The sequence below is a fragment of the Dactylosporangium sp. CS-047395 genome (genome assembly GCF_050942185.1).
Lineage (GTDB): Bacteria > Actinomycetota > Actinomycetes > Mycobacteriales > Micromonosporaceae > Dactylosporangium.
The window spans coordinates 8862501-8976627 of the sequence record NZ_CP192015.1 but is presented as its reverse complement, the minus strand read 5'-3'; the positions used below and the strand labels follow the sequence as shown (position 1 = coordinate 8976627).

110 protein-coding genes and 1 riboswitch (2 of these 111 only partly in view) are annotated in these 114127 nt (G+C 71.8%); of the genes, 86 read left to right on the top strand and 24 right to left on the bottom strand.

Translation table 11 applies throughout. The features are described 5' to 3' along the window. A protein-coding gene (locus ACQP00_RS41935; RefSeq protein WP_433207731.1) for a hypothetical protein crosses the window boundary here: on the top strand, nt 1-1337 show its final stretch. Its footprint begins 2278 nt before the window's first position; only the last 1337 of its 3615 coding nucleotides appear in the window; its start codon lies beyond the left edge, outside the window; it ends in the stop codon at nt 1335-1337. A 52-nt stretch (nt 1338-1389) separates the two neighbouring features. Here the strand turns inward: ACQP00_RS41935 and ACQP00_RS41930 are convergent, their stop codons facing one another. Further along, entirely contained in the window at nt 1390-2268 is an 879-nt protein-coding gene (locus ACQP00_RS41930; RefSeq protein ID WP_433207728.1) for a peptidylprolyl isomerase, read from the bottom strand. A gap of 43 nt (nt 2269-2311) precedes the next feature. Then, nucleotides 2312-3223 carry a peptidylprolyl isomerase gene (locus ACQP00_RS41925; protein ID WP_433207725.1) on the bottom strand — a complete coding sequence of 304 codons (912 nt, stop codon included), beginning with the start codon at nt 3221-3223 and terminating at the stop codon, nt 2312-2314. A 169-nt stretch (nt 3224-3392) separates the two neighbouring features. Here ACQP00_RS41925 and ACQP00_RS41920 point away from each other — a divergent pair, with 169 nt between their 5' ends. The 14 genes from ACQP00_RS41920 to aroB all read left to right on the top strand — a co-directional run bounded on the left by ACQP00_RS41920 (nt 3393) and on the right by aroB (nt 20731). After that, entirely contained in the window at nt 3393-4076 is a 684-nt protein-coding gene (locus tag ACQP00_RS41920) for an MBL fold metallo-hydrolase (protein WP_433207722.1), read from the top strand. 6 nt (nt 4077-4082) lie between these two features. Beyond that, complete coding sequence (hisS, locus tag ACQP00_RS41915) at nt 4083-5408, top strand: histidine--tRNA ligase (protein ID WP_433207719.1); 1326 nt, start codon at nt 4083-4085, stop codon at nt 5406-5408. A gap of 40 nt (nt 5409-5448) precedes the next feature. Continuing rightward, nucleotides 5449-7278: an aspartate--tRNA ligase gene (gene aspS / locus ACQP00_RS41910; RefSeq protein ID WP_433207716.1), complete on the top strand. Its 1830-nt coding sequence runs from the start codon at nt 5449-5451 to the stop codon at nt 7276-7278. 25 nt (nt 7279-7303) lie between these two features. Beyond that, on the top strand, nt 7304-8725 hold the full coding sequence (locus tag ACQP00_RS41905; RefSeq protein ID WP_433207713.1) for a replication-associated recombination protein A: 1422 nt from the start codon (nt 7304-7306) through the stop codon (nt 8723-8725). A gap of 1940 nt (nt 8726-10665) precedes the next feature. Beyond that, entirely contained in the window at nt 10666-11421 is a 756-nt protein-coding gene (locus ACQP00_RS41900; RefSeq protein ID WP_433207710.1) for a hypothetical protein, read from the top strand. 118 nt (nt 11422-11539) lie between these two features. Continuing rightward, complete coding sequence (locus tag ACQP00_RS41895; protein ID WP_433224175.1) at nt 11540-11986, top strand: DUF948 domain-containing protein; 447 nt, start codon at nt 11540-11542, stop codon at nt 11984-11986. 50 nt (nt 11987-12036) lie between these two features. Then, nucleotides 12037-12303: a hypothetical protein gene (locus tag ACQP00_RS41890; RefSeq protein ID WP_433207707.1), complete on the top strand. Its 267-nt coding sequence runs from the start codon at nt 12037-12039 to the stop codon at nt 12301-12303. Then, on the top strand, nt 12300-14960 hold the full coding sequence (gene alaS / locus ACQP00_RS41885) for an alanine--tRNA ligase (RefSeq protein ID WP_433207704.1): 2661 nt from the start codon (nt 12300-12302) through the stop codon (nt 14958-14960). Before ACQP00_RS41890 ends, alaS begins: the two co-directional genes overlap by 4 nt. Before the next feature lie 248 nt (nt 14961-15208). Continuing rightward, the gene (gene ruvX / locus ACQP00_RS41880) at nt 15209-15676 is read left to right on the top strand and encodes a Holliday junction resolvase RuvX (protein ID WP_433207701.1); all 468 of its coding nucleotides are present in this window, start codon (nt 15209-15211) and stop codon (nt 15674-15676) included. 22 nt (nt 15677-15698) lie between these two features. Next, nucleotides 15699-16898 carry an endolytic transglycosylase MltG gene (mltG, locus tag ACQP00_RS41875; RefSeq protein WP_433207698.1) on the top strand — a complete coding sequence of 400 codons (1200 nt, stop codon included), beginning with the start codon at nt 15699-15701 and terminating at the stop codon, nt 16896-16898. Further along, nucleotides 16899-17687: a shikimate dehydrogenase gene (locus ACQP00_RS41870; protein ID WP_433207695.1), complete on the top strand. Its 789-nt coding sequence runs from the start codon at nt 16899-16901 to the stop codon at nt 17685-17687. A gap of 316 nt (nt 17688-18003) precedes the next feature. Further along, complete coding sequence (aroC, locus tag ACQP00_RS41865) at nt 18004-19182, top strand: chorismate synthase (RefSeq protein ID WP_433207692.1); 1179 nt, start codon at nt 18004-18006, stop codon at nt 19180-19182. Beyond that, nucleotides 19179-19676: a shikimate kinase gene (locus ACQP00_RS41860; protein ID WP_433207689.1), complete on the top strand. Its 498-nt coding sequence runs from the start codon at nt 19179-19181 to the stop codon at nt 19674-19676. The genes aroC and ACQP00_RS41860 overlap by 4 nt, the downstream gene beginning before the upstream one ends. Continuing rightward, nucleotides 19673-20731, top strand: coding sequence for a 3-dehydroquinate synthase (gene aroB / locus ACQP00_RS41855; protein ID WP_433207686.1), 1059 nt, complete (start codon nt 19673-19675; stop codon nt 20729-20731). The genes ACQP00_RS41860 and aroB overlap by 4 nt, the downstream gene beginning before the upstream one ends. Nucleotides 20732-20946: 215 nt before the next feature. Here aroB and mptB read toward each other — a convergent pair whose 3' ends face one another. Next, on the bottom strand, nt 20947-22305 hold the full coding sequence (gene mptB / locus ACQP00_RS41850) for a polyprenol phosphomannose-dependent alpha 1,6 mannosyltransferase MptB (RefSeq protein WP_433207683.1): 1359 nt from the start codon (nt 22303-22305) through the stop codon (nt 20947-20949). A gap of 213 nt (nt 22306-22518) precedes the next feature. On the opposite strand from mptB, the gene efp reads away from it, so the two are divergent. Beyond that, nucleotides 22519-23076 (top strand): elongation factor P, encoded by a 558-nt coding sequence (gene efp, locus ACQP00_RS41845; protein ID WP_433048343.1) that lies wholly within the window; start codon nt 22519-22521, stop codon nt 23074-23076. An 80-nt stretch (nt 23077-23156) separates the two neighbouring features. After that, nucleotides 23157-23564, top strand: a complete 408-nt coding sequence (nusB, locus tag ACQP00_RS41840) for a transcription antitermination factor NusB (RefSeq protein ID WP_433224173.1) — start codon at nt 23157-23159, stop codon at nt 23562-23564. A gap of 72 nt (nt 23565-23636) precedes the next feature. On the opposite strand, the gene bldD is transcribed toward nusB, so the two are convergent. Further along, on the bottom strand, nt 23637-24125 hold the full coding sequence (gene bldD / locus ACQP00_RS41835; RefSeq protein ID WP_033356835.1) for a transcriptional regulator BldD: 489 nt from the start codon (nt 24123-24125) through the stop codon (nt 23637-23639). Between the two features lie 191 nt (nt 24126-24316). Here bldD and pyrR point away from each other — a divergent pair, with 191 nt between their 5' ends. The 17 genes from pyrR to ACQP00_RS41750 all read left to right on the top strand — a co-directional run bounded on the left by pyrR (nt 24317) and on the right by ACQP00_RS41750 (nt 44352). After that, nucleotides 24317-24886 (top strand): bifunctional pyr operon transcriptional regulator/uracil phosphoribosyltransferase PyrR, encoded by a 570-nt coding sequence (gene pyrR, locus ACQP00_RS41830; RefSeq protein ID WP_433048338.1) that lies wholly within the window; start codon nt 24317-24319, stop codon nt 24884-24886. Continuing rightward, on the top strand, nt 24883-25797 hold the full coding sequence (locus ACQP00_RS41825; RefSeq protein ID WP_433207680.1) for an aspartate carbamoyltransferase catalytic subunit: 915 nt from the start codon (nt 24883-24885) through the stop codon (nt 25795-25797). The genes pyrR and ACQP00_RS41825 overlap by 4 nt, the downstream gene beginning before the upstream one ends. Nucleotides 25798-25823: 26 nt before the next feature. Next, a complete protein-coding gene (locus tag ACQP00_RS41820) occupies nt 25824-27020 on the top strand; it encodes a dihydroorotase (RefSeq protein ID WP_433224171.1) in 1197 nt (398 codons plus the stop codon). Beyond that, entirely contained in the window at nt 27017-28129 is a 1113-nt protein-coding gene (gene carA, locus ACQP00_RS41815) for a glutamine-hydrolyzing carbamoyl-phosphate synthase small subunit (RefSeq protein ID WP_433207676.1), read from the top strand. Before ACQP00_RS41820 ends, carA begins: the two co-directional genes overlap by 4 nt. Continuing rightward, a complete protein-coding gene (gene carB, locus ACQP00_RS41810; RefSeq protein WP_433207673.1) occupies nt 28122-31424 on the top strand; it encodes a carbamoyl-phosphate synthase large subunit in 3303 nt (1100 codons plus the stop codon). Before carA ends, carB begins: the two co-directional genes overlap by 8 nt. Further along, the gene (locus ACQP00_RS41805; RefSeq protein ID WP_433207670.1) at nt 31421-32416 is read left to right on the top strand and encodes a quinone-dependent dihydroorotate dehydrogenase; all 996 of its coding nucleotides are present in this window, start codon (nt 31421-31423) and stop codon (nt 32414-32416) included. Before carB ends, ACQP00_RS41805 begins: the two co-directional genes overlap by 4 nt. 37 nt (nt 32417-32453) lie before the next feature. Then, on the top strand, nt 32454-33260 hold the full coding sequence (gene pyrF / locus ACQP00_RS41800; protein ID WP_433224169.1) for an orotidine-5'-phosphate decarboxylase: 807 nt from the start codon (nt 32454-32456) through the stop codon (nt 33258-33260). A 119-nt stretch (nt 33261-33379) separates the two neighbouring features. Continuing rightward, entirely contained in the window at nt 33380-33700 is a 321-nt protein-coding gene (gene mihF / locus ACQP00_RS41795) for an integration host factor, actinobacterial type (RefSeq protein WP_190253177.1), read from the top strand. Nucleotides 33701-33859: 159 nt separating this feature from the next. Then, on the top strand, nt 33860-34129 hold the full coding sequence (rpoZ, locus tag ACQP00_RS41790; protein WP_223095917.1) for a DNA-directed RNA polymerase subunit omega: 270 nt from the start codon (nt 33860-33862) through the stop codon (nt 34127-34129). An 8-nt stretch (nt 34130-34137) separates the two neighbouring features. Beyond that, the gene (coaBC, locus tag ACQP00_RS41785; protein WP_433207667.1) at nt 34138-35370 is read left to right on the top strand and encodes a bifunctional phosphopantothenoylcysteine decarboxylase/phosphopantothenate--cysteine ligase CoaBC; all 1233 of its coding nucleotides are present in this window, start codon (nt 34138-34140) and stop codon (nt 35368-35370) included. A gap of 127 nt (nt 35371-35497) precedes the next feature. Next, the gene (gene metK, locus ACQP00_RS41780) at nt 35498-36691 is read left to right on the top strand and encodes a methionine adenosyltransferase (protein ID WP_433207664.1); all 1194 of its coding nucleotides are present in this window, start codon (nt 35498-35500) and stop codon (nt 36689-36691) included. A gap of 305 nt (nt 36692-36996) precedes the next feature. Continuing rightward, nucleotides 36997-38925, top strand: a complete 1929-nt coding sequence (locus tag ACQP00_RS41775; RefSeq protein ID WP_433224167.1) for a primosomal protein N' — start codon at nt 36997-36999, stop codon at nt 38923-38925. A gap of 36 nt (nt 38926-38961) precedes the next feature. Next, complete coding sequence (locus ACQP00_RS41770; protein ID WP_433207661.1) at nt 38962-40689, top strand: ABC transporter ATP-binding protein; 1728 nt, start codon at nt 38962-38964, stop codon at nt 40687-40689. Nucleotides 40690-40771: 82 nt separating this feature from the next. Beyond that, nucleotides 40772-41335 carry an AAA family ATPase gene (locus ACQP00_RS41765; protein WP_433207658.1) on the top strand — a complete coding sequence of 188 codons (564 nt, stop codon included), beginning with the start codon at nt 40772-40774 and terminating at the stop codon, nt 41333-41335. Between the two features lie 82 nt (nt 41336-41417). Next, entirely contained in the window at nt 41418-41966 is a 549-nt protein-coding gene (gene def, locus ACQP00_RS41760; protein ID WP_433207655.1) for a peptide deformylase, read from the top strand. Beyond that, on the top strand, nt 41963-42910 hold the full coding sequence (gene fmt / locus ACQP00_RS41755) for a methionyl-tRNA formyltransferase (protein WP_433207652.1): 948 nt from the start codon (nt 41963-41965) through the stop codon (nt 42908-42910). Before def ends, fmt begins: the two co-directional genes overlap by 4 nt. Further along, complete coding sequence (locus ACQP00_RS41750) at nt 42910-44352, top strand: RsmB/NOP family class I SAM-dependent RNA methyltransferase (RefSeq protein WP_433207649.1); 1443 nt, start codon at nt 42910-42912, stop codon at nt 44350-44352. The genes fmt and ACQP00_RS41750 overlap by 1 nt, the downstream gene beginning before the upstream one ends. Here the strand turns inward: ACQP00_RS41750 and ACQP00_RS41745 are convergent. Continuing rightward, nucleotides 44336-44854, bottom strand: a complete 519-nt coding sequence (locus ACQP00_RS41745) for a hemerythrin domain-containing protein (RefSeq protein WP_433207646.1) — start codon at nt 44852-44854, stop codon at nt 44336-44338. The genes ACQP00_RS41750 and ACQP00_RS41745 overlap by 17 nt on opposite strands. Before the next feature lie 71 nt (nt 44855-44925). Here ACQP00_RS41745 and rpe point away from each other — a divergent pair, with 71 nt between their 5' ends. From rpe to ribH, 6 genes are all read left to right on the top strand, one after another. Continuing rightward, nucleotides 44926-45591: a ribulose-phosphate 3-epimerase gene (gene rpe / locus ACQP00_RS41740; RefSeq protein WP_433207643.1), complete on the top strand. Its 666-nt coding sequence runs from the start codon at nt 44926-44928 to the stop codon at nt 45589-45591. Between the two features lie 42 nt (nt 45592-45633). Continuing rightward, entirely contained in the window at nt 45634-46584 is a 951-nt protein-coding gene (locus ACQP00_RS41735; protein WP_433207640.1) for a GGDEF domain-containing response regulator, read from the top strand. A gap of 67 nt (nt 46585-46651) precedes the next feature. After that, nucleotides 46652-46800: riboswitch (FMN riboswitch) on the top strand. 118 nt (nt 46801-46918) lie between these two features. Further along, on the top strand, nt 46919-47947 hold the full coding sequence (gene ribD, locus ACQP00_RS41730) for a bifunctional diaminohydroxyphosphoribosylaminopyrimidine deaminase/5-amino-6-(5-phosphoribosylamino)uracil reductase RibD (protein ID WP_433207637.1): 1029 nt from the start codon (nt 46919-46921) through the stop codon (nt 47945-47947). A gap of 3 nt (nt 47948-47950) precedes the next feature. Next, nucleotides 47951-48547: a riboflavin synthase gene (locus tag ACQP00_RS41725; protein ID WP_433207634.1), complete on the top strand. Its 597-nt coding sequence runs from the start codon at nt 47951-47953 to the stop codon at nt 48545-48547. Beyond that, on the top strand, nt 48544-49788 hold the full coding sequence (locus ACQP00_RS41720) for a bifunctional 3,4-dihydroxy-2-butanone-4-phosphate synthase/GTP cyclohydrolase II (RefSeq protein ID WP_433207631.1): 1245 nt from the start codon (nt 48544-48546) through the stop codon (nt 49786-49788). Before ACQP00_RS41725 ends, ACQP00_RS41720 begins: the two co-directional genes overlap by 4 nt. After that, nucleotides 49788-50264 (top strand): 6,7-dimethyl-8-ribityllumazine synthase, encoded by a 477-nt coding sequence (gene ribH / locus ACQP00_RS41715; RefSeq protein WP_433207628.1) that lies wholly within the window; start codon nt 49788-49790, stop codon nt 50262-50264. The genes ACQP00_RS41720 and ribH overlap by 1 nt, the downstream gene beginning before the upstream one ends. Nucleotides 50265-50334: 70 nt before the next feature. On the opposite strand, the gene ACQP00_RS41710 is transcribed toward ribH, so the two are convergent. Further along, nucleotides 50335-50823 carry a hypothetical protein gene (locus tag ACQP00_RS41710; protein WP_433207625.1) on the bottom strand — a complete coding sequence of 163 codons (489 nt, stop codon included), beginning with the start codon at nt 50821-50823 and terminating at the stop codon, nt 50335-50337. Nucleotides 50824-50930: 107 nt separating this feature from the next. On the opposite strand from ACQP00_RS41710, the gene ACQP00_RS41705 reads away from it, so the two are divergent. From ACQP00_RS41705 to ACQP00_RS41590, 24 genes are all read left to right on the top strand, one after another. After that, nucleotides 50931-51497 (top strand): SigE family RNA polymerase sigma factor, encoded by a 567-nt coding sequence (locus ACQP00_RS41705; RefSeq protein WP_433207622.1) that lies wholly within the window; start codon nt 50931-50933, stop codon nt 51495-51497. 82 nt (nt 51498-51579) lie between these two features. Further along, nucleotides 51580-52596 carry a Gmad2 immunoglobulin-like domain-containing protein gene (locus tag ACQP00_RS41700; RefSeq protein WP_433207619.1) on the top strand — a complete coding sequence of 339 codons (1017 nt, stop codon included), beginning with the start codon at nt 51580-51582 and terminating at the stop codon, nt 52594-52596. Nucleotides 52597-52661: 65 nt separating this feature from the next. Then, nucleotides 52662-52925 carry a phosphoribosyl-ATP diphosphatase gene (locus ACQP00_RS41695; RefSeq protein WP_433207616.1) on the top strand — a complete coding sequence of 88 codons (264 nt, stop codon included), beginning with the start codon at nt 52662-52664 and terminating at the stop codon, nt 52923-52925. A 42-nt stretch (nt 52926-52967) separates the two neighbouring features. Continuing rightward, nucleotides 52968-53816: an ATP phosphoribosyltransferase gene (gene hisG / locus ACQP00_RS41690; protein ID WP_433207613.1), complete on the top strand. Its 849-nt coding sequence runs from the start codon at nt 52968-52970 to the stop codon at nt 53814-53816. 163 nt (nt 53817-53979) lie between these two features. After that, nucleotides 53980-54450: a PH domain-containing protein gene (locus tag ACQP00_RS41685; protein WP_433207610.1), complete on the top strand. Its 471-nt coding sequence runs from the start codon at nt 53980-53982 to the stop codon at nt 54448-54450. Between the two features lie 228 nt (nt 54451-54678). Then, nucleotides 54679-55305, top strand: a complete 627-nt coding sequence (gene infC / locus ACQP00_RS41680) for a translation initiation factor IF-3 (protein WP_433224166.1) — start codon at nt 54679-54681, stop codon at nt 55303-55305. 190 nt (nt 55306-55495) lie between these two features. Further along, nucleotides 55496-55690 (top strand): 50S ribosomal protein L35, encoded by a 195-nt coding sequence (rpmI, locus tag ACQP00_RS41675; RefSeq protein ID WP_433066849.1) that lies wholly within the window; start codon nt 55496-55498, stop codon nt 55688-55690. Nucleotides 55691-55785: 95 nt separating this feature from the next. Further along, nucleotides 55786-56148, top strand: coding sequence for a 50S ribosomal protein L20 (gene rplT / locus ACQP00_RS41670; RefSeq protein WP_432837158.1), 363 nt, complete (start codon nt 55786-55788; stop codon nt 56146-56148). A 22-nt stretch (nt 56149-56170) separates the two neighbouring features. Continuing rightward, the gene (locus ACQP00_RS41665; RefSeq protein WP_433207607.1) at nt 56171-56923 is read left to right on the top strand and encodes a TrmH family RNA methyltransferase; all 753 of its coding nucleotides are present in this window, start codon (nt 56171-56173) and stop codon (nt 56921-56923) included. A 133-nt stretch (nt 56924-57056) separates the two neighbouring features. Next, nucleotides 57057-58142: a phenylalanine--tRNA ligase subunit alpha gene (gene pheS, locus ACQP00_RS41660; protein ID WP_433207604.1), complete on the top strand. Its 1086-nt coding sequence runs from the start codon at nt 57057-57059 to the stop codon at nt 58140-58142. A gap of 1 nt (nt 58143) precedes the next feature. Beyond that, complete coding sequence (gene pheT, locus ACQP00_RS41655; RefSeq protein ID WP_433207601.1) at nt 58144-60618, top strand: phenylalanine--tRNA ligase subunit beta; 2475 nt, start codon at nt 58144-58146, stop codon at nt 60616-60618. 174 nt (nt 60619-60792) lie between these two features. After that, nucleotides 60793-62037, top strand: a complete 1245-nt coding sequence (locus tag ACQP00_RS41650) for a nucleotide sugar dehydrogenase (RefSeq protein WP_433207598.1) — start codon at nt 60793-60795, stop codon at nt 62035-62037. Beyond that, nucleotides 62034-62882, top strand: coding sequence for a glycosyltransferase family 2 protein (locus tag ACQP00_RS41645; RefSeq protein WP_433207595.1), 849 nt, complete (start codon nt 62034-62036; stop codon nt 62880-62882). The genes ACQP00_RS41650 and ACQP00_RS41645 overlap by 4 nt, the downstream gene beginning before the upstream one ends. An 11-nt stretch (nt 62883-62893) precedes the next feature. Then, nucleotides 62894-63919 (top strand): NAD-dependent epimerase/dehydratase family protein, encoded by a 1026-nt coding sequence (locus ACQP00_RS41640; protein WP_433207592.1) that lies wholly within the window; start codon nt 62894-62896, stop codon nt 63917-63919. A 170-nt stretch (nt 63920-64089) separates the two neighbouring features. Then, complete coding sequence (locus ACQP00_RS41635; protein WP_433207589.1) at nt 64090-65286, top strand: hypothetical protein; 1197 nt, start codon at nt 64090-64092, stop codon at nt 65284-65286. An 86-nt stretch (nt 65287-65372) separates the two neighbouring features. Further along, the gene (locus tag ACQP00_RS41630) at nt 65373-68090 is read left to right on the top strand and encodes an AAA family ATPase (RefSeq protein ID WP_433207586.1); all 2718 of its coding nucleotides are present in this window, start codon (nt 65373-65375) and stop codon (nt 68088-68090) included. A gap of 68 nt (nt 68091-68158) precedes the next feature. Next, entirely contained in the window at nt 68159-69163 is a 1005-nt protein-coding gene (gene argC / locus ACQP00_RS41625; RefSeq protein WP_433207583.1) for an N-acetyl-gamma-glutamyl-phosphate reductase, read from the top strand. Next, on the top strand, nt 69160-70335 hold the full coding sequence (argJ, locus tag ACQP00_RS41620; protein ID WP_433207580.1) for a bifunctional glutamate N-acetyltransferase/amino-acid acetyltransferase ArgJ: 1176 nt from the start codon (nt 69160-69162) through the stop codon (nt 70333-70335). Before argC ends, argJ begins: the two co-directional genes overlap by 4 nt. Beyond that, complete coding sequence (argB, locus tag ACQP00_RS41615; protein ID WP_433207577.1) at nt 70332-71228, top strand: acetylglutamate kinase; 897 nt, start codon at nt 70332-70334, stop codon at nt 71226-71228. Before argJ ends, argB begins: the two co-directional genes overlap by 4 nt. Continuing rightward, nucleotides 71225-72400 (top strand): acetylornithine transaminase, encoded by a 1176-nt coding sequence (locus ACQP00_RS41610; protein ID WP_433207574.1) that lies wholly within the window; start codon nt 71225-71227, stop codon nt 72398-72400. Before argB ends, ACQP00_RS41610 begins: the two co-directional genes overlap by 4 nt. Next, nucleotides 72397-73320, top strand: coding sequence for an ornithine carbamoyltransferase (argF, locus tag ACQP00_RS41605; protein WP_433207571.1), 924 nt, complete (start codon nt 72397-72399; stop codon nt 73318-73320). Before ACQP00_RS41610 ends, argF begins: the two co-directional genes overlap by 4 nt. After that, entirely contained in the window at nt 73317-73802 is a 486-nt protein-coding gene (gene argR / locus ACQP00_RS41600; RefSeq protein ID WP_433207568.1) for an arginine repressor, read from the top strand. The genes argF and argR overlap by 4 nt, the downstream gene beginning before the upstream one ends. Nucleotides 73803-73814: 12 nt before the next feature. Then, nucleotides 73815-75263: an argininosuccinate lyase gene (gene argH / locus ACQP00_RS41595; protein WP_433224164.1), complete on the top strand. Its 1449-nt coding sequence runs from the start codon at nt 73815-73817 to the stop codon at nt 75261-75263. A 41-nt stretch (nt 75264-75304) separates the two neighbouring features. After that, on the top strand, nt 75305-76210 hold the full coding sequence (locus ACQP00_RS41590; protein ID WP_433207565.1) for an NADP-dependent oxidoreductase: 906 nt from the start codon (nt 75305-75307) through the stop codon (nt 76208-76210). Nucleotides 76211-76878: 668 nt separating this feature from the next. On the opposite strand, the gene ACQP00_RS41585 is transcribed toward ACQP00_RS41590, so the two are convergent. From ACQP00_RS41585 to ACQP00_RS41575, 3 genes are read right to left on the bottom strand one after another with little or no spacing between them, the layout of a single operon-like run. Then, nucleotides 76879-77577, bottom strand: a complete 699-nt coding sequence (locus ACQP00_RS41585; protein ID WP_433207561.1) for a hypothetical protein — start codon at nt 77575-77577, stop codon at nt 76879-76881. Beyond that, a complete protein-coding gene (locus ACQP00_RS41580; RefSeq protein WP_433207558.1) occupies nt 77574-78446 on the bottom strand; it encodes an ABC transporter ATP-binding protein in 873 nt (290 codons plus the stop codon). Before ACQP00_RS41580 ends, ACQP00_RS41585 begins: the two co-directional genes overlap by 4 nt. Further along, a complete protein-coding gene (locus ACQP00_RS41575; protein WP_433207555.1) occupies nt 78443-78811 on the bottom strand; it encodes a GntR family transcriptional regulator in 369 nt (122 codons plus the stop codon). The genes ACQP00_RS41580 and ACQP00_RS41575 overlap by 4 nt, the downstream gene beginning before the upstream one ends. A gap of 87 nt (nt 78812-78898) precedes the next feature. Between ACQP00_RS41575 and ACQP00_RS41570 the strand changes: the two genes are divergently transcribed. Further along, nucleotides 78899-79342, top strand: coding sequence for a hypothetical protein (locus tag ACQP00_RS41570; RefSeq protein WP_433207552.1), 444 nt, complete (start codon nt 78899-78901; stop codon nt 79340-79342). Nucleotides 79343-79381: 39 nt separating this feature from the next. Further along, nucleotides 79382-79771 carry a ribonuclease domain-containing protein gene (locus tag ACQP00_RS41565; protein ID WP_433207549.1) on the top strand — a complete coding sequence of 130 codons (390 nt, stop codon included), beginning with the start codon at nt 79382-79384 and terminating at the stop codon, nt 79769-79771. A 45-nt stretch (nt 79772-79816) separates the two neighbouring features. Here the strand turns inward: ACQP00_RS41565 and ACQP00_RS41560 are convergent, their stop codons facing one another. Together ACQP00_RS41560 and ACQP00_RS41555 are read right to left on the bottom strand one after the other, a co-directional pair. Beyond that, nucleotides 79817-79996: a DUF4236 domain-containing protein gene (locus ACQP00_RS41560; RefSeq protein WP_433207546.1), complete on the bottom strand. Its 180-nt coding sequence runs from the start codon at nt 79994-79996 to the stop codon at nt 79817-79819. 25 nt (nt 79997-80021) lie between these two features. Continuing rightward, complete coding sequence (locus ACQP00_RS41555; protein ID WP_433207543.1) at nt 80022-80390, bottom strand: PH domain-containing protein; 369 nt, start codon at nt 80388-80390, stop codon at nt 80022-80024. Nucleotides 80391-80440: 50 nt separating this feature from the next. Between ACQP00_RS41555 and ACQP00_RS41550 the strand changes: the two genes are divergently transcribed. Genes ACQP00_RS41550 through ACQP00_RS41520 form a run of 7 tightly spaced genes read left to right on the top strand, consistent with a single transcriptional unit; the run spans nt 80441 to nt 89121 of the window. Continuing rightward, nucleotides 80441-83248: a BTAD domain-containing putative transcriptional regulator gene (locus ACQP00_RS41550; RefSeq protein WP_433207540.1), complete on the top strand. Its 2808-nt coding sequence runs from the start codon at nt 80441-80443 to the stop codon at nt 83246-83248. Continuing rightward, a complete protein-coding gene (locus tag ACQP00_RS41545; protein ID WP_433207537.1) occupies nt 83245-84375 on the top strand; it encodes a M20 family metallopeptidase in 1131 nt (376 codons plus the stop codon). Before ACQP00_RS41550 ends, ACQP00_RS41545 begins: the two co-directional genes overlap by 4 nt. Continuing rightward, nucleotides 84372-85196: a GNAT family N-acetyltransferase gene (locus ACQP00_RS41540; RefSeq protein ID WP_433207534.1), complete on the top strand. Its 825-nt coding sequence runs from the start codon at nt 84372-84374 to the stop codon at nt 85194-85196. The genes ACQP00_RS41545 and ACQP00_RS41540 overlap by 4 nt, the downstream gene beginning before the upstream one ends. Further along, nucleotides 85193-86314: an o-succinylbenzoate synthase gene (gene menC, locus ACQP00_RS41535; protein ID WP_433207531.1), complete on the top strand. Its 1122-nt coding sequence runs from the start codon at nt 85193-85195 to the stop codon at nt 86312-86314. Before ACQP00_RS41540 ends, menC begins: the two co-directional genes overlap by 4 nt. Before the next feature lie 50 nt (nt 86315-86364). Next, nucleotides 86365-87873 (top strand): MFS transporter, encoded by a 1509-nt coding sequence (locus tag ACQP00_RS41530; RefSeq protein WP_433207528.1) that lies wholly within the window; start codon nt 86365-86367, stop codon nt 87871-87873. Nucleotides 87874-87880: 7 nt separating this feature from the next. Next, nucleotides 87881-88537, top strand: coding sequence for a TetR/AcrR family transcriptional regulator (locus ACQP00_RS41525; RefSeq protein WP_433207525.1), 657 nt, complete (start codon nt 87881-87883; stop codon nt 88535-88537). Further along, nucleotides 88534-89121 (top strand): DNA-3-methyladenine glycosylase, encoded by a 588-nt coding sequence (locus ACQP00_RS41520; protein ID WP_433207522.1) that lies wholly within the window; start codon nt 88534-88536, stop codon nt 89119-89121. The genes ACQP00_RS41525 and ACQP00_RS41520 overlap by 4 nt, the downstream gene beginning before the upstream one ends. A gap of 18 nt (nt 89122-89139) precedes the next feature. Here the strand turns inward: ACQP00_RS41520 and ACQP00_RS41515 are convergent, their stop codons facing one another. Further along, a complete protein-coding gene (locus ACQP00_RS41515; RefSeq protein ID WP_433207519.1) occupies nt 89140-89694 on the bottom strand; it encodes a hypothetical protein in 555 nt (184 codons plus the stop codon). A 131-nt stretch (nt 89695-89825) separates the two neighbouring features. Between ACQP00_RS41515 and ACQP00_RS41510 the strand changes: the two genes are divergently transcribed. Next, the gene (locus ACQP00_RS41510; RefSeq protein WP_433207516.1) at nt 89826-89993 is read left to right on the top strand and encodes a VOC family protein; all 168 of its coding nucleotides are present in this window, start codon (nt 89826-89828) and stop codon (nt 89991-89993) included. Between the two features lie 188 nt (nt 89994-90181). Here ACQP00_RS41510 and ACQP00_RS41505 read toward each other — a convergent pair whose 3' ends face one another. Genes ACQP00_RS41505 through ACQP00_RS41495 form a run of 3 tightly spaced genes read right to left on the bottom strand, consistent with a single transcriptional unit; the run spans nt 90182 to nt 92657 of the window. After that, complete coding sequence (locus ACQP00_RS41505) at nt 90182-90643, bottom strand: cupin domain-containing protein (protein WP_433207513.1); 462 nt, start codon at nt 90641-90643, stop codon at nt 90182-90184. A gap of 10 nt (nt 90644-90653) precedes the next feature. Continuing rightward, nucleotides 90654-91787 carry an Ig-like domain-containing protein gene (locus ACQP00_RS41500; RefSeq protein ID WP_433207510.1) on the bottom strand — a complete coding sequence of 378 codons (1134 nt, stop codon included), beginning with the start codon at nt 91785-91787 and terminating at the stop codon, nt 90654-90656. A 60-nt stretch (nt 91788-91847) separates the two neighbouring features. Then, nucleotides 91848-92657 carry a hypothetical protein gene (locus ACQP00_RS41495; RefSeq protein WP_433207507.1) on the bottom strand — a complete coding sequence of 270 codons (810 nt, stop codon included), beginning with the start codon at nt 92655-92657 and terminating at the stop codon, nt 91848-91850. 218 nt (nt 92658-92875) lie between these two features. On the opposite strand from ACQP00_RS41495, the gene ACQP00_RS41490 reads away from it, so the two are divergent. Beyond that, nucleotides 92876-93622 (top strand): C39 family peptidase, encoded by a 747-nt coding sequence (locus ACQP00_RS41490; RefSeq protein ID WP_433207504.1) that lies wholly within the window; start codon nt 92876-92878, stop codon nt 93620-93622. Here the strand turns inward: ACQP00_RS41490 and ACQP00_RS41485 are convergent, their stop codons facing one another. Then, nucleotides 93623-95683: a transglycosylase domain-containing protein gene (locus ACQP00_RS41485; RefSeq protein WP_433207501.1), complete on the bottom strand. Its 2061-nt coding sequence runs from the start codon at nt 95681-95683 to the stop codon at nt 93623-93625. Nucleotides 95684-95807: 124 nt separating this feature from the next. Between ACQP00_RS41485 and asnB the strand changes: the two genes are divergently transcribed. Then, the gene (gene asnB, locus ACQP00_RS41480; protein ID WP_433207498.1) at nt 95808-97700 is read left to right on the top strand and encodes an asparagine synthase (glutamine-hydrolyzing); all 1893 of its coding nucleotides are present in this window, start codon (nt 95808-95810) and stop codon (nt 97698-97700) included. On the opposite strand, the gene recQ is transcribed toward asnB, so the two are convergent. Together recQ and ACQP00_RS41470 are read right to left on the bottom strand one after the other, a co-directional pair. Then, nucleotides 97654-99474, bottom strand: a complete 1821-nt coding sequence (recQ, locus tag ACQP00_RS41475) for a DNA helicase RecQ (RefSeq protein ID WP_433207495.1) — start codon at nt 99472-99474, stop codon at nt 97654-97656. The genes asnB and recQ overlap by 47 nt on opposite strands. 86 nt (nt 99475-99560) lie before the next feature. Beyond that, the gene (locus tag ACQP00_RS41470; RefSeq protein ID WP_433207492.1) at nt 99561-99917 is read right to left on the bottom strand and encodes a YciI family protein; all 357 of its coding nucleotides are present in this window, start codon (nt 99915-99917) and stop codon (nt 99561-99563) included. A gap of 83 nt (nt 99918-100000) precedes the next feature. On the opposite strand from ACQP00_RS41470, the gene ACQP00_RS41465 reads away from it, so the two are divergent. Then, nucleotides 100001-100921 carry an RNA polymerase subunit sigma-70 gene (locus tag ACQP00_RS41465; RefSeq protein WP_433207489.1) on the top strand — a complete coding sequence of 307 codons (921 nt, stop codon included), beginning with the start codon at nt 100001-100003 and terminating at the stop codon, nt 100919-100921. Between the two features lie 206 nt (nt 100922-101127). Here ACQP00_RS41465 and ACQP00_RS41460 read toward each other — a convergent pair whose 3' ends face one another. Both ACQP00_RS41460 and ACQP00_RS41455 read right to left on the bottom strand, forming a co-directional pair. Beyond that, complete coding sequence (locus ACQP00_RS41460) at nt 101128-102102, bottom strand: hypothetical protein (RefSeq protein WP_433207486.1); 975 nt, start codon at nt 102100-102102, stop codon at nt 101128-101130. 17 nt (nt 102103-102119) lie between these two features. After that, nucleotides 102120-102524: a nuclear transport factor 2 family protein gene (locus tag ACQP00_RS41455; protein WP_433207483.1), complete on the bottom strand. Its 405-nt coding sequence runs from the start codon at nt 102522-102524 to the stop codon at nt 102120-102122. Between the two features lie 57 nt (nt 102525-102581). Between ACQP00_RS41455 and ACQP00_RS41450 the strand changes: the two genes are divergently transcribed. The 6 genes from ACQP00_RS41450 to ACQP00_RS41425 all read left to right on the top strand — a co-directional run bounded on the left by ACQP00_RS41450 (nt 102582) and on the right by ACQP00_RS41425 (nt 107308). After that, nucleotides 102582-103055 carry a MarR family winged helix-turn-helix transcriptional regulator gene (locus ACQP00_RS41450; RefSeq protein ID WP_433207480.1) on the top strand — a complete coding sequence of 158 codons (474 nt, stop codon included), beginning with the start codon at nt 102582-102584 and terminating at the stop codon, nt 103053-103055. A gap of 51 nt (nt 103056-103106) precedes the next feature. Beyond that, nucleotides 103107-103664 (top strand): hypothetical protein, encoded by a 558-nt coding sequence (locus ACQP00_RS41445; RefSeq protein ID WP_433207478.1) that lies wholly within the window; start codon nt 103107-103109, stop codon nt 103662-103664. An 86-nt stretch (nt 103665-103750) separates the two neighbouring features. Continuing rightward, complete coding sequence (locus ACQP00_RS41440; RefSeq protein WP_433207475.1) at nt 103751-104383, top strand: hypothetical protein; 633 nt, start codon at nt 103751-103753, stop codon at nt 104381-104383. A gap of 260 nt (nt 104384-104643) precedes the next feature. Then, complete coding sequence (locus ACQP00_RS41435) at nt 104644-105258, top strand: PadR family transcriptional regulator (RefSeq protein WP_433207472.1); 615 nt, start codon at nt 104644-104646, stop codon at nt 105256-105258. 317 nt (nt 105259-105575) lie between these two features. Then, nucleotides 105576-106553 carry an ATP-binding cassette domain-containing protein gene (locus ACQP00_RS41430; RefSeq protein WP_433207469.1) on the top strand — a complete coding sequence of 326 codons (978 nt, stop codon included), beginning with the start codon at nt 105576-105578 and terminating at the stop codon, nt 106551-106553. Further along, nucleotides 106550-107308: an ABC transporter permease gene (locus ACQP00_RS41425; RefSeq protein ID WP_433207466.1), complete on the top strand. Its 759-nt coding sequence runs from the start codon at nt 106550-106552 to the stop codon at nt 107306-107308. The genes ACQP00_RS41430 and ACQP00_RS41425 overlap by 4 nt, the downstream gene beginning before the upstream one ends. Here the strand turns inward: ACQP00_RS41425 and ACQP00_RS41420 are convergent. After that, nucleotides 107305-107886 carry an NAD(P)-dependent oxidoreductase gene (locus tag ACQP00_RS41420; RefSeq protein ID WP_433207463.1) on the bottom strand — a complete coding sequence of 194 codons (582 nt, stop codon included), beginning with the start codon at nt 107884-107886 and terminating at the stop codon, nt 107305-107307. The genes ACQP00_RS41425 and ACQP00_RS41420 overlap by 4 nt on opposite strands. Before the next feature lie 69 nt (nt 107887-107955). On the opposite strand from ACQP00_RS41420, the gene ACQP00_RS41415 reads away from it, so the two are divergent. Both ACQP00_RS41415 and ACQP00_RS41410 read left to right on the top strand, forming a co-directional pair. Then, complete coding sequence (locus tag ACQP00_RS41415) at nt 107956-108633, top strand: winged helix-turn-helix transcriptional regulator (protein WP_433207460.1); 678 nt, start codon at nt 107956-107958, stop codon at nt 108631-108633. Next, the gene (locus ACQP00_RS41410) at nt 108630-109418 is read left to right on the top strand and encodes an SGNH/GDSL hydrolase family protein (protein WP_433207457.1); all 789 of its coding nucleotides are present in this window, start codon (nt 108630-108632) and stop codon (nt 109416-109418) included. The genes ACQP00_RS41415 and ACQP00_RS41410 overlap by 4 nt, the downstream gene beginning before the upstream one ends. Before the next feature lie 185 nt (nt 109419-109603). Here ACQP00_RS41410 and ACQP00_RS41405 read toward each other — a convergent pair whose 3' ends face one another. The 3 genes from ACQP00_RS41405 to ACQP00_RS41395 all read right to left on the bottom strand — a co-directional run bounded on the left by ACQP00_RS41405 (nt 109604) and on the right by ACQP00_RS41395 (nt 112943). Further along, the gene (locus ACQP00_RS41405) at nt 109604-110557 is read right to left on the bottom strand and encodes an NADP-dependent oxidoreductase (RefSeq protein WP_433207454.1); all 954 of its coding nucleotides are present in this window, start codon (nt 110555-110557) and stop codon (nt 109604-109606) included. Nucleotides 110558-111087: 530 nt separating this feature from the next. After that, complete coding sequence (locus tag ACQP00_RS41400) at nt 111088-112632, bottom strand: class I SAM-dependent methyltransferase (protein ID WP_433207451.1); 1545 nt, start codon at nt 112630-112632, stop codon at nt 111088-111090. A gap of 2 nt (nt 112633-112634) precedes the next feature. Next, nucleotides 112635-112943 (bottom strand): antibiotic biosynthesis monooxygenase family protein, encoded by a 309-nt coding sequence (locus tag ACQP00_RS41395; protein ID WP_433207448.1) that lies wholly within the window; start codon nt 112941-112943, stop codon nt 112635-112637. Between the two features lie 96 nt (nt 112944-113039). Here ACQP00_RS41395 and tyrS point away from each other — a divergent pair, with 96 nt between their 5' ends. After that, a protein-coding gene (gene tyrS, locus ACQP00_RS41390; RefSeq protein WP_433207445.1) for a tyrosine--tRNA ligase crosses the window boundary here: on the top strand, nt 113040-114127 show its 5' portion. Its footprint extends 181 nt past the window's final position; only the first 1088 of its 1269 coding nucleotides appear in the window; its start codon is at nt 113040-113042; its stop codon lies off the right edge, out of view.

Sequence of the window (114127 nt, the reverse complement as noted above, 5' to 3'; positions counted from 1 at the left end):
GGCGCGCCGCGCTGGAGCTGGCCGGGCATGACGCTGTCGGCGCCGACCTCGTCAAGGGCCGGGTCGGCTGGGTGGGGTCGCGGCGGGCGCGGCGGTGCCGCCTGATCCGCCGGAAGCGACGCCGGCGGGGCCGGGTCATGGACGTGCTGCAGTTCGAGCAGCACCTGGGGGCCCTGTGGTATCGAGCGAGGCAGGGCGACATGGTCGCGGTCGAGGAGCTTGCCCAGGTGTTCCGCACCGGTGGCGACGCGATCGCCTCGACCGTGCACGGGACCAATGGCGACCGTCCGGTGCGGGAGGCCCTGATCGAGCTGCTGCTGGAACGAGACGACGATCAGGCCCTCCGGCGGCTCGAACCGCACGGCGACGACGTCGCCGTGGCGCTCGGGACGATGCGAGCGCGAGAGGGTCGCAACGACGAGGCCATCGCATTCCTGCGTCCGGTGGCACCTCGCCTCGCCGAAGCGGCCGTGTGCCTGGCGCCGCTGCTCACCGCCCGCGGCGACGCCGACGGCGCCGTCATCGCGCTGCGGGACCATGCCCGCAGCTCCGACCGCGCCGCCCGGGAGCTGGCCGAGCTGCTCGTGCGCCGTGACGACCGCGCCGGTGCGATGGCGATCCTGCGTCGTTGGTCGGTCCGGGACGGGCTGAGCGCCATCCGGCTCGCCGAACTGCACGCCGAGCGCGACGAGATCCGCGAAGCACTCGAGGTGCTCGAGCAGCGAGTCGCCCGGGAGGTACCGGACTACGGCTCTGATCCCCGGGACGCGGCCGAGTATCTGTTCGGGTTTCTCCGCCGCCGGACGGACCTGGTGCGCCTGCGGGCCTGGGCCGTCCGTGACCGCCGCGCCCTGCCTCACTTGGCCGGCCTGCTGAACGACCTGGGCGACCTCGATGCGGCGATCGCCATGCTGCGGCCGCACGCCAACCGCTTCGACGGTGAGCTCGCCATGCTGTTGTACCAGCGCGGCGACCTCGACGAACTGCGCCGCCTGACCCGGCGTGGCGACGCTCAGGTCGTCGGGAAGTACACGCAGCTGTTGTACGAGCACGGCCGGGGCGACGAGGGTGACGCGTTCCTGCGCGCGTGGATCGAGCGGCGGGACGTCCACGTCGATGACGAGGCCCTGGCGATCCTCGTCTTCGAGCACGGCCGTGACGAACTGGCGGGACGGCTGGTCCGCAGCGGACGGTTCCACCGGTATACCGCGATGCGGCTGGTGGACCAAGGGTTCTTCGATGCTGCGGCCGCGCTGGCGCGCCTTCTCGGCCCCTTCGATGCCGAGTATGTCTTGGACGAACTGCGCCGCCGCGGTTGGGGAACCGTCGAGGACTGACGCGAAAAGAGCCGCCCACCAGCGTGGTGGGCGGCCCTTCGCGTCAGGTGCTTTACGGGGTCGGGGCGCTCATCGTCAGCGACTTGATGCGCACCTCGGTCTTCGGCTTGCCCTCGCTCGGGCCCGTCGACGGGTCGGCCGCCGGGGCGGACGCGTCCGGGACGACGCCGGCCTCGGCGACCTTCTTGACCAGGTCGAGGCCCTCCGTCACCTTGCCGATGACGGTGTAGTTGGCGTCCAGCTCAGCGATGTCCTTGTAGACGATGAAGAACTGGCTGCCCGTGGAGGCGGGCTGGCCGTTGTTGGCCATGGCCACCACGCCCTCGCCGTAGGCCGGGCGCTTGCCGGTCGGGAGGTTCTCCTCGGCGTAGCGGTAGGAGGGGCCGCCGTAGCCGCTGCCGAAGGGGTCGCCGCACTGCAGGACGTAGATGCTCTGCAGGACCAGGCGGTGGCAGATCGAGTCGTCGAAGAACTTCTTGCTGGCGAGGTAGGTGAAACTTTCCGCGGCGCACGGGGCGTGGGCGGTGTCGACCTCGATTTTGATGGTGCCGACGCTCGTGTCGAGGGTCATGGTCTGGGTGCCGGTGCGGGCCTCGCCGGTGGCGGGGGGCTTGCCGACGTCCTTGGTGTTCTTGGCGAGCTCGGGGTCGGGCGAGGCGCTCGCGCTCGGGTCGACCAGGGGCTGCCAGACGCAGCTGGTCGGGGTGGCCGAGGCCGAGGCGCCCGGGGCGGCCGCGTCCTTCTTGTCGTCGTCGCTGGTCAACGCGATGACCACCCAGGCCGCGGCGAGCACCACGATCAGGGCGCCCGCCCCGGCGGCGATCGTCGTGTTCCTCCGGCGCCGGGTCTTGGACTGCTCGGCCCGGACGGCCATCTCCCGCTCCAGCCGCGCACGCGCGGCGGCGCGCTGACGGTCCCGGTTGGTGGTCACGGTCGGTACTCCTTGCTCAACAGGGATGGGGTGGACTGCACGGCTACGACTTGCTCGGCGTGCTCGCCGACGGCGCGGTGGACGCCGGGGTCGAGGCGGGGACCGACGCGCTCGTGGTGGGGACGGGCTCGGCCGCCGGCGGCTCGGTGTCGGTGACGGTCAGCGAGCTGATCTTCGCCTCCTGGTTCGGCTTGCCGGTGCCGTCCCCGCCGGAGTTGTCGTTGCCGGCCGCACCGATCTTCTGCAGCGTGTCGAGGCCGCCCGTGATGGTGCCGAAGACCGTGTAGTTCGGCGGGAACTGCTGGTCCTTGAAGACCAGGAAGAACTGGCTGCTGTTGGTGTTCACGCCGGAGTTCGCCATGGCGATCGTGCCGGCCGGGTACAGCGCGGTGGAGGCCGGCGCGGCCGAGGGGTCGGCGCTCGCGCTCGGGTCCGCCGACGGCGCGCTGGCGGTCGGCAGGTTCTCGTCCGGGAACCGGTACGCGGGGCCGCCGCTGCCGGTGCCGGACGGGTCCCCGCACTGCAGGAACGTGTCGCCGAGGCGGTGGCAGGTGGTGTTGTCGAAGAACTTCTTCTCCGCCAGGTACCGGAAGCTGTTCACGGTGCACGGCGCCTTGCTCGGGTCGAGCTTGACGGTGACGTTGCCCTGACCAAGCGCGATCGTCATCGTCTCGACGCCGTTCTTGATCACGTCCTTGGTCGGCGGCTTGCCGACGTCCGTGATGCCGCTGGCCACGTCGACCGGCGTGTACGCGCAGTCCGCGGCGGCGGCCGGGGCAGGGGAGAAGCCACCGGTCTTCCAGATCACGACCACGACCAGCAACGCGAGCACCACGGCCGTGCCGATGCCCGCCTGCCACTGACGGCGGCGCCGCGCCGCGGCCGCCCTCCGGGCGATCTGCCGCTCGGTCTTGGCCCGCGCCAGTGCACGCTGCCGGCTCTTACTGGAAGCCACCTGCGCTCCCCTCCAGGAAAATACATTTGGGTGCCACGTCACACGCCCGCCAGAGTGTACGGGTAGAACCCGGAATGCGGGTCGCCGCCCGGTCACGGTTCGCTGTGCCTGAGCTCCGGATAGGGTCTACCTGGTCTAAGGCAGGACATCGACAGGGAGGAGCGCCGCCGTGCTGGTTGCCGGATTCCCGGCCGAGGCGTTCGGGACCAACTGTTTTGTCGTGGCCCCCGCGCCCGGCGAACAGTGCGTGGTCATCGACCCCGGCATCGGGGTGGTCGACCGTCTCGACGAGGTGCTCGCCGAGCATCGTCTCCAACCCGCGGCGGTACTGCTGACCCATGGTCACCTCGACCATACGTTCTCCGTGACGCCGGTCTGCGGCGCGCGCGGGATCACCGCGTACATCCACCCGGACGACGGCGAGATGCTGGCCGACCCGACCAAGGGCCTGAGCACCGACCTCACCGCGCTGTTCGGCGGCCGGCTGACGTGGACCGAGCCGGAGGACGTGGCGCCGCTCGAGGACGGGCTGGTGCTGAAGATCGCCGGGCTGGAGCTGGTCGTGGACCACGCGCCCGGCCACACCCGCGGCTCCGTGATGTTCCGCGGCCAGGACGGCGACGCCCCGCTCTGCTTCTCCGGCGACGTGCTCTTCCGCGACTCGATCGGCCGCACGGACCTGCCCGGCGGCAGCATGGAGCAGATGCTGGCCAGCCTGCGGGACAAGGTCCTCACCCTGCCCGACGACACGGTGGTCCTGCCGGGGCACGGCCCCGAGACCACCATCGGCCGCGAGCGGGCCCGCAACCCCTATCTCCGTGAGGCGCTCGAGGCGCCGCGTAAAGGCTGGTAGACACCCATGACCCGACCCATGCCGCTGTCCGGCTTCCCGGAGTGGCTCCCCGGCCAGCGCATCGCCGAGCAGCAGGTGCTCGACCGGCTGCGCCGCACCTTCGAGCTCTACGGCTTCGCCTCGCTGGAGACCCGGGCCGTCGAGCCCCTCGACCAGTTGCTGCGCAAGGGCGAGACCTCCAAGGAGGTGTACGTCCTGCGCCGCCTCCAGGCCGCGGAAGGCGACGAGGAGCTGAGCCTGGGGTTGCACTTCGACCTGACCGTCCCGTTCGCCCGCTATGTCCTTGAAAACGCCGGTAAGTTGCAGTTCCCCTTCCGGCGGTACCAGATCCAGAAGGTGTGGCGGGGCGAGAAGCCGCAGCACGGCCGCTATCGGGAGTTCCTGCAGGCCGACATCGACATCGTCGACCGGGACACCCTCCCGCCCCACTATGAGGCCGAGATTCCCCTGGTCATCGGCGACGCGCTCAACTCGCTGCCGATTCCGCCGGTCAAGATCATGGTGAACAACCGCAAGCTCTGCGAGGGCTTCTACCGTGGCCTGGGCCTGGAGGATCCCGAGGAAATCCTCAGAATAGTCGACAAACTGGACAAGATCGGGCCGAATGCCGTCGCGCAGCAGATCGTGCTTGCCGGCGGTACCGAAGCGCAGGCCAAAGCGTGTCTCGCGCTGGCCGAGATCCGGGCCGGCGACGCCTCCTTCGCCGATGCCGTGCGCGCCCTCGGCGTCGAGCACCCGCTGCTGGACGAGGGCATCGCCGAGCTGGCGGCGGTCGTGGAGACGGCCCGGGAGCACAGTCCGGGGCTGGTCGAGGCCACGCTGAAGATCGCCCGCGGGCTCGACTACTACACCGGCACCGTGTACGAGACCGAGCTGGTCGGCTACGAGCAGTACGGCTCCATCTGCTCCGGCGGCCGGTACGACAACCTGGCCAGTGCCGGCAAGGACGTCTTCCCCGGCGTGGGCATCTCCATCGGCGTCTCCCGCCTGCTCGGGCTGCTCTTCGACGCGGGCGAGCTGGCCGTCAGCCGGCCGACCCCGACCGCGGTGCTCGTCGCGCTGTGGAGCGAGGAGGAGCGGGCCGCCAGCAACCGCATCGCCGCCGACCTGCGCGCCCGCGGCATTGCTACAGAAGTCGCACCGGTACCGGCAAAACTCGGCAAGCAGATCCGGTACGCCGAGCGCCGGGGTATCCCGTTCGTGTGGTTCCCGGCCAGCGCATCGGCCGAGGGCGGCGATCAGGTCAAGGACATCCGCTCCGGCGAGCAGGTCGCGGCCGCCAGCGGAGAGTGGATCCCCCCGGCCGAGGACATGGCGCCAAGGCTGCAGTGAAAGAATGGGGCGTCTTGCGTAGTTCGCCGAAGGAGATCCTGTGATCCGATCCCATGAGTCCGGCACCCTGCGTGGCGCCGACGCCGGAACGACCGTGACGCTGGCCGGCTGGGTGGCCCGCCGCCGCGACCACGGCGGGGTCATCTTCGTCGACCTGCGCGACGCCTCGGGCGTGGTCCAGGTGGTCTTCCGCGAGGAGATGCAGGCCGCGCACGCGCTTCGCAACGAGTACTGCGTGCTCGTCACCGGCGAGGTGCGCGCCCGTCCGGAGGGCAACGAGAACCCCGACCTGCCCACCGGCGCCATCGAGGTCGTGGCCACGGCGCTCGAGGTGCTCTCCGAGGCCGCGCCGCTGCCGCTGCCCGTCGACGACGGGGAAGCGGCGAGCGATGACGTGCGCTACCGGTACCGCTATCTCGATCTTCGCCGCTCCGGCCCGCACAAGGCCATGAAGCTGCGCAGCCGGGCCAACCAGATCGCCCGCAACCTGCTCGCCGACCGGGACTTCGTCGAGGTGGAGACGCCGACGCTGACCCGCTCGACGCCCGAGGGCGCCCGCGACTTCCTGGTGCCCGTCCGGCTGCAGCCCGGCACCTGGTACGCGCTGCCCCAGTCGCCCCAGCTGTTCAAGCAGCTGCTCATGGTCGGCGGCCTGGAGCGGTACTACCAGATCGCCCGCTGCTACCGCGACGAGGGCTTCCGGGCCGACCGCCAGCCGGAGTTCACGCAGCTCGACATCGAGATGTCCTTCGTCACCCAGGACGACATCATCGAGCTGGGCGAGTCGATCGTCCGCTCGCTCTGGTCGGACCTCGCCGGGCACGAGATCGCCGGCGACATCCCGCACCTCACCTGGCACGACGCCATGTCGCGGTACGGCTCGGACAAGCCCGACCTGCGGTACTCGGTGGAGCTGACGGAGCTCACGGAGTACCTCCGCGGCACGGAATTCCGGGTCTTCGCCGGCGCGATCGACGCGGGTGGCTATGTGGGCGCGGTCGTGATGCCCGGCGGCGCCGCGCAGACCCGCAAGGAGCTCGACGGCTGGCAGGACTGGGCCAAGGCGCGCGGGGCCAGGGGCCTGGCCTACGTGGTGCTCGACGCCGAGACCGGCGAGGCCCGCGGCCCGGTGGCCAAGAACCTCTCCGCCGACCACCTGGGCGGCCTGGCCGACGCGGTCGGGGCCAAGCCCGGCGACGCGGTCTTCTTCGCCGCCTCGACCGAGCGGCGCGAGGCCCAGGAGCTGCTGGGCGCGGCCCGCATCGAGATCGCCAAGCGGGCCAACCTGATCGACGAGAGCGCCTGGGCGTTCTGCTGGATCGTCGACGCGCCGATGTTCGAGCCCACCGACCCCGAGGCCGGCGGCACGGGCGGCGGGGCCAAGGGCTGGACGGCCGTGCACCACCCGTTCACCTCGCCCAACCGCGACTGGATCGACCGGTTCGAGGAGTCGCCGGGCGAGGCGCTCGCCTACGCGTACGACATCGTCTGCAACGGCAACGAGATCGGCGGCGGCTCGGTCCGTATCCACCGCGGCGACGTGCAGCGGCGGGTCTTCGACATCCTCGGCATCACGCCCGACGACGCCGCGGACAAGTTCGGCTTCCTGCTCGAGGCGTTCAAGTACGGCCCGCCGCCGCACGCCGGCATCGCGTTCGGCTGGGACCGCATCTGCATGCTGCTCGCGGGCGCTGACTCGATCCGCGAGGTGATCGCGTTCCCGAAGACCGGCGGCGGTTTCGACCCGCTGACCGGCGCGCCGACCCCGATCACCAAGGAGCAGCGGGCCGAGGCCGGCGTCGACGCCAAGCCGAAGGCCACCGCGCCGGCGTCCGCCACCGACCAGGTCCCGGTGGAGCGGTCCAACTGATGACCGGCCTGTAGGGTCGGGGGCCGTGGACGGCTTGTTTGAGGTTCAACCAACCGGTGGCGGCGGCGATCCCGCCGTCACCGGTGGTTTCACCGACGTGGCGGCCGACGCGCCGCTCGCGGTCCGGATGCGCCCGGTCAGCCTCGACGAGCTCGTCGGCCAGCAGCACCTGCTCGCACCCGGCGCCCCGCTGCGCCAGCTCGTCGGCGGCTCCTCGCCGATGTCGGTGATCCTCTGGGGCCCGCCCGGCTCCGGCAAGACCACGATCGCGCATCTGGTCGCCGGCGCTACGGACCGTAACTTCGTCGCCCTCTCCGCACTGTCGGCCGGCGTGAAGGACGTCCGCGCGGTGATCGACACCGCCCGCAAGGAGCGCCGCCGGGGCGGGCCGCCGACCGTGCTGTTCATCGACGAGGTCCACCGCTTCAGCAAGACCCAGCAGGACTCGCTGCTGGCCGCGGTCGAGGACCGGACCGTCACGCTGCTCGCGGCGACCACGGAGAACCCCTACTTCTCGGTCATCTCGCCGCTGCTGTCCCGCTGCGTGCTGCTGACCCTGCAGCCCCTCACCGACGACGACGTGCGCACGCTGCTGCGCCGGGCGGTCACGGACAGTCGCGGGCTCGACGGCGCCGTGCAGCTGGACGCGGATGCGGAAGCTCATCTTGTACGGCTTGCCGGCGGCGACGTCCGCAAGGCGCTCACGGCCCTCGAGGCGGCCGCGGGTGCCGCGCTCGCGCAAGGTATGGCGAGCGTCGACCTCGCCACCGCGGAGAAGGCCGTCGACGTGGCGGCGCTGCGGTACGACCGCGACGGCGACGAGCACTACGACGTGGTCAGCGCGTTCATCAAGAGCATCCGCGGCTCCGACGTCGACGCCGCCCTGCACTACCTGGCCCGCATGATCAGCGCGGGGGAGGACGCCCGGTTCATCGCGCGGCGCATGGTCATCTCGGCCAGCGAGGACATCGGCCTGGCCGACCCGACCGCCCTGCCGATCGCGACGGCCGCCGCGCACGCCGTGGAATACGTCGGGCTGCCCGAGGTCCAGATCGTCCTCGCCCAGGCGGTGATCCACCTCGCCCTGGCCCCGAAGTCGAACGCGGTGGTCGCCGCGATCGGCGCGGCCATGGCCGACGTGCGGGCCGGACATGGTGGTGCAGTTCCTGCGCATTTACGCGATTCGCACTACAAGGGGGCGAGCCGGGTCGGGCACGGGAAGGGGTACAAATACCCCCACGACGACCCGCGAGGTGTGGTCCAGCAGGAGTACGCCCCGGAAGGGGTTCGCGACCGGGAGTACTACCGCCCGACGGGCCATGGCGCCGAGCGCGCGGTGGCGGAACGATTGCCGAAACTGCGGCGTATCGTGCGGGGGACCGGTACGTCGTCCTCGGGGGCGGGCGACGCTCCGGAGCCGAACAGCATGGAGGAGCGACACCGGTGACATCGGGTCGAGACGAGGCCAAGAAGCGGCGCGGCCGCGGCAAGGCCGACCCAGGCCCGAGCGGCGACGAGGAACTCGGCTGGCTGGCCGAACTGCGCAGCGCGGGCAACGACGCCGACGCCTTCGCGGCCCCGCCCACACCCCCGTCCGACGTCCTCGACGGCCTGAACCCCCGCCGCGGCGTCCCACCCCAGTCCCGCGGCGACGCGGCACCTCCGCTGGTCCCGTCGTACGGCCCGGCGTCCGGCTCCGGCGCTCCCGGCCAGGGTCCCGTTCAGGGTCCTGGTCAGCGTCCCGGCCAGGCTCCCGGTCAGGGTTCGCCCGGCGGTCGTGGCCAGGGTGGCCGCGGCTCCGGCGGTTTCGCGCCCGAGGGCCCGGGCGCCGGTCCGGCCGCGGCTGCTCCAGGCGCTGGTTCGGCGGCTGGTCCGTCGGCGGGTGCTGAGGCTCCTGGTCGTTCGCGTTCGTCGCGTTCGTCGCGCTCGAAGTCGGGCAATGCTCCGGCGACGCCTCCTCCGCCGGCGGAACCGACCGAGGCGTGGCGGCTGCCGCGCGACTCGGGCGGGGGACCGTCGACCGAGGCGATGCCGACGTGGCGCCCGCCGCGTGACGTGTTGCGCGAGTCCGGTCCTGCAGCCACGCCGCCGGCACCTCCCGCCGCGCCACCTCCTCCTCCGGCCAACCCGGATGCGACCCAGGCCTGGCGCCGAGAGTCCACTTCGGGTTCGCGTCCGGCGGCTCCCGTTGATGCTCGGCGTGAGTCCACTTCGGACTCGCGGCCGGCGCGTCCGGCTGAGCCATGGCGGGAGTCGACGTCCGGATCGCGGGCGGCGAACCCGGGTGAGTCGCCGTCGGGTTCGCGTCCCAGTGAGCCGTGGCGGGAGTCCGGTTCTGGGTCGCGGCCGGCGGAACCCTGGCGGGAGGCGGCCGAGGAGCGGCCGGCTGAGTCGAAGTCGCGGTCCCGAGGTCGGCGTACGGCTCGTGAGATGGCCGCATCCTGGGAAGCCGCGGCCGCCGCGACGCTGGACCCGTCCGGCACGAGCGCGCCGCCGGCCGGTGGTGGTGGTCGTCGGCGGGCCCCCGATGCTGAGCAGGAGTCACCGACCGCGGGTCGGCGGGCCGCGCATGCGCTGCCGGAGCCGCGGCAGGGGGAGTCGCCGAACACAAGACGTTCGTCGGGCGGGCGCCGGCATGCGGCTGAGCCCGAGGAGGCGTCGGCCTTCAACGGTGGACAGATCCCCGACCCGCGCAACGCCGATCCGCGCAGTGGTGACGTCCGTGGTGGCGATCCCCGCAGTGGTGATGTCCGTGGCGGGGAGCCTCGCAGCGGTGATGTTCGCGGTGGGGAACCTCGGTCGGCTGAGTTGCGTGGTGGGCCGGCGGTTACGCAGGGTGGGCCGGAGGCTCCCGGCCGTCGTGGTTCTGGGAGTCCCGGTGGCGAACGTGGCCCTGGCGGCGCTCAGAGTGGTCCTGGCACGCAGCAGGGGCCCGGCGGCCAGGGCGGACAGCGCGGCTCACGTGGACCGGGCGGCCAGGGTGGACCCGAGGCGGCAGGTGGGCGGCACGGTGCCGACAACCGTGGCCGTGGGCAGAACGACGAGCAGCGTGGGCCCGGCGCCGAGCGTGGCTTCGCCGGCGAACCCGGTCCCGACACCCAGCGCGGGTCGGACACGCTGCGCGGGCCGGGTGGTCGCGGTGGTCAGGGCGGTCCCGACGCCCAGCGCGGTCGTGGCGGACCGGGGGACACCGGTGACCTGCGTGGTCGTGGTGGGCCTGGCGACAGCGGCGATCTGCGTGGTCGGGGTGGGCCCAACGACGGGCGGCGGGGGCCCGGAGGCCGTGGTGGGCCCGGCGGGCCCGGGGGGCAGCGCGGGCCCGGTGGCGGTAACGGGCGGGCGTCCGGTGGGCGGGGGCCGGGAGACGGGCCGCCGGCCAAGCCGTTCGTGGATCTGGCGCGGTTCGATCCGAATCCCGGTCCTACGACGTACCGGGGGACCGCGAGCTCGCCGGCCGCGTTCGACTGGGAGTCGACGACGCAGATCGCGCCGTTCGGGCTTTTGCAGCGGGCGCAGGTCAAGCGGGTCCGGCAGCTGCGGTACGCGACGGTGATTTTGCTTGTCCTGGCCGTGGTCAGTGCGCCCGCCGCGTTCTTCGTCATTCGGGAGTTGTCGCGCGATCCGGTGTTCGCGGAGCTCGACGAGTTGAATCTGCCGGAGTGGGCGGCGCGGAATCCGACCGATGGGGCCGTCGGCAGCCGGTGGTGCATTCAGGAGTGCCGGTCGCGGCAGCGGACGTGGGAGTCGGCGCGGGGGCCCGAGGAGACCAACCGGGCGTTCGTGGGGAAGCTGCGCGATGCCGGGTGGGTCGAGTGGGACATTCCGGACTGCCAGGCCGAAGGTGTGGACGGGATCGAGACGTGCTGGCAGCGCGACGAGTACGTGCTGGATCTGTGGGTCCGGGCCGCCGTCTGCGATGTGAAGGGGGCGCGGCCGACGATCAGCGCGGCGCCGCCGGCACCTACCGGTGGGGCGAAAACGCCGACCAAGGCGGCCAGTAGTGCGCCGCCCTCGGTGCCCCCGGCGGACGGCGGTCAGGACGCGAACGCGCCGACTACGATCTGCCCGTTGGCGGTTACGACGATCAAAGTTTTCAACCGCATCAGTTACGACCCGGGCGGCGGTGGGCAACCCGGCCCGTGAGACGCGTAAGCGAAAGCGCACATCATGCGCCGGTCGAAGCGCGGCAATGCATCACGGAGGGTAGGGTTCCTCCGTTGGAATCACGCATTCATGCGGGTTGAGGAGGAATGGCGTGACCGTGTCCCTGGGCGGAATCGCGGCGCTGGTGGCGTCGGGTGGGTTCTTCGTGCTCGTACTGGTGCTGGCCGTGCCGATCCTGCGGGTTCGGCACACGATCGATGCGGCCACGGGGGCCCTGCAGGATGCCGCGAATCAGACCACGCCCATGCTGGAGCGGGTCAACATGACGATCGACAACGTGAACACCGCGCTGACGCAGGTGCACACGACGCTCGACGGGGTCAACATGCAGCTCGCGCGGATCGACACGATTACGGAAAACGTGTCGCACGTCAGCGCGAACGTTGCGAACCTGTCCACGGTGGTCAGTGCGGCCGCGGCCAACCCGTTGGTGAAGGTTGCCGCGTTCGGCTACGGCGTGCGCAAGGCCGCGGCCAACCGCCGGCGTGACGCGGACGAGGCTGAGGTCCGCGAGCAGATCAAGCAGCGGCGCAAGCGCGGCTGAGCTCGGCAACAAGCGGTACCAAACAAACATTGAGAGGGAAGGGTTGAGCCATGCGGCGTCTGCTGTGGCTCGGAATCGGACTCGCCGTCGGGGCGCTGGTGGTGCGGGCGGTCACCAAGAAGGCCCAGGCCTTCACCCCGCAGGGCATCGCGGCGTCGGCGCGTGACTCGGCCATGGGGATCGCGGCCGGGGTGCGCGGGTTCGTCGACGACGTGCGCGACGGCATGGCCGAGCGCGAGGCCGAGATCCACGCCGCCTTCGCGGATGGGCTGACCCTGGACGAAGACCTCTACCCGGAAGGTCCGCAGCACCGATGAGAACCGCCGAGATCAAGCGCCGCTTCCTGGCCCACTTCGAGGGCAACGGGCACACGGTCGTGCCGACGGCTCCGCTGCCGGCCGTCGAGGACCCGAACCTGCTGTTCATCAACGCCGGCATGGTGCAGTTCGTGCCGTTCTTCCTCGGCCAGCGGACCCCGCCGTACGACCGGGCCACGAGCGTGCAGAAGTGCATCCGCACGCCCGACATCGAAGAGGTCGGCAAGACCAGCCGGCACGGCACGTTCTTCCAGATGAACGGCAACTTCAGCTTCGGCGACTACTTCAAGGAAGGCGCCATCAAGCTGGCCTGGGAGCTGTCGACGAAGTCGGCGGAGCAGGGCGGCTTCGGGCTGGACCCCCAGCGCATCTGGGCCACGGTGTACCTCGACGACGAAGAGGCCATCGACATCTGGCGGCGCACCGGGCTGCCGGCCGAGCGGATCGTGCGCCGCGGCAAGAAGGACAACTTCTGGTCGATGGGCATCCCGGGCCCGGCCGGCCCGTGCTCCGAGCTGTACTACGACCGCGGCGACGCCTACGGCAAGTCCGGCGGGCCGGAGGTGGACGAGGACCGCTACCTGGAGTTCTGGAACCTCGTCTTCATGCAGCACGAGATCACCAACGTGAAGTCGAAGGAGATCTTCGACATCGTCGGTGACCTGCCCAAGAAGAACATCGACACGGGCATGGGGCTCGAGCGCATCGCCTCGATCCTGCAGGGCGTCGACAACCTGTACGAGATCGACGAGGTCAAGCCGATCCTGGCCAAGGCGGCCGAGCTGACCGGGAAGCGGTACGGCCAGGCGGTCTCGCACGTGGCCGCCGAGAGCCACCCGGACGACGTCCGCCTGCGCGTGATCGCCGACCACGTGCGCACCGCGCTGATGGTCATCTCCGACGGGGTCATCCCGTCCAACGAGGGCCGCGGCTACGTGCTGCGCCGGATCCTGCGCCGCGCCATCCGCTCGATGCGGCTGCTCGGCTGGCAGGAGGGCCCGGCCCTGCCGCTGCTGCTGCCGATCGCGCGGGACTGCATGGCCCCGTCGTACCCCGAGGTCGCCGACGAGTACGACCGGATCTCGCAGTACGCGTACGGCGAGGAGGAGCGCTTCCTGCAGACCCTCAACGCCGGCACGACGATCCTCGACCTCGCGATCACCGAGACGAAGTCCTCGCAGCGGAAGCTGCTCGCCGGGGACAAGGCGTTCCAGCTGCACGACACCTACGGCTTCCCGATCGACCTGACCCTGGAGATCGCGGCCGAGCAGGGCCTCGAGGTCGATCAGGACGGCTTCCGGCGGCTCATGGCCGAGCAGCGCGCCAACGCCAAGGCCGACGCCCAGGCCCGCAAGACCGGACATGCGGACCTTTCGGTGTACCGCGCGGCGCTGGACGAGGGCGGCCCGGTCGAGTTCACCGGGTACCGCGAGATCGCCCGCGAGTCGCGCGTCCGCTCGCTGCTCGGGGCCAAGGTCGCGGGAGAGGGCGAGGAGGTCTCGCTGGTCCTCGACGCGACCCCGTTCTACGCCGAGAGCGGTGGGCAGCTCGCCGACTCCGGGTTCATCACGCTGAGCAGCGGCCGGGTGGAGGTGCTGGACGTACAGTCGCCGCTTCCGGGGCTGATCGTGCACCGCACGCGGGTCGTGGCGGGCGAGGTCCACCCCGGCGACACCGCGTTCGCCGAGATCGACGTGAACCGGCGCCGGGCCGTCTCCCGCGCGCACACGGCCACCCACCTGATCCACCAGACGATGCGCAACTTCCTCGGGGAGTCGGCGACCCAGGCGGGCTCGCTCAACGCCCCGGGCCGGCTGCGCTTCGACTTCAACACCCCGTCGGCCGTGCCCGCGAGCGTCCTGCACGACGTGGAGCAGCAGGTCAACGAGGTGCTGCTGCGCGACCTGCTGGTGCACGCGTTCATCACCACGCAGGACGAGGCGCGGCGGATCGGGGCGATGGCCCTGTTCGGCGAGAAGTACGGCGACGAGGTCCGCGTCGTCGAGGTCGGCGACTACGCCCGCGAACTGTGCGGCGGCACGCACGTCGAGCGCTCGTCGCAGCTCGGCCTCGTCAAGATCCTTTCCGAGGCTTCGGTCGGCTCCGGTGTACGGCGGGTGGAGGCCCTCGTCGGCCTCGACGCCTTCAGCCACCTGGCCCGCGAGCACGTGCTCGTGTCCCGCCTGGCCGAGCTGTTCCGCGTCCCCGGCGACCAGGTCGCCGACCGCGTGGAGCAGACCGTGGCCCAGCTGCGCGACGCCGAGCGGGAGCTGGAGAAGCTGCGCACGCAGGTCGTCCTGGCCGGCGCGGGCGCGCTGGCCGAGGCGGCGCGGGACGTCCACGGCGTCGCGTTCGTCGGCACCGAGGCCCCCGAGGGCACGTCGGCCAACGAGGTGCGCACGCTGGTCCAGGAGATCCGCGGCCGCATCGCGGCGGACCGCCCGGCGGTCGTCGCCGTCACCTCACGGGCGGGCGGCAAGGCCTCGCTCGTGGTCGGCGTCAACGGGGCCGGCAAGGAGCGCGGGCTCAAGGCGGGCGACCTGGTCAAGGGCGCCCTGTCCGGCCGTGGCGGCGGCAACGCCGACCTGGCCCAGGGCGGCGGCGTCCCGGCCGCCGAGGCGCCGAACCTGCTCACCGCGGTCGAAAAGGCGCTTTAGCTGATAGGGACCGGGGCCGGTATCAACCGGCCCCGGTTCTTTGCGCAATGTGTGCTTTGCCGCGAATCGGAAATTTCCGATTAGTCACGCGTGTGGGTGACAGACTTCGCATCCGGCGTGTCGGACGGTGACAGGGCGCGCACGGGGCGGAAAACCGTGCTGGGCCAACGGTTTACGCACACCCCACAATGCACCCGCACGAGCGGGGGGTGGCGCGCCGGGTCGCCCGAAACGGCTATGGTGCGCGTGTGGAGCAGTGGACCCGGGGGCGCCGCCTCGGCATCGACGTGGGATCGGTCCGCGTCGGCGTGGCCGCGTGCGACCCCGATGGCATTCTCGCCAGCCCGGTGGCCACCGTCCCGCGTGACCAGAAGCCCGAACCGGACAAGGTCCCGGCCGACATGGCGGAGATCCTGCGGTACGCCGATGAATACGAGGCAGTGGAGCTCGTCGTCGGCCTGCCGATCAACCTCGCCGGCCAGGAAGGTCCGGCCGCCGTCCTGATCAGGCAATACGCGGATCGGCTGGCCGAAGTGGCCGCGCCGCGACCGGTCGTGCTGACGGACGAGAGGATGTCCACCGCGACGGCAGCACGTAGGCTGTCGGAGCGCGGCGTACGAGGCCGCCGTCAGCGTGCGGTCGTCGACCAGGCGGCCGCCGTGGAGATCCTGCAGGGTTGGCTCGACGCCAGACGTGCCGGAGCAGTTCGTGGCTGAGCGCCCAGGAGGCAGAGTGCAGATGGACGAGCTGAACCTGGCCTGGGAGGACGAGGAGCAGCAGCGCCCACAGAGTCACCGGCGCCGCGCTTCCTCCGCCCCGGCCAAGAAACGCAAGAAGGGGCGCGGCGGCAAGACCTTCCTCGCGTTCTTCCTGATCCTGATCGTCTTCGGCGGCCTCGCCCTCGGCGTGTACGTCGGGATCGACCGCGTCAAGGGCATGTTCAGCGCCCCCGACTACAACGGCGGCGGCACCGGCGAGGTGACGGTCGAGATCCTCTCCGGCCAGCTCGCCGCGGACATCGCGACCACGCTGCAGGAGAAGGACGTCGTCAAGAGCGCCAAGGCGTTCGTCGAGGCGGCCAAGAACGACGACCGCAGCCGCAAGCTGCAGCCGGGCTTCTACAACCTGCGCAAGCAGATGAAGGCCACGGCCGCGCTGTCGCTGCTGCTCGACCCGCGCAGCCGCCTGGTCAACAAGGTGACCCTGCCCGAGGGGCTGACCTGGCAGGACTCGTTCCGCAAGCTCGAAGAGGTCACGAAGATCCCGTACGCGGACTTCGAGAACGCGGCCAAGGATCCGAAGGCGCTGGGCGTCGGTGACGTCTGGTACACCCGCCAGGACAAGATCGAGCGTGCGCCCGGCATCGAGGGCTTCCTGTTCCCGGCGACCTACGACCTCCCGCCGAACGTCGACGCGACCGCGATCTTGAAGATCATCGTCGCGCGGTTCAACCAGGAGATCGAGAAGATCGGGTTCATCGACTCCACGACGAACAACATGCACATCTCGCCGTTCGAGGCGCTCGTGGCCGCGTCGATCGCGCAGGTCGAGGGCCTGGACAAGGACCAGCCCGGGATCGTGCGGGTGCTGTACAACCGCGTCTACAGCGGCAAGTTCCCGTGCAACTGCCTGCAGGTGGACAGCACGGTCAACTACTACCTGCGGATCACCAACAAGGGCGCCAAGCCGTCCACGGAGCTGCTCAACTCCGAGATCCACAACCCGAAGAACCCGTACAACACGCACGACAAGCCCGGCATGCCGATCGGCCCGATCAGCAGCCCCGGCACGAGCGCGCTGTCGGCGGCCATGAACGCCCCGAAGTCGGACTACTACTTCTTCCTGGCCATCGACACGCAGGGCAACACCGCGTACGCCAAGACGTACCAGGAGTTCCAGAACCTCTGGACGCAGGCCCAGAAGAACGGCGTGAAGTAGGTGCGGGCCGCGGTCCTCGGCAAGCCGGTGGGCCACTCGCGCTCACCGGCGATCCACAACGCCGGATACACCGCGGCCGGGTTGAGGGACTGGACGTACGACGCGATCGAATGCGACGAAGCGGGCCTGGCGGGGCTGGTCGGCTCGCTCGGCCCCGAGTGGGCCGGGCTGTCGCTGACCATGCCGCTCAAGGAGGTCGCCCTTCAGGTCGCGAGCCTGGTCGACCCCTTCGCGGCGGCGATCGGCGCGGCGAACACGCTCGTGCGGCGGTCGTACGGCTGGCACGCGTACAACACGGACGCCCCTGGCATGGTGCGCGCCCTGCTGGAGGCGGGGATCTCCCGCACGCCACAGCTCGCGCTGCTCGGCGCGGGCGGGACGGCCCGGGCGGCGATCGCGGCCGCGGCGAGTCTGGCCGCCGACGTGACCGTGTACACCCGCCGCCCCGAGGCCGCGGAGGAATTGCGCCCGGTCGCCGACGCCCTCGACGTCGAACTGGCGGCGGCACCGTGGAGCGCGGCGGCGGAGGCTTTCGCGGCCCCGGTGGTGATCTCGACGGTGCCGAAGGGCGCGGCGGATCACCTGGCGGTGGCGGACTTCTCGGCGCGGCCGGTGGTGTTCGACGCGATCTACGACCCGTGGCCGACGCCCTTGGCCGCGGCGGCGCGGGATGCCGGCTGCGCGATCGTGTCCGGGCTGGATCTGTTGCTGTGGCAGGCGGTGGATCAGTTCGAGCTGTTCACGTCGAGCAAGGCCCCGGTCGAGGCGATGCGGGCGGCGCTGGCCTAGCTCGGCACACCGCGACCCGCGCGGCGTGATGGTGACTCGATATGTCGGGCGCTGGCACACTGCGACCTACGCGGCGTGATGGTGTTTCGCGCGGGGCGATGGTGTCTCGATATGTCGGGCGCTGGCGCGCCGCGACATATCGGATTTTTCGTATATGCGCGGATAGTCGGAATCCGGCGGCGTTCGTGCTGGTGGCGGGCGGGCGGCGGGCGGGTGGCGTGCAGTGGCGGGCAGGTGGCGGGCGTGGGCGCCATCTGGTGAGATGCGTGCGGCCCGGGCGGCCGGGCGGTGACGCGAGCGTGACAAACTTGCGGGCGTGCTGCGCTGGTTGACTGCTGGGGAATCCCATGGCCCGGCGCTCGTCGCGATCCTCGAGGGCGTGCCCGCCGGGGTCGAGCTGACGAGCGCGTCCGTGGCGGCCGAGCTGGCCCGCCGACGCCTCGGCTACGGCCGTGGTGCGCGGATGAGCTTCGAGCAGGACGTCGTCGAGTTCATCGGCGGCCTCCGGCACGGGCTCACCATCGGCAGCCCGGTCGCGATCCGGGTCGCCAACAGCGAGTGGCCCAAGTGGGAGACGGTCATGGCGGCCGACCCGGTCGACCCCGAGCTGCTCGCCGCGCAGGCCCGCAACGCGCCGCTGACCCGGCCCCGGCCCGGGCATGCGGATCTGGCCGGCATGCAGAAGTACGGGCACACGGATGCGCGCCCGATCCTGGAGCGGGCCAGTGCGCGGGAGACGGCGGCGCGGGTTGCCGTGGGTACCGTGGCGAAGGCTCTTTTGCGTCAAGCGCTCGGGATCGAGATCGTGTCGCACGTGATCGAGCTCGGATCGGTCGCGGCCAAGCCGGGCCTGCTGCCGACCCCTGACGACTTCGAGCGCATCGACGCCGACCCGCTGCGCTGCCTCGACCCGGACGCGAGCGCGCGGATGGTGGAGGAGGTCGACGCGGCCAAGAAGGACGCGGATACGCTGGGCGGGATTGTGGAGGTCCTCGCGTACCATGTGCCGCCGGGTCTTGGCAGCCACGTGCAGTGGGACCGCAAGCTCGACGCCCGGCTCGCGACCGCCCTGATGTCGATCCAGGCCATCAAGGGCGTGGAGATCGGCGACGCCTTCACGCAGGCCCGCTCCCGCGGCTCGGTGGCGCACGACGAGATCATCAACACCGCCGACGGCGTCAAGCGGGTCACGGACCGCGCGGGCGGCCTGGAGGGCGGCATGACGACGGGCGAGCCGCTGCGGGTGCGCGCGGCGATGAAGCCGATCTCCTCGCTCAACCGGGCCCTGCAGACCGTCGACGTCACCACGGGCGAGCCGGCCACGGCCATCAACCAGCGCTCCGACGTCTGCGCCGTGCCCGCGGCGGCGGTGGTGGCGGAGTCGATGGTCGCCCTGGTGCTGGCCGAGGCCGCGCTGGAAAAGTTCGGCGGCGATTCGGTACCCGAGATTCGCCGCAACCTCGCCGGCTACCTCGACAACCTGGTCATCCGGTGAGCCCCCGAGCCGTCCTTGTAGGTGCTCCGGGTGCGGGCAAGAGCACGGTGGGGGAGCTGCTCGCGCAGCGGCTCGGGGTCGAGTTCCGGGATGCCGATGCGCTGATCGAGGCGGCCGCCGGGAAGCCGATTCCGGAGATCTTCTTCGACGAGGGCGAGGACCATTTCCGGGCCCTGGAGCGGTCGACGATCCGGGCCGCGCTGGAGGAGTTCGACGGCGTGCTGGCGCTCGGTGGCGGCGCGATCCTCGCTGAGGAGACGCGCAAGGCGCTTGCCGGGCATCGCGTGGTGTACCTGTCGGTGCAGTTCGCCGACGCCCTGTCCCGGGTGGGGCTGGGTGCCGGGCGGCCGCTGCTCGCCCTCAACCCGCGGGCGACGCTCAAGCATCTGCTGGATCAGCGCCGGCCGCTGTACGAGGAGGTGGCCACCGTGACCGTGGTGACCGACGGCCGCACGCCCGAGGAGATCGCCGACGAGCTGGGGGCGGCGCTGTGAAGCTCGTGGAGGTGCACGAGTACGCGGTGCGGATCGGCCGGGGTGCGAGCGACGGCGTGGCCGACCTGGTCAAGGGGGCCGCCCAGGTCGCCGTGATCTTCGCCGGGCCGGTCCGCGGGCATGCGGAGCGGATCCAGTCTGCCCTGGAGCAGGCCGGGGCGCGGGTGCTGCCCATCGAGGTGCCCGACGCCGAGGCCGGCAAGGACATCTCCGTCGCCGCCCGGTGCTGGGACGAGCTCGGCGCGGCCGCGTTCACCCGGTCCGACGCCGTGATCGGGGTGGGTGGCGGCGCGGTGACCGACCTGGCCGGCTTCGTGGCGGCGAGCTGGTTGCGGGGGGTGCGGCTGGTGACGGTACCGACGAGTCTGTTGGGCATGGTCGATGCGGCCGTGGGCGGCAAGACGGGCATCAACACCGCGGCCGGCAAGAATCTCGTGGGCGCCTTCTACGAGCCGGTCGGCGTGCTGTGCGACCTGGCCGCGCTGGACACCTTGCCGCGCGAGGACCTGCTGGCGGGCATGGCCGAGATCGTCAAGTGCGGCTTCATCGCCGACCCGGTGATCCTGGAGCTGATCGAGGCGGACCCGGAGGCGGCCCTGGACCCGCGCGGGGCCGTGCTGGCCGAGCTGGTCGAGCGCTCGGTGGCCATCAAGGCACGGGTGGTCTCCCAGGACCTGCGCGAGGGCGGCCTGCGCGAGATCCTCAACTACGGGCACACGCTGGGGCATGCGATCGAGCGGCGGGAGCAGTACCGCTGGAAGCACGGCCACGCGATCAGCGTCGGTCTCGTCTATGCCGCTGAACTGGGCCGCCTCTCGGGCCGCCTGGACGCCGGCGTGGCGGCGCGGCACCGGGCGATCCTGGAGCGGCTGGGGCTGCCGGTGGCGTACCCGGGGGAGGCCTGGGCGGAGCTGCACGCGGCGATGCGGGTCGACAAGAAGGCGCGGGGGTCGATGCTGCGCTTCATCGTGCTGGATGGGCTGGGCTCGCCAGGGACCCTTGAGGGGCCGTCGGACGAGCTGTTGCGGGCCGCTTTCGAAGCCGTCGCTCGCTGACTTGTCCGTGCGGCCTTAAGGCGATAAGTCGGGCGCTGCCGCGCCGCGACTTATCTGATTTATCGCCTGGCAGGGTATAAATCCGACATGTCGCGGCGCGCCAGCGCCCGACATGTCGTGTTCGCACCAAAAGCAACGAAGACCGCGTTCGCACCAAAAAGCCACAAGGTCGCCGCCGTGCAAAAAGCCACGAATCAGCGTTCGCCCGAGAAGCCCTACGAAGTGGCGGCGACGGCGAGCGGAGCCGTCGCGACCGGCGGCCGCATCCGCAGGTACAACAGCCCCGCCACAGTCCCCACCGTCGCCGCCAACACCGCCTGCGGATAGCCCGGCGCCCCAGTAGGCAGCAGGAACAGTGAAAGCCCCACCGACCCCCACACAGCAGCCTGCGGCACCCGCTGCAGGCCGGCCGCGAGCGGGACGAAAGCCCACAGCAGGTACCACGGATGGACCACCGGCCCGAGCAGGATGATCGAGCTGAGCGCCAAGCCCAGGCCCGCGACCGGGTTCGGGGCGCGCAGCAGGGCCCAGCCGGCCAGCAGGCAACCCGCCACGGCGGCCAGGGTGCGGATGATCTGCATGGGCTCCGGCCAGCCCAGGGCTCCGAGCAGCAGTCCCAGGTCGGTGCTGAAGGACAGGCCGTTACGGACGGAGGTGGGAGTCTGCATCGCGCCGATCCAGCCGGTGCCCAGGCCCGAGGCGAGTTGCAGGCCCAGGGCCGAGGCGCCCGCCGCCGCGCCGATGCGCAGCCAGGCCTTGGGGCACAGGACCACGATCGTGAGCAGGGCCAGGGCGGCCGGGGCCTTGATCAGGGCGGCCGCGCTGATCAGGACGGCGCCGAGGGCGGGGTGCTGGCGTACGGCGGCGTAGATGCCGGCGATCATCAGGCCGACCATGATGGCGTCGTTGTGCATGCCGGCGATGAGGTGCAGCAGGAGCAGCGGGTTCAGGGCGCCGAACCAGAGGGCGCGCTGCGGTGGCACGCCGAAGCGGGTGGCGATGCCGGGCAGGCACAGCACGACCAGGGCCACGCCGATCAGCGCGATCAGGCGGAAGGCGAGCACGCCCACCATGATGTGTTCACCAGTGACGTTGACCACGGCGGATGCCGCGCGCAGGAACAGCGGGCCGTAGGGGGCCGGGGTGTTCTGCCAGATCGCCGGGACCTCGGCGGCGAACTGCCCGCCCAGGGCCGAGGGTCCGAGTTTGTACGCGTCCAGGCCCTCGTGCACCATCGCGCCCTGGGCCAGGTAGGAGTACACGTCCTGGGAGAACATCGGCGGGACGAGCACCAGCGGGCCGGCCCAGCACAGCATGGTGCGCACGAGGTCGCCGGGGCTGTGCTCGTCCAGCGTGCGCCGCAGCCGCAGCCAGGCGCCGCAGAGCAGGGCGATGCCGACGTACGAGACCGCGATGGCCAGCAGCGGGAAGTGTCGAAGCTCGCGAATGACCGGCCAGTGGACCAGCGGATCCTCGGCCTTGTCGGGAAGTGCGCCGACGGTCAAGCCACCCAGGGCGATCGCGATGGATCCGGCGAAGCCCAGGGTACGGTTGAGGAGATCCGGTCTTCCCACCCCGGCACGCTGGCAGAGTCAAGTGTCTCGATGGTTAACGACGGGTGAACAGGCTGCCGGAAAACGGCCGGGAACCGGTACACTGCTTCGGGCCATTTCTGCCTTCCCGGTACACTTCACCGGGCCTTTTCCCCGTCCGGTGTGACCCGTGCCGCTCGGGATCAAATCTTTCCGGTCCGCAGGCCGGCAGCGACGAAAGCGACGTCTAATCACATGGCATCCACGAACGACCTGAAGAACGGCCTGGTGCTCAACCTCGACGGCGACCTCTGGACCGTCGTTGAGTTCCAGCATGTCAAGCCGGGCAAGGGCGGCGCGTTCGTGCGGACCACCCTCAAGAACGTGCTCTCCGGCAAGGTGGTCGACCGCACGTTCAACGCCGGGACCAAGGTCGACACCGCCACCGTCGACAAGCGCACGATGCAGTACCTCTACGCCGACGGCGACGACTTCGTGTTCATGGACCTCGACACCTACGACCAGATCACGGTGCCCGGCGGTGTCGTCGGCGAGGCGAGCAAGTTCCTGCTCCCCGAGGCCGAGGTGACCGTGGCCACGCACGAGGAGGCGCCGCTCTACGTCGAGCTGCCGACCTCGGTGATCCTCGAGGTGACCTACACGGAGCCGGGTCTGCAGGGCGACCGCTCCACGGGCGGCACCAAGCCGGCCACCATGGAGACCGGCGCGACCGTCAACGTGCCGCTGTTCATCTCCACCGGCGAGAAGATCAAGGTCGACACCCGCGACAGCCGTTACCTGGGCCGGGCGTGAACGATAAGGACTACGTCGACGGCACCGTGACGAACGTTTCGTCCGGTGGCTCGTTCCTGGGCGGTGACGTCACCGCCCAGATGACCGCGCGGCGCAAGGCCCGCAAGCGCGCCCTCGACGTGCTCTACCAGGCCGACCTGCGCGGGGAGCCGCGGGGTTCGGTGCTGTCGGCGTACGTGGCCAACCTGGAGGAGCCGCGGCCGAGCTACCTGCCGTACACGGTCCGGCTGGTCGAGGGCGTCGAGGATCACTCCGCGCGCATCGACGAGCTGCTGTCCAGCTACGCCGAGGGCTGGACGCTGGAGCGGATGCCGGTGGTCGACCGCAACCTGGCCCGGATCGCGGTGTACGAGCTGCTGTACAACGACGAGATCGACAACCCGGTGGCCATCACCGAGGCGGTGGAGCTGGCCGAGACGCTCTCCACCGACGACTCGCCGCGCTTCCTCAACGGGATCTTGGGCCGGATCGCCGACTACGCCACCTGAAAGCCGCCTGAGAGGGCCGCAGACGCGAGAAAGGGCCGCACCCCACGGGTGCGGCCCTTCTTCGTGGGTTCGTCAGCTCTGGAACAGGCTCCGCGGGTCCGTGACCAGGACGCCGTGCTCGTTGAGGCGCTCGACCAGGCCCGACGGCGAGGCGTCGTACACGATCGCCAGGGCGCGCAGGTCGTCGGCGCGGATGGACAGCACGCGGCCGTTGTAGTCGCCCCGCTGCTGCTGGATGGCCCGGGCGTAGCGGGCGACGTAAGCGAGGTCCTCGGCGCCGGCGTCGTAGAGGCGCTCCAGGTCGAGGACGATCTTGTTGGTGGGCTCGTGGCGCACACCGCTGCCCTCGGGCAGCAGCTCGGCGACGGGCACCCGGTAGAACTCCGCCAGCTCGGCCAGGCGCGAGACGGTGACGGCACGGTCACCACGCTCGTAGGACCCGACGACGACGGCCTTCCAGCGCCCGGCCGACTTCTCCTCGACACCCTGCAGAGACAGCCCCTGCTGCTGTCGGATGGAGCGCAGGCGAGCACCAAGAGACTTGGCGTACTCAGACGGCATACGGACACTCCCAGTCACTGGCCTGAGGGGTTTCCCCAGCGATCGCTACGGAGCGTGACCGTAACTGGCGCGCGACGCGCGGTCAAGTGGTCGAGACCCTTCCGTTGCCCTGGTCAGGGCGGTTGTTAGGGTAGTTGACGTTCGACGTCCTTTAACGACCCGTCCGGAGAGGCGGGGAAGGAGGTCTGGTTTTGTCGTCCCCGACAACCGGCACTGAGCTGGGTAAAACCATCCTAACGGCGGCGGATGTCGCCCGTGTGGTGGACCGGATTGCCCACCAGATTCTGGAAAAGACGTCCGGCGCGGCCGAAACGGTACTGCTGGGCATACCTACCCGCGGCGTTCCGCTGGCTCGCCGCCTGGCCGCCCGGATCGCCACATTCGAGGGCTTTGACGTCCCGGTGGGTGTGTTGGACATCACGCTCTATCGGGACGATCTGCGACTGCACGCCACGCGTGCTGTGGGTCACACCGAGATCCCTCCCGGCGGCCTCGACGGGCGCCGCGTGATCCTCGTCGACGACGTGCTCTTCTCCGGCCGTACCGTCCGCGCCGCTCTCGACGCCCTGAAGGATCTCGGCCGGCCGCGCGCCGTCCAGCTCGCGGTCCTCGTCGACCGCGGCCACCGCGAGCTGCCCATCCGGGCCGACTACGTGGGCAAGAACATCCCGACCTCGATGGACGAGAGCGTGCGGGTGCTGACCGCCGAGATCGACGGCAGCGACGCCGTCCTGATCAAGAGCAAGGGGGACCGGGCATGATCAAGCACCTGCTGAGCGCGGCCGACCTCGACGCGCCCACCGCCACCCGGGTGCTGGACACCGCGGAGGAGATGGCGAGCCTGGCCGCGCGCGAGGTCAAGAAGCTGCCGGCGCTGCGCGGGCGGACCGTGGTGAACCTCTTCTACGAGGACTCCACGCGGACCCGGATCTCGTTCGAGGCCGCCGCCAAGCGGCTGTCCGCCGACGTGATCAACTTCTCGGCCAAGGGCTCCAGCGTCTCCAAGGGCGAAAGTCTCAAGGACACCGCGCTGACCCTGCAGGCCATGGGCGCCGACGCGGTCGTGGTGCGGCACCCGGCCAGCGGCGCCCCGCACCGGCTGGCCAACTGGGTCGAGGGCAGCGTGGTCAACGCCGGCGACGGCACCCACGAGCACCCGACGCAGGCGCTGCTGGACGCGTTCACCATGCGCAGCCGCCTGCGCCGGCTGGCCGGGCTCAACGTCACGATCGTCGGCGACGTGCTGCACTCCCGGGTCGCCCGCTCCAACGTGCAGCTGCTGCACACGCTCGGGGCCAAGGTGACGCTCGTCGCGCCGCCGACGCTGCTGCCCGTCGGGGTGGAGGCGTGGCCGGCCCGCACCTGCTACGACCTCGACGCCGTGGTCCCCGACTCGGACGTGGTCATGATGCTGCGGGTCCAGCGCGAGCGGATGAACCAGGCGTACTTCCCCTCCGAGCGCGAGTACTCCCGCCGCTACGGCTTCGACGTCCCGCGCATGCGCCGCCTGCCGGAGCACGCGATCGTCATGCACCCCGGCCCGATGAACCGCGGCATGGAGATCGCGCCCGAGGTGGCCGACTCCGCCCGCTCCACGATCGTCGAACAGGTCGCCAACGGCGTCTCCGTGCGGATGGCCGTCCTTTACCTGCTGCTCGGAGGCAAGTCGTGATCATCCGTGATACTCAGCTCGGCGAGATCACCGTCGAGAACGGCGTCATCACCGCAATCGATCCCGGCCGCAAGGGACCGAACATCGCCCTGCCCGGCCTGGTCGACCTGCACACGCACCTGCGCGAGCCGGGCCGCGAGGACGCCGAGACCGTCGAGTCCGGCTCGCGGGCCGCGGCCCTGGGCGGCTACACGGCGGTCTGCGCGATGGCCAACACCTCCCCGGTCGCCGACACCGCCGGCGTCGTGGAGCAGGTGTGGCGCCTGGGCCGCGAGGCCGGCCTGGTCGACGTGCAGCCGATCGGCGCCGTCACCGTCGGGCTGGCCGGGGAGCAGCTGGCCGAGCTCGGCGCGATGGCCGACTCCGCCGCCCGGGTGCGGGTCTTCTCCGACGACGGGCACTGCGTCGCCGACCCGCGGCTCATGCGGCGGGCGCTGGAGTACGTGAAGGCCTTCGACGGGGTGATCGCCCAGCACGCCGAGGAGCCGCGGCTGACCACCGGCGCGCAGATGAACGAGGGCGCGGTCGCCGCCCGGCTCGGGCTGACCGGCTGGCCGGCCGTGGCCGAGGAGGCGATCATCGCCCGCGACGTGCTGCTGGCCGGGCACGTCGGGGCCCGGCTGCACATCTGTCACGTCTCCACCGCCGGCAGCGTCGAGCTGATCCGCTGGGCCAAGTCCAAGGGCTGGCGGGTCACCGCCGAGGTAACCCCGCACCACCTGCTGCTGACCGAGGACCGCGCCACGCAGTACGACCCGGTCTTCAAGGTCAACCCGCCGCTGCGCACCGAGGCCGACGTGCTGGCCCTGCGCGAGGGGCTGGCCGACGGCACGATCGACATCGTCGCCACCGACCACGCCCCGCACAGCGTGGAGGACAAGGAGTGCGAGTGGGCCAACGCCCGGCCCGGCATGCTCGGGCTGGAGACGGCGCTCGCGATCGTGGTGCAGACCATGGGCCCGCGCTGGGACCGCATCGCCGAGTGGATGTCGGCCGCGCCCGCCCGCATCGCCGGGCTGGCCGGGCACGGCACCCCGCTGGAGGTGGGGCAGCCGGCCAACATCGCGATCTTCGACCCGAGCGTGCGCTGGACCGTCGACCCGACGGCGCTGGCCAGCCGCTCCCGCAACACCCCTTACGCCGGAATGGAGCTGCGCGGCCGCATCGAGGCGACCTACCTGCGCGGCGAACCGACGGTGCTGAACGGAAAGGCAACACGGTGAGGCGCAGAGAGGCCCTGCTCGTCCTGGAGGACGGGCGCACGTTCCGGGGCGAGGCGTTCGGCGGCGTCGGCGAGACGTTCGGCGAGGCCGTCTTCAACACCGGCATGACCGGCTACCAGGAGACCCTCACCGACCCGTCCTACCACCGCCAGGTGGTGGTGCAGACCGCGCCGCAGATCGGCAACACCGGGATCAACGGCGAGGACGACGAGTCCGACCGGATCTGGGTGGCCGGCTACGTCCTGCGCGACCCGTCCCGCAGCTACTCCAACTGGCGCGCCACCGGCAGCCTGGAGGACCGGCTCGCGGCCGAGAACATCGTCGGCATCAGCGGCATCGACACCCGCGCCCTCACCCGGCACCTGCGCGAGCGGGGCGCCATGCGGGTCGGCGTGTCCAGCGTGGAGGACGATCCCGAGGCGCTGCTCGAGCGCGTCCGGCAGCAGCCGGAGATGCTCGGCGCCGACCTCTCCGCGGAGGTCAGCACGCCGCGGGTGTACACCGTGCAGGCCCAGGGCGAGCACCGCCTGACCGTCGCCGCGATCGACCTCGGCATCAAGCGCAACGTCCCGCGCCGGCTCGCCGCCCGCGGGGTCACCACGCACGTGCTGCCCGCCTCGGCGACGCTGGAGGACATCCGGGCCCTCGGCGCCGACGCGGTCTTCTTCTCGCCCGGCCCGGGTGACCCGGCCACCGCCGACGCCCCGGTCAACCTGGCCAAGGAGGTCATGGGCGCGCGCATCCCGCTGTTCGGCATCTGCTTCGGCAGCCAGATCCTGGGCCGGGCGCTCGGGTTCGGCACGTACAAGCTGGGGTACGGACACCGCGGCATCAACCAGCCGGTGCTCGACCGCACCACCGGCAAGGTGGAGGTGACCAGCCACAACCACGGGTTCGCCGTGGACGCGCCGCTGGACGACCGGGTCGACACCGAGTTCGGGGCGGTCGAGGTGAGCCACGTCTGCCTCAACGACAACGTGGTCGAGGGTCTGCGCTGCCTGGACACCCCGGCCTTCACCGTGCAGTACCACCCGGAGGCGGCAGCGGGGCCGCACGACGCGGATTACCTGTTCGATCGATTCGCGGAGCTGATGCAGACCAATGCCTAAGCGCACCGACCTCCGGCACGTCCTCGTCATCGGCTCCGGCCCGATCGTCATCGGCCAGGCCTGCGAGTTCGACTACTCGGGCACCCAGGCCTGCCGCGTGCTGCGGGCCGAGGGCCTGCGGGTCAGCCTGGTGAACAGCAACCCGGCGACCATCATGACCGACCCCGAGTTCGCCGACGCCACCTACGTCGAGCCGATCACGCCCGAGTTCGTCGAGCAGGTGATCGCCCGCGAGCGCCCCGACGCGCTGCTGGCCACCCTGGGCGGGCAGACCGCGCTCAACACCGCGGTGGCCCTGCACGAGGCGGGCGTCCTGGAGAAGTACGGCGTGGAGCTCATCGGGGCCGACATCGACGCCATCCGCCGCGGCGAGGACCGCCAGCTGTTCAAGGACATCGTGGCCCGGGCCGGCGGCGAGACGCCCCGCTCGCGGGTCTGCCACTCGATGGACGAGGTGCACGCGACCGTCGAGGAGCTCGGCCTGCCGGTCGTCATCCGGCCCTCGTTCACCATGGGCGGGCTCGGCTCCGGCATGGCCCACAACGCGGCCGACCTCGACCGCCTCGCCGGCGGCGGCCTGGCCGCCTCCCCGGTGCACGAGGTGCTCATCGAGGAGAGCGTGCTCGGCTGGAAGGAGTACGAGCTCGAGCTCATGCGCGACCGGCACGACAACGTGGTCGTCGTGTGCTCGATCGAGAACGTCGACGCGATGGGCGTGCACACCGGCGACTCGGTGACCGTGGCGCCGGCGATGACGCTGACCGACGTGGAGTACCAGCGGCTCCGTGATCTTGGCATTGCCGTCCTTCGCGAGGTCGGCGTGGACACCGGCGGCTGCAACATCCAGTTCGCGGTCAACCCGGCGAACGGGCGCCTCGTGGTGATCGAGATGAACCCGCGGGTGTCGCGCTCCAGCGCCCTGGCGTCCAAGGCGACCGGCTTCCCGATCGCCAAGATCGCGGCGAAGCTCGCCATCGGCTACACGCTGGACGAGATCCCGAACGACATCACGCTCAAGACGCCGGCCGCGTTCGAGCCGTCGCTGGACTACGTCGTGGTGAAGATCCCGCGGTTCGCCTTCGAGAAGTTCCCCGGCGCCGATCCCGAGCTGACCACCACCATGAAGTCGGTGGGGGAGGCGATGTCGCTCGGGCGCACCTTCGCCGAGGCCCTGGGCAAGGCGATGCGCTCGCTGGAGACGAAGGCCACCGGGTTCTGGACGCTCCCGGACGCGTCCGAGGCGTCGGTGCTGGAGGACCTGCGGGTGCCGCACGACGGCCGGCTCTACACCGCCGAGCTCGCGCTGCGGCAGGGGCACAGCGCCGACGAGGTCGCCAAGGTCTCCGGCTACGACCCGTGGTTCGTCGACCAGCTCGCCGCGCTCGTGGAGCTGCGCGCCGAGATCGTCGACGCCGCCGTGCTCGACCTGCCGCTGCTGCGCCGGGCCAAGCGCGCCGGGCTCTCCGACCGCCAGGTCGCCGCGCTGCGCCCCGAGTTCGCCGGCGAGGACGGGGTGCGCTCGCTGCGCCACCGCCTCGGGCTGCGGCCGGTCTACAAGACGGTCGACACCTGCGCCGCCGAGTTCGCCGCGGGTACGCCGTACCACTACAGCACCTACGAGGACGAGACCGAGGTCACCCCGTCCGACCGGCCGAAGGTGATCATCCTGGGCTCCGGCCCGAACCGCATCGGCCAGGGCATCGAGTTCGACTACTCGTGCGTGCACGCGGTCATGGCGCTGCGGGCCAAGGGCTACGAGACCGTCATGGTCAACTGCAACCCGGAGACGGTGTCGACCGACTACGACACCGCCGACCGGCTGTACTTCGAGCCGCTCACGTTCGAGGACGTCCTCGAGGTCGTGCACGCCGAGAACGAGTCCGGGCGGGCCGCCGGTGGCCCGGGTGTCGTCGGGGTGATCGTGCAGCTGGGCGGGCAGACCCCGCTCGGGCTGGCCGAGCAGCTGGAGCGGGCCGGGGTTCCGATCGTCGGTACCTCACCCGCCGCCATCGACCTCGCCGAGGACCGCGGGCTGTTCGGCCAGCTGCTGACCGACGCCGGCCTGCGCTCGCCCGCGCACGGCACCGCGACCACGTTCCCGGAGGCCAAGCGGATCGCCGACGAGATCGGCTACCCGGTGCTGGTCCGCCCGTCCTACGTGCTCGGCGGCCGGGGCATGGAGATCGTCTACGACGAGCCGACGCTGCGCGACTACATCGGCCGGGCCACCGAGATCTCGCCCGCCCATCCGGTGCTCGTCGACCGGTTCCTCGACGACGCCATCGAGATCGACGTCGACGCGCTGTGCGACGCGACCGGCGAGGTGTACCTCGGCGGCGTGATGGAGCACATCGAGGAGGCCGGCATCCACTCCGGCGACTCGTCCTGCGCGCTGCCGCCGATCACGCTCGCGGCGGTGCACCTGGCGGAGGTCCGGCGCTACACCACGGCCATCGCGCGCGGGGTCGGGGTGCGGGGGCTGCTCAACGTGCAGTACGCGCTCAAGGACGACGTGCTGTACGTGCTGGAGGCCAACCCGCGCGCCTCGCGCACCGTGCCGTTCGTGTCCAAGGCGACCGCGGTGCCGCTGGCCAAGGCGGCCGCCCGGATCGCGCTCGGGGCCACCGTCGCCGAGCTGCGGGCCGAGGGGCTGCTGCCGGCCGAGGGCGACGGCGGGGCGCTGCCCGAGCACGCGCCGATCGCGGTCAAGGAGGCGGTGCTGCCGTTCAAGCGGTTCCGCACCACCGAGGGCAAGGGCGTGGACAACCTGCTCGGCCCGGAGATGAAGTCGACCGGCGAGGTGATGGGCATCGACCCGTCCTTCGGCCACGCGTTCGCCAAGTCGCAGGCGGCCGCGTACGGCTCGCTGCCGACCTCGGGCACCGTGCTCGTCACCGTGGCCAACCGGGACAAGCGCGGGATCGTCTTCCCGGTCAAGCGCCTCGCCGACCTGGGCTTCGCGATCGTGGCCACCGCCGGGACGGGGGAGGTGCTGCGCCGCTACGGCGTGGCGTGCGAGATCGTGCCCAAGCACTACGAGGAGGGCGGTGGGCGCAACGCCGTGTCGCTGATCGCGGCCGGCGAGGTCGACCTGGTCATCAACACGCCGCAGGGCTCCAGCGGACGGCAGGACGGCTACGAGATCCGCAGCGCGGCGGTGGTCGCCGACATCCCGTGCATCACCACGCTGCCGGGCGCGGCGGCCGCGGTCATGGGCGTCGAGGCGCTCATCCGCGGCGAGATGACCGTGCGGCCGCTGCAGGAGCTGCACGCGGCCCTGCGGGAAGCGCGGTGACGCTCTACACGCGGACGGTCCGGCCGGTGCTGTTCCGGCTCAACGGCGGCGACGCCGAGTCGGTGCACGAGCGGACCCTGCGGATGCTGGCCCGCGTACCCCGGGCGCGGCGGGCGTTCAGCCCGCCCGGGGCGCGCCGGACCGTGTTCGGGGTGGACTTCCCCAACCCGGTCGGGCTCGCCGCCGGCATGGACAAGGACGGCCGGGCGCTGGGCGCCTGGCCCCGGCTCGGCTTCGGCTTCGTCGAGGTCGGCACCGTCACCCGGCACGCCCAGCCGGGCAACGAGCGGCCGCGGCTGTTCCGCCTGCCGCAGCACGAGGCGATCGTCAACCGGATGGGCTTCAACAACGCGGGCGCCGATGCCCTGGCCGCCCGGCTGCGCGCGCTGGGGCCCCTCCCGGTGCCGCTGGGCATCAGCCTCGGCAAGTCCAAGGTCACGCCGCTGACCGGCGCCGTCGAGGACTACGTGCACAGTTTCCGCCAGTTGTACGGCCTGGGCTCCTACTTCGCCGTGAACGTCAGCTCGCCGAACACCCCGGGCCTGCGCCAGCTGCAGGACAAGGCGCACCTGTCGGCGATCCTGGGCGCCCTGCGCACCGAGGCGCAGACGCTCGGCGGCCCGGTGCCCATCCTGGTCAAGGTCGCTCCCGACCTGACCGACGCCGCCCTGGGCGAGCTGCTGGACGTCTGCCTCGGGCTGGGCGTGGCCGGGCTCATCGCGACCAACACGACCATCGAGCGCCCCGGCGTCTCCACCCCGGAGGCGGGCGGGCTGTCCGGTCGGCCGCTCGCGGCGCGGGCCCTGGAGGTCGTGCGGTTCGTCACCAAGGAGAGCGGGCTGCCGGTCGTCGGCGTGGGCGGGATCACCCGCCCCGAGGACGCCCAGCGGATGCTCGACGCCGGCGCCGCCCTGATCCAGCTCTACACCGGCTTCATCTACCACGGGCCCGGCCTCGTGCGCGGGTCCGTCGCAGCGACGAGGAGAGCATGACGTGAGCGAGGCATTCGGCGCCCGGCTGCGGGCCGCCATGGACACGCTGGGACCGCTGTGCGTCGGCATCGACCCGCACCCCTCCCTCCTGGCGAGTTGGGGCCTCTCCGACGATGTCAAGGGCCTGGAAGCGTTCGGTCGGACGGTCGGAGACGCCCTGGCCGGACGGGTTGCGGCGATCAAGCCCCAGTCCGCCTTTTTTGAGCGTTTCGGCTCCAGGGGCATAGCGGTGCTCGAGTCGGTTATCCGACAGTTGAGGGGCTCGGGCAGCCTGGTCATCCTCGACGTCAAGCGGGGTGACATCGGTTCCACGGCCGCCGCGTACGCCGACGCGTACCTCGATCCGGCCTCTCCGCTGTGCGCCGACGCGATCACCGTCAGTCCGTACCTCGGCTTCGGTGCGTTGCGCCCGATCGTCGACAAAGCCCGCGAAAACGGCCTCGGCGCGTTCGTGCTGGCCCTGACCTCGAACCCGGAAGGCGCGGCCGTCCAGCGGGCCGTGGCGGCCGACGGGCGGACCGTGGCGCAGAACGTGATCGACGAGATTGCGCAGGTCAACGCGGGTGTGAGCCCTATGGGTGACATCGGCGTGGTGGTCGGGGCGACGGTCGGGCCGACCGGACACAGGCTCACCGATCTCAATGGACCGATCCTCGCGCCGGGTCTCGGGGCGCAGGGCGGCAAGGCGGAGGATCTGCGCGCCGTATTCGGGAACGCGCTCGGTCTCGTTCTGCCTTCGTGGTCGCGCGAAGTCCTCTCGGCGGGTCCCGATGAGGGCGCGTTGCGGGCCGCCGCGGACCGCGCGCGGGATTCCTGTGCGTCCGCAATTGCGATCACTGCGTGATCACTGAATCTTCACAAGGCGTCGATCTTGCCTTCTGACGTTGCCGAAATGGCTTCTGACCGCTAGTTTTCCCGGCGCTAGACCATCAACACTTTTTTCAAGGGACCTGAGGAGACCTGGTGCCGCTCCCGTCACTGAGCCCGGAACAGCGCGCTGCCGCTTTGGAAAAGGCGGCTGAGATCCGTAAGGCTCGCGCTGAGCTGAAGGAGCAACTCAAGCAGGGCAAGACGACGCTTGCCGCCGTGATCGACCGTGCGGAGTCCGACGATGTCGTCGGCAAGCTCAAGGTCTCGGCCGTTCTCCAGGCGATGCCCGGCATCGGCAAGATCCGCGCAACGCAGATCATGGAGAAGCTGAAGATCGCCGAGAGCCGCCGCCTGCGCGGCCTGGGTGACCAGCAGCGCAAGGCCCTGCTCGGGGAGTTCGCCGGCGGCAAGTGAGCCCTCGGCGGTCCCCCCGGACCGGTGCAAACATCTCGACGCGCCCGGACCTCATCGGTCCGGGCGCGTCGGCGTTCCCGCAGCTCTGGTAAGGTGGGCAGGTTCGTGTGCTGACAAGCCCACGAGAGCCGTCAATTTGAAAGTTTAGAGGTTGTATCAGTGGCCGGAACCGTGGCAGACCCGCAGGGGATCACCAACCCGCCGATCGACGAGCTGCTCGAGAAGACGACGTCGAAGTACGCCTTGGTGATTTTCGCGGCGAAGCGTGCCCGCCAGGTCAATGCCTACTACAGCCAGCTGGGCGAGGGGCTCCTCGAGTACGTCGGCCCCCTCGTGGAGACGACGCCGCAGGAGAAGCCGCTCTCCATCGCCCTGCGCGAGATCAACAGCGGGCTGCTGACCGCCGAGCGCATCGAAGAAGTCGCCTGAGCCGAGCAATGCCTGACCAGCCCGCCGAGGGACGCCCTCGGGTCGTCCTCGGCGTGGCCGGCGGTATCGCCGCCTACAAGGCCTGCGAGCTGCTGCGGCTGCTGACCGAGTCCGGTCACCGGGTGCGGGTCGTCCCCACCGCCGCCGCGCTCACCTTCGTCGGTGAGGCCACCTGGGCCGCCCTGTCCGGGCAGCCGGTGAGCACCGACGTCTGGACCGGCGCCCACGAGGTGCCGCACGTCCGGCTCGGCCGCGAGGCCGACCTCGTCGTCATCGCCCCGGCCACCGCCGACCTGCTGGCCAAGGCCGCGCACGGGCTCGCCGACGACCTGCTGACCAACACGCTGCTCACCGCCCGGTGCCCGGTGCTCTTCGCGCCGGCCATGCACACCGAGATGTGGGAGCACCCCGCCACCCAGGCCAACGTGGCCACGCTGCGGTCCCGCGGCGCGATCGTGCTCGAGCCCGCCGTCGGGCGGCTCACCGGGGCCGACACCGGCAAGGGGCGGCTGCCCGAGCCGGCCGGGATCTTCGCCGTCGCCACCCGCCTGCTGCGCCGGGGCGTCTCAGGGGTCTCCGAGCACGACCTGGCCGGGCGGCACATCGTGGTCACCGCCGGCGGCACCCGCGAGCCGATCGACCCGGTGCGGTTCATCGGCAACCGCTCGTCGGGCAAGCAGGGCTACGCGATCGCCCGCGCGGCCGTCGCCCGGGGCGCCCGGGTCACGCTCATCGCGGCGAACGTCACACTCCCGGACCCGGCGGGTGCGGACCTTGTTCGCGTGGAGACCACCGAGCAGCTGCGCACGGCCGCCGTCGCCGCCGCGACCTCGGCCGACGCGGTGATCATGGCTGCCGCGCCGGCCGACTTCCGGCCCGCGAGCCGGTCCGCCACGAAGATCAAGAAGGTGGACGGCGCCGCGCCCACGCTGGAGCTGGTCACCAACCCGGACATCGCGGCCGAGCTGGGCGCGGCCAAGCGCCCGGGTCAGGTGCTGGTCGCCTTCGCGGCCGAGACCGCCGACCTGGACCGGGCCCTGGTCGCGGGCCAGGAGAAACTGCTGCGCAAACGGGCCGACCTGATCGTGGTCAACGAGGTCGGCGTGGACAAGACGTTCGGGGCCGAGCACAACCAGGCCGTGATCCTCGGGGCGGACGGCAGCCGCGACGCACTGTCGGAGATGCCCAAAGACGAGCTGGCGGATAGGATTTTGGATCGCGTCGCCGCCCGTCTTGCCTGATGACCGAGGTAAGCGGCGCAGCGCAGCGCCGCGTAACCTGCCGGAGGGTCGACCGAAGCGCCAGTGCTTGGTCGTACACTCTGGCGGAACTTGTTAGTCGTCCGCCGCATCCCCCTGAGGAGCACCATTGGCACGCCGCCTGTTCACGTCGGAGTCGGTCACCGAAGGCCACCCGGACAAGATCGCCGATCAGATCAGTGACGGCGTCCTCGATGCGCTTCTCACCCAGGACGCGCGCAGCCGCGTGGCCGTCGAGACGCTCATCACGACCGGCCAGGTCCACGTCGCGGGCGAGGTGACCACCAGCGCCTACGCCGACATCGCCAAGATCGTCCGGGAGACCATCCTCGGCATCGGCTACGACTCGTCCAAGAAGGGCTTCGACGGCGCGTCCTGCGGCGTGAGCGTCTCCATCGGCTCGCAGTCGCCCGACATCGCCCAGGGCGTCGACTCGGCCATCGAGGTCCGCGAGGGCGCCGGCGGCGACGCCCTCGACCTGCAAGGCGCCGGCGACCAGGGCATGATGTTCGGCTTCGCCTGCAGCGAGACCCCCGAGCTCATGCCGCTGCCGATCGCGCTGGCCCACCGCCTGGCCCGCCGGCTCTCCGCGGTGCGCAAGGACGGGACCATCCCCTACCTGCGCCCGGACGGCAAGACCCAGGTCACCATCGAGTACGACGGCCTGCGCCCGGTGCGCCTGCACACCGTCGTGGTGTCCAGCCAGCACGCGCCCGACATCTCGCTCGACTCGCTGCTGACCCCGGACGTGCGCGAGCACGTCATCGCCCCCGAGCTCGAGGGCCTGGGGCTGGACACCGATGGCTACCGCCTGCTGGTCAACCCGACCGGCCGCTTCGAGATCGGCGGCCCCATGGGCGACGCCGGCCTCACCGGTCGCAAGATCATCGTCGACACCTACGGCGGCTACGCCCGCCACGGCGGCGGCGCGTTCTCCGGCAAGGACCCGTCCAAGGTCGACCGCTCGGCCGCCTACGCCATGCGCTGGGTCGCCAAGAACGTCGTGGCCGCGGGTCTGGCCGAGCGCTGCGAGGTGCAGGTCGCCTACGCCATCGGCAAGGCGCACCCGGTCTCGCTGTTCGTCGAGACCTTCGGCACCGAGGTCGTGCCGGTCGAGCGGATCGAGAAGGCCATCAACGAGGTCTTCGACCTGCGCCCGGCCGCCATCATCCGCGACTTGGACCTGCTCAAGCCGGTCTACCAGCAGACGGCGGCCTACGGTCACTTCGGCCGCGAGCTTCCCGGCTTCTCGTGGGAGCAGGCCTCCCGCACGGCCGAGCTGAAGTCCGCCGCCGGCGCCTGACGTTTTCGAAACAGCTTCCGACGTTGGCCGATCAGCCCGGATCCCGGATTGATCGGCCTCCGTCATTTCCGCCACCTGGCGCTAATCCAGATGAGTCTATTCATTCAGCTTCACCCGCCGATGTCGAGCGCTCAACAGATCTAGCAGAGTCTATTGACCCATCGGAGCCTATTGAATCGGCGTTGTTCCCCGAGTCGGAACTGAAGCCGCGGGCGGCCGCCGAGCGCATTGCCGGAAACGCCGGCGGGAAGGCGCGCGCCGCCCGCAAGGCCGCCCCGCCGAAACGCGCGGCCGACGATTCGCCGATCGCCCGGGTCTGCGTCGACAGCCCGCTGCCGCACCTGGACCGCCCCTTCGACTACCTGGTCCCCGCCGAATCCGCGGCGGCGGCCCGGCCCGGGACGCGGGTGAAGGTCCGCTTCTCCGGCCAGGTCGTGGACGGCTTCGTGCTCGCGCGGGGCGCGGAGACGACGCACGAGGGGCGGCTGTCGTACCTGGAGAAGGTCGTCTCGCCGGAGCGCGTGCTGACGCCGGAGGTCGAGCGGCTGGCGCGGGAGATCGCCGACCGGTACGCGGGCACCCTCTCCGACGTCCTCCGCCTCGCCATCCCGCCCCGCCACGCGCGCGCCGAGGCGGCGGACCCGCCCCCGGCGCCCGAGCCGTTCGTGGCCCCGCCGCCCTCGGAGGGTGGCCCCCTTGAGGGGTGGGCCAGATACCACGCCGGGAGTGCGCTGCTGCGGGCCATCGCCGACGATCGGAAGCCGCGCGCGGTCTGGACGGCGCTGCCCGGCGAGGACTGGCCCGCCCGGCTGGCCGAGGCGGCCGCGACCAGCCTCGCCGCCGGGAAGGGCGCGCTCATCGTGGTGGCCGACGCCCGTGACCTCGATCGCCTGGACGCCGCGCTGCTGCGGGTGCTCGGCGGGCCCGGGCGGCATGTGGCGCTGTCGGCGGCGATCGGGCCGGCCGAGCGGTACCGGCGCTTTCTGGCCGCCGCGCGCGGTACCGCCCGGATCGTGATCGGCACCCGCGCGGCCGCGTTCGCCCCCGTCGCCGGGCTGGGCCTGGTCGCCATCTGGGACGACGGGGACGACCTGCACGCCGAGCAGCGGGCGCCCTATCCGCACGCCCGGCAGGTCCTGCTGGCCCGCGCCGAGCTGGAGGGGTGTGCGGCGATCGTGGGGGGCTTCGGGCGTACCGCAGAAGCGCAACAGCTTGTGGAGACCCGCTGGGCGATCGAGGTCGGCGCGACCCGGGACGAGCTGCGGCGCGCCATGCCGCGGGTGCAGTTCGTCGGCGAGCACGAGCGCAGCCGGGACCCGCAGGCCGCCGCCGCCCGGCTGCCCACCGTGGCCTGGCGCGCCGCCCGCGAGGCCCTGGCCGGCGGGGCCCCGGTGCTGATCCAGGTGCCCCGGCGCGGCTATCTGCCCGCGGTCGCGTGCGCCGACTGCTTCACCCCGGCCCGGTGCGCGCACTGCTCCGGCCCGCTCGCCCTCCCGGCCGCCGACGGGGTGCCGGTCTGCCGCTGGTGCGGCCGCCCGGACGCCGGCCACGCCTGCCCGGAGTGCGGCAGCCACCGCCTGCGCGCCGCGGTCATCGGCGCCCGGCGCACGGCGGAGGAGCTGGCGCGGGCCTTCCCGGACACGCCGGTGCGCACGTCGGGCCGCGACGAGATCCTGACGTCGGTGCCGGGGGAGGCCGCGCTGGTCGTCGCCACGCCCGGTGCCGAGCCGCTCGCCGAGGGCGGCTTCGGCGCGGTCCTGCTGCTCGACACCTGGGCCTTCCTGACCCGGGCCGACCTGCGCGGCACGGAGGAGGCGCTGCGCCGCTGGTTCGCGGCGGCCGCCCTGGCCCGGCCGGGCGCCCCGGTGGTGGTGGTCGCCGACGGCGGCCTCGCGGCGGTGCAGGCGCTGCTGCGCTTCGACCCGGCGTGGCTGGCCGCGCGCGAGCTCGCGGACCGGCGGGAGCTGGGCTTTCCGCCGGCGGCGCGGATGGCGGCCCTGACCGGCGCCCCGGCGGCGGTGGCGGAGCTGTTGTCGCTGGCGGAGCTGCCGCCCGGGGCGGAGGTGCTGGGCCCGGTCCCGGCCGCCGAGGGGCAGGAGCGGATGCTCGTCCGCACGGCGAGGTCGGCCGGCAAGGCGCTCGCGCACGCGTTGAAGGCGGCGGCGGGGGCGCGCTCGGTGCGCAAGGCCGCCGACCCGGTCCGCATCCAGATCGATCCACTCGACTTGGTGTGACTCGACTTGGTGTGACGAGAAAGTACCTTTGAACGCGTGTCCGCCTCGCCTCGCGTCTCGCTGCGGTCGTTGCTGCCCTACCTCCGTGATCATCGGGCCACCCTCGTCGTCGTCGGGGTCCTCTCCCTCCTCGGTTCCGTCACCACGCTCGCCCAGCCGCTGCTGACCCGCCAGGTGCTCGACGGGCTACAGGCGTCCCGGGCCGTCGGGGGCACCGTGGCGCTGCTCGTCGTGGTGCTGGCCGCCGTCGCCGTGATCAACGCGTTCCGCGACTACCTGCTGCAGCGCACGGCCGAGGGGCTGGTGCTCAGCTCGCGCCGGCGGCTGACCCGGCACCTGCTGCGGCTGCCGATCAGCGAGTACGACGCACGCCGTACCGGTGACCTGCTCTCCCGGGTCGGCGCGGACACCACCCTGCTGCGGGCCGTGGTCACGTCCGGGCTGTTCGAGACCGTCACCGGCGCGGTGATGGTGGTCGGCGCGGCCGTGGCGATGCTGCTGCTCGACCCGATCCTGTTCCTCACCGCCGGGCTCGGCCTCGCCGTCGGCCTGTCGATCGCGGTGATCTTCTCCCGCCGGGTCCGGCCGGCCTCCGAGGCGGCGCAGGAGCGCATCGGCGAGATGACCAGCGCCGTGGAGCGCGCGCTGTCGGCCGCCCGCACGATCCGGGCCAGCAACGCCGAGGACCGCGAGATCGCGGCCGTGGAGACGAGCGCCGAGGAGGCGTACCGCGCCGGCGTGCGCATCGCCCGCCTGCAGGCCCTCGTCGGCCCGGCCAGCATCGCCGCCATCCAGGGCGCGTTCCTGCTGCTGCTCGGCGTCGGGGGTGCCCGGGTCGCCGCCGGCACGATCAGCGTCGGCGACCTCGTCGCGTTCGTCCTCTACCTGTTCTTCCTGGTCATGCCGCTGGGGCAGGCGCTGCACGCGTACACCCAGCTGCAGACCGGCCTCGGCGCGCTGCAGCGGATGGAGGACATCCTGGCCGTGCCGCTGGAGGCCGACACCGGCACCGCCACCCCGTCCGGCGGCCCGGCGGCGGTGGTCTTCGAGCGCGTCACGTTCGGCTACGCCGCCTCGCCGGAGACGATCCTGCGGGACGTGTCGTTCGCGGTGCCGTACGGGACCCGCACCGCGCTGGTCGGCCCGTCCGGCGCCGGCAAGTCGACCCTGCTGCAGCTGGCCGAGCGCTTCTACGACGTGACCGGGGGCACGGTCCGGGTGGCCGGCGTGGACGTGCGCGACCTGCCCCGCACCGCCCTGCGCGCCCAGCTCGGGTACGTCGAGCAGGAGGCCCCCGTCCTCGCCGGTTCGCTGCGCGAGAACCTCCGCCTCACGGTCCCGGACGCGTCCGAGGCCCAGATGCTCGCGGTGCTGGCCGCGGTCAACCTGACGGAGATCGTCGGCCGCACCCCGGAGGGCCTGGACGCGCAGGTCGGCGAGGGCGGCGTGCTGCTGTCCGGGGGCGAGCGGCAGCGGTTGGCGATCGCCCGTACCCTGCTGGCCGCGCCCCCGATCCTCCTGCTGGACGAGCCGACGTCGAACCTTGACGCCCGCAACGAGGTGGCCCTGCGCGAGGCGATCGACACCGTGGCCCGCGACCGCACCATGATCGTGGTGGCCCACCGCCTGTCGACCGTCGTGGACGCCGACCAGATCGTGGTCCTGGAGGCGGGCCGGGTCGCAGCCGTGGGCCGGCACGAAGAACTGCTGGAGACCAGCCCGCTCTACCGCGAGCTGGCCACGAACCAGCTCCTCGTCGCATGAGCGGTCCGGAGCGGAGCGGAGGGGCCGCGAATCAGGAGCACAGTTCTGTCGTGCCGGTGCCGGAGCTTGCGGAGGTGTCGGCATGACCGCCCCGGCCTGGGTGGTCGCCGGCCCGCCGGGCGCCGGCAAGTCCACGGTCGCGAGCCTGCTGCTGCGCCTGCTGGCCCCGACCCCGGCCCTGCTGGACAAGGACACGGTCTACGGCGACTTCGTGGCGGCCACCCTGGAGGCGGCGGGCCGCCCCGCGGGTGAGCGGGAGGGTCCCTGGTACGACACCAACATCAAGGTCCACGAGTACGGCGGGCTGGCCGCGACCGCCCGGGAGATCCGCTCGCACGGGTGCCCGGTGCTGCTCTCGGGGCCGTTCACCGGCCAGATCTCGGACCCGTCGCGGTGGGCCTCCTTCGTGGCCGCGCTGGGCGGGGACCCGGTGACGCTGGTCTGGGTCCGCTCCGACCCGGCCACCCTGCGGCGCCGGCTGCTGGCCCGGGGGTCGCACCGGGACGGGCAGAAGCTGGCGCGGTGGCCGGAGTTCCTGGCCGCCATCCCGCCGGACCGGCCCCCCGCGGTGCCGCACGTCGAGGTGGACAACCGCGAGGGTGCGCCGCCGTTGCCGGCCGTGCTCGAGTCCGCACTGGGGCGCTGAGCCCGACCGCGGCACGGGCTCTAGACTTGACAGGCTCGAATTCCACCGATCCTCGGTCCGATTCTTCACGTTGGGGTGCCGCTTGACCGTCCAGTCCGTCCGCCTGTTCGGCGATCCAGTGCTGCGCACCGAGGCCGACCCGGTCGTCGACTTCGACAAGGAGCTGCGCAAGCTGGTGAGCGACCTGCTGGAGACCATGCACCAGCAGAACGGCACCGGGCTCGCCGCGCCGCAGATCGGGGTCGGGCTGCGGGTGTTCTCCTTCGACGTCGACGACGTCGTCGGGCACCTGGTCAACCCGGTGCTGGAGTTCCCCGACGAGGAGGAGCAGGACGGGCCCGAGGGCTGCTTGTCCATCCCCGGGGTGTACATCGACACCAAGCGGCGGCAGAACGTCATCGCCAAGGGGTTCAATCAGCACGGCGACCCGATCCAGATCGTCGGCACCGGGCTGATGGCCCGCTGTGCCCAGCACGAGACCGACCACCTCGACGGGGTGCTGTTCGTGGACCGCCTCGATCCCGAGCGACGGAAGCAGGCCATGAAGGAGATCCGGGCAGCGGAGTGGTACAACCCCGAAGCGCCGCCGGTGGTCAAGGCGAGCCCGCACGGGCTGTTCGGCATCCGATGAGGCTGGTCTTCGCGGGCACGCCCCAGGTGGCCCTGCCCGCCCTCGACGCGATCGCCGACTCCAAGCACGAGCTCGTGGCGGTCGTCACGCGCCCGGACGCGCCCTCGGGCCGCGGCCGCAACCTGGTCCCGTCGCCGGTCAGCGCCTGGGCCGCGGCGCGGAAGATTCCCGTCCTCACCCCGGCCAAGCCGCGCGAGCCCGAGTTCCAGGACCGGCTGCGCGAGCTGGAGCCCGACTGCGCGCCGGTCGTCGCCTACGGCGCCCTGGTCCCGCGCAGCGCGCTGGACATTCCCCGGTACGGCTGGGTGAACCTGCACTTCTCGCTGCTGCCGGCCTGGCGCGGCGCGGCTCCGGTCCAGCACGCCGTCCTGCACGGCGACGAGGTCACCGGCGCGAGCGTGTTCCTGCTGGAGGAGGGGCTGGACACCGGCCCGGTCTACGGCACGCTGACCGAGGCCGTCGGGCCCCGCGACACCTCCGGCGACCTGCTGGAGCGGCTCGCCGTGTCGGGGGCGGAGCTGCTCGTGCGCGTCCTGGACGGGATCGAGGCGGGGACCCTGTCGGCGGTACCGCAGCCGCACGAAGGCATTTCGACCGCACCCAAGCTGACCGTCGAGGACGCGCAGGTGCGGTGGGCCGACCCGGCGTTCGCGGTCGACCGGCGGGTGCGCGCCTGCACCCCGGCCCCGAGCGCGTGGACGACGTTCCGCGGCGACCGGCTCAAGCTCGGCCCGGTGACCCCGCTCACGGCCGCGACCGTGATCGCCGGCAACCCGCCCGCGCCCGCACCCGGCGAGCTCGTCGTCGAGCGCAACCGGGTCCTGGTCGGCACCGGCACCGTCCCCGTGGTCCTCGGCACCGTCACCGCGCCCGGCAAGAAGGCGATGCCGGCCGACGCGTGGGCCCGGGGCGCCCGGGTCGAGTCCGGGGAGCTCGTGTCTTGATGCGCTCGGCTCCTCGGCGGGGCCCCGGTCAGCGGCCCGCCGGTGGGCGCGACGACCGGCTCGCCCGGCCCCCGCGGGGCGGCCGGCCCGCGATCGACCCGGCCCGCGAGGCCGCGTACGAGGCCGTGGCCGCCGTGCACCGCGACGACGCCTACGCCAACCTCGTCCTGCCCGGCATCCTGCGCGAGAACGGGGTGTCGGGGCGCGATGCGGCGTTCGCGACCGAGCTGACCTACGGCACGCTGCGCCAGACCGGCACCCTCGACGCGATCGTGGCCGCCGCGGCCGACCGGGCGATGGAGCGCATCGACCCGCCGGTGCGCGACGCGCTGCGGATCGGGGCGTACCAGCTGCTGCACATGCGCGTCGGCGCCCACGCAGCCGTGGCCACCACCGTGGACCTGGTCCGCTCGCTGGTCCCGGGCGCGGCCGGCTTCTCCAACGCGGTCCTGCGCCGGGTCGCCGAGTCCGACCGCGCGGCCTGGATCGAGCGCCTGGCCCCGGCCGACCCGATCGGCCGGGCCGCGCTCGCGCACGCCCACCCGGCGTGGATCGTCAACGCGTTCGCCGACGCGCTGGGCTCGCTCGACGAGGCCGAGCTGGCTTTGGACGCGGACAACCTGCCGCCGCCGGTGCACCTGTGCGCCCGGCCGGGCCTGATCAGCGGGGCCGACCTGGCCGCGTCGCTGCGCGGGGCGACCGTCGGGCGGTACTCGCCGTTCACGGTCGTGCTGTCGGGCGGTGGCGACCCGGGCGGCATCGCGGCCGTGCGCGACGGGCGGGCCCACGTGCAGGACGAGGGCAGCCAGCTCGTCGCCGCGGTGCTCGCCGACGCCGAGCTCACCGGGCCGGACGAGCGCTGGCTCGACCTGTGCGCGGGCCCCGGCGGCAAGGCGGGACTGCTCGGCGCGCTGGCGGCCGAGCGGGACGCGCACGTGACCGCGGTCGAGGTCGCCCACCACCGGGCGGCGCTGGTCGCCCGGGCCACGGAGCGGCTGCCGGTCTACACGATCAACGCGGACGGCCGCGACGTCGGCAAGGACCAGGACCTGCCCGAGGGCGGGTTCGACCGGGTGCTCGTGGACGCGCCGTGCACCGGCCTGGGGGCCCTGCGCCGCCGGCCCGAGGCACGCTGGCGCCGCCAGCCGTCGGACCTGCCGCCGCTGACCCGGCTGCAGCGGGAGCTGCTGCAGTCGGCGTTTCGCGCGGTACGGCCCGGCGGTGTCGTGGCGTACGTCACGTGCTCGCCGCACCAGGCCGAGACCGAGGTGTCGGTGACGGAGGCGGCCCGCCGCGCGTCGATCGACATGGAGCTGATGGACGCGCGCCCCCACCTGCCGGCGAGCCTGCCCGAGGTGGGCACCGGCCCCACGGTCCAGCTGTGGCCGCACCGGCACGGTACCGACGCGATGTTCGTGGCTCTGCTCAAACGTGCGAGCTAGAGCGCTGGTGCGGGATCAGCGCGGCCACCCCGGCCCGTGACCCGCACCCGGCCGCGATCAGCCGGTCCCGCTCGGCGACCCAGGCCCGCCCGAGCGCGGCCCGGGTCGCGGCGTCCAGCCGCAGCCGGGCGTCGTTGAGCAGGGTGCGCTCCTCCTCGTCGAGGTGGTGCATCAGGGAGTTGGACAGCTTGCCCAGCGCCCGGTCGAACTCCGGCGCGAGCACGTCGCCGACGTCGAGCAGGGCCAGCAGCCGGACGTGCCCCTCGACGTGCTCGTCGGCCCCGTGCTCCACGTGGTCGCCGCCGCCGAACAGCTCGCGCAGCTTCGGGTACACCTCCGACTCCTCCGCCGCCGCGTGCCCCACGAGGAGGTCGGCGAGCTCGGCCCGCACCGCCGTGCGCCGGGCCCGCACCCCCTCGGTGTCGGTGTCACGGGCCCGAAGCGTGCGCAGCAACCGCTCGAACCGTACGTGATCGCTGATGATGGCCTCGACGACATCCATACCTGACATTCTCGCAGGAATGCCGCGGGGTTCGCGGCGGGCGGGCCGAGTTCGCCGATAGCATCACGCCTGTGCCGGACAACCTGCTGATCGCGCCCTCGATTCTCGCTGCGGACTTCGCTCGCCTGGCCGAGGAGGCCCGCGCCGTCGAGGGGGCCGCGGACTGGCTGCACGTCGACGTCATGGACTACCACTTCGTGCCCAACCTGACGATCGGGCTGCCGGTGGTCAAGAGCCTGCGCGCGGCGACCACGATGCCGTTCGACTGCCACCTCATGATCTCCGACCCGGCCCGCTGGGCGACCGACTACGCCGAGGCCGGGGCCTACAACGTGACGTTCCACGCCGAGGCGGCCACCGACCCGGTCGCCGTCGCCAAGGACCTGCACGCGGCCGGCAGCCGCGCCGGGCTGGCGATCGACCGCGACACGCCGGTCGAGGGGTACCTGGAGCTGCTGCCGCACTTCGACCTGCTGCTGATCATGACCATCAAGGCCGGCTTCGGCGGCCAGGCCTTCCTGCCCGAGCTGCTGGACAAGGTCCGCACGGCCCGCCGCCACATTGACACCGGTCATCTCGATTTGCGCATTGAAGTCGACGGCGGCGTGGCCGAAGATACGATCGCGGCGTGTGCGCAGGCGGGGGCGGACACGTTCGTGGCCGGAACCGCCGTCTACGCGGCGGACGACCCGGCCGCGGCCGTGCGCAAGCTGCGCGCGCTCGCCGCCGGCGGCTGAGCGCCGTGCACCCGAACGAGTGACCTGACAGACGGGACGGCAGTGGGCGAACGCGACGTGATCCTCGTGGTCGACGACGACGTCGACATCGCCCGGTTCATCAAGGTGAACCTCGACCTCGAGGGCTTCGAGGTGCTGGTGGCCAACGACGGGGCGACCGCGCTCGGCCTCATCCACGAGCACAAGCCCGCGCTCGCGGTCGTGGACTGGATGATGCCGCAGCTGGACGGCCTGGAGCTGACCCGCAAGCTGCGGGCCGACCCGATGACCGCCTCGATGCCGGTGATCCTGCTGACCGCCCGCGGGCAGACCGCCGACAAGGTGATCGGCCTGCAGGCCGGGGCCGACGACTACCTGGTCAAGCCGTTCGACACCACCGAGCTCGTCGCCCGGGTGCACTCCACGCTGCGGCGCAACAAGGAGAACCGCGAGGTGTCGCCGCTGACGGGGCTGCCCGGCAACAGCCGCATCCTGCGCGAGATCACCGACCGGGCCCGGGCCGGCACCGACTTCGCCGTCTCGCACGTGGACATCGACCGGTTCAAGCCGGTCAACGACGTGTACGGCTTCCAGCGCGGCGACGAGTTCATCATCGCGCTGGCCCGCGCGCTGCACCGGGCCGTGGTTGACATCGGGCTGCCGCCGGCCTTCCTGGGCCACATCGGGGGCGACGACTTCCTCATCGTGTGCACCCCGGAGCAGCTCAAGGACCTCACCACCAACGCGATCCTGGCCTTCGAGGCGGCCGCCGACGCCCTCTACGACCCGGTGGACGCCGAGCGCGGCTACATCGAGGTCGTCTCCCGCACCGGCGAGGTCCAGCAGCCCAACCTGGTCACCCTGTCGATCGGGGTGGCCGTCGCGACCCCCGAGAGCGGCAAGTTCACCGACCCCCGCGAGGTCATCTCGATCGCCACCGAGATGAAGAAGGTGGCCAAGAAGCACAACGGCAACTACGTGGCCGTCGACCGGCGCAGCGCCGTCGAGTTGTGACACATATCCCGCAACGGAGAAGGTAAGGACCGGCGGATGTGTGTCAGACTCAGCGTAAGTACCCACCACGCGCTGGCGGGGCTCGGTGAAATTCCGAACCGGCGGTAACCGCCCCTGACGGGAGCGGAAGCCCGCGACCCGGTCGAAGCCATCGGCCGGTGGACCTGGTGTGAGTCCAGGGCCGACGGTCAAAGTCCGGATGGGAGTTCAGCGCGCGGGATCCGGTGTCACCCGTTTTCGGGGGATTCCGGAGGGTCGCCGCGCGTTTCCCGGCGCTGACCGGGTGCCATTGGCGTCCCCCCGCGTGTGATCACGGACCACGCGGGAGAGGGCCATGGCAGACGACGAGACGTTCATGCGACGCGCCATCGAGCTGGCGCGCCTGAGCCTCGGCGAGACCAGCCCGAACCCCAATGTCGGCTGCGTGCTGGTCGCGCCCGGTGGCGAGATCGTCGGCGAGGGGCGCACGGCTCCGGCCGGCGGGCCGCACGCCGAGGTCCGGGCGCTGCTGGCGGCGGGCGAGCGGGCCCGCGGGGCCACCGCCTATGTCACCCTGGAGCCCTGCAACCACACGGGTCGCACCGGCCCCTGCTCGCGCGCCCTGGTCGCGGCCGGGGTGGCCCGGGTCGTGGTCGGGGTGGCCGACCCCAACCCGGTCGCCGCCGGGGGGGCCGAGACGTTGCGCGCCGCCGGGGTCGTCGTCGAAATCGGTCTGGTACTGCACGAAGCCGCCCACGACGCGATGGAGGGCTGGCTCACCGCGGTCACCCGGGGCACCCCTTACGTCATCTGGAAGTTCGCCGCCACCATGGACGGCCGCTCGGCCGCCGCCGACGGCACCAGCAAGTGGATCACGTCCCCGGACGCCCGGGCCGACGTGCACCGCCTGCGCTCCGGCGTCGACGCGATCATCGCCGGCATCGGCACCGTCCTGGCCGACGATCCCCAGCTCACCGTCCGCTCCCCGCAGGGCGTGCCGGCCGACCGGCAGCCGCTGCGGGTGGTCGTCACCGGCAAGCGCGGCGCCGAGCTCGACGGCGGCACCTTCCGCATCATGGACCGCTCGGCCGCCACCTGGGTGACGCCGGGTGCCGACCTGCCGGCCATGCTGCGCGAACTCTATGCCCGCGGGGTGCGGGTGGCGCTGCTGGAGGGCGGCCCGACCCTCGCCGGGGCGTTCCTGGCGGCCGGCCTGGTCGACCGGGTCGTCGCCTATCTCGCGCCCAAGCTGCTCGGGGCCGGACCGGCCGCCCTGGGCTTCGCGGGCATCTCCAGCATCGCCGAGGCCTTGACGCTCGACGTTGTCGACCTAGCCCGGATCGGGCCCGATGTGCGCCTGACGGCGACAGTGAAAGGTGCGTGAGCAGTGTTCACCGGCATCATCGAAGAGCTCGGGACCGTCGTGGGGATCGACGAGCTGGGCGACTCCGCCCGCCTCGCGATCCGCGGCGCGACCGTCACCGCCGACGCCGCCCACGGCGACTCGATCTCGGTCAACGGGGTCTGCCTGACCGTGGTCGACAACGCCGACGGGGTCTTCACCGCCGATGTGATGGGGGAGTCGCTCAAGCGCTCGACGCTCGGCGCGCTGCGGTCCGGCTCGGCGGTGAACCTCGAGCGCGCGGCCACCATGGCCACCCGGCTCGGCGGGCACATCGTGCAGGGCCACGTCGACGGGGTCGGGGAGATCCTCTCCCGGGAGTCCGGCGACCAGTGGGAGACGGTGACGTTCGCGCTGCCCGAGGGGCTGGGGCGCTACGTCGTGGAGAAGGGTTCCATCACGGTCGACGGCATCTCGCTGACCGTCATGGCCGTCACGGAGGACACGTTCTCGGTCGGGCTGATCCCGACCACGCTCAAGCTCACCACGCTCGGCGCCAAGGGCGTCGGCGAGCGCGTCAACCTGGAGGTCGACATCATGGCCAAGTACGTGGAGAAGCTTCTGGGGAAGGCGCAGTCATGAGCGCGCCGATCACCAACCTGGACCCGATCGAGCGGGCGATCAAGGACATCGCGGACGGCCGCCCGGTCATCGTGGTGGACGACGAGGACCGCGAGAACGAGGGCGACCTGATCTTCGCGGCCGAGTTCGCCACCCCCGAGCTCGTCGCGTTCATGGTCCGCTACACGTCGGGCTACATCTGCGTGCCGATCACCGAGGCCGAGGCCGACCGGCTCGACCTCCCGCCGATGTACCGCACCAACCAGGACCGCCGCGGCACCGCGTACACGGTGACCGTCGACGCGCGCTTCGGCGGCACCACCGGCATCTCCGCCGCCGACCGGGCCCGCACCATCAAGCTGCTCTCCGCCGAGTCCACCCAGCCGCACGACCTGAGCCGGCCCGGGCACATCGTGCCGCTGCGGGCCAAGGACGGCGGGGTGCTGCGCCGGGCCGGGCACACCGAGGCCGCGGTCGACCTGGCCACCATGGCCGGCCTGCGCCCGGCCGGCGTGCTCTGCGAGATGGTCAACGACGACGGCACCATGATGCGGCTGCCGGACCTGCGCGCGTTCGCCGCCGAGCACGAGCTGGCCCTCATCAGCATCGCCGACCTCATCGCCTACCGCCGGCACACCGAGCAGCAGATCGAGCGGCTCGCGGAGACGCGGCTGCCCACCGAGCACGGGGTCTTCCGGGCGGTCGGGTACACCCAGCACTACGGCAACGGCGAGCACATCGCGCTCGTCTACGGCGACCTCGGCGACGGCGAGGACGTCCTGGTCCGGGTGCACTCCGAGTGCCTGACCGGCGACGTGTTCAGCTCGGTGCGCTGCGACTGCGGCCCCCAGCTGGAGGCCTCGCTGAAGATGGTGGCCGCCGAGGGCCGCGGCGTGGTGCTCTACATGCGCGGGCACGAGGGGCGGGGCATCGGCCTCATCCACAAGCTGCAGGCGTACCAGCTGCAGGACCTCGGCCGGGACACCGTGGACGCCAATCTGGACCTCGGCCTGCCCGCCGACGCGCGCGACTACGGCACCGGCGCCCAGATCCTGGTCGACCTCGGGATCAAAACCATGCGGCTGCTCACGAACAATCCGGCGAAGCGCGCGGGTCTGGAAGGGTACGGTCTGTCCGTGCTGGGTCGTGTGCCCCTGCCCACCCGGCCGCATCCCGAGAACGTGCGCTACCTGCGCACCAAGCGGGACCGCATGGGGCACCTGCTGGACGAGCTCGACGAGGTCGCGGAGGGACTGGCGTAATGGCAGGAAGTGGGGCGCCCGTACTGCAGCGGGTGGACGGCAGCGGTCTGACGCTCGGCATCGTGGCCACCCGGTGGCACGGTGAGCTGGTCGACCACATGCTGAACCGGGCGATCGAGGCCGGCGAGGCGTCGAACGTGGACCACATCACGGTGGCCCGGGTCGACGGCGCGGTCGAGCTGCCGGTGCTGGCGCAGGGCCTGGCCCACCGGTTCGACGCGGTGGTCGCGCTCGGCGTGGTCATCCGCGGCGACACGGCGCACTTCGAGTACGTCTGCCAGTCCGTCACCGACGGACTGACCCGGGTCGCCCTGGACTGCGCGACGCCGGTCGCGCACGGGGTGCTCACGGTCGACAACTACGAGCAGGCGCGGGCCCGGGCCGGGTTCGCCGACTCCGCGGAGGACAAGGGCTACGCGGCCTCGATCGCCGCCCTGGACGCGGCGGTCGCGCTGCGCCTGGTCGCCAAGTCCTGAACCGTTCCAGAACGAAGGGGTGGGAGCCGCGCTCCCACCCCTTTTCCGCGTGCTCAGATTTTCCGTGCGCTCAGACCTCGAGGGCGGCGGCCAGCTCGTCGCGGAAGCCGCGCTCGGCCGGGGTGACCTGCTCGCCGCCGATGCCGAGCACCCCGCCGGTGCTGGCCGCGCCGACGACCACGTCGGCGACGGTGACGACCCAGTAGCGGTACGCCTCGGCGTCGGCGTGCTCGGACTTGCCGGCCAGCAGCTCGTGGGCCGCGCGGGCCCGCGAGATCACGTCGGCCAGGCCCGCGTCCCGGTCGGGGAACTGGATGACCGGCGGGTCCTCGCCGTCGGTGACGTCACCCTGGCGGCTGACCACCTCGGCGGCGACGGTCTTCACGAGCTCGCTGGACGAGCCGCGGCCGTCGGCGATCGCGGTCATGCCCGCCGTCCACTCCTCGCGGGTCCGCCGGGTGCCGTCGGCCTCGGCCTGGGACGCGGCGATCAGGACGGACTGGGGGAGCCCGACGAGCAGGCCCCACTCTTCGTCGGTGTACTTCGGCTCCGTATCCACGAGGCTCAGGGTAACCAGGTGATCAGCCCGGTAAACCGATGGGCGGACCCGCGCGTCGTCTGGGTGTGATGGCCGAAGCCACCGCCGCGGCATGGGACGGTAATCCGGTGCGGGCAGCGACCCCAGACAGTTCGATTCCGGACGGATCGACGCGCGACGACGACGCGCGGCGGTGGAGCGCCGACGACGCGATCGGGGCGCTGTTCGCCGCGCACTACCGGGGGCTGGTGCGCCTCGCGGTGCTGCTCCTGCACGACGAGGGGGTCGCGGAGGACGTGGTCCAGGACGCGTACGTCGCGCTGCACCGCCGGTGGCGGCGGCTGCGCGACGCGGACAAGGCGCTGGCGTACCTGCGCACCAGCGTGCTCAACGGGGCCCGGTCGGCGCTGCGCAAGCGGGGCGTGGCCGAGCGGCACATCGCCCGCGGGCCGGACGGACCCCTGATCGTGGCGAGCGCGGAGACGGGCGCGCTGAGCCTGCTGCGGCACCGGGAGGTCCTGGAGGCGGTACGGCGCCTGCCCACCCGCCAGCGCGAGGCGATCGTGCTGCGGTACTACGCCGAGCTCTCCGAGGCCGAGATCGCCGACGCGATGGGGGTCAGCCGCGGCGCGGTCAAGAGCCACGCCTCCCGCGGCATGCAGGCCCTGCGGCAGAGCCTGGAGGCGGCACTGTGAGTGGTCTGGAGCGAAGCGGAGGAGCCGCTCACCGGGGGCGCAGGGTTGTCGCGCCGGCGCCGGAGCTTGCGGAGGTGACGGCGTGAGGCCCGGGCAGAGCGCCGAGGACCGGCTGCGGGAGGCCTTGCGGGCGCGGGCCGACGAGGTGGAGACGTCGCCGGACGCGCTGCCGAACATCCGCCGGCGCACCGCGGCCGGCACCTGGCAGCGCAGCCTGCGCACGGCTCTCGCCTCGGCGGCCGCGGTGGCCGCGGCGATCGCGATCGGCGTGGTGGTCGTGGCGAGCGCCGGGGACGAGCACCGCACCCTGCCGCCGGGGTCCTCGCCGAGCCAATCGCGGTCCGAGCCGCCGACGAGCCCCAGCGCGCGGCCGCCGAGCGGGGCGGCACCGCAGGAGGTCGACCTGCCCGCCTATTTCACCCGCAACGGCCGCTTGTACCGCGAGTTCCTCCCCGCCACCGCCGGTGACGACGCGGGCCGCCTCAAGGCCGCCGTGACGCTCTCCCTGCAGGGCCGGGCCAAGGATCCCGACTACAAGAGCCTCTGGCCCGCCGACGTCGAGGTGCACGGCGTCGCGATCTCCGGCAGCCAGGTCACCGTGGACCTCGGCGGGGTCGGCACCGCCCCGGCAGAGGCCAAGCTCGCCGTCCAGCAGCTCGTGTACACCGTCCTGGCCGCCGCGCGGTACACCTCGATGGGGCACAGCGACGGGGTGCGGCTGCTCGTCGACGGGCAGCCCGTGGCCCGGCTGTGGGGGGCGGTCGACACCAGCGGGCTGCTGCGCCAGGGGACGCTGTCCGAGCTGCAGGCGCCGGTCTGGGTCATCGAGCCCGACCAGGGGGCGGTGGTGGGGAAGACGTTCACGGCGTACGTCGCCGGAGTGGTCTTCGAAGGCACCGTCCGCGTGCGGGTCCGCGACGCCGCCGGCGCCATCGTCTACGACCAGTCCGTGCAGCTCACGGCTGGCGCCCCGGCGCTGGGGGAGGCGCGCGTGCAGATTTCGCTGCCTTCCGGGCGGTACACCGTGGAGGCGTTTTTCGTCTCTGAGAAGGACGGCAGCGTCCAATGGGTGGACGATCACGAGTTCTCGGTGGGGTGACCGGCGACACGCCTGTCATCAAAGCGATTCCGTTTCCGGCCCCAGGCCTGCGAGAATCCCTGCCCGTGAAGACCTTCGACGAGCTGTTCGCCGAGCTGAGCGACAAGGCGGCGGCCGGCACCCCGGGATCCGGCACCGTGGCGGCGCTGGAGAAGGGTGTGCATTTCATCGGCAAGAAGGTCGTGGAGGAGGCCGCCGAGAGCTGGATGGCCGCCGAGCACGAGGGAGCCGAGCGCACCGCGGAGGAGCTTTCCCAGCTGCTCTACCAGGTGCAGTGCCTGATGCTGGCGACAGGGCTGTCGCTGGAGGACGTCTACCGACATCTGTAGGTCGGTCCCCCCGTCCTTTCCGCACTCCGAGGAGACAAGCCCGTGCTTCGCATCGCCGTGCCCAACAAGGGCACCCTCGCCCTGCCCGCCACCCAGATGCTCCAGGAGGCCGGCTACCGCCAGCGCTCCGACCCCAAGGACCTGCTCTGCCGCGACGAGCCCAACGGCGTCGAGTTCTTCTACCTGCGGCCCCGCGACATCGCCACCTACGTCGGCTCGGGCGACCTCGACCTCGGCATCACCGGCGGCGACCTGCTCATCGACGCGGGCAGCCCGGCCGTGGAGGTGCTCGACCTCGACTTCGGCCGCGCCACCTTCCGCTTCGCCGCCGTGCCCGGCTCGGTGAAGGGCTCCGCCCCGTCCGACCTGGAGGGGCTGCGGATCGCCACCGCCTACCCGGGCGTCATGGAGCGCTACTTCGCCGAGCACGGCGTGCGGGCCGAGGTCATCCGGCTCGACGGCGCCGTGGAGAACGCCATCCGCCTCGGCGTGGCCGACGTCATCGCCGACGTGGTGGAGACGGGCAAGACCCTGCGCCAGGCCGGGCTGGAGACGCTCGGCGAGCCGATCCTCAAGTCCTCGGCGCTGCTCATCCGCCGCGCGGGCGAGGAGCCGGCCGGGATGGCCCAGCTGCTGCGCCGGCTGCAGGGCGTGCTCGTGGCCCGCCAGTACGTGATGCTCGCCTACGACGTGCGCGAGGACGCCCTCGACGCGGCGGTCGCGCTCACCCCGGGCATCGAGTCGCCCACGATCTCCAACCTGCACCGCGAGGGCTGGCTGGCCGTGCAGGCCATGGTCCGCCAGGCCGAGGTGCACCGGATCATGGACGAGCTCTACGAGGTTGGTGCGCGGGCCATTCTGGTGACTGGAATCCACGCCTGTCGCCTGTAGGACCCTCTGGGGCTGGACGGGCACTGGAAGGTCTTGGCGCTGTGTGGGCGCCTTGGCAGCGGGGTTGGACCGTCGAATGTCCTGAAAAGCGGTGGGGGAGCTTCGCTCCACCCACACCCCCTCAAAACCGCACCGGGTCCCTCCTAGTGGCAGACTGGGGGCCGTGAGCAGCACACCAGTCACGGCCCCTGTCATCGCCCGGCCTCAGCGGGCCCGGGTCATCGCGTATGTCCTTGCGCTCGTCGTCGTGGTGGTCTTCACGCTCATTGCGTTCGGGCTGCACGGCAAGACGGGCGATGGCCCCGGCTACTTTCAGCGCGGCGACCAGGCGGCGATGATCGGGCTCGGGCTTTGTGCGGCGGCCGGCATCCTGTTGATGACGCGGCCGAAGGTTGAGGCCGATGCGCAGGGGGTGCGGGTGCGCAACATCATCGGCTCGTATGACCTGCCGTGGGAGGTTGTGCGGGCGGTCACGTTCGGGCGGGGGGCGCCGTGGCTGACGCTGGACCTGCACGATGACGAGAAGGTCGCGGTGATGGCGGTGCAGATGTCCGACAAGGAGTACGCCGTGAAGGCGGCCAAGCGGCTGCGGGCGCTGCACACGGCGAGCTTGACACCGACCGTGGTAGAGTAGTTTTCGTCGACCGCATCCCGCCCACAACGGGATGTCCGAAGCGGGGCGTTAGCCCCCACCCGCGCAGCTGACACGGCGGCCGGGTCCGGTCCGATCGTAGTGGCCTCCACCGGCCGCGGCGATCGAACGGCCCTCGCCTGCGCATGCGCGGCGGGGGTTTTTGGCGTTCCCCGGCCGGACCGGGGGTGCGGAAGACCGCAGAGTTGAAGTACCTATCGAGGAGGCCACATCAGCGTCGAGCCACGCGTCAACGAGCAGATCCGGGCACGTGAGGTCCGGCTGGTCGGCCCGGAGGGTGAGCAGGTGGGCATCGTCCCGCTCGAGCGCGCGCTCCAGCTGGCCGCCGACGTGGACCTGGACCTGGTCGAAGTTGCGCCCATGGCACGCCCGCCCGTCTGCAAGCTCATGGACTTCGGCAAGTTCAAGTACGAGAGCGCGCTCAAGGCCCGGGAAGCCCGGCGTAACCAGCAGCAGACCGTCATCAAGGAGATGAAGCTCCGCCCGAAGATCGATCCGCACGACTACGAGACCAAAAAGGGTCACGTGGTGCGGTTCCTCAAGGCGGGCGACAAGGTCAAGGTAACGATCATGTTCCGTGGCCGCGAGCAGAGCCGCCCGGAGCTTGGTTTCCGGCTGCTGCGCAAGCTCTCGGACGAGATTTCGGAGCTGGGTTTCGTCGAGGCCGCGCCGAAGCAGGACGGCCGCAACATGATCATGGTCTTGGCACCGCATCGCAACGTGAAGGCCGCCGCGACCGAGCGTCGCGAGGGCAAGACGGAGGCGGACGGCAGCACGGGTCCGGAGGGCGAACCAATCGCCGACCTGCCCGAGCCGGTCACCGCCGACCAGGCTTAATTACAACGGCCTGACCAGGGCCGCCCCGGCGCCCCGGATCGCACCAGAGATCCGGGGGTGCCATAACGCCCGGGCCGCGACGAGCGGCCCGGGGCGTCGCACCATCATGTCCACCACCGCGTCGTGCGGGCGGGTCCGCACCATGCGGATGCCTGGCTGTGCGCCGGAGCTACTGAAGGGCAACATCAGCATGCCGAAGTTCAAACCGCACTCCGGGATGAGGAAGCGCGTCAAGGTCACCGGCAAGGGCAAGTTCCTCGCCGAGCCGGCCGGCAAGCGCCACCACCTCGAGGTCAAGGCGAGCAAGCAGACCCGCCGCCTGAGCGGCAACGTCGAGCTTGCCAAGACGGAGACCCGCAGGATCAAGAAGCTCCTCGGCCGGTAACCAGCGGCGCTCTCCCCCCGACCTTTCTTGACTTTCGACCGGCCTGTGACGGGGCGCAGCCCCCGAGGCCGGTCTTGCCTGAGGAGTAAAGAACCGTGGCACGCGTAAAGCGGGCGGTCAACGCCCAGAAGAAGCGCCGCACCGTCCTGGAGACCGCCAGCGGCTACCGCGGGCAGCGCTCGCGGCTGTACCGCAAGGCCAAGGAGCAGGTGCTGCACTCGATGCAGTACGCCTACCGTGACCGGCGCGACCGCAAGGGTGACTTCCGCCAGCTGTGGATCACCCGCATCAACGCCGCGGCCCGCGCGAACGGCATGACGTACAACCGCCTGATCCAGGGCCTGCGCCTCGCCGGTGTCGAGGTGGACCGCAAGATCCTGGCCGAGCTCGCCGTGAGCGACGAGAAGGCCTTCAGCGGCCTGGTCCAGGTGGCGAAGACGGCCGTTGCCGCCGCCTGACGACGATCGGTCGCGACCCGGGGTGTTCACCGTTCGAACGCCCCGGGTCGTTGCCGCTCGGCGCCTGCACCGCCGCCGGGACCGCGACGAGACCGGCCGCTTCCTGGCCGAGGGCCCGCAGGCGGTCCGCGAGGCCCTGAAGGCCGGCGTAGTGACCGAACTCTTCGCCACGGCCGAGGCCGCGAAGCGCTATCCGGAGTGGGACGCGTCGCTGGTGGATGACGCGGCGCTCGAGGCGCTCGCCGACACGGTGCAGCCGCAGGGCGTGGTGGCCGTCTGCCGGCAGCGCGACGTGCCGCTCGAACAGGCGCTTGCTCCCCGGCCCCGGCTCGTCGCCGTCTGCGTCGACATCCGCGACCCCGGCAACGCCGGCACCGTCCTGCGCACCGCCGACGCCGCCGGCGCCAAGGCCGTCATCTTCGCCGGCGACTCCGTCGACCCGTACAACGGCAAGGCCGTGCGCTCGTCGGCCGGCAGCCTGTTCCACGTCGACATCGTCCGGGCCCGCGACGCCGCCGGGACCGTCGCCGCGTTGCAAGCCGCAGGCCTGCAGGTCCTCGCCGCCGACGGCTACGGCGACGCCGATCTCTTCGAGGTCGCGACCTTGAGTGAGCCGAGTGCCTGGTTGTTCGGCTCGGAGGCGCACGGGCTGCCCAAGGAGCTCGACGCCGACCTGCGCGTGCGGGTGCCGCTCTACGGCGGGGCGGAGAGCCTGAATCTGGCTGCGGCCGCGGCGGTATGCTTGTACTCTTCCGCGAAAGCGATGAGGGAGTGACGTGATGATCCTGTTTATGCGGCCCGCCGGTGACGGTGGGCGGACAGGACGCACAACCTCCTGACACCTTCCCACGACCGGCGGGCGGACCTCTCTACACTGTCCGTGGCCAATCTCCCGTGGGAAGAGTCCGATGACGTACCGCAATGATCCGTACGATCCGAAACAGGCCGCGCTGCTCGACCAGGGCGCGCTCGACGACGCGGTCGCCGCGGCCGACAAGGCGTTCGCCGGAGCGGGCGACCTCGACGCGCTCGCCGCGCTCAAGCACCAGCACCTGGGCGACCGCGCACCGGTGTCGCTGGCCCGCCGGGAGATCGGCTCGCTGCCCCCGGCCGGCAAGGCCGACGCCGGCAAGCGCGTCAACCTCGCCCGCGTGGCGATCCAGTCCGCGTTCGACGCCCGCCTGGCCGCGCTGACCGCCGAGCGCGAGCAGCGCGTGCTGGTCGAGGAGGCGGTCGACGTCACCCTGCCGACCGCCCGCCGCCCGATCGGCGCCCAGCACCCGCTGACCAAGATCATGGAGCGGGTCGGCGACCTGTTCGTGAGCATGGGCTACGAGGTCGCCGAGGGTCCCGAGGTCGAGTGGGAGTGGTACAACTTCGACGCCCTCAACATGCACCCGGACCACCCGGCGCGCTCGATGATGGACACCTTCTTCGTCAAGGCCGGTGCTCCGCACGAGCGGGAGGACTCGCGGATCGTCCTGCGCACCCACACCTCGCCGGTGCAGGCGCGCACGATGACCAGCCGCAAGCCGCCGATCTACATCGTCTGCCCGGGCCGCACGTATCGCACCGACGAGCTCGACGCCACCCACACCCCGGTCTTCCACCAGGTCGAGGGCCTGGTCGTGGACAAGGGCATCACGATGGGCCACCTCAAGGGCACCCTGGACAACTTCGTCAAGGGGCTCTTCGGCGACCAGGCCCGCACCCGGCTGCGCCCGTCGTACTTCCCGTTCGTCGAGCCGGGCGCCGAGATCGACCTGTGGTTCCCGCAGCACCGCGACGGGCCGCGCTGGGTGGAGTGGGGCGGCTGCGGCATGGTCAACCCGCGGGTGCTGCGCGCGTGCGGGATCGACCCGGAGGAGTACTCCGGCTTCGCATTCGGCATGGGCATCGAGCGGGCGCTGATGTTCCGCAACGAGGCCGGTGACATGCGCGACATGGTGGAGGGCGACGTGCGGTACGCGCGGGCGTTCGGATGGGAGGCCTGAGGTGCGCGTTTCGCTTTCCTGGCTGCGCGAGCACGTCGACCTCCCGGCCGACCTCGACGCCGACGGGCTGGAGAAGGCCCTGGTCAAGGTCGGCCTGGAGGTCGAGGAGCTGACCGACGCCGCCGCCAGCGTCACCGGGCCGCTGGTGGTCGGCCGGGTCGAGAACATCGAGGAGCTCACCGGGCTGAAGAAGCCCATCCGGTACTGCCTGGTCGACGTCGGCAACGAGCAGCCCCAGGGCATCATCTGCGGCGCGCGCAACTTCGCCGAGGGTGACCTGGTCGTCGTGGCGCTGCCGGGTGCGGAGCTTCCCGGCGGGTTCAAGATCGCGGCCCGCAAGACCTACGGCCACGTCTCCAACGGCATGATCTGCTCGGGCCAGGAGCTCGGGGTGAGCGACGACCACGACGGGATCATCGTCCTGGCCCCCGACTCGGCCAAGCCCGGCGACGAGGCCCGGCCGATCGTCGGCCTGGACGACGTGGTGGTCGAGATCAACATCACGCCCGACCGCGGCTACTGCTTCTCGGTGCGCGGCATCGCCCGCGAGCTGTCGCACTCCCTCGGCGGCGCCTACCGCGACCCGGTCGCGGCGGTGCTGCCGCTGGAGGGTGACGGCAGCGAGGCGTACCCGATCGAGGTCCTCGACGCCATCGCCTGCGACCGCTTCACCGCCGTCGCCGTGCGCGGCGTCGACCCGGCCGCGGCCACCCCGCAGTGGATCAAGACGCGGCTGGCCACGGCCGGCATCCGCTCGATCTCGCTGCCGGTCGACATCACCAACTACGTGATGATCGAGATGGGCCAGCCCATGCACGCCTGGGACCTGGGCCAGCTCACCGGAGCGCTGATCGTGCGCCGGGCGCAGGCCGGCGAGAAGCTCACCACGCTCGACGGGGTGAACCGGGTGCTCGACCCGGAGGACATCGTCATCGCCGACAGCACGGGCGTGGTCTCGCTCGCCGCCGTCATGGGCGGCACCACCACCGAGGTCTCGAAGACCACGGTCGACGTGCTGTTCGAGGCCGCGCACTGGGACCCGCGCTCGGTCGCCCGCACCATCCGCCGGCACAAGCTGCCCAGCGAGGCCGGCAAGCGGTACGAGCGCGGCGTCGACCCGCAGATCACCGCGGCCGCCTGCGCGCGGGCGGCGGCCCTGCTGGCCGAGCACGGCGGCGGCACCGTCTCCACCGGCGTCACCGACGTCTACGCGGTCGTCCCGCCGACGCCGGTCACCATGTCGGTCCAGCGCCCGTCGCAGCTGGCCGGGGTCGACTACACGCCCGAGCGGGTGCTGGAGATCCTGGCCGAGATCGGCACCCAGGTGGTCGCCGACGGTGACATGCTCACCGTCACCCCGCCGAGCTGGCGGCACGACCTCAACGACCCGGCCGACCTGGCCGAGGAGGTGCTGCGCCTCGACGGGTACGACCGGATCCCCAGCGTCCTGCCGATCGCCCCGCCCGGACGCGGGCTCACCGCCACCCAGCGGCGCCGGCGCACGGTCGGGCGGGCCCTGGCCGACGCCGGCTACGTCGAGTCGCTGTGCTGGCCGTTCGTCGGCGACGCGGCGCTCGACGCGCTGCGCATCCCGGCCGAGGACCCGCGCCGGCAGACCCTGCAACTGCGCAACCCGCTCTCCGACGAGGAGCCGGCGCTGCGCACCATGCTGCTGCCGCCGCTGCTCGCCGCGCTGCGCCGCAACCTCGGGCGCGGCCTGCGCGACGTCGCGCTGTTCGAGATCGGGCCGGTCTTCCTGCCCGACGGCCCGCTCGCGGTCGCCCCGGCCCACGGGGTCGACGGCCCGCCGAGCGCGGACGAGTTCGCGGCCGTCGAGGCGCTGCTGCCGCACCAGCCGTGGCACGTGGCCACCGTCATCGCCGGCGAGGCCGACCCGGCCGGCTGGTGGGGCGGCGGCCGCCCGGCCGACTGGGCCGACGCGGTCGAGTCGGCCCGCGCCGTGGCCGCGGCGGCCGGCGTCGAGCTGACCGTGCGGACCGCGGCCGAGGCGCCGTGGCACCCCGGGCGCTGCGCGGCGCTGCTCGTCGGCGACACCGTCGTCGGGCACGCGGGCGAGCTGCACCCGGCGGTCTGCGCCGACCTGGACCTCCCGCGCCGGACCGTGGCCATGGAGCTCGACCTCGACGCGCTGCCGATCCCGGGCGTGTCCATCGCGCCCCGGCTGTCGAGCTTCCCGGCCGCGCTGATCGACGTGGCGGTCGTGGTCGACGCGGCCACCCCGGCGGGTGCGGTCGAGGCGGCCCTGACCGAGGGCGCCGGGGCGCTGCTGGAGTCGGTGCGCCTGTTCGACGTGTACGCCGGAGCCCAGCTCGGCGAGGGCCGCAAGTCCCTGGCCTACAAGCTGACGTTCCGCGCGCCGGACCGCACGCTCACCGGCGAGGAGGCCCTTGCGGCCCGGGACGCGGCCGTCGCGGTCGCCGCCGAGCGGCTCGGGGCGGCACTGCGCGGAGCGTGACGCTGCACGCGTGACGGCGGCCCCGGCCGATGCCTGTGGCCGCCGTCACCCGCGCGCTCACCCGACCCTCGTGACCTGCGCGATCCGGTCCCGATCGACCCGAAGTGGTAGCGTCACGGCGCCGGAGCCGAACTTTGCCCGCACCCAGCGGCGTTCTCAACATTGATACGTTCCGTGCCGGACGACGACTTCCTGGAGGGGCAGCGCGTGTCAGACGTCAGTGCATCGGCGGGGTTCACCACCGATGTCGTGGTGATCGGCGGGTGCGGCCGGGTGGGGCTCCCGCTCGGCATCGCCCTCGCCTCCCGCGGCCTGCAGGTGACCCTGTACGACCTCAACCAGGCCGCCGTGGACGTGGTCAACGGGGGCCGGCTGCCCTTCGACGAGGAGGGCGCGGCCGAGCCGCTGGCCACCGCCGTCGCCGAGGGCCGGCTCACCGCGAGCACCGACCCGAGCACCGTGGCCACGGCCGAGCACCTGGTCGTGATCGTGGGCACGCCGGTCGACGAGCACCTCAATCCCAACATCGCGGCCGTGCCGAAGGCGATCGAGCGGTGCGCGGAGTTCCTGCGCGACGGCCAGCTCATCGTCCTGCGCAGCACGGTCCACCCCGGCGTCACCGCGCTCACCGAGAAGCTGATCAAGAAGCTCGGGGTGAAGGCCGACGTCGCGTTCTGCCCCGAGCGCATCGCCGAGGGCAAGGCGATGACCGAGCTGTTCGAGCTGCCGCAGATCGTCGCCGCCCGCACGCCCGAGGCGACCGAGCGGGCCGAGAAGCTCTTCCGCAACCTGGCGAGCCAGATCGTGGTGCTGGAGCCGGAGGAGGCGGAGCTGGCCAAGCTGTTCACGAACACCTGGCGCTACATCAAGTTCGCCGCGGCCAACCAGTTCTGGATGATGTCCAACGACTTCGGCCTGGACTTCGAGCGCATCCGGCACGCGATCCGCTTCCAGTACCCGCGCGCCGCCGACATGCCCGGCGCCGGCTTCGCGGCCGGCCCGTGCCTGCTCAAGGACACGATGCAGCTGGCGGCGTTCAACAACAACAACTTCGTCCTCGGCCACAGCGCGATGCTCATCAACGAGGGCCTGCCGCTGTACGTCGTGTCGAAGCTCCAGGAGCGCTTCGACCTCGCCGAGATGACGGTCGGCATCCTCGGCATGGCCTTCAAGGGCGGCAGCGACGACATCCGCGAGTCGCTGGCCTACAAGCTGCGCAAGGTCGTCATGCTGCGGGCCAAGGAGACGCTCTGCACCGATCCCTATGTCAAGGACGACCGGTTCGTCCCGCTCGACGAGGTGCTCACCCGCGCGGACCTGCTCATCATCGCCGCTCCTCACCCGGAGTACCGTGACCTGCGGACCGATATCCCGGTTGCGGACATGTGGGGCGTGACGAACAAGGGCGTGCGTATATGAGCCTGGCGCCACAGATCTCTGTGGTCATCCCGGTCTACAACGAGGGCGAGGCGATCGTCCGCTGCCTGGACCGCATCCTTCGCGAGGTGATGATGCCGGCGGAGATCCTCGTGGTGCACGACATGCCCGAGGACACCACGGTGCCCTTCGCCGAGGAGGTCCGGGCGCGCGATCCGCGGGTCCGGCCGGTGCTCAACACCTACGGCCGCGGCCCGGCCAACGCGATCCGCTTCGGCATCGACGTGGCCAGCGCGCCGGTGGCCGTGGTCACCATGGCCGACGGCTCCGACGACCCGCGCCAGATCGAGGACCTCGCGCGGCTGGTCGACCGCGGCGTCGTGGTCGCGGCGGCGTCGCGCTACATGCCGGGCGGGCAGCAGGTCGGCGGGCCGCGCTTCAAGCGGTTCCTGTCCCGCAACGCCGGGCGCACCCTGCACTGGTTCGCCCGGGTCGGGACGCGGGACGCCACCAACAGCTTCAAGGCGTACTCGACCCAGTTCGTGCGCCAGGTCGGCATCGAGTCCAAGACCGGCTTCGAGATCGGCATCGAGCTCACCGCCAAGGCGACCCGCCTGGGCCTGCCCGTCGCCGAGATCCCGACCATCTGGCTCGACCGGCAGCTCGGCGAGTCCCGCTTCGACGTGGGACGGTTCATGCCGAGCTACCTCAAGTGGTACTGGTTCGCCTTCGGGCCCAGAATCAGCGTGGAGAAGCTGGCCAAGCGCCCGGCGTCCACGGCCGCACGGGACGACGCGCAGGCCGCGCGCGACGATGCGCAAGCCGCGCGGGACGACGCGCAGGGCGCCCGTGAAAGCTCATCCGCACCGTCGACAACTCAGAGCTAAAAGGAGTATTTGTGGCAAAGGTCCTGGTCACCGGCTCGGCCGGCTTCATCGGTGGGTATGTCGTCGAGGAGCTGCTCGCCCGCGGCTACCAGGTGGTCGGCCTGGACAACTACTCGAAGTACGGTCCGGTCACCCGCAGCTACGACTCCCACCCGGACTACCGCTTCGTCGAGGGCGACGCGCGCGACGTCGACCTGGTCACCGAGCTGCTCGACGGCTGCGAGCACTTCATCGCGGGCGCGGCGCTGATCGGCGGCATCTCGTACTTCCACGCGTACGCCTACGACCTGCTCGCGAGCAACGAGCGGATCATGGCCTCGTCGTGCGACGCCGCGATCAAGGCGCACCAGAGCGGGACGCTGAAGAAGATGACGTACATGTCGTCGTCGATGGTGTTCGAGTCCACCACCACGTGGCCGTCCAAGGAGGGCGACGAGCGCAAGGTGCCGCCGCCGCTGTCGTCCTACGGCTTCCAGAAGCTCGCCGTCGAGTACTACGCGAAGGCGGCCTGGGACCAGTACAAGCTGCCGTACACGATCGTGCGCCCGTTCAACTGCGTCGGCGTCGGCGAGGGCCGCGCGCTCGGCGAGGTCGAGGTGCTGTCCGGCAACGTCAAGCTGGCCATGTCGCACGTCGTGCCCGACCTGGTGCAGAAGATCATCAAGGGCCAGGACCCGCTGCACATCCTGGGCACCGGCGACCAGGTCCGGCACTACACCTACGGTGGCGACCTGGCCAAGGGCATCATCGCCGCGATGGAGTCGGACAAGGCCCTCAACGAGGACTTCAACGTCTCGACCGCCCAGTCGACCACGGTGAACGAGCTGGCCGCGGTGATCTGGCGCAAGATCAAGGGTCCGGACGTGCCGCTGCGGATCGTCTCGGACGACCCGTACGAGCACGACGTGCAGAAGCGCGTGCCGGACTGCACCAAGGCCCGCGAGGTGCTCGGCTTCGAAGCGACGACGTCGCTGGACGAGATGCTCGACGAGGTCATCCCGTGGGTGACCGAGGCGGTCAAGGAAGGCCGGCTCTAACAAGATCCTCGAGAAGGGCTCCGCCGCCTGGCGGGGCCCTTTTTCGTTGTATGTGCGTGAGCATCGTCGAAGATCGTGAAATTTCCGGAAATGTCCGGTACGAAGTGCCGGACATTTCAGGACGTCGATGGGCTTGGTCGTCGGTCGCGGCCGGCGCGGCCGTCGCCGGGATGCTCGTCGGGCTCGCGCGGACGCGGGATCCCGGAGCGCTGGACGCGATCTGGGCCGAGGACGGGCAGAACTTCCTGACCGACGCGCTGAACCGGCCCTGGTACGAGGCGATCTTCACCCCGTTCAACGGGTACTTCCACGTCGTGGCCCGGGTCTGCTGGGCCGTCATCGCGCTGTTTCCGGTCTCCTGGGCGGCCGCGCTCAACGCGATCACCGACGCGGGGATCACGAGCCTCCTGGCGCTGGCCGTGTACGGGGCGGCTCGGGAGCGGCTGGAGCGCTTCCCGGCCGTCGTGATCGGGGTCACGGCCGCGCTGCCGATGGGGTTCGTGCCCAATGCGCTCGCCCAGCTGCAGTTTCCGCTCGTGTACGCGGCGCTGTGGATGCTGCTCTCCCGCCGGGTCAACCTGGTGACCGTCGGGCTGCCGGCGCTCGCGGTGCTCAACTCCATGCTCGGGGTGCTGCTGGTGCCGGCGGCGTTGGCCGGGCTCATCAGGTACAAGAGCCGGGGTTGGATTTTGAAGCTTCTCGGCCTGGTGCCGGGGGCGTTGCTGCAGCTCGTCCCGCTCGCCACCGGGGCCACGCAGCGGGGGCTAGGTGAGCGGCCCGAGCACGATCCGGTCGCCGTCGCGGCCATGTATCTGCGGTGGGGCGTGCCGCGGTCGTTGCTCGGGCCGGCGTGGCTGGCCGAGCCGTATGACGACGCCTGGGGGCATCGGGCGCTGGTCGCGGCCGGGCTGCTGATCCCGGTCGCGCTGCTCGCGGCGGCCGTCCGGGTGCGGGCCTGGGCGGAGATCCGGCTCGCGGCCGCCCTGGCCGGGTTCGCGGCGCTCGCCGGGGCCGTGCAGCTCGGCGCGCACGGGTTCGGGGAGGACCGGTACCTGGTGCTCATCAGCCTGCCGAACCTCGCCGCCGGGGTCTGCCTGGCGGCCGGCGCCCAACGCGCAGCGCGCGAAGCCGGTTGCCAACTTGTCCGGACAAGTCTTGTCGTGTTCACGACACTTGTGGCCGTGGTCCTCGCGGCCAACCTGCGCCCGGCGAGCCCCCGGGACGGCGGTCCGCGCTGGCGTGCCACGGTGGCCCAGGCGCGGGCGGAATGCCTAGTCCGGCCGGGTTTGACGCGGGTCACCGTGCACACCGCGCAGTGGCCCGTGCTCGGCTGGGAGGCGGTGCTGCCCTGCTCCCGGCTGCGATGATCAACAGTCGATCGGCCGTCATCTTACCGTGACGTCGTGTTCTCCGGCCGTTGCGACGAACGGTCGTTCGTTAGAGACTCGGCGTCGTGGTGAGCACCTCGTCGGCGCCCATCGGCCGGGCCGATCTCCTGAGCCATGCCCGGGAGCGGCTGGCGGCGGGGGGCAGCGTCGTGCTCTGCGGCCCCGCCGGCATCGGCAAGTCCACCATCCTCGACGCGCTGGCCGGCGCCGAGACCGAGGCCCTGGTGCTGCGGGCGGCCGCCGCCGAGGCCGAGGCCGACCTGCCGTATCTCGCGCTGGTCGACCTCTTCGACGGCGCCCCGGACGCCTCCGACCTGCTCCCGGCCCACCTGCGCGCGGCCCTGGACGGCGCCCTGCTGCGCAGCGCCCTGCCGGCCACCCCGCACGACCAGCTCGCGGTGCGCCTGGCGGTGCTGGAGCTGTTCCGCGCGCTCGCCACCGACCGGCCGATCCTGCTCATCCTCGACGACGTGCAGTGGATCGACGAGCCCAGCGCCGGCGTGCTCCGGTTCGTCTCCCGCCGCCTCGGCGAGGTGCCGGTCAAGGTCCTGGCGGCCGAGCGGGTGCCCGACGGCGGCGCCCCGACCCGGCTCGACCTGTGCCCGCCGCCGAGCACCACGCTGCCCGTGCCGCCGCTGCCCCAGAGCGACGTCGCCGACCTGCTGCGCGCCCGCTTCGGCGCCGAGGCCGGCCGGGCCCACGTCCAGCGGATCTACGAGGCGAGCGCCGGCAACCCGCTCTACGCCGTCGAGCTGGGCCGGGCCATCGGCAGCCACTCGTTCCCGGTGACCGACCCGCTGCCCGTCCCGGACCGGCTCCGCGAGCTGCTCGCCGCCCGCCTGGCCACGCTGCCCGCGGAGGACTGGCCGGCCCTGCTGGTCATCGCCTCCGCCGCGCGCCCCAGCCTGGCACTGCTCGGAGCCTGCGGGCTCAGTGAGGGTCACGTCGAAGCCGGAATTGCCGCGGGTGTACTCCACGTCGAGCCCGACGGCGCCATCCGCTTCTCCCACCCGCTGCTGCGCGAGATGGTCTACGCCGACGCCACGGTCGCCGCCCGCCGGGAGACCCACGAGCGCCTCGCCGACACCGTCACCGACCCGGTCGACCGGGCCCGGCACCTGGCCGCCGCCCGCCCCGAGCCCGACGAGGGCCTGGCCGAGTGCCTCGCCGACGCGGCCTCGGCGGCCCGGCTGCGCGGTGCCCCGGCGATGGCCGCCGACCTCGCCGCGCTGGCGGCCGACCGCACGCCCCGGGACACCCCCGGCGTGGGGGCGGTCCGGCGGCTGAGTGCGGCGCAGTACGCGTACTCGGCCGGCTCGCCCGCCGACGCCCGCCGGCACGCCGCGGCCGCCCTGCGCGACGCCGCCGACCGCCGCACCCGGGTCGGGGCCCGGCTGCTGCTGGTCGAGATGTCCGGCGAGGACCACTCCAACTCCGGCCCGCTGCTCGACGCCGCGTTCGTGGAGGCGGTCGACACCCCCGACCTGCTGGCGCACGTGCGGCTGTACAAGGGGATCAAGGCGTACTGGGACGGCGACGGCGAGGCCGCGCTGGCCGAGCTCAAGCGGGCCGAGGAGGCCGCCGAGCTCTGCGGCGACATGGAGCGGCTGGTCGAGGTGCTCAGCTGGCGGGGCAACATCCTGCTCGGCACGGAGGGCGACGAGTACCTCGAGCGGGCCGGCAAGCTCGCCCGAGGCCTGTCGCTCACCCCGGCCACGGTCGCCGCCCGCCAGGTGGCCGCGATGAGCCGCCTGTTCAAGGGCGAGACGGCGGAGGCGGTCCGGCGCATCGAGGCGCTGCGGATCGCCGTCGAGCGGGCGGGTACCGTCCGGGACCTGGCGGCGGTGCTCGTCTCGGTGGCCGGCATCTACTGGCGGGCCGGCCGCTGCGCCGACGCGCTCGCCGCCGGCCGGGACTGTGTGCGCCTCTACGTCGACGTCGAGACCACCCCCGGCCCCGGCTATCTGGTGGCCGCCCTGGTCGAGTACGCCGGCGGCACCGCCACCGCGGCCGCCAGCCACGCCGACCGCGGCCTGGCCGCCTGCCTGGCCGCCGGCGACGAGGACTGGATCAAGCTCGCCTACGCGACCGGTGGCCTCGTGCACATGCTGCGCGGCGACCCGGTGGCGGCGGCGGAGGCCATGCGTGAGGCGTACGCGCTCGACCAGCGCCTCGGCCGGCTCGACCCCGGCATCCTGCCCTGGCACGCCGACTTCGTGGAGGCCCTGGTCGGCGCCGGGGCCCGCGCCGAGGCGGCCGAGGTGCTGGAGGAGGTCGAGCAGCGGGCCCGCCACTTGGACCGCCGCGTGGTCTTCCTGGGCCTGGCCCGCGCCCGCGCGGTGCTCACCGCCGCGACCGGCGAGGCCCGCGAGGGCGCCGAAGCCCTGCACCGGGCGATCGAGGAGTGGCCGGACCACCCGTACCCCCTCGAAATGGCCCGGGCGTACTACACGCTCGGCGGCCTGGAGCGCCGCGCCCACCGCCGTGGCGCCGCGCGGGCCGCGCTGTCCGAGGCCGTCCGCCGCTACGGCGCCGCCGACGCCCACCCGTGGCGCGAGGTGGCCGCGGCCGACCTGGCCCGCCTGGACGGCGGGCGCGGCGCGGGCCTGTCCGAGACCGAGCGGCGCATCGTGGAACTCGTCCGGGCGGGCGCCACGAACCGCGAGATCGCGCGGGCGCTGTTCCTGTCCATCAAGGCGGTCGAGGCCAACCTGACGCGGCTGTACCGCCGCCTGAACGTCCGCAACCGCTCCCAGCTCGCCCGGTTCCTCGACCCCGAGTAATCCGGCCCACAACGGCGCCCGCGATATCTTCTTGAAACGGGTGGTTGCATAGAGATACAGTCGACCGTATGGGAATACGTGTCGCCGTTGCGGGGGCCTCGGGCTACGCCGGCGGTGAGCTGTTGCGGCTCATCGCCGGGCATCCGCACCTCGAGCTCGCCGCCGCCACCGGGTTCGCGCAGGCCGGATCGACCATCGGGGCCGTTCACCCGCACGTGCGATCCTTCCGCGACGTGGTGCTGGCCAAGACCGAGGCCGCCGCGCTCGCCGACGCCGATCTGGTCTTCCTCGCCCTGCCGCACGGCGAGTCGGCCGCCATCGCCGCCCAGCTGCCCGACGCGGTCAAGGTGGTCGACCTCGGCGCCGACTTCCGGCTCGAGGACCCGGCGGACTGGGCGAAGTACTACCCGGGCAGCCACGCCGGCACCTGGACGTACGGGCTGCCCGAGCTCCCCGGCCAGCGCGAGCTGATCGCCGGCTCGGCGCGGGTGGCCAACACCGGCTGCTACGCGGTCACCACCATCCTGGCCCTCGCCCCGCTCATCGCGGCCGGGGTCGCCGATCCCGAGGACGTCGTGGTGATCGCCGCCTCCGGCACCTCCGGCGCGGGCCGCTCGGCCAAGCAGCACCTGCTCGCCTCCGAGGTGATGGGGTCGATGTCGCCGTACAAGGTCGGCGCGCACCAGCACGTCGCCGAGATCAAGCAGGCCAGCGGGGCGCGCTCGCTGTCGATGACCCCGCTGCTCGCGCCGATGCCGCGGGGCATCCTCGCCACCGTCACCGCGCGGCCGCTCAAGGACGCGAACCCGCGGGACGTCCTGGCCGCCGCGTACGCCGACGAGCCGTTCGTGCACGTGCTCCCCGAGGGGCAGTGGCCGCAGACCGGGGCCACGTTCGGCGCCAACTCGGCCCACCTGCAGGCCACCGTCGATATCGACAGCGGCCGGATCGTGGTCGTCTCGGCCACCGACAACCTGGTCAAGGGCGCCGCCGGCCAGGCCGTGCAGAACGCGAACATCATGCTGGGCCTGCCGGAGACCGCGGGCCTCGCCGTCGACGGGATCGCGCCGTGAGCGTCACCGCACCGAAGGGGTTCCGGGCCGCGGGCGTCGCGGCCGGCATCAAGGCCGCGGCCGGCGCGCTCGACGTGGCGCTGGTCGTCAACGACGGGCCGGACACCACCGCCGCCGCCGTGTTCACCGGCAACCGCATCAAGGCAGCGCCGGTACTGTGGAGTCAGCAGGTCCTCAAGGCCGGTATCGTGCGCGCCGTCATCCTCAACTCCGGCGGGGCCAACGCCTGCACCGGGCCGGCCGGGTTCCAGGACACCCACGCCACCGCCGAGCACACCGCCGCCGTGCTGTCCGGGCGGGCCTCCCGCTTCCCGGTCGGCGCGGGCGACGTCGCGGTCTGCTCGACCGGCCTGATCGGCGAGCGCCTGCCCATGCCGAAGCTGCGCTCCGGCGTCGACGCGGCCGCCCGGGCGCTGTCCCGCGACGGCGGGCCGGACGCGGCCACGGCCATCATGACCACCGACACCGTGGCCAAGACCGCGGTCCACAGTGGACAGGGCTTCACCGTCGGCGGGATGGCCAAGGGCGCCGGCATGCTCGCGCCCGGCCTGGCCACCATGCTCGTGGTGCTCACCACCGACGCGGTGGCCGACGCGACCACCTTGGACACCGCGCTGCGGCTGGCCACCGAGGTCACGTTCGACCGGATCGACTCCGACGGTTGCATGTCGACCAACGACACCGTGCTGCTCATGGCCAGCGGCGCGTCCGGGATCGAGCCGACCCCGCACGAGCTGGCCGAGGCGGTCACCGCGGTCTGCGCCGAGCTGGCCCGCAAGCTCATCGCCGACGCCGAGGGCGCCACCAAGGAGATCGCCATCGCGGTCACCGGGGCCGCCTCCGCCGCCGACGCGGTCGAGGTGGGCCGCTCGATCGCCCGCAACAACCTGGTGAAGACCGCGTTCTTCGGCAACGACCCGAACTGGGGCCGCATCCTGGCCGCGATCGGCACCACCGCCGCGGCCTTCGAGCCCGACGAGGTCGACGTGGCCATCAACGGCGTGTGGATCTGCAAGGGCGGCGCGGCCGGCGAGGACCGGTCCAAAGTGGACCTGAGCGCCCGCGCGGTCAGCGTCACGGTCAACCTGCACGCCGGCGAGGAGACCGCGACGATCTGGACGAACGACCTCTCCATGGGGTACGTCCACGAGAACTCGGCCTACAGCTCGTGAACGGCCGGATCAACGGCCGCGACCTCGGCATCGCGCTGGGCAAGGCCAACACGCTCATCGAGGCCCTCCCGTGGCTCGAGCGGTTCTCCGGCTCGACGCTCGTCGTGAAGTACGGCGGCAACGCGATGGTCGACCACGAGCTCAAGCGCGCGTTCGCGGCCGACATGGTGTTCCTGCGCCACGTCGGCATCAAGCCGGTCGTGGTGCACGGCGGCGGTCCGCAGATCTCGGCCATGCTCAAGCGGCTCGGCATCGCCAGCGAGTTCAAGGGCGGCCTGCGGGTCACCACCCCGGAGACCGCCGACGTGGTGCGGATGGTCCTCGTCGGCCAGGTCGGCCGCGAGCTCGTCGGGCTCATCAACGAGCACGGCCCGCACGCGGTCGGCATGTCGGGCGAGGACGCCGGGCTGTTCACCGCCGTGCGCCGGCCCGCCATCATCGACGGCGCGCCGGTCGACATCGGCCAGGTCGGCGACGTCGAGAAGGTCGACATCTCGGCCGTGGCCGACCTGATCGCGGCCGGGCGCATCCCGGTCGTGTCCACGGTCGCCCCGGACGCCGACGGGGTGCTGCACAACCTCAACGCCGACACCGCGGCCGGCGCCCTCGCCGTCGCGCTGCACGCGCGCAAGCTCGTGGTCCTCACCGATGTCGAGGGCCTGTACCGCAACTACCCCGACCCGTCGTCGCTCATCTCGCAGCTGACCGCCGACGAGCTCGCGGAGCTGCTGCCCACCCTCGAATCGGGGATGGTGCCGAAGATGGAGGCCTGCCTGCGGGCGGTCAAGGGCGGGGTGCCGGCCGCGCACGTCGTCGACGGGCGGGTGCCGCACTCGCTGCTGCTGGAAGTGTTCACGTCGGAGGGTTTCGGGACCATGGTGGTGGCAGAATGACGAGCTCGCTGACTTCGCGGTTCGAGGCGTCGGTCATGAACACGTACGGCCCGCCCTCGCTCGGACTGGTGAGCGGCAAGGGCGCGGTCGTGGTGGACGAGGCCGGACGCTCCTATGTAGACCTCCTCGGCGGCATCGCGGTGAACCTGCTCGGCCACGGCCACCCCGCCGTCGTCGCCGCGGTCACCGGGCAGATCTCCACGCTTGGCCACGTGTCCAACCTCTACGCGTCCCCGCCGGTGGTGGCCCTGGCCGAGCGCCTGCTGGGCCTGGCCGGCCGCCCCGGCGCGGTGTTCTTCGGCAACTCCGGCGCCGAGGCCAACGAGGCCGCGTTCAAGCTGTCCCGGCGCACCGGCCGCACGAAGATCATCGCGGCCGAGGCCGGCTTCCACGGCCGCACCATGGGTGCCCTGGCGCTGACCGGGCAGCCGGCCAAGCAGCAGCCGTTCCTGCCGCTGCCCGGCGACGTCGTGCACGTGCCCTACGGCGACGTGGACGCGCTCGCCGCGGCCGTGGACGACGCGACCGCCATGGTGCTGCTGGAGCCGATCCAGGGCGAGTCGGGTGTGGTGGTACCGCCCGCCGGCTACCTCACCGCCGCCCGCGAACTGACCTCGGCGCACGGCGCCCTGCTCGCCCTCGACGAGGTGCAGACGGGCATCGGCCGCACCGGGTACTGGTTCGCCCACCAGGCCGAGGGCGTGCGCCCCGACGTCGTCACGCTCGCCAAGGGCCTCGGCGGCGGCCTGCCGCTCGGCGCCATGATGGCCTTCGACGACGCCGCCACCCTGCTCGGCCCCGGCCAGCACGCCTCCACGTTCGGCGGCAACCCGGTCTGCTGCGCGGCCGCCCTGGCCGTGCTCGACACCATCGAGTCCGAGGACCTGCTGGGCGCGACCAAGCGGCTCGGCGAGCGGATCCGCCGCGGCGTCGAGGCGCTCGGGCACCCGCTCGTGAGCCACGTGCGCGGCGCGGGCCTGCTGCTCGGCATCGTGCTCAACGGCCCGGCGGCCGGCGCGGTCGCCGGCGTGCTGCGCGACAGCGGCTTCCTGGCCCAGGCCGCCCAGCCCGACGTGCTGCGCATCGCCCCGCCGCTGATCCTCTCCGACGAGCAGGCCGACGCGTTCGTGGCCGCCCTCGGCCCGGCGCTGAACGCGGTGCAGGCGTCATGACGGTCCGGCATTTCCTGCGTGATGACGACCTGTCCGCGGCCGAGCAGACCGAGGTCCTGGAGCTCGCGGCGGCGATGAAGGCCGACCGCACCGGCTTCACGCCGCTCGCGGGCCGGTCGGTCGCGGTCATCTTCGAGAAGCCGTCGCTGCGCACCCGGGTCTCGTTCGAGGTCGGCATCGCCCAGCTCGGCGGCACCCCGCTGATCATCGACGCGACCACCACGCACTTCGGCCGCGGCGAGACGATCGGCGACGCGGCCCGCGTGCTGTCCCGCTACGTCGACGCGATCGTGATCCGGTCCTCCTCCGACGAACGCGTCGGCGAGCTGGCGGCCGGGGCCACCGTGCCCGTCGTCAACGCCCTGACCGACGGGTTCCACCCCTGCCAGCTGCTGGCCGACCTGCAGACGGTGCGCGAGCGGTTCGGCAAGACCGAAGGGCTTATTCTTTCGTACTTCGGTGACACCGCGAACAACATGGGGCACTCCTACGCGCTGGCGGGCACGCTCGCCGGCATGCAGGTGCGGCTCTGCGGGCCGGTCGGCTTCGAGCCCGACCCGGCCGTGATCGCCGCCGCCCGCGCGCGGGGTGTGGTCGACGTGGTGACCGGCCCGGCCGAGGCGGCCAAGGACGCGGACGTGATCGTGACCGACACGTGGACGTCGATGGGCCAGGAGACCGACGGGCTGGATCGACGGACGCCTTTCAGGCCGTACCAGATCAACGGCACTTTGCTCGAAAACGCGAAACCGGGCGCCATCGTCCTGCATTGCCTGCCGGCCCACCGCGGCGACGAGATCACCTCGGACGTCATGGACGGACCGCAGTCGGCGATCTGGGACGAGGCGGAGAACCGGCTGCACGCCCAGAAGGCGCTGCTGGCGTTCCTCGTGGATCGACGCATCGCGGATCGACGATGAGCGCTCCGACCACGAAGGCGGCCCGGCTCGACCGGATCGCGGCGCTGATCCGCGGTTCGGCCGTGCACTCGCAGACCGAGCTGGCCGAGCGGCTGGCCTCCGACGGGTTCCAGGTCACGCAGGCGACGCTGTCGCGCGACCTCGAGGAGCTGCGGGCGGTGAAGGTGCGCGGCGCGTACCTCATCCCCGAGGACGGCGAGCGCGCGCTGCGCCCGGCCGAGGAGGCCCCGTCGCGGCTCATCCGGCTGCTGCGCGAGCTGCTCACCGGGGTCGACTGCTCCGGCAACCTCGTGGTCCTGCGCACCCCGCCCGGTGCGGCGCAGTTCCTGGCCAGCGCGATCGATCGCACCGGCCTGCCCGACATCGTGGGCACCATCGCCGGCGACGACACCATTCTCGTCGTCGCCCGCCAGGCGCCGGACCCCTCGGCCGCCGGTGAGGTGCTCGCCGCCAAGCTCAGCGAATGGGCCCAGCTCGGATAGGGCTCGTTGGCCCTGTGGAAGGATCGTCGCGTGTCTTCTGAAACTCCTACCCGCCTGTGGGGCGGGCGCTTCGCCGGTGGCCCCGCGGAGGCCCTGGCGCGCCTGTCCGTGAGCGTGCAGTTCGACTGGCGCCTCGCCCCGTACGACCTCGCCGGCTCCCGGGCCCACGCCCGCGTGCTGGCCCGCGCCGGGCTGCTGGACGCCGACGAGCTCGGCCGGATGCTCGCCGCCCTCGACGACCTGGAGTCCGCCTGCGCGGCCGGCGACTTCCGCCCCACGGTCGACGACGAGGACGTGCACACCGCCCTGGAGCGCGGCCTGCTGGAGCGCCTCGGCGCCCTCGGCGGCAAGCTGCGCGCCGGCCGCTCGCGCAACGACCAGGTGGCGACGGACCTGCGGCTGTACCTGCGCGACCACGCGCGCGGCGTGGCGGCCCGCATCGTCGAGCTGGCCGACGCCCTCATGGAGCAGGCCGGCCGGCACGTCGACACGCCCGCGCCCGGCTTCACCCACCTGCAGCCGGCCCAGCCGATCTCGTTCGGCCACCAGCTGCTCGCCCACGTCCAGGCCCTGCTGCGCGACCTCGACCGGCTCCGCGACTGGGACCGCCGCGCCTCGGTGAGCCCGCTCGGCGCCGGCGCCCTGGCCGGCTCGTCCCTGCCGCTCGACCCGACCCAGGTGGCCAAGGAACTCGGCTTCGACCACGCCGCCCCGAACTCCATCGACGCCGTCGCCGACCGCGACTTCGTGGCCGAGTTCCTCTTCGTCGCCGCCCTCACCGGCGTGCACCTCTCCCGCCTGGGCGAGGAGGTGGTCCTCTGGACGACCCCCAACTTCGGCTGGGTCCAGCTCGACGACGCCTTCGCCACCGGCTCGTCGATCATGCCGCAGAAGAAGAACCCGGACATCGCCGAGCTGGCCCGCGGCAAGTCCGGCCGTCTGGTCGGCCACCTGACGGGCGTGCTGACCATGCTGAAGGGCCTGGCCCTCGCCTACGACCGCGACCTGCAGGAGGACAAGGAACCCGTCTTCGACGCCGTCGACACGCTGGAGCTGGTCCTGCCCGCCCTGGCCGGCATGATCTCCACCATGACGGTCCGCGTGGACCGCCTGGCCGAGCAGGCCCCGGTCGGCTACACCTTGGCCACCGAGGTCGCGGAGTGGCTGGTCCGCCAGGGCGTGGCCTTCCGCGACGCCCACGAGATCACCGGCAAACTCGTCGTCATCTGCGCGGCCCGCGACATCGGCCTCGACGAGGTGTCGGACGAGGATTTGGCCGCGGTGAGCGAGCACCTGACCCCCGCGGTACGCGAGGTCTTCTCCGTCCACGGCGCCCTGGCCGCCCGCATCACGCCCGGCTCCACGGGTCCAGGCCCGGTCGCGGAGCAGCTCGCCGTGGCCGCGGACAAGCTGGACCGCTGGCGCGACTGGTCCGGCGAGCAGGTCATCCCGCGCGACTGATTACTTCCGCATGCCCGCGTTGCATTTGCGACAATTCGGGCATGCGGAAGATCACGCAGGACGTCCTGGGCGGGCCGGAGACGCTGAGGCTGGTGACGGCGGACGTCCCGGCCCCCGGCCCGACCGAGATCCTGGTCGAGACCCGCGCAATCGGCGTGAACCCGGCCGACTGGAAAACGCGCACCACCGGCGGTTTCCTGGGATCGCCGCCCTTCACCGTCGGCTGGGAACTCTCGGGCGTGGTAGCGGCGACGGGCCTGGGCGTGACCCGGTTCGCCGTCGGCGACGAGGTGTTCGGCATCCCCTGGTTCCCCCGCGAGGGCGCGGCCTACGCGGAGTACGTGACCGGCCCGGCCCGCCACTTCACGAGCAAACCGCCGACAATGTCCTTCGAGGAGGCCGCGGGCCTGGCCCTGGCCGGCCTGACAGCGTTACAGGCCCTGGTGGAGACGGCGGCCGTGCTGCCCGACCAGCGAGTCCTGATCCCGGCGGCAGCGGGCGGGGTGGGCCACCTCGCGGTCCAACTGGCGAAGCTGCGGGGTGCCTACGTCATCGGTACGGCGTCGGCGGCTAAACACGACCTGGTCCGCTCCCTGGGCGCGGACGAGGTGCTGGACCACCACACCGAGGACTATTCGGCCCTGAAGGACATCGACGTGGCCATCGCAACGGTCGCGGGCCAGATCCCGCAGCTGGCGGCGTGCCTGCGACCGGAGGGCTTGATCGTGGCCCTGAACACCGAAGACCTCCAGCCGGTGACCGACGTGGAAGGCGTGCTCATCATGGTGGAGCCGGACCGCGCGGGCTTGGACGTCCTTTCGGCGCACGCATTGGAGGGCGAACTGCGCGTGCTGGTGGATCAGGTTTTTCCATTGGCTGAGGCCGCGGCCGCTCACGAGATGGGCGAGGCCGGGCATACAACCGGGAAGCTCATTCTGGTGCCCTGAGCTCTTTCCACCGGCCCGATGGTCACCGCAAATGTGCCCTCGGCCGATGGTTCGGCCCGCCTGGCGGCGGCCCACAGGGTTAGCGTGGTCCCGGTCAGACTCTGGTCAAGGTTGGTGGTCCAGACCGTAATTCGGGAGCCGGGTTCGTCGTGGTCATCATTCGGTGGTACAACTCAGAAATTGGTTTTGAAACGATTTCTCTCCTGGACCACCGAACGTCGACCACCGCGGACCCGGCTCCTGAATCTACGGTCTGGACCACCGAACGGTGACCAAAGTCGTCTCCGGGACCACGCTAATACATTCCGGTCGCGCCAGCGGCCGGGGACCATCGGCCGAGGGCACATAGCGGTGCCCATCGGTCCGGCTTGACGCTTTTCAACCCACGCGCAAGGGTACCCCGGAAATTCGCGGCATCTGCGATTGTCCGGTCGTCAAATGAGGCCTATCAAACGCCACGGTGGGACAATTGTTGTGTGCGGCAGATGTCATTGTTTGGCCGGGCGGAATTGGCAGCGATGCGCGACACGACCAGGCGGCGGAATTACTCGCCGATCAATGAAGCGTTCCGGAAAGAGCATAAGCGGCACCGCGACTGGGGGCTGACGCAGCGGCACGCCGAGAAGCTGCGCCGCCTGCGGGAGGGCGACGCAGCTTCGGGAGCGGTGTCAGGGGGTGGCGCGGCGCAGGGCGAGCCAGGAGCTGGTGCCCAGGATGGCGATCAGGCAAAGCGGCCAGACCGCCGTCCACGAGAGCAGGCTCGGGTACTGCAGCACCCGAATCACCGAATCCCATGCGTCCAGCCGGCCGATGAGGGCCGCGGCGCCGCCCAGGAGCAGCAGCAGGACGGTGAGCGTGGCGAGGAGGCCGGTTGCTCGCCAGCGCATGTAGAGGGCGCCTGCCGTGATGCCCAGGAGGGTCATCGTCAGCATCGGGACGGCGTAGATGGCGAACTGGGCGGGCAGCGGCTGGTCGTCGATGAAGCCCAGGCCGAAGAAGCGCAGGCGCAGGCCCCAGCCGTTGGTGGCGTTCTCGATGTTCTGCAGGATCACCAGGAGCACGGTGTAGGCGACGACCTGGATCAGGCCGAAGAGTGCCAGGCCCAGGGTGAACTCGCGGCGGGTGACGCTCAGGCCCAGGGCGAACGGGAAGTGCTGGTTCACGGCCACGGCGCCGAAGGCCAGGGACGTGATGTAGATGCTGGACAGGGCGCCGCTGACCGGGTCGGTCTCCAGGGCGTCGCGCGGGAGGTTGGCGAAGACCAGGAGGTTGACGGCGAAGGCGATGCCGAGGACACCGACCGGCCACAGCAGGGCGTCCATGCGGCCCAGCATCTGCAGGCGCGCGATCGAGGCGATGCGGTTCACGACACTCGCTCCTTCGAGGTGATGCGGACGACGAGCTGTTGCAGGGAGACCGGCTGGAGCTCGACGCCGGCCGCGCGGGCGTCGCCGGGGGTGACGGTGCCGCGGATGGTGGCTCGGGTCAGCGGGCCCAGGCGTTCGCGGTGCAGCTCGTCGGCGTTGGCGGTCAGGGCGTCGACCGCTGTTGCCGGGCCGGTCAGGGTCAGGACCTGGCCGCGCAGGGAGTCGGCGCTCTCGTCCAGGACGAGACGGCCGCGTTCGATGAGCAGGACGTGTTCGATCAGGTCGCTCACCTCGTCGATGAGGTGTGTCGACAGGACGACCGTGCGGGGGAACTCGGCGTAGTCGGCCAGGAGGCGGTCGTAGAAGAGCTGCCGGGCCACCGCGTCCAGGCCCAGGTACGGCTCGTCGAAGAAGGTCAGCGGGGCCCGGGAGGCCAGGCCCAGGGTGACGCCCAGGGCCGACAGTTGGCCGCGGGACAGCTTCTTGATGGTGCGGCGCTCGGGCAGGGCGAAGTCGTGGACCAGCGAGCGGGCGAAGGCCTCGTCCCAGTACGGGAACAGCAGCCGGCCGGCGTGGAGGGCGTCGCGGACGCGGAAGTTGTCGGGGTACCGCTGGCTCTCCTTGATGAACGCGACCTCGCGCAGGACCTTGGCGTTCTCGTAGGGGTGGCCGCCGAACACCTCGACCGTGCCGGCGGTGGCGATCTGCTGGCCGGTCATGACCTGCATGAGGGTGGTCTTGCCGGCGCCGTTGCGGCCCAGCAGGCCGTAGATGCCGTTGCGCCGCAGCTCGAAGCCGACCCCGTCCAGGGCCGTGACGCCGCCGCGGTAGCGCTTGGTCAGTCCCTCGGCGCGCACGATCGTGCTCATCGCTGCCGCTCCTTCACCAGATGCTGCTCGATCATCGTCGTGAGCTCGGTGCCGTTGATGCCGAGCTTGGCCGCCTCGGCGAGCAGCGGCCGCAGGTACTGCTCGGCGAACTGGTCGCGCCGGCGCTGCCGGAGCTTGGCCTGTACGCCGGGGGAGACGAACATGCCGATGCCTCGCTTCTTGTAGAGGATCCCGTCGTCGACGAGCTGGTTGACGCCCTTGGCGGCGGTGGCCGGGTTGATCCGGTGGAAGGCGGCCAGCTCGTTCGTCGAGGGCACCTGGGCCTCCTCGGCCAGGCTTCCGTCGATGACCGAGTTCTCGATCTGCTCCGCAATCTGCAGGAAGATCGGGCGCCCGTCGTCCATCTCAGTCGTCCAGGTTCGTTGGTTCGTTAGTCATGTAACTAACCATGCAACCGACGAGGCCAGGTGTCAAGCGCTATGTTGGTGACCGTGGCGACGACGGGCTTCGGGCCGAAGATGGCGTGGCTGGCCGTGGCGGCCGAGGCCGAGCTGGTGATGGAGGCCCTCGGGCTGCGCGATCTCGGGGTGGTGGAGCCGCGCACCGGGCTGGATCTCGCGCACTTCACCGACGACCGGGTGGTGGTCGCGGTCGTCGACAAGTGGTGCCTGGTGGCCGGGAAGTGGCTGTTCCGCTGGAACGGCATCGCCGCGCTGTCGATGCGGCTCGGGGCCGAGGTGCAGTACTTCGCGACCGATCGCAGTCTCGTGATGCACCGCTGGGCCAGGGCCTACGGCGCGGACGTCAGCATGTCCGACGAGGACGCGCTCATCGACGAACAGGACGTGTTCCGCACCGCCGGCGAGTGGAGCGTCGACCCGCGCGCGCTGCCCGTCGTGTCGTTACATATCGCGGCGGTACCCGTTCATCCGTAATCTTCCGCTCGTCGATATTTACGGGCGACGATATGGCGCATGACCCGCATCCTGAAGAGCGCGCTCGTCGCGGTCCTGCTGCTGGCCGGGCTGCTCGTCGCTCCGGCGACCGCCGCCAACGCGTCCGTCTACTCCTCGTGCAGCATCTCCGGCTGCGCCGAGGCCCGCACCGCCCGCTCGGGCTGGAGCAGCCTGGGCTTCCCGACCACGCGCACCTGGTACGCCTGGCCCTACGGCAAGTACAACTACGCCGGCGGCCAGTACTACAACCGTGAGGGCGAACTGCCCGCGGGCGCGACGTACTACGAGTACGACGTCATCCCGCGCAACAAGGGCGCGGCGCGCGACGCCAAGCGCATCATCATCAACCGCAGCACCGGCGTCACCTGGTACTCGCCGAACCACTACACCGACTTCTACCGGCTGTGAGCAGCGCGGGGTGGCCGCAACCGCGGCCACCCCGCCAAAAGCCGGTCAGGAACGCTTGCCCTTGCTGCGCCAGGAGAACGGGCCCGGCAGGTCGTAGCGGTGCGCGCGGGTGCGCGAGTTCCACGACCACTTCCCGATTTTGATGCTCCACGACGAGAAGCCCTTGGGCGTGAAGTTCAGCACCAGCGGGCCGAGCCGGAGCGCCTTGCGAAACAGGATCGGCAACGGAACCTCCGAAGGGGAATGGCGGCTATCGGGCGGCGTAATGCAGGATCACGTTGTGGATGTGCTGGGTCTTCTCGACGCCGCGAACGTCCACTTCGTACGTGTGCGTGCCGACGTGCACGGCGATGGTACCGCTGCTGAAGAAGCTGCCCGCCCATGACTTGTTGCTCACGACGGAGACCGCGGTCACCTTCCCGTACGGGATCGACGTGATCGCCACCCGCTTGCCGACGAACGAGCGGTCCTGCATGATGACCCGCTTGTCGGTGAGGCCGATGAACCCCGTGCCGACGCCCACCGCGTCATAGACGGCGATGATGGTCTCGCCCGGCAGCAGCCCCGAAGCGATCTGCTCGTACTGCTCCCGACGGTCGTATTTCGCCTGCTGCGCCATGCCTTCAAGATAGACGCCGGCCACAACCTTGCCCGGTGTACAGTTTCGGCGTGCGGGTTCGGCTACTCGGACCGATCGACGTACTGGTCGGCGGCGAACCCCGGCCGGTCATGGGCCTGCGCCGCAAGGCGGTGCTCGCGATCCTCGGCCTGCACGCCGGCGAGGTGGTCAGCACCGGGCGCATGGTCGAGCTCGTCTGGGACGGCGCCGCCCCGCCGAACGCCGTCAACGCCCTGCAGAGTCACCTGTCGTATCTGCGACGCACCCTGTCGGACAAGGCGGCGGTGCGCTCGCGGCCGCCCGGGTACCTGCTCGACGTGGGCCCCGACGGCACCGATGTGGCCGTCGCCGAGCGGCTCATCAGCGCCGGGCTGCGCGACGGCGACCCGGCCGGCCGGGCCCGCGAGCTGCAGCGCGCCCTGGACCTGTGGCGGGGCCAGCCGATGGCCGACGCGACCGGCGTGACGTGGCTGGAGGAGCAGGCCGAGCGGCTCGGGCAGCTGTGGCTGCAGGGCAAGCGGGCGCTGCTGTCGGCCCGGCTCGGCCTCGGCCAGCACGCGCCGCTGCTGCCGGAACTGGAGCAGCTGACCCGCGAGCACCCGTTCGACGAGCAGTTGCACGGGCAGTTGATGCTCGCGCTGTACCGCATGGGCCGCCAGGCCGACGCCCTCAGTGCCTTCCAGCGCCTGCGCCGCATCCTGCGCGACGACCTCGGCATCGAACCGGGCCCGGCCCTGCGCGAGCTGGAGTCGGCGATGCTGCGCCAGGACGAGGCGCTCGACCCGCCGCCGGCCCCGGCCCCGGTGACGGTCGCCGAGGCGTCGCCGACCAGGCCGGCCCAAATTCCCCTCGCCGTGCGCACCTTCGCCGGGCGGGACGGGCAGCTGGCCCGGCTCGACGCGCTGCTGCCGGCCGGGTGGGCCCCGCCGGGAGCGGCGGTGTTCGTGGCGGTCGTGTCCGGCACCGCCGGCGTCGGCAAGTCCGCGCTCGCCGTGCACTGGGCCCATCGCGTCGCCGACCGCTTCCCGGACGGCCAGCTCTACGTGAACCTGCGCGGCTTCGACCCGGCCGCCACCCCAATGCCGCCCGCCGACGCGGTGCGCGGCTTCCTCGACGCCCTGGGCGTGCCGGCCGAGCGCATCCCGGCCGACCTCGCCGGGCTCTCGGCCCTGCTGCGCAGCCAGCTCGCCGGGCGGCGGGTGCTGATCCTGCTGGACAACGCCCGCGACGCCGAGCAGGTCCGGCCGCTGCTGCCGGCCGCGCCCGGCTGCCTGGTGGTGGTCACCAGCCGCGATCCGCTGACCTCGCTGGTGGCGATCGAGGGGGCGGTGCCCGTGCCGGTGGACCTGCTCACCGACGGCGAGGCCCGCGACCTCCTCGTGAGCCGGCTGGGGGCGCGGCGGGTCGCGGCCGAACCGGCGGCCGTCGAGCGGATCGTCGAGCGCTGCGCCCGGCTGCCACTCGCCCTCGCGGTCGTGGCCGGCCGCGCCGCCACCCGCCCGGAGCTGCCGCTGTCCGCGCTCGCCGACGAGCTGGCCGCGCGCCGCTCGACCCTCGACGCGATCGCCGGCGCCGATCCGGCCTCGGATGTGCGGGCGGTGTTCTCCTGGTCGTACCGCGCGCTGAGCCCGGCCGCGGCCGAGGTGCTGCGCCGGATGAGCCTCGGCCCCGGGCCGGACCTGGGCATCGACGCGGTGGCGAGCCTGGCCGGGGTGCCGGTCGCGGCCGCGCGGACCGCCCTGGCCGAGCTGGACCGGGCCGGACTGGTGGTGGAGCAGCGGCCCGGGCGGTACACGTTCCACGACCTGTTGCGCGCGTACGCCACGGAGCTCGCCGAGACCGCCGACCCCGAGCCGGAGCGGGCCGCCGCCGTGCACCGCCTGCTGGAGCACTACCTGAGCGCCGCGCAGGCGGCGGCCCAGCGGCTCGACCCGGCCCGGGACCCGGCGCCGCGGGCCGCCCGGCACCCGGCGATCGCGGTGCCGGCCCCGCCCCGGGCGCGGGCGCGGGCGTGGTTCGCCGACGAGCACCGCGCGCTGCTGGCCGCGGTCCGCCTCGCCGCCGAACTCGGGCTGGACGAGCACACCTGGCGGCTGGCGGCGGCGCTGACGACGTACCTGGACTGGCACGGCCAGTGGCAGGAGCTCATCGCGACCCAGGAGGCGGCGCTGGACGCCCTGCGCCGCCTCGACGACCGGCCCGGGCAGGGCGCCGCCTCGTGCGAGCTGGGGCAGGTGTACGCCCGGATCGGCCGGTTCGACGAGGCCCACCAGCACCTCTGGACCGCCCTGTGCCTGTTCGAGCAGCTCGACGACGCCCCGGGGCTGGCCCGCGCGCACTACCACCTGGGCTGGCTGCAGCACGCCCAGCGCGAGTACCGCGACGCGCTGCGGCACAGCGAGCAGGCGCTGGAACTGTTCGAGCGGCTCGGCGACAAGTTGTGGCGGGCCCGCGCGCTGAACGCGAACGGGTGGATGCTGGGTCAGCTCGGGCAGTACCAGCGAGCCTTGGGTCTTTGTCGTGCCGCTCTTGTCGAGAACCGGGAGGTCAGCGACCGGCACGGCGAGGCCGGGACGTGGGACGCGGTCGGCCATGCCCATCACCGGCTCGGGGACCCGCGCCAGGCCGTCGCGTGCTATGGCCATGCGCTGCGGGCCTATCGCGAGCTCGGCGACCGCTCCGGGCAGGCGTGCGTGCTCAGTCACCTCGGCGACGCCCACGCCGACCTCGGCGATCCGGTCGCGGCGGCCGAGGCGTGGCGGCACAGCCTGGCCATCCTCGACGAGCTCGATCCGGCCCAGGCAGCCACAGTACGAGCGAAACTTCCGGCGGGGACACCGGCTACCGTGAGGGGATGACGGCGCTGGACACCTTACGGGCGGAACTGTCGGCCACCGCCCCGCGGATGCGAGACGACCTGGCCGAGCTGATCGAAGTCGAGTCCCCGTCGTCGGACCCGGAGGCCCTCGCCCGCTCGGCCGACGTGGTCGCCGCCCTCGGCGCCCGGCTGCTCGGCGCCCAGCCGGAGCGCATCGTGGTCGCCGACCGGCCGCACCTGCGCTGGCGCTTCGGCGGCGGGCCGACCCGGGTCGTGCTCATCGGCCACCACGACACCGTGTGGCCGCGCGGCACGCTGGCCCGCTGGCCGTTCAGCGTCGACGGCGACCGGGCGACCGGCCCCGGCGTGGTCGACATGAAGGGCGGCCTGGTCATCCTGTTCCACGCCCTCGCCGCCTGCCAGGACCTCGACGGGGTGGCCGTGGTGGTCAACGCCGACGAGGAGATCGGCTCGCCGACCTCGACCGAGCTGATCCAGGAGACGGCCCGCGGCGCGTCGGGCGCGCTGGTGCTGGAGGGCAGCTCGCAGGGGCGGCTGAAGGTGGCCCGCAAGGGCATCGCGCATTATTCGGTACGGGTGACCGGCCGCGCCGCCCACGCCGGCAACGCCCCGCACCTGGGCATCAACGCCGGCGTCGAGCTGTCGCACCAGATCCTGCGCATCGTGGAGCTCAACGACCCCGAGCGCGGCACCACGGTCACGCCCACCGACTCGGTCGCCGGCACCACCAGCAACACCGTGCCCGCCGCCGCCCGGGTCAGCGTCGACGTGCGCTCCTTCGACCCCGACGAGCTGGTCCGGGTCGACGCCGCCCTGCGCGGGCTGGCGCCGGTGCTGCCCGGCGCGAAGCTCGACATCGAGCGCGGCCCGGCCCGCCCGGCGATGCCGGAAACGGCCGCCAGCGAGCTGTTCGCCCTGGCCCAGCGGCTCACCTCGAGCCTGACCGGGCAGTCCGCGATCGGCGAGGCGGTCGGCGGCGGCTCCGACGGCAACCTCACGGCCGGCATCGGCGTGCGGACCCTCGACGGCCTCGGCGCGATCGGCGGCAACGCCCACGCCGAGGGGGAGTGGATCGCCCTGTCCAGCCTGCCGGACCGGGCCGCGCTGGTGAGCACCCTCGCGGCCACCATCGGACGGGCCGAGTGACCGACGCCCGGGCCGACGCCTGGACCGACGCCGGGGCCGCCGCCGACCGAATCGGGGTCGAGGTCGTCGAGCTGAGCACCGCCGGCGAGCTGGCCGAGTGCTCGGCGCTGCTGCAGCGGGTCTGGCGGGCCGGGCACCCGGCCGAGATCGCCTCGGCGTCGATGCTGCGCACCTACGTCCACTCCGGCAACTACGTGTCCGGGGCGTACCGCGGCGCCGCGCTGATCGGGGCCTCGGTCGGCTTCTTCGGCCGGGACGGCGAGCGCTGGCACCTGCACTCGCACCTGGCCGGGGTCGAGCGCGCCGGGCACGGCAAGGGCGTCGGCCACGCGCTCAAGCTGCACCAGCGGGCCTGGACCCTGGCCCGCGGGATCAGCGAGGTGCACTGGACGTACGACCCGCTGATCCTGCGCAACGCCTACTTCAACCTGCGCAAGCTCGGTGCCGAGGCGGTCGAGTACCTGCCCGAGTTCTACGGTGCGATGACCGACGGCATCAACAGCGGCGAGCTCACCGACCGGATCCTCGTGGTCTGGCACCTCGACCGACCGCATCCCGCCGCGGCGGACCGGCCCGGGGCGGTGCCGCTGGTGTCCCGCGGACCCGACGGCCGCCCGCAGGTGCACGAGGTTCCGGATTCCGCGGGTGTACTGGCGGTGGCCGTGCCCGAGGACGCCGAGCACCTGCGCGCCGTGGACCGGGACGCGGCGCTGGCCTGGCGGGTCGCCGTGCGCGACGCGCTGATGGGCCGCATCTCGGCCGGACACCGCATCACCGGCATGACCCGTGACGGGCACTACCTCCTGGAGCGCGCGCAGTGAGTGGGAAGTTGCAGGGCATCGAGCTCCGGCGGATCGCGATGCCGCTGGTGTCGCCGTTCCGCACCTCGTTCGGCACCGAGCACGAGCGGGACGTGCTGCTGGTGCGCGCGGTCACCGCCGAGGCCGAGGGCTGGGGGGAGTGCGTCGCGCTGTCCGGGCCGCTCTACTCGCCGGAGTACGTCGACGGGGCGGAGGCGTTCATCAAGCGGTACCTCGTGCCGCTGTTGCGCGGCTTCGAGGGCCACGCGTACCACTTGGAACCGCTCTTCGAACCGCTCAAGGGCCACCCGATGGCCAAGGCGGCGGTGCAGACGGCCGTGCTCGACGCGCACCTGCGGGCGGCGGGCCTGCCGCTCGGGGCGTTCCTCGGCGCGGTGAAGGACCGCGTCCCGGCCGGCGTCTCGGTCGGGATCATGAACTCCATTCCGGAGCTGCTCGACGCCGTCGCCGGCTACCTCGACGCGGGCTACCTGCGGATCAAGCTCAAGATCGAGCCGGGCTGGGACGTCGAGCCGGTCCGCGCGGTCCGCGAGCGCTTCGGCGACGAGGTGCTGCTGCAGGTCGACGCGAACACCGCGTACACGCTCACCGACGCGGACCGGCTGGCCCGGCTGGACCCGTTCGGGCTGCTGCTGATCGAGCAGCCGCTGCCGGAGGACGACATTCGCGGGCACGCCCGGCTGGCCGAGCTGATCCGCACCCCGATCTGCCTGGACGAGTCGATCGTCAACGCGCGGGCCGCCGCGGACGCGATCGCGCTGGGCGCCTGCCGGATCGTCAACATCAAGCCCGGCCGGGTCGGCGGGTACCTCGAGGCCCGCCGCATCCACGACGTGTGCGCGGCCAACGGGGTGGCGGTGTGGGCCGGCGGGATGCTCGAGACGGGGATCGGGCGGGCGGCGAACGTGGCGCTGGCCGCGCTGCCGGGCTTCACGCTGCCGGGGGACACGTCGGCCTCGGACCGGTACTACGCGCAGGACATCACCGAGCCGTTCGTGCTCAAGGACGGCTACGTGGACGTGCCGACCGGTCCCGGCATCGGCGTGGAGCCGCTGCGCGACGCCCTCGACGCTGTGACGACCGCCACCGACTGGATTAACTTTACAAGTGTTAGCTGACGAGAGTAACTTTACGGGCGTTAGCAAACGTCCGTAAGGGGAGTACCGTCATGCCCGAATACCCGCGTCGCTGGGCCGCTCTCGCGGTGCTCAGCCTGACGCTCGTCGCCGTCACCCTCGACAACTCCGTGCTCAACACCGCGCTGCCGTCCCTGGCCCACGCCCTGCGGGCCGGGACGGCGGACCTGCAGTGGATCACCGACGCGTACACCCTGGTCTTCGCCTCCGCCCTGATCCTGGCGGGCAGCCTGGGCGCCCGGATCGGCTCCCGCAACGCGCTGCTCGGCGGCCTGGTGGTCTTCGGCGGCGGCTCGGCGATCGCGGCCCTGTCCGACTCGCCCGGCCAGCTGATCGCCTGGCGGGCCGTGATGGGCCTGGGCGCCGCGTTCGTCATGCCGGCCACCCTGGCGATCATCACCCGGATCTTCCCGGCCCACGAGCGCCCGAAGGCGTTCGGCGCCTGGTCCGCCGCGGCCGGCATCGGCGTGCTGGTCGGCCCGGTCACCGGCGGCGCCCTGCTCGAGCACTTCTCCTGGAGCAGCGCCTTCTGGATCAACGTACCGCTGGTCGCCTTCGCCATCGCCGCCGTGTTCGCGGTCGTCCCGGCCATCCCCGCGGTGCGCGGCGGCCGCCTGGACCTGCTCGGCGCGCTGCTGTCCACCGCCGCCGTCGCCGCTCTGGTCGACGCGGTCATCCAGGCTCCCGCGCGGGGCTGGTCCGACGCCGTGACGCTCGCCGAGTTCGGCGCGGCGGCGGTGCTCGTGGTCGCCTTCGTGCTCTGGCAGCGCCGCACGTCCGCGCCGCTGGTCCGGCTCGACCTGTTCACCAACCGCACCTTCGCGGTGGCGGCGCTGTCCCTCGCCGTGGTGTTCTTCGTGCTCTTCGGGACGTTGTTCGAGCTTTCGCACTACCTGCAGCTGGTGCACGGCTACAGCCCGCTCGTGGCCGGCCTCGGTGCGATGCCCTTCGCCGTGGCGATGGCCGCCACCTCGGCCACCTCGGCGCTCATCTCCGGCCGGCTCGGCACCCGGCGCACCCTCGCGCTCGGGCTGTTCCTGGCCACCGCCGGCCTGCTGGACCTCGCCACGACGGGCGTGCACACCGACTTCTGGAAGGTCGCCGTCGGTACCGCGGTCATCGGCCTCGGCATGGGCATGATGATGGCCCCGGCGAGCCTGCAGATCAGCGGCAGCGTCCCGCCCCAGTTCGCCTCGATGGCGAGCGCGCTGAACAGCGTCATCCGGGAACTCGGCGGCGTGCTCGGCATCGCGGTCCTCGGCACCGTGGTGTCCTCGGCCTACCGCTCCTCCGTCGGTGCGGACCTGGGCCCGGCCGGCACCGACCTGCCAACCGCCCACGGCTTCGCCGCCACCCTCCCGGCCGCGCAGGCCCAGCACGTCGTCGCCGTGGCCGACCAGGCCTTCACCGACGCGATGTCCCGCGGCTCGCTGATCGCGGCCGGGATCGCCCTGCTGATGGCGATCACGGTCCTGGTGGTCCGCCCGAATCGCACCGCGGCGCAAGCCCCTGCGCCTTCGCTGGAACTCCAGACGGCATGATGAGGTCATGAAGGCGGAGAACGCGGGTCCGGCCGGCGGCCGGACCCGCAACCGGCGTGGTGAGGGCGCCCTGCTGCGGGCCGAGATCGTGGCCGCGGCCGAGCGCGTCCTGGAGCGCGAGGGCGACGAGGACGCGCTCACCCTGCGCTCGGTCGCCCGCGAGGCCGGCATCGCGGCCCCGTCGATCTACTCCCACTTCGCCGACCGCGAGGCGATCCTGGAGGAGGTCCTCGGCAACGCCTTCGCCCGGCTGCGCAAGCTGCTGCTGGACGCGGCCGACGGGGTGGCCGACCCGGTCGAGCGGCTGCTGGCGGGCTGCCGCGCGTACGTCGCCTTCGGCATGAACGACCCGGCCCGCTACCGCGTCCTCTTCGGCCGCCGCCGCGACGCCCGCCCCCAACAGGAGCCCACGAACGACATCTCCGAGCTCCCCGAGGTCTGGCAGCGCAACCTGGAGGGCTTCCAGGTCCTGGTCAACTCCCTGCGCGAATGCGCGGCCGCGGGCCGCTCGGGCAGCACCGACCCCTTCACCGACGCGGTGACGCTGTGGACGTCCCTGCACGGCGCGGTCGCCATGCGCCAGTTCATCCCGGGCTTCCCGATGCCACCCCTGGACCGCACGGTGGAGGACCTGGTCCACCGCCTCGCGCAGATCAAGCCGTGAACCTCGCGGCGGTGCTGACGGGCCCGGTGGATGCGGCGGCCCGCGCGTTGCTGGGCTGCCGCCTGACGGCGGGCGGGGTGACGGTCCGCGTGACCGAGGTCGAGGCGTACTCCGGCACCGGCGAGGACCCCGCCTCCCACGCCCACCGCGGCCGGACCGCGCGCAACGCCATCATGTTCGGCCCGGCGGGGTACGCCTACGTCTACTTCACGTACGGCATGCACTACTGCGTCAACATCGTCACCGGCACCGAGGGCACCGCATCGGCCGTCCTGCTGCGCGCCGGCGAAGTGATCGACGGCCTGGACGTGGCGCGCGAACGCCGCCCGGCCGCCCGCCGCGACATCGATCTGGCTCGCGGGCCGGCTCGGTTGTGCTCGGCCCTGGCCATCGGGCGCGAGTTCTACGGGACGTACCTGCTGGACGGTTTTCTGGCGCCGCCGGTTGGTCCGGTGGGGGAGATCTCGGCGGGGCCGCGGGTGGGCGTGACGGGGGCGCACGACATTCCGTGGCGCTTCTGGCTGACGGGGGACCCGACGGTGAGCGAGTACCGGCGGCACGTCCCCCGGCTGCCGAAGGCATGAGGCCTCGGCCTTCGCCGTTCACGATTCTTCGGCGTCGACCCGAGGGGTCATCTGCAACGGAATCCGGGGGACCGTTCCGAGTTTGAGCCCATAACGATCGTCGGGTGGCCAGCCTCGTTGGACGAGGGACACCAGATGTTCGTACGGTTTGGCGAAGAAGAGGTCACCGCGAGCCGCTCGCTCATAGTCGACATATACGGCCAGGCATTGCCATGCCCGATTCGCGCGGAATCCGACCTGGCCCACGATGATGGCCTCGTCGACCATCCGGTAGTACACCAGCGCGCCGAGAGCCGAGTAGTACGACACGATGCACCCCACGGCGGCCCGGGCCGGTCCGGACAGTCCGAAGAAACCGTGCGACAGATCGTTGTCGCTCGAAAGGCGGAGAAGGACGTACTCCTCCGCCTTCTGGAATTCCGGGGATCGCAGCTCCTGCAACAGGTCGATCAAGACCGGCACTTCGTTTCCGTGCCGCATCATCGTGATCTGCCGGCGCGCCAGGACGCCGGACACGCCCAGCGCGAGCATCGACATGGCCAAGGCGAGCAGATTCAGCACCATGGAGTCCATGCATCCCCTTCGAGGGCAAGCCGCCGGGATGTCCAATAAGACCACCGAGGAATTGCGGAACGGTACAACCGATCATCCATCCGCGTGCCGAATCTGGCGGCGCCCCGCACATTCGTGTCCGAGGTCTTCGGGTGGGAACTGGCGCCGCCCCTGGGGTGGACGCGGGGCTGCTGCCTTCGCGCAGTGGCCAGCCGCACGTCGTTCCGGTGATCCGCGTGCCGAATCTGGAGGCGGCGACGGTGCCGGTGCTCGCCCACGGCGGGACCGTTGTCGTCGAGCCGTTCACGCTGGGGTGCTGATCGGGTTGCCCGCCTACGACCCGGAGGTCCAGGGCCGATGCGGAAAAGTCCGGATTCGCGGCCGAATCCAGACTTTTCCGCATTTATCACGATGTACCGGTGCGACGATCGGCGGAGGCCTGGCTTGCCGCCCGTCGGGGTATAAATCCGAAATGTCGGGCTGAGGAACGAGGCCCGACATTTCGTGATCACCAGCAAGCCTCGCGAGTGGCGACGCGGTCCTCATCGGGCAGGCGGATGGCGGTGGCTTGCGGCGGCCGCTCGAACTCCGCCTGGGTCACCTGGTCGCCCCACTCGGTGCCGGGCCCGTCCGGGTCGGACTCGTAGGTGGCGACCATCGCGGCGAACGTGGTCGGCCCGGCGCCGTGCCAGTGCCATTCGCCGGCCGCCACCACGATGGTGTCGCCCGGGCGGACCTCGTGGACCGGGCCGCCCCGGCGTTGCACGCGGCCGACGCCTTGCAGGACGTGCAGGACCTGGCCGTACGGGCAGCGGTGCCAAGCCGTGCGCGCGCCCGGGTTGAACTGGGCGTGGGACGTGGCCAGGCGGGACGGTTCCAAGGCGGTCACGTCGCGGCCGATCCAGGCGATGCCCGAGTAGCGCTGCTGGGGCGCCGGGCGGCTGGTGCTGGGTGCTCGGATGACTTCCATTGTTCTGCTCCTAGGACGTCTTGGTGTATTCGGACCAGGGCAGGTCCCAGGCCGTCCAGCCGTCGCCGGGGTCCAGGGCCACCTCGGTGCCGCGGGTGACCACCGGGTCGCCGACCAGGACCGACTCGTAGAGCCATCGGGCGTTGTCGGTCGACACGTTGGTGCAGCCGTGGGAGACGTTGCGGCGGCCCTGGTCGCCGACCGACCACGGGGCCGCGTGGATGTACTGGCCGCCCCAGGTGAGGCGCATGGCGTACTGCACCGTGGTGGTGTACTCCGGCGTGCGGAAGACCGCCGACGGTTCGCGGGACATGATGACCGTGGTGCCGCTGGACGTCGGGGTCGAGGCCTTGCCCAGGCTCACGGGCATGGTGCGGACGACGGCGTCGTTCTGGTACACCTGCATGGTCTTCGTGCTGTTGTCGATGTCGATGGTGAGCTTGCGGCCGATCGTGATGCTCGCGGCGAAGTCGTCGTCGGCGTGGCCGTTGCCGATGGCGACGCCGTTGAGGGCCTTGCGGGCGGTGATCTTCGTGCCGGGCTGCCAGTAGTGCTCGGGGCGGTACATGACCTGCCGGCCGCCGAACCAGTGCCAGGCGCCGGGCTGCGGCGGGTCGCTGGTGACGAACAGGCGGTGCTCGACGGCCGCGCGCGAGGCCTCGGGGACGTCCGAGCCGAACTCGACCACGATCGGCATGCCGACGCCGTAGGTGCCGCCGTTCTGCAGCAGCAGGTCCGAGGAGACGGTGCCGCCCGGGGACTTCGCGACGGTGCGGAACGTCGTCTCGCGGGTGACCGCCTTGTTGTCGGTGCCGACGGCGGTCACCTTGGCGGTGTAGGCGGTGTCGTACTTCAGCGCCGCCGCCGGGATCCACGAGGAGCCGTCGGCCCGGGGCGCGCCGGCGATCGGCTGCCCCGCCCCGTCCACGAGCTGCACCGCGGTGATCTTGCCATTGGTGACGCTGGTGCCGATCTCCGTGCTGATCGGCACCGTCTCGTTGCCCGCCGGCGTGACGCTCAGGGTTGTCGGCGGGGCCGTCGGCTTGGGTGTCGGCGGCGCTTTCGCTTTCGGCTGCGAGTCGTGGCACGCCGTCAGGCTCACGGACGCCAGGACGAGTGCCGCGACGATGGTTCCTTTGCGCATGCGGGCATCCTGCGGCCAGGCCGGGCGAGCCCGCTGCGCATCCGGAATGAGAAAGCGGGTCTACCCCTGCATGGTCGCGTCGGCGATCTGCGTGGCGAGGCCCTCCCACTTGGCGTAGGCGTCCGGGAAGGCCGACCCCTGGACCTTCTGGGCCGCCACGGTCACCGCGTAGTCGCCCCAGCCCGGGATCCGGGTGAGCGCCGCGTAGAACCGCCGCGCCGACTCGTGCGGGTCCATGAGCTGGTCGATCGAGCCCCAGTTGGGCCGCTGCTGGAACAGCCCGACCGAGTCGTAGTCGTAGCCGACGCCCTGGTTGGGGTGGTCCAGCGAGGCCGGCAGGTTGCCGTTGGCCAGGTTGCGCAGGTGGCTCTCCTGCAGCGCGGTCGCGAGCGCCACGATGACCGCCCGCTTGGGCAGCCGCTCGCGCTTGGCCACGTCCACGATGGCGATCGCGTTGTCCATCTCGGCCCGGCTCAGCCCGCCGACCGGGTCGGCGACGGTCGGGAAGGTCTGGGCCGGCGTCGGTGCGGCCGACGGCGGAGCGGTGCGCTGCTCGCCCCGGGAGGCCACCTGCGGTGCGGAGCGTTCGGGGGCCGGAGCGACCGCGACGACGTCACCCTTGGGCGCGGGGTGTGCGGTGAGCGTCGTGGTCAGGGCCAGGACGGCGAGGGCGAGCGCCGCCGCGCCCCGCAGGGTGCGTTGCGGCAGGGGCGGCACGGCGGAGAGCAGGAAGTTCCGGGCCGGGGTGGGGCGCTCGGTGAGCGCCTTCAGCGTGGACGCGCTGAACGGTGCGGCATGGGCGAAACGGCGCCCGCGCAAATGGCGGGGACCGCTCGTGAGCTGCTGGTTTTCGTCGTCTCCGGCGAACATCCGGCGAGACTAGGACCGGCCTCACCAGGGGGTGATTCCGGGCATGAAAAACGGCGCCCGTGCTGGCTGCGTCACGGCGGGTGACCCCGGAGCGACACGCCCGGTGGCTGGGACAAATCGGGCGGTTCGCTTCCAAACTGCCCCGTGGCGACACGCCCGGTAGCCGAATCACCCGGGGGTGAAAAGGCCTCTGAGCTGCGCGATTAGCGTGCGATTTCGTGTCGTACCTCTACCGCTCCCGCCACGCGCAACGCACCCCACGCCGGCGGCGGTTACCGATCGTGGCGACCGCGGCCGTCCTGACCCTCGGCGCGGGGCTGGGCGCCACCACCCTGAAGGACCAACCGTCCGCGGCTCGCCCGATGACCGTCGAGTCGCCCGCTCCGCGGGAGACGCAGACCGCGGCGAGCCGGGCCAAGCGACCCGAACCGAGCGCCACGCCGTCCCAGGTGCCGGCCGACGTCGAGCTGCAGTACCAGTTCGCCTGGCAGGAGAACTACTACTACTGCGGCCCCGCGGCGACCCGGATCGCGCTCACCGCCCGCGGCCTGTTCCCGTCCCAGGACCAGGTCGCGCAGAACCTCGGCACGACCGAGAGCGGCACCGACTCCTCCGCCGACACCACCCGCACCCTCAACGCCCTCACCGGCAGCGGCTTCTACACCGCCCACTTCATCCGCGGCCAGTCCGCCACCGCCGACGACGTCGAGCAGCTGCGGCAGTCGGTGGTGAAGGCCGTCTCGCAGGGCTACGCGGTGGTGGCCAACATCGCCGGGTCCACTGTGGACGACGGCGGGCACGCCCACGCGTACCCGGGCGGGCACTACCTGACCATCGTCGGCTACTACAACAACGGCGCCACCGTGAAGATCGCTGATCCGGCGGATGCGACGGGCGTCGGCTCGTACCATCTCAGCGTTGAAAACATGGCGAACTGGATCGCCCTGCGCGGCTATGCGGCCTGACTATGTGCCGAGCGCCCGTCCCCGTGACGGTGCCGGAAAGCCTGCCGCCGGTTGCCCCCGCAGCGCCGCGGCCATGGTCTGGGCCACCGCCGAGTTGACCGCGCTCGACACCCCGGCGCCCACCCAGTCGTTCGGGTTGTCGGCGTTCACCGCGATGCCGGCCGCCGCCACCTGCGGGGTGAAGCCCGCGAACGTCTCCGTCGCGTTGTTCTCCGAGCTGCCCGTCTTGCCGGCCACCGCCCGGCCGCCGAGGATCCCGGAGACCGCCTCGGCCGTGCCGCCGTCGCACTTGCCGTAGGCCGAGCCGCCCTTGCCGACCGGGCACCGCGCGGCGTCCGCGGCCGCCGCGGCCACGTCCGGGTCGACGACCTGGCGGCACTCGGGCGAGCCGGCGTCCAGGGCGCGCCCGTCCGGATCGGTGATCGACAGGACCGGCAGCGGGCTGCAGTAGACCCCGCCCGCCGCCACCGAGGCGTAGGCGTTGGCCAGGTCCAGCGGGGTGGTCGAGGCGACGCCGAGGGTGAACGAGCCCCACTGGTCGGCCTTCCCGGCCATCGTGGTGTCCTCGGCGCTGCGGAAGGTGATCCCGAGCCGCTGCGCCATCTCCACCACCTTGCGGGCGCCGACCTGTTGCTCGAGCCACACGAAGTACGTGTTCACGGACCGCCCGAACGCGTTCCACATGGTGCGGTCGCCGTCCATCCACGACGGGCTGTCGTTGCCGGGGCACCACCGCCCGCCGCAGCTGCCCGGTCCGCTGCCGGGCCAGATGCTCGCGATCCGGCTCGGCGCCTTGAAGTGCGTGTTCAGCGGCAGGCCGGCGTCCAGCGCGGCGAGCATGGTGAACATTTTGAAGGTCGATCCGGCCTGGTACCCCGAAACGCCCGTGCCTCCCGCCACGAGCTGGTTGACCGTGTTGGACCGGCCCGGCGCCAGGCTGTAGTGCCGGTTCACGGCCATCGCGAGCACCCGCCCCGTCCCCGGCGTGACCACAGCCAGCGGCATCGAGCGGGCGCTGCCATAGCCATAGACGCCGAGCGACTGGCTCAGGGCCGCCGCTTGTACCGCCGGATCGAGCGACGTCACGATCTTGTACCCGCCGGTGCGGAGCCGCTCGTCGCGCTCGGTCGGCGTGGTGCCGAACTCGGCGCGGCTGTTCCACCACTGGCGGAAGTAGTCGCAGAAGAAGCCCCAGTCGTTGTGCTCGTCGGCGACGGACGCGCAGTCGTTCGGGGGCCGCGTCACGGACAGCTTGAGCTCGCTCGCCGCGGCCGCCGTCGCCTCCTCCGGGGTGATGACGTGCATCTTGGCCATCGCGTCGAGGGTGTAGGCGCGCCGCCCCAGCGCCGCCTCGCGGTCCCCGCTGATCGGGTTGTCCGCGTCCGGGGACTGCAGCAGGCCGGCGAGCAGGGCCGCCTCGGGCAGGGTCAGCTTGGCCGCGTCCTTGCCGAAGTACGTCTGGGCCGCCGATGCGATGCCGTACGCGCCGGCGCCGAAGTAGGCGATGTTCAGGTACCGCTGCAGGATCTGTTGCTTGGAAAGCTTTTTCTCGATCGCCTGGGCGTAGCGCATCTCCCGCAGCTTGCGCGTCGGGGAGTCGGCCAGGGCCTGCAGGTGCTGCTCGGGGGTGAGGCTCGCGTCGTTCTTGAGCACGTTGCGCACGTACTGCATGGTCAGCGTCGACGCACCCTGCTGGGCCCCGCCGCGGCTGTTGGAGACGAACGCGCGGGCGACGCCGCGGATGTCGACGCCGTGGTGCTGGTAGAAGCGGGTGTCCTCGGCCGCCACGACGGCCTGCCCGAGCACCGGGGCCACCTGGTCGAACGGGATGTCGCGCCGGTTCTCGTCGTAGAAGGCGGTGATGAGGGTCTTGCCGTCGTTGGCGTACACGTAGGAGGTCTGCGCGACCGGCGGGGTGGCCAGGTCGGTGGGGAGCGACTCCCACGTGTCGCCGCCGGCCCGCGCGGCACCACCGCCGACGAGCGCGATCGGGAGTGCGGCGGCGGCGATCACCAGGCCGCCGAGCACCCCGCACAACAGCATCCGGAGCATCGTGATCATTCGGCGCACGGCGGGCGGCTACCCGGCCCTCGGAGCGATCACACTTCACCCCCGGGAGCAAGAAGAGGATGGGCGGGCGCGCATCCGAGCCGACAGGTGCCCGGCCGGTGGTCGGCTGAACGGCATGTGCGGCTTCCTGATGTACACCACCAACGACATCATCACCGCGGAGACCCTCGGCGCGATGGAGCGCCGGCTCGGCCTGATCGAGCACCGTGGCCCCGACGACATGGCCCTCGCCCGGATCGGCCCCGGCACCGCTGCCGGGTTCCGCCGCCTGGCCGTCATCGACCGGCAGGGCAGCCGCCAGCCGCTGCGCTACGCCGACCGGTGGACGCTGGTCTTCAACGGCGAGATCTACAACTACGAGGCGCTGCGGGCGGAGCTGATCCGCGAGCACGGCGCCACCTTCGCGACCGACGGCGACTCCGAGGTGGTCGCGGCCGCGTTCCACCACTGGGGCGAGGGCGCGCTGGAGCGGCTGCGCGGCATGTTCGCCTTCGCGCTGTGGGACGAGGTGACCGACACGCTCTACGCGGCGCGCGACCCGTTCGGGATCAAGCCGCTGTACTACCTGGTGACCCGCGACGGCGTCTGGCTCTCCAGCGAGAAGGCGCCGCTGCTGGACTGCGCGTCCGGCGAGCTCGACCCGACGGCGATGTCGCTGTACCTCACCATGCAGTACGTCCCCGAGCCGTACACGCTGCACCGCGACATCGCCCGCCTGCCCGCCGGCGCGATGCTGGTCAAGGAGCTCGGCCGGGCGCCGATGATCCGCCGCTTCGCCCGTCCCGCGTTCCGCCCCGACCCGGCCGCCGAGGAGGCCGCGATCGTCGCCGACCTGCGCGCGGCCCTGCGCGACAGCGTCAAGGCCCACATGCGCGCCGACGTCCCGGTGGGCGCGTTCCTGTCCAGCGGCGTCGACTCGACCGCGATCGTGGCCATGGCCGCCGAGCACCACCCGAACCTGCACGCCTTCACCGCGGCGTTCGAGTCCGGCCACGACGAGCTGGAGATCGCCGAGCGCTCGGCCAAGGAGCTCGGGGTCACGCTGACGCCGTCGGTGGTGCGCCCGGCGCAGGTGATGGAGGCGCTGCCGCGGATCATCTGGCACCTCGGGGACCCGGTCGCCGACCCGTCGATCGTGCCGCTGTACTTCCTCTGCCGCACGGCCGCCGAGCACGTCACCGTCGTGCTGTCCGGGGAGGGCGCCGACGAGCTGGCCGGCGGCTACACGATCTACCGGGAGCCGCGCTCGCTGGCCGCGGTGTCCGATCGCGGCCCGTCGATCCAGCGGGCCCTGCGCCGGGTGGCCCGGGCGATGCCGGAGGGGATGCGCGGCAAGAGCTACCTGGAGCGGGCCACAACACCGATGCGGCAACGGTACTTCGGCAACGCCCGCATCCTCTCCGAGGCCGACCGGGCCCGGCTCCTGCGCGGGTCACCGGCCGTCGGGCACGCGCACATCACGGCGCCGCTGTACGCGGAGGTCGCCGACCTCGATCCGGTCACCACCATGCAGCACATCGACCTGAACACGTGGCTCACCGGTGACATCCTCACCAAGGCGGACCGCATGTCGATGGCGCACTCGCTGGAGCTTCGGGTGCCGTACCTGGACCGGCGGGTCTTCGAGGTCCTGTCGCGCCTGCCCGAGCGGCTCAAGGTGCCGCGGCGGGGGCGCACGACGAAGTACGCGCTGCGCCAAGCCGTGGACGGGATCGTGCCCTCGTTCGTGCGGGACCGGCCGAAGCTCGGCTTCCCGACCCCGGCCAAGGCGTGGCTGAAGACCGACCTCAACGAGTGGGCCCACCACGTGCTGTCGACGTCCGGCGCCAAGACGCTGCTGGACCTCGACTATGCCCACGACCTGCTCAAGGAGCACGAGCAGGGCAAGGCCGACCACGCGCGCAAGATCTGGATCGTGCTGTCGTTCTGCCTGTGGCACGGCATCTTCGTCGAGGGGACGGTCACGCCAACTCGGCCAGTGCGTCCAGGATCGGTTGCCCGAACTTAGCCAGCTTGTTCTCGCCGACGCCGCTGATCGCCGACAGCGCGGCCAGCGACCGCGGGCGGTCGGTGGCGATCTGGCGCAGGGTCGCGTCGTGGAAGATCACGTACGCCGGGACGCCCTGCTCCTTCGCCGTCGCCGCCCGCCAGGCCCGCAAATGCTCGAAGACCGGCGCCGCCTCCTTGGGCAGCACGGCCGCGGCGTCCTGGCGGGCGGTCTTGGCCGCCTTGGCGGCGGAGACGACCCGCTCGGGCTCGCGGCGCAGCATGACCGTGCGCTTGCGGCCCAGCACCTCGGCGCTGCTCTCGGTCAGCACCAGGGTGCCGTAGTCGCCCTCGACCGACAGCAGCCGCTGGGCGAGCAGCTGGCGGATGACCGCCCGCCACTCGGTGTCGCGCAGGTCGGAGCCGACGCCGAAGACGCTGAGCTCGTCGTGGTGCCACTGGACGACCTTGTCGGTCTTCTTGCCCAGCAGGATGTCGATGCACTGGCCGGCGCCGAACTTCTGGTTGCGCTCGCGCTCCAGCCGGTAGACGGTCGAGAGCAGCTTCTGGGCGGCGATCGTGCCGTCCCACGACTCCGGCGGGGCGATGCACGTGTCGCAGTTCTCGCACGGCTTGCCGAGGTCCTGGCCGAAGTACGCCAGCAGCTGCACGCGCCGGCACTCGACCGTCTCGCACAGGGCGAGCATCGCGTCGAGATGCTGGCCGAGGTTGCGCCGGTGGGCCAGGTCGCCCTCGGAGGTGTCGATCATCTTGCGCTGCTGCACGACGTCCTGCAGCCCGTAGGCCAGCCAGGCCACCGACGGCTCGCCGTCCCGGCCGGCCCGGCCGGTCTCCTGGTAGTACCCCTCGATCGACTTGGGCAGGTCGAGGTGGGCGACGAACCGCACGTCGGGCTTGTCGATGCCCATCCCGAACGCGATCGTCGCCACCATGACCAGGCCGTCCTCCTTGAGGAAGCGGTCTTGGTTGCGGGCGCGGGTGCCGGCGTCGAGACCCGCGTGATAGGGCAGCGCCGGGATGCCGTTGTCCTTGAGGAACTCGGCGATCTTCTCCACCGAGTTGCGGGACAGGCAGTAGACGATCCCGGCCTCGCCGCGGTGCTCGGTGCGCAGGAAGTCCAGCAGCTGGCGGCGCGGCTCCTGCTTGGGCACGATCCGGTACTGGATGTTGGGCCGGTCGAAGCTCGACACGAAGTGCCGGGCCCCGTCCAGCCCGAGCCGGGTCGCGATCTCCTTGTGGGTGGCGCTGGTCGCGGTCGCGGTGAGCGCGATGCGCGGCACGTCGGGCCAGCGCTCGTGCAGCATCGACAGGTTGAGGTAGTCAGGGCGGAAGTCGTGCCCCCACTGCGAGACGCAGTGCGCCTCGTCGATCGCGAACAGCCCGATCCGGCCGCGCTCCAGCAGCCGCACGGTGGACGGCGAGGCGAGCGCCTCGGGCGCGAGATACAGCAGGTCGAGCTCGCCCCCGGCGAACTGCGCCTCGACGGTGCGCCGCAGGTCGTAGTCGAGGGTGGAGTTGATGAACCCGGCCTGCACGCCGAGCTCGCGCAGCGCGTCGACCTGGTTCTGCATGAGGGCGATCAGCGGCGAGATCACCACCGCGGTGCCCGGCCGGACGATCGCCGGGATCTGGTAGCACAGCGACTTGCCGCCGCCGGTCGGCATCAGCACCAGGGCGTCGCCGCCGCCGATCACGTGCTCGATGATCTCCCGCTGGCTGCCCCGGAACTCGTCGTAGCCGAACACCCTGCGTAGCACATCGAGCGCGTTCTCCATGGCGGCGATTCTACGAGCCACCACCGACAAAACCGGGTCGGCCGATCCGCCCGGTGACGGATCGGCCAGCCTCCCGGCACGCTCGGTTACTTCTCCTGGGTGTGCACGATCGGGCGTACCTCGATCGCGTTCCACTTCGCGTCCGGGATCATCGCCGCCAGCTCCAGCGCGCGGTCGCGGGTCGCGCACTCCACGAAGTAGAAGCCGGCGAGGAACTCCTTGGCCTCGACGTACGGCCCGTCGGTCACGGCCGGCGCGCCGCCCCGCACGCGCACCACGGCGCTCTCCGCGGGCTGGCCGAGCGCGTCGGTGCGGATCAGCTCGCCGGACTCGGTGATGGTCTTGATGAACGTGTCGTGCCCGGCCATCACCTCGTCGATGTCGGCCTGGGTGAGCGTCGACCACACGTCGGGGTTCATGTGGATCAGCAGCAGGTACTTCATCGCGGAAGATTTCCTTTCGATCGGAGTCACCCGGTGGTCGGAGCCGTCCGGCCCATCTCTACACGACCCGGTAGGTTGGCGGCGTGGACTTCCCGGAGCTCTTCGAGCGGCACCGCCGGGAGTTGCACGTGCACTGCTACCGGATGCTCGCCTCGTTCACCGACGCCGACGACGCGGTCCAGGAGACGTTCCTGCGAGCCTGGAAGCACCGCGACGGGTTCGAGGCGGGCACCAACGCGCGGGCCTGGCTGTACAAGATCGCCACCAACGCCTGCCTGGACGCCGTGCGGCACCGCAACCGCCGCCCGCCGTCGGCCGGGGCCGAAGTGCTGTGGCTGCAGCCGTACCCCGACCGCCTGCTGGACGAGATCGCCCCGCCGGACGAGCAGCCCGACGCCGTCGTGGTCGCCCGCGAGACGATCGAGCTGGCTTATCTCACCGCGATCCAGCTCCTGCCGGCCCGCCAGCGCGCGGTGCTGCTGCTGCGCGACGTGCTGGACTGGTCGGCGGCCGAGACGGCCGAGGCCCTGGAGCTGACGGTACCGGCGGCCAACAGCGCCCTGCAGCGCGCCCGCGCGACGCTGAAATCGGCCCCCGAGCGCGACGCCATGCCCGCCGCCCCGACCGGCGAGGAGCGGGCGCTGCTCGACCGGCTCATCGCCGCGCACGACCGGGCCGACGTGGCCGCGACCGTCGCCCTGCTGCGCGAGGACGTGCGGGTCACCATGCCGCCGCTGCCCGCCGAGTACCGCGGCCTCGCCGAGTTCCTCCCACTGCTCGACCGCGCGTTCGACCGTGCCTCGACCGGCGAATGGCGGCTGCTGCCGACGAGCGCCAACCGACTCCCGGCGGCGGCGAGCTACCTGCTGGCGCCGGGCGGCACCGCATTCACGGCCTTCAAGCTGGACGTCATCCGGGTTTCCGAGGGCCAGGTCGCCGAATTCACCACCTTCGGCGCCGACCTTTTCCCGCAGTTCGGCCTGCCGCTGGAGCTCACCCTGTAGGCGCCGCGGCCATGCCCCCGGTCAGCAGGACTGCTGCCGCCGTGGAACTTGGTGCGGTTTTGAGGGGGTGTGGGTGGAGCTTGCTCCCCCACTGCTTTTCAGGACATCGAACGGTAAACCCCGCTGCCAGGGCGCCCATACAGTGCTGAGGGTCGTCGGATGCGTGCCCGTGAACAGCGCCACCTACCCCGCGTGCCAGAGCGCCCTTACAGGTCCAGCGAAGCGGGCAACGGCAGCGCCTTCACGATCTTGGTGAGGTTGGCGGCGGCCTTCGAGAACTGCGAACCATCCGGGTGTACCGACAGCACGGCGACGATGTACCGGTCGTTCTCGCCCACGGTGCCCGTGGTGTGCAGGACCTCGCCCATCATGTCGGGGTTGTTGGGAGCAAGTGCGGCGTTCTCGATGGTGTACGCGGCGTTGGCCACGCACGGGGTCGCCGGGTTGTCGCCGAAGCCTGACCAGCCCTGTTTCGCGGCGCGCGGGGCCTTGAAGACGCTCGGGATGCCGAACGACTGGTCGTAGTGGTCGGTGCCGCACTTGGTGGTCTGGTGCAGGTTGCCCATGATGAACGTACGGACCGGGGCCGGAGCCTTGTCCAGGATGTACTGGTAGACGCGCACGAGGTCGGCGGCGCTCACCGCGGTGTAGCCCCAGTAGCCGGGCTGGCTCACCGGGGGTGGGGCGGTGTCCTGCAGGCCGAGGCGCTGCACCATGCGGGTGACGATGTCCCGCTGGCCGTTGGCCTTCCACAGGCCGGTGGCGGCGGCGTCGTCGCTGCTGCGAAGCATGACCTGCAGGTTGGGCTGGTCTGCGGGCGGTACCGAATAGGAGGGGCCTTTGTTCCAGAAGTAGTCCAGCGCGATGAGCAGCTTGACCAGCGACGCCGAGCGGAACCGCCAGGCGCCCTTCTGCTGCAGCACGTAGGACTTCGTCTGCCGGTCGTAGATCACGATGCCCGCGGTCACCCCGGCCGGGATCGCCACCGGGGCCGCGCTCGTCGGTGCCGGTGCGCTCGACGGTGGCGCGGCGGCCGCCGACGAGGGAGCGGCCGCGGACGCCGACGCGAACAGGGGCGCCGAGGAGGCCGGCGGTTCCTGCTCGCCGCACCCCGCGAGCAGGGCAAAGGCGGCGAGCGTGGCCACGATTTGCAGCAGCCGGGGCGGGCGCGCGTTGGGCATTGGGCCATCATGCCCGCTCAGGCGGCCAATCGCGCATAGCAGTCGTAGTTGCGTTGGCCGGAGATTCGGCCGTCGCGCACGTCGAGGAAGGTGCCGATGTGCGCGTGCATCACGTGGCCGGCGGGCAGTTCGCCGTACGCGACGGCGAGGGTGCCGCTCCAGCGCACCTCCACCGCCACCTTGTCGCCGGCCGCGACGACGTTGAGCACCTCGTACGTCTGCGCGCTGAGCACCGCCTGCCCGCGCTCGGCCGCGTCGAGGACGGCCGGCAGGTCGCGCTCGGCGCCGTCCGGGAACAGCAGGTTGGGCAGCTCCCGGTGGAGCATGTCCGGGGTGAAGAAGGCGGCCAGCTCGGCACCGGTGGCGCCGCGGCCGACGGCCTCGTGGTAGCGGACGGCGAGATCGATGAGCCCCTGTGTCATGTCCACAACCATAGTTGTGCAATGGCAGTTGCACAACTGGCGTTGTATGATCTGTGCATGGTGGAGCCTCCCGAGCTGGATCTGGGCACGGTCGCGCTGTTCACGGGCTACGCGGCGGCGGCCGAGCTGATGCGGGAGGTCGCTGCGGAGGGCTACGGCGACGTGCGCTTCTCCCACGGGTACGTCTTCCAGCACCTCGTCGACGCCTCGCCCACGATCGGGGACCTGGCCGCGCGGCTGGACATGACGCAGCAGGGCGCGTCGAAGATCGTGGCCGAGCTGGAGCGGGCCGGTTACGTGGCCCGGGTCGCCGACGTGGGGGACGCGCGGGTCCGCCGGGTCGAGTTGACGCCTCGGGGTGTCGAGATGCTGCGGGTGTACCGTGCGGCGCGCTTTCGGCAGGAGCAGCGCCTGGTCGCGTTGTACGGCGCGGAACGTCTCGCCGCGGCTCGCGCGCTGCTGGTCGAGGTGCTCGAGGGGATGGGCGGAGCGGAGGCGGTACGGCGCCGGGACGTTCGTCCGCCTGTTTAGGGCTTTTGGGGCTTTAGTCGGATTGTGCTGGTCCGGCGTAGCCTTGGGCTGGTGCGGGGGCGCGGCTGGTGGCTGGTGCTCGCCGCCGCGGTGCCGGTCGGGCTGCCGTTGCTCGGGCGCTGGCCGGCCGCCCTGGCCTTCGCCGGGCTGGCCGCGAGCGTGATCGGGCCGGTGCTGCTGGTCCAGTGGTGGGCGCGGCGGCGCCAGCGCGCCCTGCACGCGGCCGGCGCGCAGCACTGGTACGGCCGCGTGCCCCTCGATCGCGCGGCCCTCATCTGGGAGTTGGGCCCCGGGCTCGCCCTGCTGTTCGGCGGCGGGATTCACGTCGTGGTCGCGCTGAGCGACGACGGCATCACCCTGTGCCCCCGCCTGCTGCTGGCCCGGCGTCACCCGTCCGTGACGGTCCTGTGGTCCGACATCGCCGGCGCGCGGGCCGAGCCGGCCGGTCGGCTGACCGCCCACGGCCGGGTCGCGCTGCTTCCCCTGACCGCCGTCATCCTCGATCTACCAGGCGATACGGGCGGCCCCTTGATCATCACCACGCACGCCGCCGGTGGACTGGTCGAGGCGGTGGCCGAGCGCGACATAGCGCAGAGTGCCGATCACTGAGGGTAGAACGGTGAATGGGTGATGGATACGGCACCCTGCGTGGCTGAGTTGCGCCGGTTTCTGCCGGTTCCGTAGGTTGGTCTTCCATGGCGGAGTTGATCGAGGTTGGTGTCTGGTACGAGGCCCGACCGATCACGGTTGACCAGGGTGTCGACCGGTACGAGGCGTTGCGGCGGGGCGACGCGGAATGGGCGATCGTCGATCCCGGCGTGGAGCGCTTCGACCGCGAGGTGCGGGCGGGCGTCGATCCGGCCCAGTGGGCGGAGCCGGTGATCGGGTCGGGCACGCACGTGCTGCTGACCCTGCAACGGGACGCGCCGAGGGAGACCCTGCACTTCATCCACAAGCTGGCCGACGACTGCGAGCTGCTGTGTTTCCAGCGGCCGGGTCGCCATCAGCCGGCGGCCCTGTGGCAGCCACGGCGGCTGCTGCGGGTACCGGTGGCGCGGATGACCACCGAGGACGGCTCCCTCGCGCACCACCCGACCGGGGACGACATCCGCGACTTCATCGGGCGGCTCGACGAGGACAACACCACGGCCGAGCTGTGGCGGGAGGACGGGGCCTCGATCAAGGTCGCGTTCGTACCCACCCAGCGGCGGTGGCATGTCTCGACCACGGACGGGGCTTCTTCGGAGCAGGAGGATCTCGGCGCTGTGGCCGAGCAGTTCCAGGCGTTCGCGGCTTCCCGGCAGTTCACGGAGCCCGATCCCGTTTAGCCCGTCTTTTTGGGCTTTGGGCCCCGTTTCGTTCGCGGCGGCGCCGTCCTTCGGGGCGGCGCCGCCTTTCCGTGCGCGCGCCGTCTCCATGGCGGCATCGCGTCCCGTGGTGACGTTGGTTGCTGTGTGCGCCGTTCCTTGTGGCGTTCTGGGACGGCGTTGGTTTATCGCGGCGAATACTCGGGGCCGTTTACTCGTCGGCGAGTATGTGGCTATACTCGTCCGCGAGTATCCGTGAGCGAGCACGTTCGGGAGGTGCGATGGCCAGGCGGCGCAAGGTCGGCAACCTGCTCGCCCTGCACGTGCTGGCGACGTTGTACCAGCGGCCGATGCACCCGTACGAGATCGCGGCGGAGATGCGCGGCCGCGGCAAAGAGCAGGATTTCAAAATCCAGTGGGGCTCGCTCTACACCGTGGTCGGCAACCTCGAGAAGCACGGCTTCATCGAGGCGGAACGCACGACGCGGGAGGGCCGGCGCCCCGAGCGCACCGTGTACTCGATCACCGACGCCGGCCGCGACGAGTGTGTCGACTGGATGCGCGAGCTGGTGGGGGCGCCGGAGCGGGAGTACCCGAAGCTGCGCGCGGCCCTTTCGGTGCTCGGCGTGCTGCCGCCGGACGAGGCCGCGTACCTGCTGCGCAAACGGGCCGAAATCCTGGCCCATCAGGTGGCCGCGGAGGAAGCGTCGCTGCGGGCCGCCGACGGCGTGGTGCCGCGCATCTTCACCATCGAGGCCGAGTTCGGGCTGGTCCTGCTGCGCGCGGAGGCCGACTGGGTGCGGAGCCTGGTCGCCGAGATCGAGGCGGGCACCCTCTCCGGCGCCGACTTCTGGCGCGCGGAACACGAACGCCTGGCGCGGGAACGCCAGGAGTAAACGCAACGCCTGACGCGGGAACGGCAGGCGTAACGCAACGCCTGACGCGGGAACGGCAGGCGTAACGCAACGCCTGGCGCGCGAACGCCGGGAACAAGCACCGATGCGCGGCGCCGGAATCAACGCCGGTGCGGCGCGCGGACCACGAACGCCTGTCGCGAAGTGCGACGGGAGCAACACCCGTCGCCTGGTGCGGCGGGGGCAACGAAAAACCGGGTCGCGGTGCGGGAACACCACGACCCGGGAAACGACCTCAACCGATTTCGCGGGAACGAATCCGGCTTTGGTGTCTGCAACCGCCAGGATAGTCGACTCCCGTGGCAATCGGTCCGACCGAACGGGAGACCGTCATGCCCGCTGCCGTCCTGGCAAGGGACCTCGTCAAGACCTACCCCAAGGGCGTGCGCGCCCTCGACCACCTCTCGCTCGACGTCGAGCCGGGCGAGATCGTCGGGCTGCTCGGCCCCAACGGCGCCGGCAAGTCGACCACCGTCAAGATCCTGACCACGCTCGCCCGGGCCGACTCCGGGCACGCCGAGGTGCTGGGGCGGGACGTGGGGCGGGACCCGCGCGGGGTACGCGCCGTGATCGGTGTCGTCGCCCAGCGCTCCGGCCTCGACCCGGCCGCCACCGGGCGGGACAACCTCACGCTGCAGGGCCACCTGTTCGGGCTGCGGGGCAGGGAGCTGCGCCGCCGCGTCGAGGAGCTGCTGGAGCGGTTCGACCTGGCCGAGGCCGCGAACCGCCCGACCCGGCACTGGTCCGGCGGCATGCAGCGCCGCCTCGATGTCGCCCTGGGGCTGGTGCACCGGCCCGAGGTGCTGTTCCTGGACGAGCCGACGACCGGCCTCGACCCCGAGGGCCGCGCGGCGCTCTGGAGCGAGATCAAGCGGCTCACCGGGATGGCGATCCTGCTCACCACGCACTACCTGGACGAGGCCGACCGCCTCGCCGACCGGCTCGTCATCGTCGACGGGGGACGGGTGGTGGCCGAGGGAACGCCGGATCGGCTGAAGGGGGAACTGCGCGGGGATGCGGTACACATTGAAGTCCTGGATCCTCCGGACGGCCCACCGGCGCGAACGGCGTTGTCCGGCCTGCCGACCCTGCGCGAGGTGACCCTCGACGGCCGGCGGCTCTCGGCCCGGGCCGACGACGGCGCGGCCGCGGTCCCCGGTGCGCTCGCCGCCCTGGACGCGCACGGCATCCGGGTGGCGACCGTCACCGTGGCCCGCCCGAGCCTCGACGACGTGTACCTCAAGCACGCCGGTCGTCGCCTGGAGGTGGCCGCGTGAGCAGCCTCGCGTACCTCACGGGCCGGCGCCTGAAAGTGTTCGTCCAGCAGCCGGCGTTCCTGCTCATCACGCTCATCCAGCCGGTGATCTGGCTGTTCCTGTTCGGCAACCTGTTCCGCCGGATCGTCGACCTGCCGGGGTTCGGGGGCGGGAGCTACGTGGAGTACCTCGTGCCGGGCATCGTCGTGATGACCGCCGTCTCGTCGAGCATGTGGTCCGGCATGGGCGTGCTGGAGGAGATCGACCGCGGCACCATGAACCGCTTCCTCACCACCCCGGCCCGCCGCGGCGCCATCCTCGAGGCCGTCGTCGTCGAACAGACCCTGAGCGTGACCATCCAATCGGTCATCATCGTCCTGCTGGGCCTGCTCGCCGGCGCCGACTACCCCCTCGCCGGCGTGCTCTTCCTGGTCGTGGCGGCGGCCCTGCTCGGCGTGGTGTTCAGCGCCCTGTCGAACATCGCCGGCATGCTGGTCCGCCAGCGCGAGACCATCATCGGCCTGAACACCCTGCTCCTGCTGCCGCTCACCTTCCTGTCGTCGTCCTTCATGACCCCGTCCCTCATGCCGCCGTGGATCCGTCGCATCGCCCACGGCAACCCGGTGAACTGGGCCCTGGAGACGTGCCGCAGCGCGCTCGCCGGCGACATCGACTGGCCCCGCACCGGCTCCTACGGCGGCGCGCTCCTGGCCCTGGCGGTCCTGCTGGTGTGGCTGTCCACCAGGACCTTCAAGGCCTACCAGAAGTCCGTCTAGCCGGAGACCCCCACCTGCCGACGATGGTGGCGGCCTGCTTCGACCTCGTCCAGCAGCGCCGCCGCCAGCGCCGCATAGGTCAACTTCTCCCCGAGTTCCTTCATCGTGTACTGCATGCTGTCCCCCTCCACCAACTCCATCGGCGGCGTGAGGACCACCCAGTCGACGGCTCCCTCGTACTCCCGGAACACCGCCAGTTCGTCGGCCCTGGCCTGGGCGAACGCCCGCCACTCGGCCGGCAGCGAGTCGACCGCACCGAACGTGGTCGCGAGCCCGACGACGAGCACCCGGCCGACCGCCGCCCGCTCGAGCCCCGCGAGCAGCTCCCGCGTCGCCTGCGCATAGGCGTCGGGGTCGAGCGCGGCGCTGTACACCGCGACGATCGCCACGTCATGCCCGGCCGCCACCCGGGCCACGGAGTCCGCGTCCGTGGCGTCGCCGGGTACGGCCCCGTCGAGGTCCACGTACTTCGCCGGCTCCCGCACCACCGGGGTGACCGCCGTCCCACGCCGCCGGGCCTCGCCGAGGACCGCCCGCCCGGCCCGTCCACCCGCTCCGAAAACCACCAGTCTGCTCATGGTCCGGGACGGTAGAACGGGAGACGCCGGTAACTGCAACGTAACCGCGGCGCGAGTTACCGTGACCGGATGCGCGCACCGCTGCCGCCGGACCTGTTCGACCCGGCCTGCCCGTCCTCAGTGACGCCGTTCCAGATCGGCGACAAGTGGGCCGGCATGATCCTGACCTGCCTCCGCGACGGCCACCCCCGCCGCTTCACCGAACTGCGCGTCCCCCTGCGCCGCGTCTCGTCAAAGGTCCTGACCGAGACATTGCGCGCCCTGGAACGCGACGGCATGATCACTCGTACCGCCTACGCCGAACTCCCACCCCGCGTCGAATACGCCATCACAGACCTGGGCCGCACGCTCTTCCCCGCGATGGACGCCTGCCAAGTCTGGGCCGCAGAACACCTGACTTCAATCGAATCCGCGCGCGCCGCCTACGCTGCTTCGTCCTACGCGGCTGCTTCTTCGGAGCGGGCTGCTTCTTCGGAGCGGACTGCTTCGTCTGACTTGGCTGCTTCGTCCGACGCGGCTGCTTCTTCGGAGCGGACTGCTTCGTCTGACTTGGCTGCTTCGTCCGACGCGGCTGCTTCGGTGCGGGCTGCTTCGGTGCGGGCCGCTTCGTTCGAGGGGGCTTCGTTGGGCGCGGCTTCGTTGGGCGCGGCTTCGTTCGAGGGGGCTTCGTCTGTGGCGGGTTCGTTGGGAGCGGGTTCGTTGGGGGCGGCTTCGTTGGGGGCGGCCGGTTTGGAGCGCAGGTCGTGATCCGCACCTATCGGCGTTACGTGGCGATCGGCGACAGCACCACGGAGGGCATGGACGACCCGGACGGCAACGGCGGCTACCGAGGCTGGGCCGACCGCTTCGCCGAACACGTGGCCCGCCACCAGCGCTCGGCGGGCGTGCTGGAGTACGCCAACCTTGCCATCCGCGGCCGTACCACCGCGAGCATCCGCGCCGAACAGCTCGAACCGGCCCTGGCGCTGGAACCCGACCTGGCCACGGTCGTCGCGGGAATGAACGACATCCTGCGCGGCTCCTTCGACGTCACCAAGGTCGCCGCCGACATCGCGGAGATGCAGCAGGCTTTGGTCGCGACCGGTACGACGGTCCTCACGTTCACCCTTCCTGACCCGGCCCCGGTCATGCCCCTGGCCAAGCCCCTGCGCGGCCGGGTGCTGGCCCTGAACGACGCCATCCGCAAAGTCACGGCGGACAGCGGCGCCATCCTGCTGGACCTGGGCGCCTACCCGGTGGCGTCCGACCCGCGCCTGTGGAGCGACGACCGCCTGCACGCCAACAGCGCGGGCCACGAACGCATCGCCCACGCCCTCGCGTTCGCCCTGGGCCTCCCCGGCTTCGACGACTCCTGGAACGCCGCCCTGCCTCCACCGGTACGCCGCCCCCGCCACCAGTCCGTGACCGCCGAACTGTCCTGGCTGCGCCACCACATGCTCCCGTGGGCGGGCCGGCACATCCTGGGTCGAAGCTCGGGCGACAACCGCTCCTGCAAGCGCGCCACTCCCACCCCGGTCCACCTCGAGCCCTGAGTCCGCCGACGGTGCTGCGGCCACCGCATGCTCCCGTGGGCGGGCCGGCACGTCCTGGGCCGCAGCTTGGGCGACGACTGCTCTTGCAAGCGCGCCACTCCCAGTCCGCTCGACCTGGAGCCGTGAGCCGGCCGACGGTGGCGGGCCACCGCATGCTTCCGTGGCCGGCCGACGGTTGTTCTGGCTCAGAGGGTGAGGACGATTTTCCCGCGTACGTGGCCGGATTCGCTCAGGTCGTGGGCGGCCGCGGCCTCGGACAGGGGGAAGGTGCGTTCGACGGGCATGGTGAAGCGGCCCTCGGCGTAGAGGGCGGCGGCCTCGTGGAGGGTCTGGTAGGCGCGGCCCTCGGAGCCGTCGGTGACGCGGGCGCCGTGCTTGGCGGCGTCGAAGTCGGCGATGCTCACCACGTCGGCCGGGGTGGGGGTCAGGGTCACCAGCTCGGCCACCGCGCCTCGACCGGCGGTGTCCAGGGCGCGGTCGACGCCGGCGGGAGCCAGGGCGCGGATGCGGTCGGCCAGGCCCGGACCGTACGTGACCGGCGTCGCGCCCAGCCGGCTCAGGAACTCGTGGTTGCGCTCGCTCGCCGTGCCGATGACCGTGGCGCCGCGGGCGATGGCCAGCTGGACCGCGGCGATGCCCACGCCGCCGGAGGCGCCGTTGATGACGAGGGTGGGGCCGCGCTGGGCTGACGGGTCGCCTTCGGTGGTGAGGGCCGTAGGCTTGAGCTTGCTGATGCCGAGCAGATCCAGAGCGCGGCCGGCGGTCTCGATGACGTTCGGAAGACCCGCGGCCTCGGCGAACGTCATGCCGGGCGGCTTCTGGGCCCACTCGCGCAGGATCGCGTGCTCGGCGGCGCCCCCGCCCACGGCGGTGCCGAAGACCTCGTCGCCGATCTGCACGCCCTCGACGCCTTCGCCGATCGCGTCGACCACGCCGGCGACGTCCGAGTGGGGCACGTGCGGCAGCCGCGACGGGGTGGTGTCGCCGAACGCGCCGCTGCGGACCTTCCAGTCGAACGGGTTGACCCCGATCGCCCGCACCGCGACGCGAATCCGCCCCGCCGCCGGCTGTGGCTCGGGGAGCTCGACCAGGTGCAGGACGCTCGACGGACCGTACTCGGAATACTGCAGCGCCTTCACGATGTGCTCCGGATCTGTATGAGGTCAACGTCCGCGGGAAGCGAGATGCGTGCGCGGTGCGTGCAAGTGTCGTGCGGCGCGAGGCCGTGCGGATGCCGTCCGACGCGGTCCGGCGCCGTGTCTGCGTGCGAGTGCGGCGCGAGGCCGTGCGTGCGAGAGCGGTGTGTGCGAGTGCGGTGCCTGCGTGCGAGTGCGGTGTCCTGCGAGAGCGTGGATGCGAGTGTGGTGCGTGCGGGCGTTCCGTGCGGGTGTCGTGCGTGCCAGTGCGGCGCGAGGCGATGTGTGCGAGTGCGGTGCGAGGCGATGTGTGCGAGTGCGGTGCGTGCGGGTGCAGTGTGTGCGAGTGCTAGAGCGAGCGCGGTGCGTCGAGTGCGAGTGCGAGTGCGGTGCGTGCGGGTGCGGTGCTTGGGGCGCTTGAACGGGCACGGTCGGGCGGGAGCGGGTGTCGGATCGGGTGTTGGGTCGGGTGCTCTGCGGGCGTTCCGTCAGCTGCTCGACGGGCGTCGGGGCGGGGGTCGGCGCGGCGGGGGTCAGGTGTTCAGGGGGCGGCGGGCGACCAGGAGGACGTGGGTGTCCGGCCAGTCGAGGGGGTGGCCGTCCGGTGTGGACAGTTGGGCGTACGGGCGGATGCGGTTGTCGACGATCCAGTCGTTGCGCCAGGCGTGGGAGGCCGGGTCGACCTCGAAGCCGACGTCGGTCAGGAGGGCTTTCCAGTCGGCGAACTCGAGGCCGCAGAACTGTTCGTGGGACTCGGAGAGCCAGTTGTCCGGGTAGTCCTTGTGGGCCAGGAACTCCATGGCGTCGCTCAGGGCCAGTTCGACGGCGCCGGGGTCGGCCGGGTCGTCCAGGGCCTTGTACGGCAGGTCGAAGTGGAAGTCGGCGGCGAAGCGGTCGAGCCTGGCTCGGGTGGAGAGGGACTCGACGTGGGCGGCGATCTCGTCGCGGGTGAGGGCGTCCAGGGGCTTGAGCGGGGCGGGGGAGCCCTGCAGGGAGAGGCGTACGCGGCGGTCTCGGTTGTCGGGGCCGCAGACGTCGGAGTTGAGCCAGACGCCGCCGGGGACCGTGTGGTCGTAGATGGCCTGGGCGAAGGCGCGCAGGGAGTCCATGCGGTTGCCGTAGGACCAGATTTCGTGGGTCAGGGCGAAGGTCAGCGTGGTGTCGATGGAGCGGGGCGGGAAGACGGCGCCGCCGAGGACGTTGCGGCAGTAGAAGTACACGTTGGGGTTGGTGAACCAGCCCTGGGCCTTGCGGTGGACGCACTCCTCGTAGAGGTGGCGGGCGACCTCGACGCCGATCAGGTCGCTCTCCCGCAGGGACGGCTCGCGGTCGGCCAGGGCCAGCACGGCGCCCGCACCGCAGCCGACGTCGACGATCCGGCCGGGGCGGATGTGGCGCTTGACGAGGTCCCATTTGCGCTCGGCGCTGGCCTCGAAGGCCTCCGCGTAGGTGCGGTAGTCGCGGGTCGTGGTCAGGCCGCCCTCCTCGCCGACCACCGGGTCGTTGACGACGAGGGTGACCTGCTCGTCGAGGCGATAGCGGTCGTACACGTCCAGCGTCGCCGGATGCGCCAGCTCCCGCCAGGTGGGGTCGCCGCCGGCCAGTCGAAGCAGGACGTCCCACGGGCGCTGCGGCGCCTCGCTCGCCGGGACGACGTCCGTGTCGGCCTCGACGGGGGCGATCGCGAAGCCCAGGGCCGAATACAGGGCGGCGACGTCCGGGGTGGAGCAGGCGACCACGGTGTCCTCGGGGGTGAGGCGGTGGCCGAGGACGGACTCGACGCTCTTGAGGGTCACCTCGGCGAAGCGGTCGGTGTGTGCGGTGTCGAACACCGGCACGACCAGGGATCGGAGGTCCTCCTGCGCGCTGAAGCGCTCGATCGCCGCCTCGCGACGGTCGTACGGTACGGGATTGCGCTTGGTGTTCTGGTGATTGGCGCTCGTGACGGCCCAGACGATCGTGGGAGCACTGGAAGTACCAAAGAGGCGTTCTTCGTTTTTCACCAAACCGCGCAGATAGACCGCTTGGAAACTGGTCAGCAGGTGGTGGCGGCCGGGGAAGAGGACGAAGCGCGCCATGGTCAGCTCCGTGGGTCCGCGTGCTGGACGACCTCGAACTCGAGCAGGCTGGCGCCGGTGGCGACCGGGCGGGAGCGCTCGCCGGCGTGGGCCTCGCGCGCCGGGCCGTTGGACCAGGCCTGGAAGTGCTCCTCGGACTCCCATTTGGTGTAGACGAAGTAGCGCGTCTCACCCGCGACGGGGCGGAGGAGCTCGAAGCCCAGGAAGCCGGGCGCGCCCTCGACCGCGCCGTGCCGGGCCCCGAATCGGCGCTCCAGTTCCGGGCCGGCGCCCTCGGGGACCTCGATCGCGTTGATCTTCACGACTGCCATGCCACAACCCTAGCCGCCGGGTATGACAAAACCCCGTCACCCTGGTCGGACCTAATGCGGTGGGACCGGCCGAGCGGCTGGTGGGAGAATCCGCGCATGACCGATGTGCTCGAAGATCTGCAGTGGCGCGGCATGATCGCGCTCTCGACCGACCTCGACGAACTCCGCAAGGAGATGGCGAAGGGGCCGATCACGTATTACTGCGGGTTCGACCCAACGGCGCCCAGCCTGCACATCGGCCACCTCTTCCAGGTCCTGACGGTGCGCCGGCTGCAGCTGGCCGGGCACAAGCCGTTGGCGCTGGTCGGCGGGGCGACCGGCCTGATCGGTGACCCGCGCCCGTCCGCGGAACGGCAGCTGCACTCGCGCGACCAGATCGGCGAGTGGGTCGACAAGATGCGCGGCCAGATCGAGCCGTTCCTGGACTTCACCGGCAGCAACGCGGCGCGGATGGTCAACAACTACGACTGGACCGCGTCGATGTCGGCGATCGACTTCCTGCGGGACATCGGCAAACACTTCCGGGTCAACAAGATGCTCACCAAGGACGCGGTGAGCGCGCGGCTCAACTCCGATGCCGGGATCAGTTACACCGAGTTCAGTTACCAGATCCTGCAGGGAATGGACTTCCTGGAGTTGTACCGCCGGTACGACTGCCGGTTGCAGACAGGCGGCAGTGACCAGTGGGGCAACCTCACGGCCGGGACGGATCTGATCCACCGGGTGGAGGGCGCCTCGGTCCATCTCCTGGCCACACCGCTGCTGACCAACTCGGCGGGGGAGAAGCTCGGCAAGTCCACCGGCGGCGGAAGTCTCTGGATGGATGCGGAGCTGACGAGTCCGTACGCGCTGTACCAGTACTTCGTGAACCTCGAGGACGCCATCGTCGACAGCCTGCTGCGCAAGCTCACGTTCCTGGAGCGCGAGGAGATCGAGGCCATCGAGAAGGAGACCGCCGAACGGCCGGCGGCCCGGATCGGGCAGCGGCGCCTCGCCGAGGAGATGATCAAGCTGGTGCACGGGCCTGAGGAGACGGCGCAGGTGATCGCCGCGAGTCAGGCGCTGTTCGGGCGGGGTTCACTGGGCGAACTGACGGCGTCGACGCTCAAGGCCGCGCTGAGCGAGGCCGGGCTGGTCAAGGCGCCGCCCGGGTCGACGGTCGCCGACCTCTTCATCGCGGCCGG

Excerpts from the sequence above, each read along its gene's own strand:
- efp (WP_433048343.1), top strand. The coding sequence starts at position 22,519 with ATGGCATCCACGAACGACCTGAAGAACGGCCTGGTGCTCAACCTCGAC.
- ACQP00_RS41555 (WP_433207543.1), bottom strand. The coding sequence starts at position 80,390 with ATGGCGCAGCAGGCGAAATACGACCGTCGGGAGCAGTACGAGCAGATC.
- argF (WP_433207571.1), top strand. The coding sequence starts at position 72,397 with ATGACGGTCCGGCATTTCCTGCGTGATGACGACCTGTCCGCGGCCGAG.
- ACQP00_RS41455 (WP_433207483.1), bottom strand. The coding sequence starts at position 102,524 with ATGACACAGGGGCTCATCGATCTCGCCGTCCGCTACCACGAGGCCGTC.
- ACQP00_RS41890 (WP_433207707.1), top strand. The coding sequence starts at position 12,037 with ATGCGGCGTCTGCTGTGGCTCGGAATCGGACTCGCCGTCGGGGCGCTG.
- ACQP00_RS41565 (WP_433207549.1), top strand. The coding sequence starts at position 79,382 with ATGACCCGCATCCTGAAGAGCGCGCTCGTCGCGGTCCTGCTGCTGGCC.
- ACQP00_RS41635 (WP_433207589.1), top strand. The coding sequence starts at position 64,090 with ATGCTCGTCGGGCTCGCGCGGACGCGGGATCCCGGAGCGCTGGACGCG.
- ACQP00_RS41545 (WP_433207537.1), top strand. The coding sequence starts at position 83,245 with ATGACGGCGCTGGACACCTTACGGGCGGAACTGTCGGCCACCGCCCCG.
- ACQP00_RS41415 (WP_433207460.1), top strand. The coding sequence starts at position 107,956 with ATGCGCGCACCGCTGCCGCCGGACCTGTTCGACCCGGCCTGCCCGTCC.
- ACQP00_RS41745 (WP_433207646.1), bottom strand. The coding sequence starts at position 44,854 with ATGGATGTCGTCGAGGCCATCATCAGCGATCACGTACGGTTCGAGCGG.
- ACQP00_RS41765 (WP_433207658.1), top strand. The coding sequence starts at position 40,772 with ATGACCGCCCCGGCCTGGGTGGTCGCCGGCCCGCCGGGCGCCGGCAAG.
- fmt (WP_433207652.1), top strand. The coding sequence starts at position 41,963 with ATGAGGCTGGTCTTCGCGGGCACGCCCCAGGTGGCCCTGCCCGCCCTC.
- ACQP00_RS41470 (WP_433207492.1), bottom strand. The coding sequence starts at position 99,917 with ATGAAGTACCTGCTGCTGATCCACATGAACCCCGACGTGTGGTCGACG.
- ACQP00_RS41575 (WP_433207555.1), bottom strand. The coding sequence starts at position 78,811 with ATGGACGACGGGCGCCCGATCTTCCTGCAGATTGCGGAGCAGATCGAG.
- ribD (WP_433207637.1), top strand. The coding sequence starts at position 46,919 with ATGGCAGACGACGAGACGTTCATGCGACGCGCCATCGAGCTGGCGCGC.
- ACQP00_RS41515 (WP_433207519.1), bottom strand. The coding sequence starts at position 89,694 with ATGGACTCCATGGTGCTGAATCTGCTCGCCTTGGCCATGTCGATGCTC.
- ACQP00_RS41495 (WP_433207507.1), bottom strand. The coding sequence starts at position 92,657 with ATGTTCGCCGGAGACGACGAAAACCAGCAGCTCACGAGCGGTCCCCGC.
- pyrF (WP_433224169.1), top strand. The coding sequence starts at position 32,454 with ATGGACACGCTGGGACCGCTGTGCGTCGGCATCGACCCGCACCCCTCC.
- ACQP00_RS41440 (WP_433207475.1), top strand. The coding sequence starts at position 103,751 with ATGGCGGAGTTGATCGAGGTTGGTGTCTGGTACGAGGCCCGACCGATC.
- ACQP00_RS41395 (WP_433207448.1), bottom strand. The coding sequence starts at position 112,943 with ATGGCAGTCGTGAAGATCAACGCGATCGAGGTCCCCGAGGGCGCCGGC.
- argC (WP_433207583.1), top strand. The coding sequence starts at position 68,159 with ATGGGAATACGTGTCGCCGTTGCGGGGGCCTCGGGCTACGCCGGCGGT.
- asnB (WP_433207498.1), top strand. The coding sequence starts at position 95,808 with ATGTGCGGCTTCCTGATGTACACCACCAACGACATCATCACCGCGGAG.
- ACQP00_RS41825 (WP_433207680.1), top strand. The coding sequence starts at position 24,883 with ATGATCAAGCACCTGCTGAGCGCGGCCGACCTCGACGCGCCCACCGCC.
- argR (WP_433207568.1), top strand. The coding sequence starts at position 73,317 with ATGAGCGCTCCGACCACGAAGGCGGCCCGGCTCGACCGGATCGCGGCG.
- ACQP00_RS41750 (WP_433207649.1), top strand. The coding sequence starts at position 42,910 with ATGCGCTCGGCTCCTCGGCGGGGCCCCGGTCAGCGGCCCGCCGGTGGG.
- coaBC (WP_433207667.1), top strand. The coding sequence starts at position 34,138 with ATGCCTGACCAGCCCGCCGAGGGACGCCCTCGGGTCGTCCTCGGCGTG.
- ACQP00_RS41460 (WP_433207486.1), bottom strand. The coding sequence starts at position 102,102 with ATGCCCAACGCGCGCCCGCCCCGGCTGCTGCAAATCGTGGCCACGCTC.
- rpmI (WP_433066849.1), top strand. The coding sequence starts at position 55,496 with ATGCCGAAGTTCAAACCGCACTCCGGGATGAGGAAGCGCGTCAAGGTC.
- ACQP00_RS41420 (WP_433207463.1), bottom strand. The coding sequence starts at position 107,886 with ATGAGCAGACTGGTGGTTTTCGGAGCGGGTGGACGGGCCGGGCGGGCG.
- carB (WP_433207673.1), top strand. The coding sequence starts at position 28,122 with ATGCCTAAGCGCACCGACCTCCGGCACGTCCTCGTCATCGGCTCCGGC.
- mltG (WP_433207698.1), top strand. The coding sequence starts at position 15,699 with ATGGACGAGCTGAACCTGGCCTGGGAGGACGAGGAGCAGCAGCGCCCA.
- alaS (WP_433207704.1), top strand. The coding sequence starts at position 12,300 with ATGAGAACCGCCGAGATCAAGCGCCGCTTCCTGGCCCACTTCGAGGGC.
- ACQP00_RS41505 (WP_433207513.1), bottom strand. The coding sequence starts at position 90,643 with ATGGAAGTCATCCGAGCACCCAGCACCAGCCGCCCGGCGCCCCAGCAG.
- ACQP00_RS41530 (WP_433207528.1), top strand. The coding sequence starts at position 86,365 with ATGCCCGAATACCCGCGTCGCTGGGCCGCTCTCGCGGTGCTCAGCCTG.
- ribH (WP_433207628.1), top strand. The coding sequence starts at position 49,788 with ATGGCAGGAAGTGGGGCGCCCGTACTGCAGCGGGTGGACGGCAGCGGT.
- hisS (WP_433207719.1), top strand. The coding sequence starts at position 4,083 with ATGACCCGACCCATGCCGCTGTCCGGCTTCCCGGAGTGGCTCCCCGGC.
- ACQP00_RS41645 (WP_433207595.1), top strand. The coding sequence starts at position 62,034 with ATGAGCCTGGCGCCACAGATCTCTGTGGTCATCCCGGTCTACAACGAG.
- bldD (WP_033356835.1), bottom strand. The coding sequence starts at position 24,125 with ATGCCGTCTGAGTACGCCAAGTCTCTTGGTGCTCGCCTGCGCTCCATC.
- ACQP00_RS41720 (WP_433207631.1), top strand. The coding sequence starts at position 48,544 with ATGAGCGCGCCGATCACCAACCTGGACCCGATCGAGCGGGCGATCAAG.
- ACQP00_RS41610 (WP_433207574.1), top strand. The coding sequence starts at position 71,225 with ATGACGAGCTCGCTGACTTCGCGGTTCGAGGCGTCGGTCATGAACACG.
- nusB (WP_433224173.1), top strand. The coding sequence starts at position 23,157 with ATGACCGCGCGGCGCAAGGCCCGCAAGCGCGCCCTCGACGTGCTCTAC.
- ACQP00_RS41580 (WP_433207558.1), bottom strand. The coding sequence starts at position 78,446 with ATGAGCACGATCGTGCGCGCCGAGGGACTGACCAAGCGCTACCGCGGC.
- recQ (WP_433207495.1), bottom strand. The coding sequence starts at position 99,474 with ATGGAGAACGCGCTCGATGTGCTACGCAGGGTGTTCGGCTACGACGAG.
- ACQP00_RS41500 (WP_433207510.1), bottom strand. The coding sequence starts at position 91,787 with ATGCGCAAAGGAACCATCGTCGCGGCACTCGTCCTGGCGTCCGTGAGC.
- ACQP00_RS41485 (WP_433207501.1), bottom strand. The coding sequence starts at position 95,683 with ATGATCACGATGCTCCGGATGCTGTTGTGCGGGGTGCTCGGCGGCCTG.
- ACQP00_RS41435 (WP_433207472.1), top strand. The coding sequence starts at position 104,644 with ATGGCCAGGCGGCGCAAGGTCGGCAACCTGCTCGCCCTGCACGTGCTG.
- ACQP00_RS41525 (WP_433207525.1), top strand. The coding sequence starts at position 87,881 with ATGAAGGCGGAGAACGCGGGTCCGGCCGGCGGCCGGACCCGCAACCGG.
- ACQP00_RS41590 (WP_433207565.1), top strand. The coding sequence starts at position 75,305 with ATGCGGAAGATCACGCAGGACGTCCTGGGCGGGCCGGAGACGCTGAGG.
- ACQP00_RS41400 (WP_433207451.1), bottom strand. The coding sequence starts at position 112,632 with ATGGCGCGCTTCGTCCTCTTCCCCGGCCGCCACCACCTGCTGACCAGT.
- ACQP00_RS41450 (WP_433207480.1), top strand. The coding sequence starts at position 102,582 with ATGGTGGAGCCTCCCGAGCTGGATCTGGGCACGGTCGCGCTGTTCACG.
- pheS (WP_433207604.1), top strand. The coding sequence starts at position 57,057 with ATGACGTACCGCAATGATCCGTACGATCCGAAACAGGCCGCGCTGCTC.